Source organism: Halomonas sp. GFAJ-1 (genome assembly GCA_002966495.1).
Taxonomy (GTDB): Bacteria; Pseudomonadota; Gammaproteobacteria; order Pseudomonadales; family Halomonadaceae; genus Vreelandella.
Map to the genome: position 1 here is coordinate 1,957,579 of CP016490.1, position 115,343 is coordinate 2,072,921.

At 54.1% G+C, this 115,343-nt stretch carries 102 protein-coding genes and 9 tRNA genes (2 of these 111 only partly in view); 65 read left to right on the plus strand and 46 right to left on the minus strand.

All coding sequences use genetic code 11. From position 1 onward, the window contains the following. A protein-coding gene (locus BB497_08970) for an SOS mutagenesis protein UmuD (GenBank protein ID AVI62823.1) crosses the window boundary here: on the minus strand, nt 1–324 show its 5' portion. Its footprint begins 120 nt before the window's first position; the window shows 324 of its 444 coding nt (coding positions 1–324); it begins with the start codon at nt 322–324; its stop codon lies off the left edge, out of view. A gap of 103 nt (nt 325–427) precedes the next feature. Continuing rightward, nucleotides 428–610 (minus strand): hypothetical protein, encoded by a 183-nt coding sequence (locus BB497_08975; GenBank protein AVI62824.1) that lies wholly within the window; start codon nt 608–610, stop codon nt 428–430. 60 nt (nt 611–670) lie between these two features. On the opposite strand from BB497_08975, the gene BB497_08980 reads away from it, so the two are divergent. Both BB497_08980 and BB497_08985 read left to right on the plus strand, forming a co-directional pair. Next, nucleotides 671–1,582 (plus strand): alpha/beta hydrolase, encoded by a 912-nt coding sequence (locus tag BB497_08980; GenBank protein AVI62825.1) that lies wholly within the window; start codon nt 671–673, stop codon nt 1,580–1,582. A 67-nt stretch (nt 1,583–1,649) separates the two neighbouring features. Continuing rightward, complete coding sequence (locus tag BB497_08985; GenBank protein ID AVI64310.1) at nt 1,650–2,645, plus strand: patatin; 996 nt, start codon at nt 1,650–1,652, stop codon at nt 2,643–2,645. A 1-nt stretch (nt 2,646) separates the two neighbouring features. Here the strand turns inward: BB497_08985 and BB497_08990 are convergent, their stop codons facing one another. After that, nucleotides 2,647–3,210: a DNA mismatch repair protein MutS gene (locus BB497_08990; GenBank protein ID AVI62826.1), complete on the minus strand. Its 564-nt coding sequence runs from the start codon at nt 3,208–3,210 to the stop codon at nt 2,647–2,649. A gap of 209 nt (nt 3,211–3,419) precedes the next feature. Here BB497_08990 and BB497_08995 point away from each other — a divergent pair, with 209 nt between their 5' ends. The 5 genes from BB497_08995 to BB497_09015 all read left to right on the plus strand — a co-directional run bounded on the left by BB497_08995 (nt 3,420) and on the right by BB497_09015 (nt 8,462). Next, on the plus strand, nt 3,420–4,379 hold the full coding sequence (locus BB497_08995) for a ribosomal protein L3 N(5)-glutamine methyltransferase (protein ID AVI62827.1): 960 nt from the start codon (nt 3,420–3,422) through the stop codon (nt 4,377–4,379). A 13-nt stretch (nt 4,380–4,392) separates the two neighbouring features. Further along, nucleotides 4,393–5,478, plus strand: coding sequence for a chorismate synthase (locus BB497_09000; GenBank protein AVI62828.1), 1,086 nt, complete (start codon nt 4,393–4,395; stop codon nt 5,476–5,478). A 66-nt stretch (nt 5,479–5,544) separates the two neighbouring features. Then, on the plus strand, nt 5,545–5,937 hold the full coding sequence (locus BB497_09005; GenBank protein AVI62829.1) for a hypothetical protein: 393 nt from the start codon (nt 5,545–5,547) through the stop codon (nt 5,935–5,937). A 164-nt stretch (nt 5,938–6,101) separates the two neighbouring features. Then, the gene (locus tag BB497_09010; protein AVI62830.1) at nt 6,102–6,512 is read left to right on the plus strand and encodes a phasin family protein; all 411 of its coding nucleotides are present in this window, start codon (nt 6,102–6,104) and stop codon (nt 6,510–6,512) included. 99 nt (nt 6,513–6,611) lie between these two features. Then, entirely contained in the window at nt 6,612–8,462 is a 1,851-nt protein-coding gene (locus tag BB497_09015) for a class I poly(R)-hydroxyalkanoic acid synthase (GenBank protein AVI62831.1), read from the plus strand. Between the two features lie 104 nt (nt 8,463–8,566). Here the strand turns inward: BB497_09015 and BB497_09020 are convergent, their stop codons facing one another. The 5 genes from BB497_09020 to BB497_09040 form a co-directional block, all read right to left on the minus strand. After that, on the minus strand, nt 8,567–10,024 hold the full coding sequence (locus tag BB497_09020) for an apolipoprotein N-acyltransferase (protein ID AVI62832.1): 1,458 nt from the start codon (nt 10,022–10,024) through the stop codon (nt 8,567–8,569). Nucleotides 10,025–10,060: 36 nt separating this feature from the next. Next, the gene (locus BB497_09025; GenBank protein AVI62833.1) at nt 10,061–10,945 is read right to left on the minus strand and encodes a magnesium/cobalt efflux protein; all 885 of its coding nucleotides are present in this window, start codon (nt 10,943–10,945) and stop codon (nt 10,061–10,063) included. A 60-nt stretch (nt 10,946–11,005) separates the two neighbouring features. Further along, a complete protein-coding gene (locus BB497_09030; GenBank protein ID AVI62834.1) occupies nt 11,006–11,476 on the minus strand; it encodes an rRNA maturation RNase YbeY in 471 nt (156 codons plus the stop codon). Beyond that, a complete protein-coding gene (locus tag BB497_09035) occupies nt 11,476–12,552 on the minus strand; it encodes an ATP-binding protein (GenBank protein ID AVI62835.1) in 1,077 nt (358 codons plus the stop codon). Before BB497_09035 ends, BB497_09030 begins: the two co-directional genes overlap by 1 nt. Nucleotides 12,553–12,637: 85 nt before the next feature. Beyond that, nucleotides 12,638–13,981, minus strand: coding sequence for a tRNA (N6-isopentenyl adenosine(37)-C2)-methylthiotransferase MiaB (locus BB497_09040; protein ID AVI62836.1), 1,344 nt, complete (start codon nt 13,979–13,981; stop codon nt 12,638–12,640). Nucleotides 13,982–14,165: 184 nt separating this feature from the next. Between BB497_09040 and BB497_09045 the strand changes: the two genes are divergently transcribed. The 9 genes from BB497_09045 (at nt 14,166) to BB497_09085 (ending at nt 16,949) form a co-directional block, all read left to right on the plus strand. After that, nucleotides 14,166–14,241 (plus strand) — tRNA-Asn (locus tag BB497_09045). A gap of 67 nt (nt 14,242–14,308) precedes the next feature. After that, nucleotides 14,309–14,384, plus strand: a tRNA-Asn gene (locus BB497_09050). 67 nt (nt 14,385–14,451) lie between these two features. Next, nucleotides 14,452–14,527: transfer RNA gene (locus BB497_09055), tRNA-Asn, on the plus strand. Nucleotides 14,528–14,567: 40 nt separating this feature from the next. After that, nucleotides 14,568–14,643 (plus strand) — tRNA-Asn (locus BB497_09060). 40 nt (nt 14,644–14,683) lie between these two features. Continuing rightward, nucleotides 14,684–14,759, plus strand: a tRNA-Asn gene (locus BB497_09065). Nucleotides 14,760–14,826: 67 nt separating this feature from the next. After that, nucleotides 14,827–14,902, plus strand: a tRNA-Asn gene (locus BB497_09070). Nucleotides 14,903–14,969: 67 nt separating this feature from the next. After that, nucleotides 14,970–15,045, plus strand: a tRNA-Asn gene (locus BB497_09075). A 270-nt stretch (nt 15,046–15,315) separates the two neighbouring features. After that, nucleotides 15,316–16,488, plus strand: a complete 1,173-nt coding sequence (locus BB497_09080) for a transposase (protein AVI62837.1) — start codon at nt 15,316–15,318, stop codon at nt 16,486–16,488. A 98-nt stretch (nt 16,489–16,586) separates the two neighbouring features. Next, nucleotides 16,587–16,949, plus strand: a complete 363-nt coding sequence (locus tag BB497_09085) for a transcriptional regulator (GenBank protein ID AVI62838.1) — start codon at nt 16,587–16,589, stop codon at nt 16,947–16,949. Nucleotides 16,950–17,120: 171 nt separating this feature from the next. On the opposite strand, the gene BB497_09090 is transcribed toward BB497_09085, so the two are convergent. Continuing rightward, nucleotides 17,121–19,205: a peptidase S41 gene (locus tag BB497_09090; GenBank protein ID AVI62839.1), complete on the minus strand. Its 2,085-nt coding sequence runs from the start codon at nt 19,203–19,205 to the stop codon at nt 17,121–17,123. Between the two features lie 138 nt (nt 19,206–19,343). Here BB497_09090 and BB497_09095 point away from each other — a divergent pair, with 138 nt between their 5' ends. After that, nucleotides 19,344–20,648 (plus strand): M18 family aminopeptidase, encoded by a 1,305-nt coding sequence (locus BB497_09095; GenBank protein ID AVI62840.1) that lies wholly within the window; start codon nt 19,344–19,346, stop codon nt 20,646–20,648. Nucleotides 20,649–20,736: 88 nt separating this feature from the next. Here the strand turns inward: BB497_09095 and BB497_09100 are convergent. The 9 genes from BB497_09100 to BB497_09140 all read right to left on the minus strand — a co-directional run bounded on the left by BB497_09100 (nt 20,737) and on the right by BB497_09140 (nt 28,098). Further along, a tRNA-Met gene (locus BB497_09100) sits at nt 20,737–20,813 on the minus strand. A 62-nt stretch (nt 20,814–20,875) separates the two neighbouring features. Further along, nucleotides 20,876–21,967 carry a redox-regulated ATPase YchF gene (locus tag BB497_09105; protein ID AVI62841.1) on the minus strand — a complete coding sequence of 364 codons (1,092 nt, stop codon included), beginning with the start codon at nt 21,965–21,967 and terminating at the stop codon, nt 20,876–20,878. A 98-nt stretch (nt 21,968–22,065) separates the two neighbouring features. Then, nucleotides 22,066–22,647: an aminoacyl-tRNA hydrolase gene (locus BB497_09110; GenBank protein AVI62842.1), complete on the minus strand. Its 582-nt coding sequence runs from the start codon at nt 22,645–22,647 to the stop codon at nt 22,066–22,068. A 210-nt stretch (nt 22,648–22,857) separates the two neighbouring features. Beyond that, the gene (locus tag BB497_09115; GenBank protein ID AVI62843.1) at nt 22,858–23,493 is read right to left on the minus strand and encodes a 50S ribosomal protein L25/general stress protein Ctc; all 636 of its coding nucleotides are present in this window, start codon (nt 23,491–23,493) and stop codon (nt 22,858–22,860) included. Nucleotides 23,494–23,590: 97 nt separating this feature from the next. Then, the gene (locus BB497_09120; GenBank protein AVI64311.1) at nt 23,591–24,520 is read right to left on the minus strand and encodes a ribose-phosphate pyrophosphokinase; all 930 of its coding nucleotides are present in this window, start codon (nt 24,518–24,520) and stop codon (nt 23,591–23,593) included. Between the two features lie 70 nt (nt 24,521–24,590). Further along, nucleotides 24,591–24,665: transfer RNA gene (locus BB497_09125), tRNA-Gln, on the minus strand. Nucleotides 24,666–24,696: 31 nt separating this feature from the next. Then, the gene (locus BB497_09130) at nt 24,697–25,557 is read right to left on the minus strand and encodes a 4-(cytidine 5'-diphospho)-2-C-methyl-D-erythritol kinase (protein AVI62844.1); all 861 of its coding nucleotides are present in this window, start codon (nt 25,555–25,557) and stop codon (nt 24,697–24,699) included. Nucleotides 25,558–25,581: 24 nt separating this feature from the next. After that, nucleotides 25,582–26,244, minus strand: coding sequence for an outer membrane lipoprotein LolB (locus tag BB497_09135; GenBank protein AVI62845.1), 663 nt, complete (start codon nt 26,242–26,244; stop codon nt 25,582–25,584). Nucleotides 26,245–26,322: 78 nt separating this feature from the next. Then, a complete protein-coding gene (locus tag BB497_09140; protein AVI62846.1) occupies nt 26,323–28,098 on the minus strand; it encodes a hypothetical protein in 1,776 nt (591 codons plus the stop codon). 223 nt (nt 28,099–28,321) lie between these two features. Between BB497_09140 and BB497_09145 the strand changes: the two genes are divergently transcribed. Genes BB497_09145 through BB497_09165 form a run of 5 tightly spaced genes read left to right on the plus strand, consistent with a single transcriptional unit; the run spans nt 28,322 to nt 32,879 of the window. Beyond that, on the plus strand, nt 28,322–29,632 hold the full coding sequence (locus tag BB497_09145; protein AVI62847.1) for a glutamyl-tRNA reductase: 1,311 nt from the start codon (nt 28,322–28,324) through the stop codon (nt 29,630–29,632). Beyond that, complete coding sequence (locus BB497_09150; protein ID AVI62848.1) at nt 29,629–30,717, plus strand: peptide chain release factor 1; 1,089 nt, start codon at nt 29,629–29,631, stop codon at nt 30,715–30,717. Before BB497_09145 ends, BB497_09150 begins: the two co-directional genes overlap by 4 nt. Before the next feature lie 17 nt (nt 30,718–30,734). Further along, nucleotides 30,735–31,580: a protein-(glutamine-N5) methyltransferase, release factor-specific gene (locus BB497_09155; GenBank protein AVI64312.1), complete on the plus strand. Its 846-nt coding sequence runs from the start codon at nt 30,735–30,737 to the stop codon at nt 31,578–31,580. A 32-nt stretch (nt 31,581–31,612) separates the two neighbouring features. Beyond that, nucleotides 31,613–32,113 (plus strand): AsnC family transcriptional regulator, encoded by a 501-nt coding sequence (locus BB497_09160; protein AVI62849.1) that lies wholly within the window; start codon nt 31,613–31,615, stop codon nt 32,111–32,113. Between the two features lie 4 nt (nt 32,114–32,117). Beyond that, nucleotides 32,118–32,879 (plus strand): molybdopterin-synthase adenylyltransferase MoeB, encoded by a 762-nt coding sequence (locus BB497_09165; protein AVI62850.1) that lies wholly within the window; start codon nt 32,118–32,120, stop codon nt 32,877–32,879. Nucleotides 32,880–32,967: 88 nt separating this feature from the next. On the opposite strand, the gene BB497_09170 is transcribed toward BB497_09165, so the two are convergent. Together BB497_09170 and BB497_09175 are read right to left on the minus strand one after the other, a co-directional pair. After that, entirely contained in the window at nt 32,968–34,524 is a 1,557-nt protein-coding gene (locus BB497_09170; GenBank protein ID AVI62851.1) for an alkyl hydroperoxide reductase subunit F, read from the minus strand. A 223-nt stretch (nt 34,525–34,747) separates the two neighbouring features. After that, nucleotides 34,748–35,311 (minus strand): peroxiredoxin, encoded by a 564-nt coding sequence (locus BB497_09175; GenBank protein ID AVI62852.1) that lies wholly within the window; start codon nt 35,309–35,311, stop codon nt 34,748–34,750. A 330-nt stretch (nt 35,312–35,641) separates the two neighbouring features. On the opposite strand from BB497_09175, the gene BB497_09180 reads away from it, so the two are divergent. The 4 genes from BB497_09180 to BB497_09195 all read left to right on the plus strand — a co-directional run bounded on the left by BB497_09180 (nt 35,642) and on the right by BB497_09195 (nt 39,805). Continuing rightward, nucleotides 35,642–36,745 (plus strand): spermidine/putrescine ABC transporter substrate-binding protein PotF, encoded by a 1,104-nt coding sequence (locus BB497_09180; protein AVI62853.1) that lies wholly within the window; start codon nt 35,642–35,644, stop codon nt 36,743–36,745. Between the two features lie 96 nt (nt 36,746–36,841). After that, on the plus strand, nt 36,842–38,023 hold the full coding sequence (locus tag BB497_09185; protein AVI62854.1) for a transporter: 1,182 nt from the start codon (nt 36,842–36,844) through the stop codon (nt 38,021–38,023). Nucleotides 38,024–38,054: 31 nt separating this feature from the next. After that, a complete protein-coding gene (locus BB497_09190) occupies nt 38,055–38,966 on the plus strand; it encodes a putrescine ABC transporter permease PotH (GenBank protein ID AVI62855.1) in 912 nt (303 codons plus the stop codon). Beyond that, entirely contained in the window at nt 38,963–39,805 is an 843-nt protein-coding gene (locus BB497_09195) for a putrescine ABC transporter permease PotI (protein AVI62856.1), read from the plus strand. The genes BB497_09190 and BB497_09195 overlap by 4 nt, the downstream gene beginning before the upstream one ends. 22 nt (nt 39,806–39,827) lie before the next feature. Here the strand turns inward: BB497_09195 and BB497_09200 are convergent, their stop codons facing one another. After that, complete coding sequence (locus tag BB497_09200; protein ID AVI62857.1) at nt 39,828–40,037, minus strand: hypothetical protein; 210 nt, start codon at nt 40,035–40,037, stop codon at nt 39,828–39,830. Between the two features lie 127 nt (nt 40,038–40,164). On the opposite strand from BB497_09200, the gene BB497_09205 reads away from it, so the two are divergent. Then, nucleotides 40,165–40,587 (plus strand): hypothetical protein, encoded by a 423-nt coding sequence (locus BB497_09205; protein AVI64313.1) that lies wholly within the window; start codon nt 40,165–40,167, stop codon nt 40,585–40,587. A gap of 182 nt (nt 40,588–40,769) precedes the next feature. On the opposite strand, the gene BB497_09210 is transcribed toward BB497_09205, so the two are convergent. Both BB497_09210 and BB497_09215 read right to left on the minus strand, forming a co-directional pair. Beyond that, the gene (locus BB497_09210) at nt 40,770–43,910 is read right to left on the minus strand and encodes a multidrug transporter AcrB (GenBank protein ID AVI62858.1); all 3,141 of its coding nucleotides are present in this window, start codon (nt 43,908–43,910) and stop codon (nt 40,770–40,772) included. Beyond that, nucleotides 43,910–44,980, minus strand: a complete 1,071-nt coding sequence (locus tag BB497_09215) for an efflux transporter periplasmic adaptor subunit (GenBank protein AVI62859.1) — start codon at nt 44,978–44,980, stop codon at nt 43,910–43,912. Before BB497_09215 ends, BB497_09210 begins: the two co-directional genes overlap by 1 nt. 179 nt (nt 44,981–45,159) lie before the next feature. Here BB497_09215 and BB497_09220 point away from each other — a divergent pair, with 179 nt between their 5' ends. Continuing rightward, complete coding sequence (locus BB497_09220; protein ID AVI62860.1) at nt 45,160–46,344, plus strand: hypothetical protein; 1,185 nt, start codon at nt 45,160–45,162, stop codon at nt 46,342–46,344. A 110-nt stretch (nt 46,345–46,454) separates the two neighbouring features. Here BB497_09220 and BB497_09225 read toward each other — a convergent pair whose 3' ends face one another. From BB497_09225 to BB497_09240, 4 genes are all read right to left on the minus strand, one after another. Beyond that, nucleotides 46,455–46,757, minus strand: coding sequence for a hypothetical protein (locus BB497_09225; protein AVI62861.1), 303 nt, complete (start codon nt 46,755–46,757; stop codon nt 46,455–46,457). Beyond that, a complete protein-coding gene (locus tag BB497_09230; GenBank protein ID AVI62862.1) occupies nt 46,729–47,130 on the minus strand; it encodes a hypothetical protein in 402 nt (133 codons plus the stop codon). Before BB497_09230 ends, BB497_09225 begins: the two co-directional genes overlap by 29 nt. Beyond that, nucleotides 47,130–47,462: a hypothetical protein gene (locus tag BB497_09235; protein AVI62863.1), complete on the minus strand. Its 333-nt coding sequence runs from the start codon at nt 47,460–47,462 to the stop codon at nt 47,130–47,132. Before BB497_09235 ends, BB497_09230 begins: the two co-directional genes overlap by 1 nt. Nucleotides 47,463–47,538: 76 nt before the next feature. Then, entirely contained in the window at nt 47,539–48,570 is a 1,032-nt protein-coding gene (locus BB497_09240) for a phospholipase (protein AVI62864.1), read from the minus strand. Nucleotides 48,571–48,730: 160 nt separating this feature from the next. Here BB497_09240 and BB497_09245 point away from each other — a divergent pair, with 160 nt between their 5' ends. Next, nucleotides 48,731–52,072: a mechanosensitive ion channel protein MscS gene (locus tag BB497_09245; protein AVI62865.1), complete on the plus strand. Its 3,342-nt coding sequence runs from the start codon at nt 48,731–48,733 to the stop codon at nt 52,070–52,072. 24 nt (nt 52,073–52,096) lie between these two features. On the opposite strand, the gene BB497_09250 is transcribed toward BB497_09245, so the two are convergent. Both BB497_09250 and BB497_09255 read right to left on the minus strand, forming a co-directional pair. Beyond that, entirely contained in the window at nt 52,097–52,849 is a 753-nt protein-coding gene (locus tag BB497_09250) for a hemolysin (GenBank protein AVI62866.1), read from the minus strand. Nucleotides 52,850–52,878: 29 nt separating this feature from the next. Then, nucleotides 52,879–54,921 carry a hypothetical protein gene (locus tag BB497_09255; protein AVI62867.1) on the minus strand — a complete coding sequence of 681 codons (2,043 nt, stop codon included), beginning with the start codon at nt 54,919–54,921 and terminating at the stop codon, nt 52,879–52,881. Nucleotides 54,922–55,378: 457 nt separating this feature from the next. Here BB497_09255 and BB497_09260 point away from each other — a divergent pair, with 457 nt between their 5' ends. From BB497_09260 to BB497_09275, 4 genes are all read left to right on the plus strand, one after another. Beyond that, nucleotides 55,379–55,708, plus strand: a complete 330-nt coding sequence (locus BB497_09260) for a hypothetical protein (protein ID AVI62868.1) — start codon at nt 55,379–55,381, stop codon at nt 55,706–55,708. Nucleotides 55,709–55,792: 84 nt separating this feature from the next. Beyond that, entirely contained in the window at nt 55,793–56,428 is a 636-nt protein-coding gene (locus BB497_09265) for a peptide-binding protein (GenBank protein ID AVI62869.1), read from the plus strand. A gap of 40 nt (nt 56,429–56,468) precedes the next feature. Beyond that, nucleotides 56,469–57,101, plus strand: a complete 633-nt coding sequence (locus BB497_09270; GenBank protein ID AVI62870.1) for a thiopurine S-methyltransferase — start codon at nt 56,469–56,471, stop codon at nt 57,099–57,101. Nucleotides 57,102–57,232: 131 nt separating this feature from the next. Continuing rightward, nucleotides 57,233–58,405 carry a transposase gene (locus BB497_09275; protein AVI62871.1) on the plus strand — a complete coding sequence of 391 codons (1,173 nt, stop codon included), beginning with the start codon at nt 57,233–57,235 and terminating at the stop codon, nt 58,403–58,405. A gap of 167 nt (nt 58,406–58,572) precedes the next feature. Here the strand turns inward: BB497_09275 and BB497_09280 are convergent, their stop codons facing one another. The 5 genes from BB497_09280 to BB497_09300 form a co-directional block, all read right to left on the minus strand. Beyond that, nucleotides 58,573–59,166 (minus strand): hypothetical protein, encoded by a 594-nt coding sequence (locus BB497_09280; protein AVI62872.1) that lies wholly within the window; start codon nt 59,164–59,166, stop codon nt 58,573–58,575. 129 nt (nt 59,167–59,295) lie between these two features. Continuing rightward, the gene (locus tag BB497_09285; protein ID AVI62873.1) at nt 59,296–60,390 is read right to left on the minus strand and encodes a sulfate ABC transporter ATP-binding protein; all 1,095 of its coding nucleotides are present in this window, start codon (nt 60,388–60,390) and stop codon (nt 59,296–59,298) included. Further along, the gene (locus BB497_09290) at nt 60,387–61,214 is read right to left on the minus strand and encodes a sulfate ABC transporter permease subunit CysW (protein AVI62874.1); all 828 of its coding nucleotides are present in this window, start codon (nt 61,212–61,214) and stop codon (nt 60,387–60,389) included. Before BB497_09290 ends, BB497_09285 begins: the two co-directional genes overlap by 4 nt. After that, on the minus strand, nt 61,214–62,068 hold the full coding sequence (locus tag BB497_09295; protein ID AVI62875.1) for a sulfate ABC transporter permease subunit CysT: 855 nt from the start codon (nt 62,066–62,068) through the stop codon (nt 61,214–61,216). The genes BB497_09290 and BB497_09295 overlap by 1 nt, the downstream gene beginning before the upstream one ends. 9 nt (nt 62,069–62,077) lie before the next feature. Next, a complete protein-coding gene (locus BB497_09300; GenBank protein ID AVI62876.1) occupies nt 62,078–63,115 on the minus strand; it encodes a thiosulfate transporter subunit in 1,038 nt (345 codons plus the stop codon). Nucleotides 63,116–63,320: 205 nt separating this feature from the next. On the opposite strand from BB497_09300, the gene BB497_09305 reads away from it, so the two are divergent. Next, entirely contained in the window at nt 63,321–64,022 is a 702-nt protein-coding gene (locus tag BB497_09305; protein AVI62877.1) for a ribulose-phosphate 3-epimerase, read from the plus strand. 23 nt (nt 64,023–64,045) lie between these two features. Here BB497_09305 and BB497_09310 read toward each other — a convergent pair whose 3' ends face one another. After that, the gene (locus BB497_09310; GenBank protein AVI62878.1) at nt 64,046–65,344 is read right to left on the minus strand and encodes an NADH dehydrogenase; all 1,299 of its coding nucleotides are present in this window, start codon (nt 65,342–65,344) and stop codon (nt 64,046–64,048) included. A 140-nt stretch (nt 65,345–65,484) separates the two neighbouring features. On the opposite strand from BB497_09310, the gene BB497_09315 reads away from it, so the two are divergent. Then, nucleotides 65,485–66,153, plus strand: coding sequence for a phosphoglycolate phosphatase, bacterial (locus BB497_09315; GenBank protein AVI62879.1), 669 nt, complete (start codon nt 65,485–65,487; stop codon nt 66,151–66,153). A 52-nt stretch (nt 66,154–66,205) separates the two neighbouring features. Here BB497_09315 and BB497_09320 read toward each other — a convergent pair whose 3' ends face one another. Together BB497_09320 and BB497_09325 are read right to left on the minus strand one after the other, a co-directional pair. After that, nucleotides 66,206–67,120, minus strand: coding sequence for an ABC transporter substrate-binding protein (locus BB497_09320; GenBank protein AVI62880.1), 915 nt, complete (start codon nt 67,118–67,120; stop codon nt 66,206–66,208). Between the two features lie 371 nt (nt 67,121–67,491). Next, entirely contained in the window at nt 67,492–68,397 is a 906-nt protein-coding gene (locus tag BB497_09325; GenBank protein AVI62881.1) for a LysR family transcriptional regulator, read from the minus strand. Between the two features lie 159 nt (nt 68,398–68,556). Between BB497_09325 and BB497_09330 the strand changes: the two genes are divergently transcribed. From BB497_09330 to BB497_09365, 8 genes are all read left to right on the plus strand, one after another. Further along, nucleotides 68,557–69,996 (plus strand): aldehyde dehydrogenase, encoded by a 1,440-nt coding sequence (locus BB497_09330; GenBank protein ID AVI62882.1) that lies wholly within the window; start codon nt 68,557–68,559, stop codon nt 69,994–69,996. A 22-nt stretch (nt 69,997–70,018) separates the two neighbouring features. Continuing rightward, the gene (locus tag BB497_09335) at nt 70,019–70,999 is read left to right on the plus strand and encodes a peptidase M19 (GenBank protein AVI64314.1); all 981 of its coding nucleotides are present in this window, start codon (nt 70,019–70,021) and stop codon (nt 70,997–70,999) included. 113 nt (nt 71,000–71,112) lie between these two features. Further along, nucleotides 71,113–72,690 carry a BCCT transporter gene (locus BB497_09340; GenBank protein AVI62883.1) on the plus strand — a complete coding sequence of 526 codons (1,578 nt, stop codon included), beginning with the start codon at nt 71,113–71,115 and terminating at the stop codon, nt 72,688–72,690. Continuing rightward, nucleotides 72,683–74,485 (plus strand): hypothetical protein, encoded by a 1,803-nt coding sequence (locus BB497_09345; GenBank protein ID AVI62884.1) that lies wholly within the window; start codon nt 72,683–72,685, stop codon nt 74,483–74,485. The genes BB497_09340 and BB497_09345 overlap by 8 nt, the downstream gene beginning before the upstream one ends. After that, nucleotides 74,482–75,249 (plus strand): hypothetical protein, encoded by a 768-nt coding sequence (locus BB497_09350; protein AVI62885.1) that lies wholly within the window; start codon nt 74,482–74,484, stop codon nt 75,247–75,249. The genes BB497_09345 and BB497_09350 overlap by 4 nt, the downstream gene beginning before the upstream one ends. Nucleotides 75,250–75,270: 21 nt before the next feature. After that, on the plus strand, nt 75,271–75,654 hold the full coding sequence (locus tag BB497_09355; GenBank protein AVI62886.1) for a reactive intermediate/imine deaminase: 384 nt from the start codon (nt 75,271–75,273) through the stop codon (nt 75,652–75,654). A 194-nt stretch (nt 75,655–75,848) separates the two neighbouring features. Continuing rightward, on the plus strand, nt 75,849–77,450 hold the full coding sequence (locus BB497_09360; protein AVI64315.1) for an NADH-quinone oxidoreductase subunit F: 1,602 nt from the start codon (nt 75,849–75,851) through the stop codon (nt 77,448–77,450). Continuing rightward, complete coding sequence (locus BB497_09365) at nt 77,447–80,245, plus strand: formate dehydrogenase subunit alpha (protein ID AVI62887.1); 2,799 nt, start codon at nt 77,447–77,449, stop codon at nt 80,243–80,245. The genes BB497_09360 and BB497_09365 overlap by 4 nt, the downstream gene beginning before the upstream one ends. A 34-nt stretch (nt 80,246–80,279) precedes the next feature. Here BB497_09365 and BB497_09370 read toward each other — a convergent pair whose 3' ends face one another. Further along, a complete protein-coding gene (locus tag BB497_09370) occupies nt 80,280–83,378 on the minus strand; it encodes an acriflavin resistance protein (protein AVI62888.1) in 3,099 nt (1,032 codons plus the stop codon). Next, complete coding sequence (locus BB497_09375) at nt 83,362–84,459, minus strand: efflux transporter periplasmic adaptor subunit (protein AVI62889.1); 1,098 nt, start codon at nt 84,457–84,459, stop codon at nt 83,362–83,364. The genes BB497_09370 and BB497_09375 overlap by 17 nt, the downstream gene beginning before the upstream one ends. Nucleotides 84,460–84,720: 261 nt before the next feature. Here BB497_09375 and BB497_09380 point away from each other — a divergent pair, with 261 nt between their 5' ends. After that, nucleotides 84,721–85,695, plus strand: coding sequence for a malate dehydrogenase (locus BB497_09380; GenBank protein ID AVI62890.1), 975 nt, complete (start codon nt 84,721–84,723; stop codon nt 85,693–85,695). 120 nt (nt 85,696–85,815) lie between these two features. Here the strand turns inward: BB497_09380 and BB497_09385 are convergent, their stop codons facing one another. Continuing rightward, nucleotides 85,816–86,472, minus strand: a complete 657-nt coding sequence (locus tag BB497_09385; GenBank protein AVI62891.1) for a phosphoserine phosphatase — start codon at nt 86,470–86,472, stop codon at nt 85,816–85,818. Between the two features lie 173 nt (nt 86,473–86,645). Between BB497_09385 and BB497_09390 the strand changes: the two genes are divergently transcribed. Continuing rightward, on the plus strand, nt 86,646–87,140 hold the full coding sequence (locus tag BB497_09390; protein ID AVI62892.1) for an RNA pyrophosphohydrolase: 495 nt from the start codon (nt 86,646–86,648) through the stop codon (nt 87,138–87,140). Between the two features lie 84 nt (nt 87,141–87,224). Next, nucleotides 87,225–89,486: a phosphoenolpyruvate--protein phosphotransferase gene (locus BB497_09395; GenBank protein ID AVI62893.1), complete on the plus strand. Its 2,262-nt coding sequence runs from the start codon at nt 87,225–87,227 to the stop codon at nt 89,484–89,486. Here BB497_09395 and BB497_09400 read toward each other — a convergent pair. After that, nucleotides 89,469–90,242, minus strand: a complete 774-nt coding sequence (locus BB497_09400) for a hypothetical protein (protein AVI62894.1) — start codon at nt 90,240–90,242, stop codon at nt 89,469–89,471. The genes BB497_09395 and BB497_09400 overlap by 18 nt on opposite strands. A 146-nt stretch (nt 90,243–90,388) precedes the next feature. Here BB497_09400 and BB497_09405 point away from each other — a divergent pair, with 146 nt between their 5' ends. From BB497_09405 to BB497_09475, 15 genes are all read left to right on the plus strand, one after another. After that, the gene (locus BB497_09405; GenBank protein ID AVI62895.1) at nt 90,389–91,564 is read left to right on the plus strand and encodes a response regulator receiver protein; all 1,176 of its coding nucleotides are present in this window, start codon (nt 90,389–90,391) and stop codon (nt 91,562–91,564) included. Continuing rightward, on the plus strand, nt 91,561–92,358 hold the full coding sequence (locus tag BB497_09410; protein ID AVI62896.1) for a hypothetical protein: 798 nt from the start codon (nt 91,561–91,563) through the stop codon (nt 92,356–92,358). Before BB497_09405 ends, BB497_09410 begins: the two co-directional genes overlap by 4 nt. Nucleotides 92,359–92,413: 55 nt before the next feature. Further along, nucleotides 92,414–93,217, plus strand: coding sequence for a prolipoprotein diacylglyceryl transferase (locus BB497_09415; GenBank protein ID AVI62897.1), 804 nt, complete (start codon nt 92,414–92,416; stop codon nt 93,215–93,217). A gap of 123 nt (nt 93,218–93,340) precedes the next feature. After that, a complete protein-coding gene (locus BB497_09420; GenBank protein ID AVI62898.1) occupies nt 93,341–94,171 on the plus strand; it encodes a thymidylate synthase in 831 nt (276 codons plus the stop codon). Then, nucleotides 94,168–94,707, plus strand: a complete 540-nt coding sequence (locus tag BB497_09425) for a diacylglycerol kinase (protein ID AVI62899.1) — start codon at nt 94,168–94,170, stop codon at nt 94,705–94,707. Before BB497_09420 ends, BB497_09425 begins: the two co-directional genes overlap by 4 nt. Nucleotides 94,708–94,727: 20 nt before the next feature. Next, the gene (locus tag BB497_09430; protein AVI62900.1) at nt 94,728–95,540 is read left to right on the plus strand and encodes a hypothetical protein; all 813 of its coding nucleotides are present in this window, start codon (nt 94,728–94,730) and stop codon (nt 95,538–95,540) included. Nucleotides 95,541–95,805: 265 nt separating this feature from the next. Beyond that, complete coding sequence (locus BB497_09435; GenBank protein ID AVI62901.1) at nt 95,806–96,855, plus strand: porin; 1,050 nt, start codon at nt 95,806–95,808, stop codon at nt 96,853–96,855. Between the two features lie 1,057 nt (nt 96,856–97,912). Then, nucleotides 97,913–99,232, plus strand: coding sequence for a UDP-glucose 6-dehydrogenase (locus tag BB497_09440; protein ID AVI62902.1), 1,320 nt, complete (start codon nt 97,913–97,915; stop codon nt 99,230–99,232). A gap of 150 nt (nt 99,233–99,382) precedes the next feature. After that, nucleotides 99,383–100,120: a lipopolysaccharide biosynthesis protein gene (locus tag BB497_09445; protein ID AVI62903.1), complete on the plus strand. Its 738-nt coding sequence runs from the start codon at nt 99,383–99,385 to the stop codon at nt 100,118–100,120. Nucleotides 100,121–100,161: 41 nt separating this feature from the next. Next, complete coding sequence (locus BB497_09450; protein AVI62904.1) at nt 100,162–101,397, plus strand: hypothetical protein; 1,236 nt, start codon at nt 100,162–100,164, stop codon at nt 101,395–101,397. Then, complete coding sequence (locus BB497_09455) at nt 101,394–101,855, plus strand: oligosaccharide biosynthesis protein Alg14 (GenBank protein ID AVI62905.1); 462 nt, start codon at nt 101,394–101,396, stop codon at nt 101,853–101,855. The genes BB497_09450 and BB497_09455 overlap by 4 nt, the downstream gene beginning before the upstream one ends. Then, complete coding sequence (locus BB497_09460) at nt 101,852–102,358, plus strand: glycosyl transferase family 28 (GenBank protein ID AVI62906.1); 507 nt, start codon at nt 101,852–101,854, stop codon at nt 102,356–102,358. The genes BB497_09455 and BB497_09460 overlap by 4 nt, the downstream gene beginning before the upstream one ends. Continuing rightward, the gene (locus BB497_09465; GenBank protein AVI62907.1) at nt 102,355–103,443 is read left to right on the plus strand and encodes a GlcNAc transferase; all 1,089 of its coding nucleotides are present in this window, start codon (nt 102,355–102,357) and stop codon (nt 103,441–103,443) included. The genes BB497_09460 and BB497_09465 overlap by 4 nt, the downstream gene beginning before the upstream one ends. Before the next feature lie 36 nt (nt 103,444–103,479). After that, nucleotides 103,480–104,865 carry an undecaprenyl-phosphate glucose phosphotransferase gene (locus BB497_09470; GenBank protein AVI62908.1) on the plus strand — a complete coding sequence of 462 codons (1,386 nt, stop codon included), beginning with the start codon at nt 103,480–103,482 and terminating at the stop codon, nt 104,863–104,865. Between the two features lie 121 nt (nt 104,866–104,986). Continuing rightward, a complete protein-coding gene (locus BB497_09475; protein AVI62909.1) occupies nt 104,987–106,261 on the plus strand; it encodes a ligase in 1,275 nt (424 codons plus the stop codon). Here BB497_09475 and BB497_09480 read toward each other — a convergent pair. Further along, nucleotides 106,258–107,502: a hypothetical protein gene (locus tag BB497_09480; GenBank protein ID AVI62910.1), complete on the minus strand. Its 1,245-nt coding sequence runs from the start codon at nt 107,500–107,502 to the stop codon at nt 106,258–106,260. The genes BB497_09475 and BB497_09480 overlap by 4 nt on opposite strands. Before the next feature lie 2 nt (nt 107,503–107,504). Beyond that, entirely contained in the window at nt 107,505–108,182 is a 678-nt protein-coding gene (locus tag BB497_09485) for a hypothetical protein (GenBank protein AVI62911.1), read from the minus strand. A 709-nt stretch (nt 108,183–108,891) separates the two neighbouring features. Here BB497_09485 and BB497_09490 point away from each other — a divergent pair. The 4 genes from BB497_09490 to BB497_09505 all read left to right on the plus strand — a co-directional run bounded on the left by BB497_09490 (nt 108,892) and on the right by BB497_09505 (nt 111,854). Next, a complete protein-coding gene (locus tag BB497_09490) occupies nt 108,892–109,149 on the plus strand; it encodes a transposase (GenBank protein ID AVI62912.1) in 258 nt (85 codons plus the stop codon). 45 nt (nt 109,150–109,194) lie between these two features. Next, entirely contained in the window at nt 109,195–110,787 is a 1,593-nt protein-coding gene (locus tag BB497_09495) for a transposase (GenBank protein AVI62913.1), read from the plus strand. Nucleotides 110,788–110,905: 118 nt separating this feature from the next. After that, entirely contained in the window at nt 110,906–111,604 is a 699-nt protein-coding gene (locus tag BB497_09500) for a hypothetical protein (GenBank protein AVI62914.1), read from the plus strand. A 61-nt stretch (nt 111,605–111,665) separates the two neighbouring features. Next, entirely contained in the window at nt 111,666–111,854 is a 189-nt protein-coding gene (locus BB497_09505) for a dTDP-4-dehydrorhamnose 3,5-epimerase (GenBank protein AVI62915.1), read from the plus strand. A gap of 51 nt (nt 111,855–111,905) precedes the next feature. On the opposite strand, the gene BB497_09510 is transcribed toward BB497_09505, so the two are convergent. The 3 genes from BB497_09510 to BB497_09520 all read right to left on the minus strand — a co-directional run. Continuing rightward, entirely contained in the window at nt 111,906–113,492 is a 1,587-nt protein-coding gene (locus BB497_09510; GenBank protein ID AVI62916.1) for a hypothetical protein, read from the minus strand. A gap of 385 nt (nt 113,493–113,877) precedes the next feature. Then, nucleotides 113,878–114,861 (minus strand): integrase, encoded by a 984-nt coding sequence (locus tag BB497_09515; GenBank protein AVI62917.1) that lies wholly within the window; start codon nt 114,859–114,861, stop codon nt 113,878–113,880. Between the two features lie 13 nt (nt 114,862–114,874). After that, nucleotides 114,875–115,343 carry the end of a helicase gene (locus BB497_09520; protein ID AVI62918.1) on the minus strand. The gene runs 1,079 nt beyond the window's last position, so only the last 469 of its 1,548 coding nucleotides appear in the window; its start codon lies beyond the right edge, outside the window; it ends in the stop codon at nt 114,875–114,877.

Genomic DNA, 115,343 nt, shown 5'->3' on the forward strand with positions numbered 1-115,343 from the left:
CAGCGCGTAGCGCTTAATCAGTACTTCTTCGTTAAACATGGCCACCAGTATATGGCCAAGGCGCGGCTGCACGCTGCGATCCACTACCAGCAGATCGCCGTCGAAAATACCCCAGCCCTCCATGCTGTCGCCTCTGGCGGTAAGGTAAAACGTCTGGGTAGGGTTTTTGATTAGCCGAACGTTGAGATCCAGCGTGCGCTGTTCATAATCCTGGGCGGGGGAAGGAAAGCCGCTAAAACCGGCGCGACCATGTAACGGAGGAAAGGGCAGCGGCTGAGACGTTAACGGCTGGGCTGTCGCAACAGTAGTGGGTTGAGACGGCATCGTCAGCATCCTCATGAATAAGTAGTGTGTTTATATACAGTTGTTGTAGGCAGTATTTATTCATGAGTAAAAAAATGCAAGCGCCTAACTTAGCCAGCCAGGGTTAGCGGGCTAGCCAAAGGCCCACCACTAAGGCGCTGACGATGGTAATCAAGAACACTAAATTGCGGGCACGGGTGTCACGGCGGGGTTTCATAGCAAACTCCAAAGTAGTAGGGGCGTCAAAAGCGGCAGAAGCCTTGCGCTGAGCATGGTAACGTCTACGCCGAATAGCGTCATCTGACAAACTACACATCACCTTCTTACCCCCACAAAGACGTAGGGCTTTCGCTTAGAGATACTGTTTATGACTACCCCCACTTTTTCTTCGGCAACAGGCAGTGCCGCGCAGCCACTTTCGTTAGCCCATGGGCGGCTAGCAGCCCTGAGCTGGGGGCGTGCCAATGCGCCTACTTGGCTTGCCCTACATGGCTGGCTAGATAACGCGGCAAGCTTTACGCGCCTAGCGCCGCGCTTAGTGGAAGCGCTGGATATTCGTATTGTGGCTATCGATTTTCGTGGCCACGGCCACTCTGCGCATTCGCCAGCAGGTAGTGACTACGCGCTGTGGGACTATAGCCACGATGTGCTAGATGTTATGGATGCCCTAAATATTGAGCAGGCTGTACTGCTTGCTCACTCCATGGGGGCGGCGGTGGCCTGTTTACTCGCCTCAGCGCTACCCGAGCGGGTTGAACGGTTGGTCTTGCTGGATGGGCTAGGCGCACTAAATACTGAAGCCGAAGAGACGGCCAGTCAGTTGCGTAAAGGGTTGTTGGCCTATCGCCGCCCGCTTTCCCGCGCGCCCCGCTATCCTGATATTGAGAGCGCAGTTGCCGCACGAGTAGCCGGTGGGGTAACCCCGCTAGACACGATGACCGCCACTCCGCTGGTCGAGCGTAACACCCAGGCGACGTCAGACGGGCATGTGCAGATGCGCACCGATTCTCGCCTGCTAAAGCCTTCGCTGGTGCGCTTTACCCCCCAGCAAGTATTGGCATTACTGGCGGAGATACAAGCGCCGGTGCTATTGATAGAAGGAGCGCGCGGTATTTTAGGCGAGCGTGCCTGGGCGGAAAAGGCCCGCCAAGCGGTGCCTCATTTAACCCGCCAGGTACTTGCGGGTGGCCACCACTTACACCTTGAACCTAAAGCCGTTGATCAAGTAGCCAGTGTGGTGGTCCAACACTGTCATAAAGAAACGACGGGGCAGCCGTAGGACGAACGACATGAATAAACTAACGCACGTCGCGGGTAGTCAAGTGAGTGCTAGCAGCGCCAACGGTATTGAGCGTACCGGCAATAAAGTGGCACTGGTGTTGGGTAGCGGTGGCGCCAGGGGCTATGCCCATATAGGTGTTATTGAAGCGCTTGAGGCGCGAGGCTTTGAAATAATTTCTATTGCTGGATGCTCCATGGGCGCCCTTATTGGCGGTGTTTACGCATCAGGGAAGCTGCCCGAGTACCGGGAGTGGGTGTGTAACCTGGATTACCTGGATGTGCTGAAGCTCGTCGATGTCACCTGGAGCCCGATGGGGGCCATGCGAGCAAATAAAGTGATGAGCAAGTTGGAATCCCTGGTAGGCGATACGCTGATCGAAGATCTGCCGATACCTGTCACCACCGTAGCGACCGATTTAGTGCGCCAGCGCGAAGTGTGGTTTCAGAATGGCCCGCTGTTAAGAGCGATTCGAGCCTCTATCGCGGTGCCGGGCGTTATTACGCCGGTACATATCGGTGCCCAAGTGTTGGTGGATGGCGGCTTACTGAACCCGCTGCCGATGATGCCGATTCTCGCTGCTCACGAAGCGGACTTTGTGGTGGCCGTCAACGTCACCGCCCACAGCCCCCAACCAATCTCATTAGAAGAGTTGTTACCGGGTGAAGAGGACAGCGACACCCGCACTGCCTTAGAGCGCGACCGGGATGCCAATATTGGTGGGTGGATGGACGATGTGCGTGCCACCACGCGGCGGCTATGGGATGGACTAAGCATCAACAACGGCGAAGAGAGCGACGTCGATGAAACGGTTGATCTGCGTGGTAGGCGCGAGTGGGGCAAACTGGATATGATTTTAGAGTCGTTTGATATTACGCAAGCGGCGCTGGCAAAGTATAAAATTGCGGGTTACCCGCCGGATGTGCTGATCGAAATTCCCAAGACGGTTTGCAGTACCTATGAGTTCCACCGCGCCAACGACTTGATTCGCCTGGGGCGCCACTTGGCGAATCAAGCGTTGGAGCGCAGGATGCCCGGCATTGCCTCAGACGCAATGCAGTAAGCTACTGGCCACGTTTACGCAGCAGAATATAGACGGCCCCGGTGCCACCATCGACATCGGTGGCGGAGCAAAAAGCCAGCACGCTGGGCCATTCACGCAGCCACGTATTGGTATGGCTTTTGAGGACTGGAAAGTCCGAGGTTGACCCCCAGGCCTTGCCGTGAACCACCAACACGCAGCGCAGCCCCTGGGCGGAAGAGTCCCTTAGAAAACTTTCAAGCTCAATGCGGGCCTCTTCCAGGGTATAGCCGTGCAGGTCTAACCCTGCTTGCCAAACGGTTTGACCACGCTTTAGCTGGCTAAAGGTGCGCCAGGGGAGGTCGGGGACGCTGAACTCTAAATACTCCGAAGGCCGAACGGCTTCCACCCGGCCATCGGAGGTGCGGCCACTGGTTTGGGTGGTACTGCTTTCTACTGCCGCCCGCCGCCGAGCTTCTTGAGCATCGCTATTACGCTTAGGCTTGCCGAGGTCGGCTTGATTAGAGGCAATACGGCGCACGCCTGCCGCTTGCAGCGCTTGGCGAAAGGCACTGATATCGTCGTCGTTGGGCAGGTGTCGCGTCATGGGCAGCTCAAATAGCAAAAATTAACGGTTAATGAAGTAGCATAAGCGAGAAGCGCACAGCAAAGCGAGACAGTATAGCGAGCCTGACGTGACTGTGAACCGCCACGTTGAGAACTACCTCGCTATAAACAGACTGTGAAGCATCTAGCTGTGAACCGGATAGCGTCAAAGGTACAATCCTTCTACGAACTTTTACGCCAGGAGCCGCTGTGACTACGCATCTCAATGATGAGACCTCCCACTCAACGCTTTTGTTGCCAGACTCAACGCTGCTGAGCGATCTTTTGACACTGCGCGACTATCTGCGCTGGGTGTCCAGCGAATTCTATTTGGCAGGCTTGCACTATGGTCATGGCACCGAGTCTCCCTGGGATGAGGCGGTAGCGCTCTGTTTAGGTGCGCTGCATCTGCCCTGGAATGTCGACCCCGCGGTGCTGGACGCACGGCTTTTACCGATTGAGCGCGAGCGCATTATTCGCCTAGCACAAGAGCGGGTGACTACTCGTCGCCCCTTGCCCTACCTGCTGGGGGAGGCTTTTTTCGCGGGCTACCCCTTCAGCGTGGACGAGCGGGTACTTATTCCTCGCTCGCCCATCGGCGAACTAATTGAGGATGGCTTTGCCGCCTGGTTCCCGGAAGAGCCGCCTGCTCGCGTGCTGGATTTATGTACTGGCTCTGGCTGCATTGGTATAGCCACCGCGCTAGTATTTCCCACCTGTGAAGTTGCCCTGGCGGATATTAGCCAAGATGCCCTTGCCGTTGCCCGGCAAAACATTACTCGCCACGACGTGGGAGACCGAGTCCGCGCGGTGGAATCGGACGTGTTTGACGGATTGGAAGGCCAGCGTTTTGACCTGATTGTCTCTAACCCGCCCTATGTGGATGCTCGTGACTTGGCCACCATGCCCGCTGAGTTTCGGCATGAACCGTCGCTAGCGTTAGGGGCGGGTAGCGATGGTTTGGATATTGTGCGGCGCATTCTGCGTGAAGCGCGGCCGCATTTAACTAATGAGGGCTGGCTGATTGTCGAAGTTGGTAACTCTGACCGCCATGTAGAGGCTGCCTTTCCTGAGGTACCCTTTATTTGGCTTGACTTCGAGCGTGGCGGCCAGGGCGTGTTTGCCTTGAGCGCCGCTGAACTCGACGCCCATGCGGCGTCTTTTGCGTGAGGAATTAACGCCCATGTCTGGCAATACGTTTGGCAAACTATTTACTGTCACTACCTTTGGCGAGAGCCACGGCCCCGCATTGGGAGCCATTGTCGACGGCTGTCCTCCTGGCATCCCAATCAGCGAAGAGGATTTGCAGGGGGATTTAGACCGCCGCCGCCCCGGCAGTTCTCGCCACACTACCCAGCGCAAAGAGCCTGACCAAGTGCGGATTCTTTCGGGCGTATTTGAAGGTAAAACCACCGGGACGTCGATTGGCCTGTTAATTGAGAACACCGATCAGCGCTCCAAAGACTACTCTAAGATAAAAGACCAGTTCCGGCCTGCCCACGCCGACTACACCTATCACCATAAGTACGGCCACCGAGACTATCGAGGTGGCGGCCGTTCCAGCGCGCGGGAAACCGCGATGCGCGTAGCGGCTGGTGCCATCGCTAAAAAAGTGTTGGCGGCGCAAGGTGTTCAGGTTCGTGGCTATATGAGCCAGTTGGGCCCCATCAAAATCGACTTTAAAACCTGGGATGCGGTAGGAGAAAACGCCTTCTTCTGCCCCGACCCAGATAAAGTTACCGAACTTGAAAGCTATATGGATCAGCTGCGTCGGGATCAAGACTCCGTGGGCGCAGAAATTACTGTCATTGCCGACGGCGTCCCGGTCGGACTAGGTGAGCCGGTGTTTGACCGGCTGGATGCTGATCTCGCCCACGGCTTAATGAGTATTAATGCGGTGAAAGGCATTGAGATTGGTGCAGGTTTTGGCTCGGTAGCCCAGCGCGGCAGCGAGCACCGCGATGAAATGACACCGGAAGGCTTTCTTTCCAACCACGCGGGCGGCGTGCTGGGCGGAATTTCCAGTGGCCAGCCAATTGTTGCCCGTCTGGCGCTCAAGCCAACGTCAAGCATTACGACGCCGGGGCGCTCTATTGATGTACACGGCCAGCCGGTAGAGGTTATTACCAAAGGGCGCCACGACCCATGTGTGGGTATTCGGGCAACGCCGATTGCCGAGGCGATGATGGCGGTCACGCTGCTTGACCACTGGTTACGCCACCGTGGCCAAAATGCTGACGTTAGCGTTGATACGCCGCGTTTAAACTAGCGATAACCTCCCGGTTGAGTCGTTGGTTCACTGCTACACTCAAGTGAGACGGTTAAGGAGTCGCCTATGAAAATTAACGTTGAGTTTGACCTGACGCCGGATGAGTTTCGGCAATCCTTGGGGTTGCCCGATGTTGAGGCGTTTCAGCAAAGCATGCTGGAAAATATTCAGCGGCAAATGGAGTCGGGCGTAGAAGGGTACGACCCGATGAGCTTAATGCGTCCCTATCTGCAGCAGCCGATGATGCAGCAGGGGCTTTCACAGGGGCTCGCTAACTTCGGCACCTATCAGCAAATGATGCTGGATATGCTGCGCCAAGCCGGTTCTGCCAGCAGTGATGGCGGTAGCGACACAAGCCATAATGAAAGCAGTCAAGAAGACGCCAGCAAAAGTACCACGAGCGAGAGAAGCAGCAAGGCAAAAGCCACTGCCTCCTCCCGCTCTCGGGCAAAAGGGTAGGCGGGCACGGGCGCTATCTTAAAAATGTTGCAAAGCACCGTGTTAACTAAGTGCTATGTTGCAAAGCACCATGCCAACGATTACTCTTTTTGCAGTGCAGCAATGCGCCGTGTGATGAGCCTCTCCAGGCTCATGCCAAGGAACGAGAGACAGGAGCAAATACAATGCAAGATAAAATGATGGACGCCTTCAACACTCAGACCCGCCAGATGTTTGAGCCGATGCGTAAGATGAATTCGCTGATGCTCAACAACATGGAGAAGCTGACGCAGTACCAGTTAGAAGCCATGAAGCGTTACAGCCAAATGGGAACTGAGCGCATTCGCAGTGCCACCGAGATTAAAGACGCAGAAAGTCTGCGCGATTTTGGCACTAAACAAGCCGAAATGATGAACGAACTATCTCAACAAATGCAGGAAGATGCTCGTGTGATGGGCGAAATGAGCCTGCAGTTTAAATCCGAAATGGAAAAGCTGTTCAGCGAGGCTGGGCAGAAAATGAGCGAGCAGGCAACGTCCGCTGTGAAAGGCGAACAGCCCGCGAAAGCCTCCAGCCAGTCTTCACGCAAAAACTAAAATAGCACTGTCAGCGGCGCCTCTAGGGGCGCCGTGTTGTTTCTGAATGATATTGCCTGGGCGTGGGCCACGCCACATGCAGGGTAGGGGAGAGCGAGTATGCAGTCAGGGTGGAAATTGCCGTCTAAAGCAATGTCTCAAGAAGAGATGGAGACATGGAAGGCGCAGATTAGTGAGATCGGCGAACAGTACCGAGGTCTCTTTGAAGACTTACTAACGCGAATGGCACCCAGTGAAGCCGCAGACTCCGTTCATAGCGACATGCGCGAGAGCTTTGAAGCCGCCGCGAAGTCGCTAATGAGCGACCCTAACTTGCTGTGGCAAACGCAGTCACGGTTAGTACAAGACCAGTGGTTGCTCTGGCAACAGGGTATTCGCGCGATGGCTGGCGAGCAGGTGACGCCATTGGTAACGCCGGCAAAAGGCGATCGTCGCTTTAAAGATGAAGCCTGGACACAAGAACCCTACTACTTATCGATTATGCAGCAGTACCTGCTGTTTTCGCAGATGGTAGAAGAGCTGATTGATGGGCTGGATACGCTAGACCCTATCCATAAGCGTAACCTGGCTTTTTATGCGCGTCAGCTGGTCAACGCCATGGCGCCCACCAACTTTGTTTCTACCAACCCTGAAGTGATGCGCTGTACGCTGGAAACCCGGGGACAAAATCTTGTCGACGGTCTTACCCGCCTACGTGAAGATTTAGCCAACTCTGCGGAAGGCATTAACGTACGCATGACCGATCGCAGCGCCTTTGGCGTAGGCGACAATATTGCTGTCACGCCCGGTGCTGTCGTGTATGAGAATGAACTGATTCAGTTAATTCAATACACGCCTACGACGGAAAAAACCTTTAAGACACCGCTGTTAATCGTGCCACCGTGGATCAATAAATATTACATATTGGATCTGCGGGAAGATAACTCGTTAGTCAAATGGATGGTAGATCAGGGGCATACCGTCTTCCTGATTTCCTGGCGTAACCCTGGCCCAGAGCAGCGCGACATCACCTGGGCTGATTACATGCAAATGGGCCCCATCAGCGCGATGGAAGCCATTGAGCAGGCCTGTGGCGAGAAGTCGGTCAATCTGTTGAGCTACTGTGTGGGTGGGACGTTAACCGCCTCGACTGTGGCCTACCTAACGAGTACGCGGCGCGCGCGCAAAGTGAAGTCCGTTACCTATATGGCAACGCTGCAAGATTTCCGCGACCCCGGAGATATAGGCGTATTCCTTAACGAGCGCGTGGTGGAAGGGATTGAGAATACGCTAGAAATGAAGGGGTATTTAGATGGCCGCTCGATGGCCTACACCTTTAATTTATTGCGTGAGAATGATCTGTTCTGGTCGTTCTATATCAATAATTATCTGAAAGGTGAAATTCCTGCAGCGTTTGATTTACTGTATTGGAATACCGATGGTACCAACCTGCCAGCAGGTACACACGCGTGGTACCTGCGCCATATGTACCTGGAAAACCGCTTGGTAGAGCCAGGTGGTATTGAGTTAGACGAGGTGAAGATTGACCTGCGTAAAGTATCGGCACCGTGCTACTTTGTGTCGACTAAAGAAGATCATATCGCCAAATGGAATAGTACCTATTACGGTGCGCTGTTGCCCAAAGGGCCGGTAACGTTTGTCTTGGGCGGCTCTGGCCATATCGCAGGCATTGTGAACCCGCCCCATAAAAATAAGTACGGCTACTGGACCAACGATGCGTTGCCAGAAACCCATGAGGCATGGCAAGAGGGGGCGACGTTTAATGAAGGCTCTTGGTGGCCACACTGGCAGGCGTGGGTCACTAAGAACGGCTATGCGGACGCTGACCCGAAAAAGATGGTGCCCGTTCGCCAGCCCGGAGAGGGCGAGCTAAAGGTGATTGAACCTGCGCCAGGCCGCTACGTAAAAATGACGATTCCCGAGGTGTTGGGCGAAACGCCTAACGCTTGATTCTCTCGTTATTTTTACACAATGAGCTGAGTTAATAGCCCTAAAAAAGCCCCTGCCACCCTTTGGGTGGCAGGGGCTTTTGGGTGCTTGCTAGGCGACTAGAGCTAACGACGGCGGGGTAGCCCAGGTAACAGTAGCAATCCAGCTAATAACCACGTGGGCCAACTACCCATGCGAGTGAACGGCGTTAGCCCCTCCATGGCGTAGAACTCGCCGGTTAAGTAGGTGGTTTCAAACTGTGGCGCTCGATCCACCAGCTCACCTCTTGGATCAATAATCGCGGTAATACCATTACTGGTGGCGCGCACTACATAGCGGCCGTTTTCCAGCGCGCGCAGGCGGGCCATTTGCAGGTGCTGGTGAGGCCCGATGGAGGCGCCAAACCACGTATCGTTAGACACTGTGACAATCACCTCGCTATCAGCTGCACGCCGTGCAACAAGCTGCGGATAGATAATTTCATAGCAAATAGCGTTGCCTATGCTTACGCCCGCAGCCTGCATAGGAGCTTGTCCAGAGGCGCCCTTAGTAAAGCTCGACATCGGGAGGTCAAAAAAGTTAATAGCGCCGCGCAATACACTTTCTAACGGAAGATACTCACCAAACGGTACTAGGTGCTCTTTTTGATAACTGCCTTCTACATTGCCTACCCCGATGACGCTGTTGAAGTAACGACTCTGTTCATCTAACTGAACAATGCCTGTCATTAATGCGGCGCCGGGGGGCAAATTGGCCTGCACCCGCTCAAGTACAGGCTGGGCCTGATGCTCCATCATGGGTAGCGCGGTTTCGGGCCACAGGATGAGGTCTACGTTATCGGCGACCTCACGGGTTAGATTGCTATAGGTATTGGCGGCCACCCGCTGGCCTTCTGGCGTCCACTTTAAAAGCTGTGGCAGGTTGCCTTGCAGCAGCGCAACGCGAGTAGGCTCATCAACCGGTGTGGTCCAGAGCGTGGGGAGCGCCAACGGCGCCAGCCAAATAACGGCGATCGGCGCTAACGCCCACCACTGGCGACGCAATAGCTCTGCCCCTAAGGTTCCCGTGAGCACGACGAATAGCGAAAGCAGGTAAACGCCGCCGATGGGTGCCCAGCTGGCAAGGGGAGAATCGACATAGCTTGAACCAACCAGCAGCCAAGGAAAGCCGGTAAAGAGGTAGGTGCGCAGTACTTCCCCTAACACCCAGGCGCCCGCGAAGGTTAACAATGCCCAGCGGGGGCCAAAAAAGCGTCGATAGAGCCAGAAGGTACCGGCAAAAAACAGGGCTAAAACGGCCACAAATAGCGCGGTAAGAAACACCGCCAAGGGCATGCCGGTATAGCCATAGTCATGAATAGAGACATACACCCAAGAAGTGCCGCTGGCAAACAGCGCTACGCCATATAGCCAGCCTTTTAGCGCCGCTTGGGCCGGGGTTAAGGTGTGCATGCCAGTGTATAAAAGGGCAATCGCAACGGGCCCTAGCCACCACAGTTCAAACGGTGAGGCGGTGAGCGTGGTAAAGCCGCCCGCCACCAGGGCGGCCAGCAGCTGAAGCGCAAACGTGGGCGTCAACCCCATGGTGATATCCTATCGAAAAGTAATCTGAATAGATGGTTAGTCGTCGCCCGCGTCGTCACTGTCGGTGTTTTGATCGGGATACGCTTCAAGTAAGCGGATTCGCCGGTTGTCAGCATTCAGGATGACAAAGCGCCAGCCGCCGAAGCAGGTATGCTCGCCACGCCCCGGCAAGTGACCAAACTGCTGCATCACCAAGCCGCCAACGGTGTCAAACTCGTCATCGGAAAACTTGGTGCCGAACCGTTCGTTGAAGTCTTCAATGGGGGTTAAAGCGCGAATCGCGAAGTGGCCGTTATCCAGCGTGCGGATATCGTCCTCTTCGTCGGTATCGTGTTCATCTTCGATATCCCCGACAATCTGCTCCAGAATGTCCTCAATGGTGATAATGCCCGCAGTGCCGCCGTACTCGTCCACCACTATCGCCATGTGGTTGTGGGTGTCGCGGAACTCCTTAAGCAGGCTGTTTAAGCGCTTGGACTCCGGAATAAACATGGCCGGACGTAGCACATCTTCCAGCTTAAAAGCATCACGGCTCTCTTGGGTCTGCGAGAGCAGGGGAAGCAAATCTTTAACCAGTAGAATACCTTTAACATCATCAAGGTTCTCACCGATCACCGGATAGCGAGAGTGGCCAGTTTCCTGAATGAGGGGCAGGTAGCCATCGCTGGTTTGATCAAGCGTAATCGCCGACACCTGGGAGCGTGGAATTAATATTTCCCGCACCTGCTGGTCGCTAATCTCAAGTGCGCCTTCAATAATCATGATGGCGTCTTGGTCAAGCTTCAGCTTTCCTGCAGTGTGGCGTAAAAACGTCATCAGCTCATCCCGTGAGCTGGGTTCGTCATTGTCACCGGAAAGGGCGCCAAAGAGTTTCTCGAGCCAGGATTTTTGATTGGGGTTGCTCGATCGGTCTTCGCTCATTGCGTCTCATCTCTCAGTTACGGGCAGATACGTTAGGTGTAACAAGTGACGTGTGGGCAGTCACAGACAGTTACTCAGGTAAGGATCAGGAATATCCAGCGAGGCGAGAAGCTCACGCTCGATCTGCTCCATCTCCTCTGCCTCTTGCTCGTCAATATGATCGTAGCCCATTAAATGCAGGGTGCCGTGGATGACCATATGGGCGTAATGATGCGTCAGCGACTTGTGCTGCTCGCTTGCCTCCTGAGCGACGATATCGTGACAAATAATTAGATCGCCCAGCAGCGGTAGTGTCATGCCTGGTGGGTTCTCAAAAGGGAAGGAGAGCACATTGGTGGGCTTATCCTTACCCCGATAGTCGCGGTTCAGCGCTTGGCTTTCAGCGTTGCCGACCAAGCGAATGGTCAGCTCTAAGCGCTCGTCATCCGGATGGCGTGAAAACACACAGCCCACCCAAAGGGTGAGCTGTTCAAGAGTGGGTAGCTGCGGCTCATTAATAGCTACCTGGCGATCAATCGCAATATCGCTCATTACGGTGCGTTTCCTGAGCGTTCAAGCGCGTGTAGGCGGGCTTCGCGCTCCTGTTGGCGAGTCTCACGGCGGGCGCGCTGTTCCACTTCCTGCTGAGATTCAAACTCATCGTAGGCCTCGATGATGCGCTGAACCAGCGGATGACGCACAACATCTTTGGCCGCAAAGTGGGTCACGCCGATTCCCGGCGTTTCTTTAAGCACGTCCAGTACCTGAGACAGCCCAGAGCGCTGCCCGCGTGGCAGGTCTACCTGGGTGATGTCACCAGTAATCACCGCTGTCGAGCCAAAGCCAATCCGCGTGAGGAACATTTTCATCTGTTCCGGCGTGGTGTTTTGGCTCTCATCCAAGATGATGTAAGAGTTATTCAGCGTGCGTCCGCGCATATAAGCCAGCGGGGCGATTTCAATCACCTGGCGCTCAATCAGCTTGGCGACCTGCTCAAAACCGATCATCTCGTACAGCGCATCGTAAAGCGGGCGCAGGTAAGGGTCGATCTTCTGGGCGAGATCCCCCGGCAAAAAGCCTAGCTTTTCTCCCGCTTCTACCGCAGGGCGCACCAGTAGAATACGGCGAACTTCCTGCTGGTTGAGTGCTTCCACGGCAGCGGCTACGGCTAGGTAGGTTTTACCGGTACCGGCAGGCCCAATGCCAAAGTTGATATCGTGCTCACGGATGCTTTGCACGTAGCGCTGCTGGTTCAACCCACGGGGCTTGATCATGGTGCGCGGCGTTCGCATCACCACGTCATCACCACCGCCATCGCCATCCACTTCTTCTTCTAGCGCTTCCAGGCCAGACTCTTGGAGAAATAAGTGCACCGTGTCGGCTTCAAGTTCACTAGCCGCCGTTTCACGGTAGAGATGTTCCAGCACGTTAGCAGCCGCTTTAATACGGTTCGCAGCACCGGCCAACTGAAAAATATTGCCCCGGTTGCGCAGTGTCACGTCCAGGCGGCTCTCAATCAGTTTTAGGTGCTCGTCCTGTTGGCCGCATAGGCTGGCAAGCCGCTGCGGGTCATTGGGTTCAAGGCTTAGGGTGATAATGCGATTGGCCTGAGGTGATGGCTGGCTCAAGAGTAAGAAACCCGTTAGTTGATGTGTGTGAGCTTCAGCTTACTGCCCCGGCGGTGCCGGGGCAATTACCTAGGATAGCGAATAATTAATAACGCTCGTCAGAAGCAAGCTCACCACGCAGTGAATTGGGCAGTGCTTCGGTGATTTCCACGTCCACAAAGTAGCCAATAAGCTCCGTAGGGTTGGCCGCGCGAAAGTTAACCACGCGGTTATTTTCGGTACGGCCCGAGAGTTGGCCAGGGTCTCTTGGTGAGAAGCCGGAGACCAATACTCGCTGAGTAGTGCCGACCATGCGGCGGCTGATCTGAGCAGTCTGCTGCAGAATTCGTTCCTGCAAAATGGCGAGTCGCTGCTTTTTAACGCTTTCTGGCGTTTCATCCGGCAGGCCAGAAGCGGGCGTACCTGGGCGCGCTGAGTAAACAAAGCTGAAGGAGTGGTCAAAGCCAATGCGATGAATCAGATCCATCGTTGCTTCGAAATCCTCTTCGGTCTCGCCAGGGAAGCCAATAATAAAGTCAGAGGAGAAACTAATATCCGGGCGATTAGCGCGGATGCGCTCCATTTTCTCAATGTACTCTTCGGCGGTGTGGCCCCGCTTCATAGCACTCAAGATGCGGTCAGAGCCAGACTGCACGGGAAGGTGCAGGTGGCTGACCAGCTCTGGAATATCGGCAAAGGCGTCGACCAAGCTGTCGGTGAACTCCACTGGGTGCGAAGTTGTAAAGCGGATACGGTCGATGCCATCGACGGCGGCGACACAGGCGATCAGCTCGGCAAGGTCAATCTCATCGCCATCCTCGTTATCGCCGCGGTAGGCGTTAACGTTTTGGCCCAACAGGTTGACCTCTCGCACGCCTTGGTCGGCTAAGTGAATCACCTCGTCCATCACGGCCTCGAAGGGGCGAGAGACCTCTTCACCGCGGGTGTAGGGCACTACACAGAAGGTGCAGTATTTCGAGCAGCCTTCCATGATCGAAACAAATGCCGTCGCGCCGTCGGATGTTGGCTGAGGCAGGTGATCAAATTTTTCGATTTCAGGGAAGGTAACGTCCACTGCAGCAATTTGGTTATTGTTGCGGGCGTCCAGCATCTTGGGCACGCGGTGTAGCGTTTGTGGGCCGAATATCATGTCCACAAAGGGGGCCCGCTTACGCAGCGCTTCACCTTCTTGGCTAGCCACGCAGCCGCCTACGCCAATCACTAGGTCTGGGTTGGCGTCTTTAAGCTTTTTCCAGCGACCCAGTTGGTGGTAGACCTTATCTTGAGCCTTTTCGCGAATCGAGCAGGTGTTCAGCAGAATCACGTCTGCTTCTTTCTCGTTATCGGTCAATTCCAGCTGATGAGATTCGCCGAGCATATCCGCCATACGGGAGGAGTCGTACTCGTTCATTTGGCAGCCGTGCGTTTTGATAAAAAGCTTCTTCGCCATCGGTACCTGTCGTCTATGGGTCGTCGGGGGGACGAGGGATGAATGAAAACTCATGAGCAGCTAATGGCTGCCGTAGAATGGAGGGCATTATACGGGCACAAGAAACCAGGGGCTAGCGTTCACCAGGAAACGATACTTGACCTAAGCGTTTCAATCAGTATACTACGCACCGTGTTTGAGCAGTTCCTCGATAGCTCAGTTGGTAGAGCAAATGACTGTTAATCATTGGGTCGCAGGTTCGAGTCCTGCTCGAGGAGCCAACATTCTGAAGTAAGTCGTTTGTAACTTCAGTGGCCTCACTCTCAACACATCAGCAATATGTAATGTTCCTCGATAGCTCAGTTGGTAGAGCAAATGACTGTTAATCATTGGGTCGCAGGTTCGAGTCCTGCTCGAGGAGCCAACATTCTGAAGTAAGTCGTTTGTAACTTCAGTGGCCTCACTCTCAACACATCAGCAATATGTAATGTTCCTCGATAGCTCAGTTGGTAGAGCAAATGACTGTTAATCATTGGGTCGCAGGTTCGAGTCCTGCTCGAGGAGCCAAATTGCTGTTCTGCTATAATTACCATGTACGGTAAAACATTCCCCGATAGCTCAGTTGGTAGAGCAAATGACTGTTAATCATTGGGTCGCAGGTTCGAGTCCTGCTCGAGGAGCCAAATTGCTGTTCTGCTATAATTACCATGTACGGTAAAACATTCCCCGATAGCTCAGTTGGTAGAGCAAATGACTGTTAATCATTGGGTCGCAGGTTCGAGTCCTGCTCGAGGAGCCAACATTCTGAAGTAAGTCGTTTGTAACTTCAGTGGCCTCACTCTCAACACATCAGCAATATGTAATGTTCCTCGATAGCTCAGTTGGTAGAGCAAATGACTGTTAATCATTGGGTCGCAGGTTCGAGTCCTGCTCGAGGAGCCAACATTCTGAAGTAAGTCGTTTGTAACTTCAGTGGCCTCACTCTCAACACATCAGCAATATGTAATGTTCCTCGATAGCTCAGTTGGTAGAGCAAATGACTGTTAATCATTGGGTCGCAGGTTCGAGTCCTGCTCGGGGAGCCAATAAGCATCTTACACTCTTTTTTATACCCTTTTGCTTTAAGACTGCCTGTTTTTGACACCGTTATTATTGATAAGCCATAACACCCGTTGCGATTAGCATCTTGGGTGACTTTTTGTGCCTTACCGTTGACTATTTTAGCAAAAATCCGCGTAAACCCTCGCCCGATTGAGGGCGGGGATACAAGCGGGCAGCGCGCTAGCGCTGCAGGGGTTGTAGTTTCGTATTTATCTGGCACTATACATTCATACAGTCAACGAGTTGAAGCCGTTGTGTTAACAGCCACCAAAGTACGCATCTACCCCACCCCCGAACAGGCTGATTTCTTGAATCAGCAATTCGGGGCGGTGCGGTTTACGTACAACAAGGCACTGCACATTATCAGTTCGCAGTACAAGCGCCATGGCACCAAGCTGCGCGCTAAGAAAGACCTCAAGCCGTTGTTGGCGGTGGCGAAGAAGTCTCGCAACTACCACTGGCTCAAAGCGTTTGATTCTATCGCACTGCAACAGGCGTGCATTAACCTGGATCGCGCCTTCCAGAACTTCTTTAACCCCCAGCTAAAAGCCCGCTATCCGCGCTTTAAACGCAAGCATGGCAAGCAATCGAGCTATCACTGCACCAGCGTTAAGGCGGGTGATGACTGGATCAAAGTCCCCAAGCTTACGCCGATTAAAGCCCGAATCCATCGAGAGATCGCCGGCACGCTGAAAAGCATCACACTGACCCGCACCCCCACGGGCAAGTATTTTGCCTCGCTGCTGGTGGAGGATGGTGTGGAGGCAGCCGCACCGCTGCAAACGGTGGAGACGGTGCTGGGGGTCGATATGGGCTTAACGCATTTGGCCATCGACTCCACTGGCCGCAAGGTCGCCAATCCTCGCTTCTTGAAGCTGGCGCCTGCCAACCTACGCCGCAAGCAGAAAGCGCTTTCACGCTGCCAGAAAGGCAGCAAGCGCCGTGCGAAAGCGCGGCTAATGCTCGCCAAGGCGCATGAGCGGCTGGCGAATGCGCGTGCTGACTTCCAGCACAAACTGTCTCGACAACTCATTGACGACAACCAAGCGGTGGTGGTCGAGACACTGAGCGTGAAAAACATGCTCAAAAACCGCAAGCTGGCCAAGCATATTGCCGATGCCAGTTGGAGCAGGTTGATCGAAAAACTGGCGTATAAGGCGAAGCAGCAAGGCAAACATCTGGTCAGAATCGACCAATGGTTCGCCAGCTCCAAAACCTGCGCGGGCTGCGGCCACAAAGTCGAACAAATGCCCCTCAGTGTCCGCACCTGGGATTGCCCAAGCTGTGGCACAAAGGCGATTGACCGTGACGTAAACGCCGCGATCACTATTCGCCAGCAAGGCATTTTAAAATTAAAGGCGGAAGGGCTGTCCGTCTCTGCCCATCGAGGCCTGTGTAAGACCGGTCACGCACCGGCTGCGGCCTAAGACGTGGGAAGCCTCACCCGTGGTTGCGTAGCGACGTAGGGTGGGGAGCAGTCACTAGCGTAAACTATGTGCATCATTCACTGGTTAGGAAGAGTGTTGTGGGCAAAGTAGCGAGCCTGGAAGCGTTGCAGGTGTTTAAGTGTTTAAGCGATGAGACACGGCTAATGCTGGTATTGCTGATCGCCAAAGAGCAGTCGTTGTGCGTCTGTGAGATGACCTATGCACTGGACGAGTCACAGCCAAAGGTGTCGCGTCATTTGGCTCAGCTGCGTCAATGTGGCTTGCTTAGCGACCAGCGAGAAGGGCAGTGGGTGTATTACCGCTTGGCGTCACAGCTGCCTGTGTGGGCGCAAGCCATTATCCAGGCCGGTAGTGATGGTAGTGCCTTGCGGGTCAGTGAGCTTAGCCAGCGGCTTGCTAAGATGGGTGACCGGCCTGCGCGTCGAGCAGCCCTCTGCTAGTTAAGCGTTTTAGGGAACTTTCGGTCGACACTTTCCTTGTAAACACTCGTGTGGCGTAAGCCAGTGCGCGCATAAAAAATAAGCACACAAAAAACGCCAGCCTGCGATTGAATAAGCGGGCTGGCGTTTTCGTTGGGTAGTGCGCCTGCCTAGCATGTAGGCAGGGTGCGTTTAGCGCTTGGCCATCCGTTGGATAGCTTTCAGGTGAGCGTAGTCGAGTAAAATCTCGGCAGCTTCTAGGGCGTGGGCGCGATCAACGGGCATATCGTCGTTGTTATCGTCCTCGTCTGGGCTGCCTGACTCAGCACCATCACCCCGTGCGTCCATCCACTCTTCCAGTTCAGGTAAGCCCAGGGCGCGGCGGCGTTGGTTCTCAAGAGAGAGTTGCTCGGCCTCCCGGGCTTCCAGCTCGCGCTGGCGCTGTTCGCGGTTCAGGCTCACGCTGGTATGCTGCTCGCGTAGCTGACGGGAAAGCGTAGACTGGTGCTCAAGGTAGCGGAAGTTGGGGTTTTCTTCGGCCCGTACTTCATGCTGGGAAAGCAGCGTGGCGAGCACGTCCTCAGGAGAGCCGTAGCGGCGGTACTGGACATTTTGTACCGTGTCCCAGGCTAGAGCGTTATCCAAGCTGCTTTCACCAATGCGCTCGGGGTCGATCAAGCTGGGGAAGGTGATGTCCGGAACGACACCGCGGTTTTGCGTGCTGTCGCCAGAAATGCGGTAAAACTTAGCGCGGGTCAGCTTGATCTGGCCGTGGCTTAAGTCGTTTAAGGTTTGTACAGTGCCTTTACCAAACGTAGGGGTGCCTACCACGATGCCACGGCCATAGTCTTGAATAGCACCGGCAAAAATTTCAGAGGCAGAGGCGGAAAGACGATTGACCAGAACGGTTAGCGGGCCGTCGTATAGTGTGCCTGCTTCGGTGTCGCCATAGAGCTGAATGCGCCCCTGGGCGTCGCGTACTTGCACCGTGGGACCGCGGTCGATAAACAGGCCAATCAGTGAGTTAGCTTCCTGGAGGGCGCCACCGCCGTTGTTACGCAGGTCGAGTACAATGCCTTCTACGCCTTCCTGCTTGAGTTTCTCAACTTCGCGGGCAACATCTCGCGTGGTGCTGCGGTACTCCTCTTCACCGGCCTGCCAGGCATCAAAATCCACATAGAAAGTGGGGATATTGATAATGCCAATGCGGTGAGGTTTGCCATCTCGATTGACTTCGACAATTTCGCTCTTGGCGGCCTGATCTTCCAGGCTTACCGTGTCACGGGTAATTTCGATAATTTGCGAACGGGTCATATCCACTGCTTGGGCGGGCACAACATCAAGGCGCACAACTGAGCCTTTGGGGCCGCGAATCAGGTCTACGACGTTATCCAGGCGCATGCCCACCACATTGACCATCTCGCCCTCTTTCTGGCCCACTGCAATAATGCGGTCGGCAGGCTCTAGTACGCCGGCGCGATCAGCAGGGCCGCCAGGAACCAGGCTAGATACTTTGACGTATTCGCCGTCGGCTTGCAGCAGTGCGCCAATGCCTTCAAGGGAAAGGCTCATTTGAATATCGAACGACTCTCCTTGGCGGGGCGAGAGGTAGCCTGTGTGAGGATCGATGGTGCTTGCAACAGAAGCCATCAATAAGCCGAATACGTCTTCAGCCTCTGTTTGGCGCAGTCGTGTAAGCTGCCCTTCGTAACGCTGGCGCAGGTTGGCTTCAATTTGCTCATCGTCTTGGTCGGTCAAGGCCAGGGTGAGCGCATCGTTTTTAAGCCGTTTGCGCCACAGCTCATCCAGTTCACTCTCGCGGTTAGCCCAAGGCGCATCTTCGCGGTCTACTTCCAGGCGCTCGTCGCTGTCGAACTCGAAAGAGAGGCCAGCATCAAGGCGCGCTAAAAGCCACTCAAGGCGCGCTACATGGCGATCACTCAGGCGGTTGTAAAGTTCAAATGCGTCGTCTAGGTTACCGTCGAAAAGTACCTCCACCATGCTGGTTTCCAGGTGACGGAAGGGTTCAATATCGCGGCTTAGAAGATATGAACGCTGACCATCTAAAATATCTAGATAGCGCTGGAAAGCTTCCTGAGACCACTGCTCGTCGAAGGTAATATCAGCATAGTGGCCGTAGCGAAGCGAGTCCGCAATTTCTACGGCCGCTTGGCGTTGTTCGTCGGTCGGCGCGAGTTGCGCCAGTGCTGCCGGGCTGGTGATAACCAGCATGACGGCAAATGCGACCGAGCGTGAAAGCGTTGCAAACAAGCTCATCAGTCAAGCTCTCCCGGATTTGTGTAAACTCATTCTTCCCTAGACCCGCAGATAGCCTATGAGTTGCGTAGGCCGAGGGAGCATTGTAGCAGGTCATTTAGCCTGTGAGACTCAATCATTACTGTTATGAGGATTTCCATGTCCGAAGCTTTCAACGCAGAACGTTTAACGCGACTATGTGATTTTCTGCACCAGTCGCCTACGCCATGGCACGCGACGCGTAGTATGGCGCAGCGTTTGGAGCAGGCGGGCTTTCAGCGCTTGGATGAAGCAGCGAATTGGCAGCTTGCACCGGGAAAACGCTACTACGTAACGCGTAACGACTCCTCGGTTATCGCTTTTCAACTGCCTGCAGGCAAGTTAACCAGCCTGCGTATGCTGGGTGCTCATACCGACAGCCCCGGGCTGCACTTAAAACCAAATGCCACGCAGTATGCTGCTGGCTGGCTACAGCTGGGGGTGCAAGTGTATGGCGGCGTGCTGTTAACCCCTTGGTTTGACAGAGATCTGGGCTTGGCGGGGCGCGTTCATGTGCGTCATGCAGATGGGCGGCTGGAAAGTGTGCTCTTAAATGTCGACCGTCCTATCGCGATGATCCCTAGCTTGGCGATACATTTAGATCGCGATGTGAATGCAGGCCGCGCGATTAACCCACAAACGCAAATGTCGCCGGTGTTGATGCAGAGCGACACGGCTAATCTCAGCGACCTGCTGGGGGAGTGGCTGGAGCAGCAGCATGGCTTGCGTGCGGTTGAAGTGGTGGATTTTGAACTGAGTTTTTACGATGTTCAGCCCCCGTCATTGATAGGGTTGCGCCAGGAGCTAGTGGCGAGTGCTCGCTTGGATAATCTGTTGTCGTGCTTTGTAGGGCTAGAGGCGCTGCTTGATTGTGATGCAAGCCAAGGTGCGTTGCTGGTCGCAAATGATCATGAAGAAGTGGGCAGTGCGAGCGCCTGTGGCGCCCAGGGGCCATTTTTAGGGGATGTATTAAAGCGCTTAAATGCCCAAGTGGGGGGCGGTTCAGAGGAGTCGCTGATACAGCTGATTCAAGCGTCTTTGATGATTTCGTGCGACAACGCCCATGCGCTGCACCCTAACTTCCAGGATAAGCACGACGAGCGACACGGCCCGGCAATCAATGGTGGCCCGGTTATCAAAGTAAATAGCAGCCAGCGCTATGCAACGAATAGCGTCACCGGCGCACTGTTCCGCGACGTGTGCCGTAAAGCAGAGGTGCCGGTGCAGTCGTTTGTGACCCGGGCAGACATGGGGTGTGGTAGCACTATTGGGCCAATTACCGCGACAGAAGTGGGGGTGCCGACCATTGATGTGGGGCTACCCCAATGGGCGATGCACTCGATTCGTGAAACAGCGGGTACGAAAGACGTTGAGTACCTAACCCGAGCGTTAACGGCGTTTTTAGACCGTCCTGAGTTGCGCTGAGCTGAGCCTAGCTCTAACGAAAAAGCCCGCTGACATGTCAGCGGGCTTTTCTGTGTCTGTATGTTCGCAGTCTGTATTTGCGAGGGGTTGGTGGCTACGCCCTGATTTGAACAGGGGACCCCATCATTATGAGTGATGTGCTCTAACCAGCTGAGCTACGTAGCCATTCAACGGGGGCGAATGATACTCACTGTATTGCCGCCCGTCAAGAACTTCTGTGGTTACTTCTAGACATTAAAGCGGAAGTGGATAACGTCGCCATCTTTAACAATGTACTCTTTGCCTTCCAGACGCCATTTGCCGGCATCTTTGGCGCCTTGCTCGCCACCAAGAGTAACGTAGTCGTCATAGGCGATCACTTCGGCTCGAATAAAGCCTTTCTGGAAGTCGGTGTGAATCACGCCTGCTGCTTCTGGTGCGCTGGCACCTTGCTTCACTGTCCAGGCGCGAACTTCTTTTACTCCGGCAGTAAAGTAAGTTTGCAGGCCAAGCAGAGCGTAGCCGGCACGAATTACGCGATCCAGCCCCGGCTCTTCCATGCCCATTTCGGCCAAAAACATGCTGCGCTCTTCGTCCTCAAGCTCGGCAATTTCTGCCTCAAGCTGGTTACACACCGGCACCACTACGGCGCCTTCTTCGGCGGCGATCTCTTTGACGATGTCCAGGTAAGGATTGTCTTCAAAGCCATCTTCATTGACGTTAGCAATGTACATGGTGGGTTTAAGCGTCAAGAAACCAAAGCTCTTCACCTGGTGCTTTTCATCGTCGGTTAGCTCAAAGCTACGCAACGGCTGCCCTTCTGCGAGGTGGGGCTGGATTTTATCGAGTATCGCTTTGGTGGCGGTGGCGTCTTTATCGCCGCCCTTAACCGAGCGAAGCAGGCGCTGGCTGGCCTTTTCGACGGTATCTAAGTCGGCAAGCGCTAGCTCAATATTAATGGTTTCGATATCTGCCCGAGGGTCTACCTGGTTGGCGACGTGGATAACGTTATCGTTATCAAAGCAGCGCACCACGTGGGCGATCGCCTGAGTTTCGCGGATGTTAGCCAGGAACTTGTTGCCTAAGCCTTCACCTTTGGAGGCGCCAGCCACTAAGCCAGCAATATCCACAAACTCCATTGTGGTTGGCAGGATTTTCTGTGGTTTAACGATCGCCGCCAGTTTGTCCAGGCGTGGATCAGGCATCGGCACGATACCCACGTTGGGTTCGATGGTGCAGAACGGGAAATTTTCCGCATCAATGCCGGATTTTGTCAGCGCATTGAAAAGCGTGGATTTACCTACATTAGGTAGGCCGACGATGCCGCAGTTAAAGCCCATAAATAACTTCCTGGCCGCTAGGGCAGCGCCATTTACGAGGCGCGTGCCGTAATTGAAAAAAGAGAGTGCTAAAAGCGCGTACTGTTAAGCGTTTGCCCTTATTTTACGCTATGTAGGCGGTTCATGGCTTTGGCCCATTCGCCTTTTAACACAAAAGGTAGGGTGGCTTGGCACTCACCCAGGGCGTGCTCAATGGCTTCCTGGTCTGCTTTGCCTGGGCGCCCAAGCACATAGTTAGTGACTTGGCGCGCTTCGCCGGGGTGGCCGATACCCACGCGAACCCGGTGAAATGTACTTTGATTGCCGAGTGCGCTAATGATGTCTCGCAGGCCGTTGTGCCCGCCGTGCCCGCCGCCGGTTTTGTAACGTGCTTGCCCTGGCGGCAGGTCTAATTCGTCGTGAGCGACCAGCAGGTTCTCAGGGGTCAGTTTAAAAAACTGAGTGAGGGCCGCGACAGCAGCACCGCTACGATTCATAAAAGTGGAGGGGTTGAGTAGGTGCACGTCTTGGTCGCCAATACGTGCTTTGGCATAGAGGCCTAAGAATTTTTTCTCAGGGCGAAGCTCCGTATGGGCGCTGCGTGCAATGGCGTCTACTAGCCAAAAACCAGCGTTGTGGCGCGTGGCATCATACTCTGCGCCGGGGTTGCCCAGCCCGATAATGGCCGTTACCTGGCTCATTTTCCCACCTCCAAAAACGTCTGGGAGAAATTTTGACATCGTGTCAGCGGCAGCTCTAAAAGCAGCTGCCACGGCTGGCAGGCCGCAAAAAAAATCAAGCGCCTAAGCGCTTGATTTTAACATCCTTGGGCCATAAGGGCAGCCCAAGCTCAACGCTGCTTGGTGGGTCGCTAAGTAGCACCCAGCAAAGCAGCGTTAATTAACCAGAGCTTACTCAGCGCTGGACTCTTCTTCGCCTTCGCTTTCTTCGTCATCGCCGCCACGTACTTTCACTTTGGTGATGCTCAGAACAGCGTTGTCGTGCTCTTCACCGTGGGACAGGTCGACAGACGTCACACCGGCCGGCAGGGTCAGGTCAGACAGGTGCAGAGTAGTACCGAGTTCAACTTTGCTGATGTCAACTTCCAGGAAGTCCGGAAGGTCTTTCGGCAAGCAGCTGATAGCAACTTCGTTAGCCAGGACGTGTAGTTCGCCGCCTTGGTCTTTGATGCCTACACACTTCTCTTCGTTCACCACGTGCAGCGGCACGTTGATGGTGATTTCGTGAGTGGCGTCAACACGCATGAAGTCAGCGTGGGTCAGAAGCGGTTTGAAGGGGTGACGCTGCAGGTCACGTACAACCACTTGCTCTTCGGTACCATCAACAACCAGTTTGATTACTGAGGAGAAGAAGGACTCATCTTCAATGGCTTTGTAGAAAGCAGTTTTTTCTACAGAGATTGATTGAGCGCCTTTCTCGCCGCCGTATACAACGGCCGGTACGAGTTGGTTCGCACGACGCAGGCGGCGGCTCGCACCTTTCCCCAGGTCGTTACGAACGCTGGCTTTCAGGATAAAATCAGACATGGAATTGCCTCTTAGTTTAAGTAAGGAAGCGCCGCCGACCGCGACCAGGCGACGACGCTTCCAGGGCCCCCGAGGTGGGGGCTATGTTGCCAGGCGATTAATGGAACATCGCGCTGACAGATTCTTCGTTGCTCACCCGGCGAATCGCTTCCGCAATCAGGCCAGCAACGCTCAACTGACGAATTTTTCCACTCCGACGTGCGTAGTCAGAGAGTGGAATAGTGTCGGTCACGACGACTTCGTCCAGTACAGAGTTGGTAATATTGTCGACCGCAGGGCCAGACAAAATCGGGTGCGTCGCATAGGCCACAACGCGCGCAGCGCCATGGTCTTTTAACGCTTCACCCGCTTTGCACAGCGTGCCAGCGGTATCGATCATGTCATCAACGACCACGCAGGTGCGGCCTTCGATTTCACCGATGATATGCATGACCTGGGCTTGGTTAGCCTGTGGACGACGCTTATCAATAATGGCCAAGTCAGCGTTTAGCTGTTTGGCAATGGCGCGGGCACGCACAACGCCGCCAACATCGGGGGAAACAACAACGAGATCGCTGTAGTTTTGGCGCTCGATGTCGTCAAGCAAAATAGGCGAGCCGTAGACGTTATCAACCGGCACATCGAAGAAACCTTGGATTTGGTCAGCATGCAGGTCCATGGTCATAACGCGATCAACGCCCCCCTTCACCATCATATCAGCAACGACTTTTGCTGAGATGGGAACGCGGGCGGAGCGTACACGACGATCCTGGCGAGCATAGCCAAAGTAGGGAACTACCGCGGTAATACGAGCGGCTGAGGCGCGACGCAGGGCATCGACCATCAGAATCAGTTCCATCAGGTTGTCATTCGTAGGTGCACAGGTGGATTGAAGGATGAATACATCCTTACCGCGCACGTTCTCATTGATCTCGACCGCGATTTCGCCGTCGCTAAATTGACCAACCGTGGCATTGCCCATACGGCTGTCCAAGCTCTCGGCAATCTTTTGAGCGAGTTCGGGATTGGCATTCCCGGTGAAAACCATCAATTTTGACACGCGCAGCCACCTTTGCAGTGTTGGGGATCAGGGGAGAAAACGCAGATCATAATCAGGTTGGCTGGGGTACCAGGATTCGAACCTGGGAATGCCGATACCAAAAACCGGTGCCTTACCACTTGGCGATACCCCAGCAATAAACCTAATGCGATGACCGGGCGCTTTCAGCAGCCCAGAGCATCTTGTAGGGGAGAGGTGTTGAGCCCGCGTGCTACCCATGCGTGCCAGTGTTGCCCGGTCAGCTCAGCGACGACAGCTTGTGCGGCTTGCTGTGAATCAAAGGCCGCAAACAAGCAGGCGCCGGTACCGGTCAGCTGGCTAGGTGCATACTGTGTGAGCCAATCAAGCGCTTCCGCAATGGGCGGGTAGCGTTTTTTGACGATGGCTTCACAGTCGTTACGCCACTCCGGCGCTCCCCCCTGCAATGCGCGCGCCATAGTAATGGGGTGGCTGTCGCGTGTCAATTCTGGGTCTTGGAAGACCGCACCGGTAGCGACGCTGACATGGGGGTGGATGACCACAAACCAGGGAGTGTCCAGGGTGACGGTGGTTAGTTTTTCACCCACACCTTCTGCCCACGCGCTGTGGCCATGAATAAAAACCGGAACATCGGCACCCAGGGTAAGCCCGAGCGTGGCTAGCTCAGTGTTGGTGAGGCCAAGCTGCCATAAGTGGTTAAGTCCCAGGAGTACGGTTGCCGCATTTGAGCTGCCGCCGCCTAAGCCGCCGCCCATGGGCAGGCGCTTATCAATGGTCATGGTGGCACCGTAGTGGGTGCCGCTTGCCTTTTGAAGCAGCCGTGCCGCGCGGACGATTAGGTTGTCATCGTGGGCAACGCCCATCACATGGTTAGCCATTTCAATCTTACTGTCTTGACGCGGGGTGAAGTGTAGCTGGTCGCACAGATCAATAAACTGAAAAATGGTTTGCAGCTCGTGGTAGCCGTCTTGTCGACGGCCCACAATGTGCAGCATCCGGTTAAGCTTCCCTGGTGCGGGAAGCGTTAAAGAGGTTGAGGCAGGCATTCAAGGTCTCAATCAATTCATCAATTAACTATTTGTAGGGCGCCACTGGTTGACCACCAAGGTAATGCGCACATCCCCATAGTTCATGACCAATCGGCGGGGTAGCCACATGCCTTCTACTTGCTCCCAGTCGCGGTAATCAATTTCCCAGCCATCTTGCTGGAGGAAGTTGGGGTAGCCAAGCTCATCGGTTTCCATTTGGTAGCTGGCGTGGTCGCCGGGTAGGCCACGTACCCAGTCGGGCATGGCGCTTACCGGCAGCGACCAGCCTAACTGCTCTTCCATTAAGGCTTCGGGTGTCTCTGCCTCAAAGCGGCCGTCGCTGGTGGTAAGTGAAAAACGTCCTTCGCGACCTTCCAGTACGCTTCGGCCGCCGCCAAATGGCCCGCTAATCAGCATGCGGAAATAGTGGGGGTGCTGATTCCAGTCTAAATTAGCGCTGGTGCTTTCGTCGGGGGTTCTTAGTCCCGCTTTGCCTGCCATTGTCCAAGTGTCGAAGGCTTCAACGTCGGCCTGCTGACGTTCCCACTGACCTGCTTGACGGCCGCTCTCGTCAACCGGTGCCTGGCTGGCACAGCCAGCAAGTGCCAGCAGGGCAATGCTGGTTACCCACAGGCGAGCGCTACGTTTTGCCTTAAAAAGATAGGGTGTGGGTAAGCGTGAAGCGGCGGGGCGTGGGGTCAACATAAACAAACTCCATGTCAGTACTGCGTAATATAGGGGCAGTTAATAGGTGCGGTGAGTCACTGCAATTAAAGACAAGCGTTAGGGCGTATCTGTTGGCGTTAGTTCAGGATGACGCTCCAGTAGCTCATCGATTTGTGGGTGCTGAGTAGTGCGCTGGCGTATTTGCCTAATGATACGGCGCGCCTCATCGCTGCGCCCGAGCGCATGCAGAACTTCGGCGAGGTGTGCGGCGATCTCTTGATCGGGCATTTGAGTATAGGCACTTTCTAGCCAGGCAAGCGCATCTTCAGGTTGGCCAAGCCGAAAGTAGACCCAGCCCATGCTATCGAGTATTGCAGGGTTTTCCGGGTCAACTTCGTAGGCGCGCTCTATGAGTTCGCGAGCTTCTTCCAGGCGTCCTGGTACGTTGAGGTCCGCGAGGGTGTAGCCCAGCGCATTAAGCGCCATTGCGTCATTGGGCTCAGTGCGCAAAATCTGGCGCAAATCCTGTTCCATAGCGTCAACGTCGCCCAGCTCCCAAAAGCGCATTGCCCGTAAATAGAGCAGCGTGGTGTCGTCGGGGGTGCGGGTGAGTTCCCGGTTTAGCAATGTGGTGGCATCTTCTTGCAAACCTAGCTCGTCTAATAGCTGTACTTCAAGCATGACTAGGTCGCCGAAATAGTCATCGTGACGCATCCTTTCAATGCGCAGAAGGGCGCGTGCGTCTAGCAAACGGTCGTCTTCAATCAACATACGCGCCGCGGTCGCACGGGCGGGCAGAAACTCATCGCCATCGTGTACCTGGCGGTAGTAAAGCAGGGCATCATCAACCTCACCCTGGGATTGGGCAATGGCGCCGAGCAGGTAGTAGGCAATGTTGGGAACGGTGTCTTGGCCAATTAGCGGCTGGAGTAGCCGGTAAGCAGGTTCGCTGTGACCCTCTTCCAGATACAGCTGAGCCAGCGCAATGCGCAGATCCTGATTGCCGCCGTGGTTTTCCAGCAGAGTATTAGTTTGTACTTCGGCAGCGGCAATGTTGTTTAGGCGAATTTCCGCCTGAGCCAGCATTAGCACAAAGCGGACATCATCAGGTGCGAGTTCAAGCCCCGCTTGGGCCGCTCGCTGCGCTGTTTGGTGATTGCCGGTTTCCAAGGCAAGGCGTGCCTTGGCAAGCCATAGCTGGGCAGAGGTGGGTTCTCGCTGGGCAACTTGGTCAAGGCGCTGCTGTGCTTGATGTGTATCGCCAAGGGCAGCTTCCATAAGAGCGGTGCCGAGTAATACATCGCTATGAAACTCAAGCTGGTCAGCGTTGGGTTGGGCAAGGTGCGCACGTAGTGGCTGAATAAGCAGATTTAGAGGAGCTTCTTCGGCTACCGCTATTTCAGCAAAGGCGGCTATTTCGCCATTGCCACCTGCTTGGGTAATCGCCAGGCGCTGTTCTAGGCTGTCGTACCAATCGCCGCGCTGTAAAGAGAGCGCCGAGAGCAGGCGATTAGGGGCTTCTGCGTTTGGGGCTAGCTCACGCCAGCGCAGGGCAGATGCCTCAGTTAACGCGATATCGTTGCCAAACCGGGCAGCAAAGGTGGCGCGTTCAGCAAGTGCCGGTACGCTATAGCGTTGAGCAGCTTCCAAATAGCCTTGGCTAGCGGAGCGGTAATCACCCCGTTGGCCTGCAAGCTCAGCTGTCAGCAACGTACGAAGCCCGGCCGCATCAAGGCCGCGGGTAATCGGCGGCGCCGACTGCATGGGGTCGCTTGTATGGGTAGGTAAGCCGCCCTCGGTGAAAGAGGCTGAAGATTGGCAGCCGCTCATTAAGAATAGCGTGGTGGCCAATGGCAGTAGGGATAAACCCGATAGTGGTGCGCGAAGGGGCATGCGTCTCTCGATCAAGTGGCCGAGTGCTCAGCATAGCGGCTTGGCTGCCTGCGGCAAAGTGGTGTGGGCCAGATCATGCTCTGCTGTGGTAGGATATCTCACCTTGAAAAAGAGCAGCGTCAGCGCAATTTCTTAACGGCGGCGCCCGATAGACTTGCTTTAGCAAGCCAGACACATAGACGAGTGACGTGACGACCGATCTACTAGCGAAGACGCATATCGCATGACGCTTCTTGCCCTGGGAATAAATCATCGTACTGCCAGTGTGGCTGTGCGTGAGCAGGTGGCCTTTACGCCGACGCAGCTGGAAAGTGCGTTGGCTGAATTGCGTAGCCTGCCACAAATCAACGAAGCAGCCGTGCTCTCGACCTGTAACCGTACCGAGCTTTACTGCGTGACGGATGCTGCCGGTGAGCAGGTTGTGCTGGATTGGCTTGGACGCTTCCATAATTTGCGCGTCGAAGACCTCTCCCGTTGTGCCTACCATTATCTAGACAGCGATGCGGCACGCCATTTGATGCGCGTCGCCGTTGGCCTGGACTCTATGGTGCTGGGCGAGCCGCAAATTCTTGGGCAATTAAAAGATGCCTACCAACAAGCGCGCCAGGCCAAAGGCTTAGGCGGCGAGTTGGAGCGTCTGTTTCAGCATACCTTCGCGGTGGCTAAACAGGTGCGCACAGAAACCGGTATTGGTAAAAACCCCGTCTCAATCGCCTATGCCGCGGTGAGTATGGCCAGCCGAATTTTTGATGACTTTAGCCGAGCTCGTGCGCTGCTGATTGGTGCAGGGGAAACCATCGAGCTGGTAGCGCGCCACCTCCATGAAGCCGGTGTGCGTCAGCTCACGGTGGCAAACCGTACTCGAGAGCGGGCTGAACAGGTGTCGTCACCGCTTGGGGGCACTGCCATCACGCTGTCTGAGATTCCTGATGCGCTAGAGTATGCCGATATCGTCATCTCTTCGACGGCCTCTCCGCTGCCAATCTTAGGCAAGGGGATGGTGGAGCGGGCGCTGAAAAAACGCCGCCACCGTCCTGTGTTCATGGTGGATATTGCGGTGCCTAGAGACATTGAGCCGCAGGTAGGCGAGCTTGCCGATGTTTTCCTCTACACCGTTGACGATCTGGAAGAGGTTATTCAAGAGAATCGGCGCCATCGCCAAGTGGCCGCTGACCAGGCTGAATCGCTAATTGAGCACGGTGTCGGTAATTGGCTTCACGAGCGCCGTATTCGCAAAGGCGGTGAGTTGATTCGCGACTACCGTCGTCACGGTGAAGCGATACGCGACCACTCTCGAGAGCAAGCGCTTGAGCGTTTAGCGCGTGGGGAAGACCCCGCTAAAGTGATTGAGCGAATGGCGCATCAATTAGCCAATCGTTTGATGCACCACCCGACGCTTGCGCTGCGAGAAGCGGCCTCCCAAGAAAACCACGAATTGCTGAATGCCATGCCGCAGTTACTGCTTCCCGCTAAACCTGCGTTTGAGCAGCCCGCACGCCCGGTAAAACGCCAGAAGGATGATACACCCGCATGAAAGAGACTTTGCGCCAACGCTTAGATAGCTTTACCGAACGCTTTGAAGAGCTGGCAATGCTGTTGTCTGATCCTGAGGTGATTAACAACCAGCAGCGTTTCCGTGACTACTCCCGTGAATACGCCGAGCTGGAGGAGCTGGTTGCCACTTGGCAGCGTTATCGTGAGGTTGAGGTCAGTATTGAAGAGGCTGAACAACTCAGCCGCGACAGCGACCCAGAAATGCGTGAACTAGCAGAAATGGAGATCAGCGACGGGCGCGAGCAGCTTGGAAACCTGGACGTTGAGCTTAAGCGCTTGCTGGTGCCTAAAGACCCTGACGACGGCCGTGGCGTGTTTCTAGAAGTGCGCGCGGGCACTGGTGGCGATGAAGCCGCGATCTTTGCCGGTGACCTGTTTCGTATGTACTCCCGCTATGCCGAGAAGCGTGGCTGGCGCGTTGAAGTGATTAGTGCCAGCCACGGCGAGCAGGGCGGCTATAAAGAGGTTATTTCCCGGGTGAAAGGTGACGGCGTTTATGCCCGCTTGAAGTTTGAATCAGGTGCCCACCGGGTTCAGCGGGTACCAGCGACTGAGTCCCAAGGGCGCATTCACACCTCGGCCTGCACGGTAGCGGTAATGCCAGAAGTAGACGACGTGGGCGATATTGATATTAATCCTTCTGATTTACGTGTGGACACCTACCGCTCAAGCGGTGCGGGCGGCCAGCACGTTAACACCACCGATTCTGCTATTCGTATTACCCACCTGCCCTCCGGCGTAGTGGTGGAGTGCCAGGAAGAGCGTAGCCAGCATAAAAACCGAGCCAAAGCGATGTCGCTACTGGCTGCTAAGCTCAAGCGCAACGCGGTGGACTCCCAGCGACAAGAGCAGGCTGATGCCCGCCGCTCGCTAGTAGGCTCTGGGGACCGCAGCGAACGTATTCGTACGTACAACTTCCCCCAAGGTCGCATTACTGACCACCGCATCAATCTAACGCTCTATAAGCTAACGGAAGTTGTTAGCGGTGAGCAGCTAGATGAAGTCATTGAGCCGCTGATCCACGAGTATCAAGCAGAGCAGCTTTCCGCCCTTCAGGAAGCCTAATGGGTGCGTTGTCTGTCATGACCTACGATGCTCTACTGCGGCTTGCAGTGCCGCGTCTGCAAGCCGCGGGTTCGCCCTCAGCGCGAATAGATGCGGAAGTGCTGCTTAGCCATGCAACGGGGTATAACCGCACTTGGCTTTATACCTGGGGCGACCGTGAATGTCCTACCTGGGAACATGCGCGGTTTGATGCTCTAGTTGCTGCTCGCGTTCAGGGGCAACCAGTGGCCTATTTAACCGGTGAACGTGAGTTTTGGGGCCTGCGATTGGCCACGTCGGCTGATACGCTTATCCCCCGGCCTGATACGGAAACACTGGTAGAAGCGGTGCTGGGTCGTGGGCAGGCAAAAGCCGGTTGGCTGCTTGATCTAGGCACCGGCACCGGCGCTATTGCGCTGGCCTTTGCCAGTGAAAAACCTGGCTGGCATGTGATGGGCGCGGATATTCGCCTGGAAGCAGTTCGCCTTGCGGCTCGCAACGCCCAGGTGCTGGCGATTGCCAATGCACAGTTTGTACAAAGTGACTGGTTCAGCGCTTTTTCGGCGCCTGAATACGCTAATAAATTCAATATCATTGTTAGTAACCCGCCCTATATTGCGGCTGACGACCCCCACTTATGCCAAGGTGATGTGCGCTTTGAGCCGCGTTCTGCATTAGTCGCTGAGGCCAATGGTATGGCTGATTTAATTCATTTAGCCAATACCGCCAGTGCGCATCTCTCCGCCGGAGGGTGGCTGGCACTAGAGCATGGCTATTCTCAGGCTGGTCAGGTGCGCGAAGCGCTTGTACTGGCCGGCTATCAGAACGTTGAAAGTGTGCGAGACGTTGGCGGTCATGAACGGGTTACCCTAGGGCACCTTTAAAACTGCCTGATTCATCAGTAATGGATCCTGCCATGAAACCTAAAAATAGAACGCTGGACCGTATCGATCTTAAAATTTTGCGATGTCTGCAGGAGAATGCGCGTATTTCCTACGTGGACCTTGCCTCAGAAGTTGGCTTATCCACAACCCCTTGCTTAGAGCGCGTCAAGCGCCTTGAGCGAGCCGGTATCATTCGCGGCTACCAAGCGATTCTCGACCCACGAGCCTTAAAAGCTAACCTGCTGGTGTTTGTAGAAATCAGCCTGGAAACCCAGTCGCCTGCAGTATTTGATGAGTTCCGCCGCGCGGTGGAAACGCTCCCGCAGATACAAGAGTGCCACTTAGTCTCTGGTCAGTTTGATTATATTTTGAAGTGCCGGATTCCTGAGATGGCGGCCTACCGCCAGTTACTCGGCGATGTGGTACTCACCTTGCCCGGGGTAAAAGAGTCGAAAAGCTACGTGGTCATGGAAGAGGTGAAAGAGAGCTTCAGCCTGCACATACCCGACTTCGAGGAATTTGAGGATAAGTAAGCCGATGATGGACGATCAGGCGCTGCTGCGCTATAGCCGCCAAATCATGCTGCCCGAGGTTGATATCGACGGGCAGGAGCGCCTGCGAGGCGCCCACGCGCTGATTATAGGTGCAGGTGGGTTGGGCTCGCCGGCAGCACTCTACTTAGCGGCCGCGGGCGTTGGGCGTATAACCATTGCCGATGCAGATGTTGTTGAGCTTTCTAATCTGCAGCGGCAAATCGCCCATCAGCAGGCAAGCATTGGCGTTAATAAAGCATGCTCAGCGAAAGCCAGCATGGAAGCGCTGAACCCTGAGTGCCAGGTAGTGGCTGTGGAGCAGCACGCAGCAGGCGAGCAGTTACAGACGTTAGTGGATTCGGCAGATGTTGTGCTTGATTGCACCGACCGTTTTTCAAGCCGCTACGCGATTAATACCGCCACACAGCAGGCGGGCGTGCCGCTTGTTTCTGGCGCGGCGATACGCTTTTCCGGGCAGCTGGCGGTATTTGACCCCCGAAACTCAGATGCCCCCTGTTACGCCTGCCTTTATCCCCCTGATGATAGCGATAGCGATGATGAAGCTCTTAGCTGTGCTGAAAGCGGGGTGATGGCACCGCTCGTTGGTTTAATTGGCTGTTTTCAAGCGGTGGAAGCCTTCAAACTGTTAAGCGGTGCTGGAAAGCCCCACCAAGGGCTTTCGACCTTTGAGGGTATGAGTGGACAATGGCGCCACTTCCAGGTGCTCCGAGATCCCGCCTGTCAGGTATGTGGGAAAAGAGAGTAAAAAAAGCCCGCTAAGTAGCGGGCGTGACGTCACGGTCTTATACGTCAAAAGAACGATCCCAAAGGGCGGTAACCCGCCCTTTGGCTAGTTAATTGCGAATCAGATAATCAAAGGCGCCTAGCGAGGCTTTTGCGCCTTCGCCCATGGCAATAATGATCTGTTTATAGGGCACGGTGGTGACATCCCCTGCAGCAAACACACCGGGTACCGAGGTCATGCCATGGGCATCGACAATAATCTCTCCGCGGGGCGTCATCTCAATCGGTGAGCCTTTCAGCCACTCGGTATTAGGTACCAAGCCAATCTGAACAAAAATACCCTCTAACGCGATGGTTTTGATGTCATCGGTAGTACGGTCTTTATAGGTTAGGCCGTTAACGCGGCTGCCATCGCCGGTTACTTCGGTGGTTTGCGCGTTCAAAATAATATCGACGTTGGGCAGGCTCTTGAGTTTTCTCTGCAGCACGGCATCTGCGCGCATTTCACCCATGAACTCTACCAGCGTTACGTGACCCACGATGCCCGCAAGGTCAATGGCCGCTTCTACACCAGAGTTGCCGCCACCAATAACGGCAACGCGCTTGCCTTTGAACAGTGGGCCATCGCAATGGGGGCAATAAGCCACGCCTTTGTTACGGTACTGCTGCTCACCGGGAACATTCATTTCACGCCAGCGTGCGCCAGTGGCTAGCACGAGTGTTTTGCTCTTTAGCTTCGCGCCGGACTCCAGGGTGACTTCATGCAAACCGCCTTCCGCTTCAGCAGCCTTGAATGACGTAGCGCGCTGAAGGTTCATTACGTCAACCTCGTACTCTTTGACGTGCTCTTCCAATGCGCTAACTAGCTTTGGGCCTTCGGTATGGGAAACTGAAATAAAGTTCTCAATGCCCATAGTGTCGGCCACTTGGCCACCAAAGCGCTCTGCAGCAACACCGGTGTTAATGCCTTTGCGGGCAGAGTAAATGGCTGCTGATGCACCGGCGGGGCCACCACCAATCACTAGCGTATCAAAGGCGGCTTTTTCGCTAAGCTTTTTCGCTTCACGCTCGGCAGCGCCAGTGTCTACTTTGGCTAAGATTTGCTCAAGTGTCATGCGACCCTGGTCAAAAGGCTTGCCGTTTAAGTAGATGCTGGGCACCGACATAATTTCCCGCGCTTCTACTTCATCCTGGAACAGCGCGCCATCAATGGCGACGTGACGCACGTTCGGGTTAAAGATCGCCATTAAGTTGAGCGCTTGAACGACATCAGGGCAGTTCTGGCACGAAAGCGAGTAGTAAGTCTCGAACAGCATGTCGCCGTCGAGGTTCTTGATTTGATCCAGCAGTTCTTGAGAGGTTTTCGGTGGGTGGCCACCGACTTGCAGCAGCGCCAGTACCAGCGAGGTGAACTCGTGGCCCATGGGGATACCTGCAAATACCACGCCGGTCTCTTCACCGGGGCGATTAATAGCAAAGGATGGCTTGCGGCTATCTTGGCCATCGCTGTGCAGAGTAATTTTATCGGTGAGGCTGCTGATATCTTCCAGCAGGCCCAGCAGTTCTTGTGACTTGGCACCGTCATCGAGGGACGCAACGATCTCGAACGGTTGAGTCACTTTTTCCAGATAAGCTTTCAACTGGTTTTTTAAATTAGCGTCCAGCATGACAGTGGTTTCCTCGCGATCTGCTTGTCAATGTTCTCGACCTTAAACGCCGCTCACTAAAAACATTCAGCGCAAATAATGGCGTAAGGGAAAACGATAGTTGCGTAAAAATGGTGCTTGAAGAAAAACACCCGGAACTATGCCCGGGTGTCATACTGTCTATAGGGCCACCATGGTTTGGCAGCTTAGCGCTGACAAACCTAGGCTGGCAGCTGAGGGCGAGTTAGATTTTGCCTACTAGATCCAGAGAGGGCGCTAGCGTCTCTTCGCCTTCTTTCCATTTTGCCGGGCAAACTTCGTTCGGGTTAGCGCGAACGTATTGAGCGGCTTTCACTTTACGCAGTAGCTCTTCGGCATTACGGCCGATGTTGCCAGCGTTAATTTCAACGATCTGAATTTTGCCGTCTGGGTCAACAACGAAGGTGCCGCGCTCAGCAAGACCGGCTTCCTCGATGAGGACTTCAAAGTTGCGCGAAATGCGCAGCGTCGGGTCAGCAATCATTGGGTACTGCAGCTTGCCGATAGTCTCAGAGCTGTCGTGCCACGCTTTGTGAGTGAAGTGGGTATCGGTTGAAACGCTGTAAATTTCAACGCCCAGCTTCTTGAATTCTGCGTAGTTGTCGGCCAGGTCGCCAAGCTCAGTGGGGCAAACGAACGTGAAGTCAGCGGGGTAGAAGAAAAATACTGACCACTGGCCTTTAAGGTCTGCTTCGGTAACGTCAACAAACTCACCGTTCAAATAGGCAGTCGCTTTAAACGGTTTTACTTCAGTGTTGATCAAAGACATTTAAATAATCTCCGTGTTAAGTGATTGGTAGGGGGAAAATCTGTCCCATATGGTAACGCTCTACTACTAATAGCTAAAATTGAAAAAAACAATCTTATTGATAGTGAGCTTGTATAGTGACGTGTTTGCTTGCGACACAGACTGTGAGATGGGGGCACTGATGGCATAAGACAAGAATTTTTCACATTGACTTGCGGTTGTCCGCACTGCACCGCAAAATTCGCACGGTTTGCAGAATCGCCTAAGCTATTGCGGGTGGTGACGTAGGGGCTGACGCGCGTAACTGACCATTGAATGTTTGCGATAATTGTTTTGACGAGGAGGAGTGACATGAGGAACATCCACAAACTTTCCGGGGCCGTTGCGGCCATCTCTTTTGCCGTAGCGGCCACTGCTGCCCATGCTGATGAAGTACGGGTGTATAACTGGTCAGACTATATTGCACCAGAAACGCTGGAGAAATTTACCGAGCGCACCGGTATTAGTGTCACTTATGATGTTTATGACAGTAATGAAATTCTTGATGCTGCATTGCTATCAGGGCGCTCAGGATACGATGTCGTCGTTCCGTCAACCCACTACTTCACTCGCCAATTGAGAGCTGGCGTTTACCAGCCGCTCGATCATGACCTGTTGCCCAATTTAGGCAACCTAGACCCTGATTTGATGAGCAATTTAGAAGCCATTGACCAGGGTAGCGAATACTCAGTGCCTTACATGTGGGGAACCAACGGTCTTGGCTATAACGTCGATCGCGTCACTGAGATACTAGGTGACGATGCTCCCCTGGATAGTTGGGCGCTGCTGTTTGACCCTGAAATTACGACCCAGCTCAACGATGCGGGCTGTGGATTAGCCATGCTCGACTCTGGTGATGAAATGTTGTCACCCGCTATGGCCTACCTAGGTCTTAGCCCCCTAAGTGAAAACATTGAAGATTTAGAAGCCGCCGGCGAGTTGATTGCGGCTATTCGTGGCAACATCACCTACTTCCACTCCTCGCGCTATGTGTCTGACTTAGCTAATGGCGATATTTGTGTGGCAGCGGGCTATTCCGGCGATATTTTTCAGGCAGCTGACCGTGCCGAAGAAGCGGGCCGTGATTTTACGATTGGCTACAGCATTCCCAAAGAAGGGGCGGCATTGTGGTTTGATATGATGGCGATACCGGCAGATGCGCCTAATACTGAAAATGCCCATGCCTTTATTAACTTTATTCTTGAGCCTGAAATTGCCGCCGAAATTAGCGAATACGTGCGCTATGCTAACCCGAACGCAGCGGCTAACGAGTTTGTCTCTGAAGAGCTGTTGAACGATCCTGCTGTATATCCTGAAACGGACGTTTTGCAGAACCTTTATGTCGCGGTAGAAAAACCCCAGGAAGTTCAGCGTGCCCGCACGCGTATCTGGAACCGCGTTAAGTCCGGCCGTTAATTTATCCACCGTCTGATGGCGAGCTAGGTCGTGTGCCTGGCTCGCTGTTTGTCTTTTTAACGCCCGGTTTGTCGGGCCTTTTGATGGGAGTGGCGAATGGTCACTACGCCCCTGTCGAGCGCGTCGTCCTCTTCACCATTGGAAACCTCGTCGGCTTCGCGGCCCCAGGGAAAAACCCCGCGGTTTGCCGAGGATATCGTGCTGGAGGTAAAGCGACTCAGTAAGCGTTTTGACGATGCTTTAGCGGTGGATGACGTTAACCTTACGGTAAAGCGTGGCGAGATTTTTGCGCTGCTGGGTGGGTCGGGGTCGGGTAAATCAACGCTGCTACGCATGCTGGCAGGCTTTGAAACGCCCAGTGAAGGCAAAATCTTATTGAGCGGTGAAAATATTACCGATATGCCGCCCCATAAACGCCCGATCAATATGATGTTCCAGTCCTATGCGCTGTTCCCTCATATGACCGTGGCGCAAAACATTGCCTTTGGGCTGAAGCAAGACAAGCTCTCCAAAGCAGACATTGAGGCACGTGTGGCCCAAATGCTTAAGCTGGTGCACATGGAGCGGTTTGCCAAGCGTAAGCCGCACCAGCTGTCCGGCGGCCAGCGCCAGCGTGTGGCATTGGCAAGGTCGCTGGCTAAGCGGCCCAAACTGTTGTTGCTCGATGAGCCCATGGGGGCGTTGGATAAAAAGCTACGTACCGAAATGCAGCTGGAAGTGGTCGAAATTATTGAGCAAGTTGGGGTGACCTGCATCATGGTGACCCACGATCAAGAAGAAGCCATGACCATGGCGGACCGCGTGGCCATTATGGCCGATGGCTGGATTGAGCAGGTGGGCTCACCGGTGGACATTTACGAGAGCCCAGCCAGCCGCATGGTGGCGGAGTTTGTTGGCACCGTAAATTTGTTTGAAGGAGAGATCGTCGAAGATGCTGCCGACCACTGCCGTATTAGCTCGCCTGCTCTCTCTCGGCCGCTCTATATTGACCACGGCATTACCACTCAAGCGGTAGATCGCCGGGTGTGGGCCGCGCTTCGCCCAGAAAAAATCTGGCTAACCCGTGAAAAGCCCGCCACGGCGCACAACTGGGAAGAGGGGACGGTAGACGATATCGCTTATCTAGGCGGCTACTCGCTCTACTACGTGCGCACCGCATCGGGGCAGCGGATAAAAGTCAGCATGGCCAATACCGAGCGTCGAGGCGACCGTCCAACTTGGGAGGATAGCGTCTACGTCTATTGGGAAGACCATAGCGCTATCGTGCTGAATCGCTAATGCCCTGTTGGCCCTTAGGAGATCGCCTTAAATGATGCCATCTCGTGTGACTGGTTTTATGAAGCGCCTGCAGCTAGGCCGCCGGGGGGTGATTGCGCTTCCCCTGGTGTGGCTGACGCTGTTTTTTTTGTTGCCGTTTGCGTTGGTGCTTAAAATCAGCTTGTCTGAGTCAGTCATCGCCATTCCGCCCTATGGGCCGCTGGTAGAGTACGCTGACCAAACGCTGCATGTGTTTCTCAACATGGGGAACTACCTTTTCTTACTCTCGGACTCTTTGTACCTTGCCGCGTACTGGGGCTCGATTAAAACCGCGTTTATTTCCACCACGGTTTGTTTATTGATTGGCTACCCAATGGCTTACGCCATGGCACGGGCGCCGGGGCGATGGCAGCTTATCTTGCTGCTGCTGGTTATGCTGCCCTCCTGGACATCGTTTTTGATTCGGGTGTATGCCTGGATGGGGATTTTGAGCAATAGCGGGCTAATCAATAACTTCCTAATGGGGGTCGGGTTGATTGACTCACCGCTACGGATGATGAATACCCAGTTTGCGGTCATTGTTGGAATTGTCTATGCCTACCTACCGTTTATGGTGCTGCCGCTTTATGCCCACCTAACACGATTGGACAATTCTCTATTAGAAGCGGCATCTGATCTTGGGTCGCGCAAGCTCAATACCTTTATAACGGTCACGCTACCGCTCTCTATGGGAGGGATTTTGGCAGGCTCTATGCTGGTGTTTATTCCTGCTGTGGGTGAGTTCGTCATCCCGGAGCTACTGGGTGGGCCTAATACACTGATGATCGGTAAAGTGCTTTGGGAAGAGTTCTTCTTAAACCGCGACTGGCCGGTCGCCTCCGCACTGGCAATGGTAATGCTACTGCTGTTGCTAATACCTATCGTGTGGTTTCACCGTTACCAATCACGGGAGCTTGAAAAATGATCAGCGCTCGCCGTCGTCCTAGTTTTACCACTGTGATGCTGGTGCTGGGCCTGCTGTTTCTCTACCTGCCTATGGTGGTGTTGGTGGTTTACTCCTTTAATGCCTCGCGGTTAGTTACCGTGTGGGCAGGGTTTTCCACTCAGTGGTACGGGGAGTTATTCCGCGACAAACAGATATTGGCAGCGGTATGGACCAGTCTCAAAATCGCTTTCTTCGCGGCCAGCATGGCGGTGTGTCTGGGTACTGTCGCCGCGTTTGTAATGACGCGCTATGGTCAGTTTCGGGGTAAAACAGCGCTTTCGAGCATGGTGACCGCACCACTGGTCATGCCAGAAGTTATTACGGGGCTGTCGTTGCTGCTGCTTTTTGTGCAGATGGCACAGCTAATCGGCTGGCCCGCTGATCGCGGTATGGCGACTATCTGGATTGCTCACACTACCTTCTGTAGTGCTTATGTAGCGGTGGTGGTCGCCGCACGTCTGCGCGAAGTTGATCGCTCGATAGAAGAAGCGGCCATGGACCTTGGCTCTCCGCCGGTGAAAACGTTCTTCTTTGTGACACTGCCGGTCATTGCGCCTGCGCTGGCTGCCGGTTGGCTACTGGCGTTTACCCTGTCGTTAGACGACTTGGTTATCGCCAGTTTTGTCTCTGGCCCAGGGGCAAATACCCTACCCATGGTGGTGTTTTCATCGGTGCGTATGGGGGTGTCGCCGAAGATCAACGCGTTAGCTACGCTGATTATATTGACCGTCTCATTGGTAACACTATTGGCGTGGTACTTTATGCGCCGCAACGAGGCCAAACGCCTAATGCTCTTAAAGCAGACGGATAGCGCCTAGTTCATAGTGCCCGTCTCATAGCTCATAGCACGTCGTCGTCACGGCCGGTGACGACGGCTTCAAGCTCACCGGTTATGGGCGAGATAATCACCTGCAATTGAATGGGCGCACAGCACTGGTGGCAGTCCTCCCACGTGTCGTGGCTCCCTTGAGAGGTGTCGATGATGAAAGTAAGCGTTGTGTCGCAGTAGGGGCAGTCAAAGGTGTGATTCACTAAGGCATCGTCTTGCATAGCGGCTTCTCTTAAGCAGATACTTTAAGGCCTGAGTGTAGCAGTGCTTCTCTTGCGCGGGCATCGCTGTGCCGAATCAGGTAGGATAATAAAGATTTTCTAAAGCAACGCAGTGAGTATAACGATGATGATACGTAACATGGCAGTAGCAGCCTTTTTGGCTTTCCCGATGGTCGCCCTGGCAGAAACACCTAACGTAACGCCTGGCGAGTGGGAGTTCGTCAGCGTGACCACGATGAGTGGCGAAATGCAGATTCCGGATCAAACCGAAACCGAGCGCCAGTGCATTACTCAAGATGAGTTAGACAGCGCTGAGTTTGGGTTTATCGAAGAAGAGGCGGGCTGCGAGCTGCTTAATCAGGATATAAATGCCGACGGCCTCGCCTACAGCATGGTGTGCCGTGCTGAAGGTGGCGAAGCCACTATCGATGGTGAAATGCGCTTTATGGGCGAGCAGATTGAAGGCACCGTTGATATTTTTACGCAGTCGCCCATGGGTGAGCTAACCATGCAGACTGTGATTGAAGGCGAGCGTATTGGCGACTGCTAATAAGTGAAATGCGGCACTGGCTAACTAGTAGTATCAAGTAAACTAGCCGTATCACCAAACGCACAGCGCGCCCCTTATTAGGGGCGCGCTGTGCGTTTAACTGCAGTCATTAATAGCTTGCACAATCGCTGTATTTCACAGGGTGTTTAGCAATGGCGCCACTTATTTAGCGCCAAACGGTGCTATCGATCCGGCGTTTCAAGGGGCTCGTGGGTTGCCGTTGGAGCGCTTGCGATCTCATCTTCAAGCCTGCGTTTCACCGCCCCCGGCGAACCCGTATAGCGTGCTAGCAGGTCATACGCTACAGGCACGATAAACAGGGTGAAGATCGTGGCTGCCCCAACGCCTGCCATGATCACAGTGCCGATAACCAGGCGCGATTCCGCACCTGGGCCGCTTGATAAAATCAGCGGAATTGACCCGGCCATGGTGGTGATAGCGGTCATTAGAATGGGCCTTAGCCGCGTTACCGAGGCTTCAATAAGCGCAGAGCGAAACGCTTGGCCTTCATCGCGCAGCTGGTTGGCGAACTCCACTATCAAGATGCCGTTTTTAGCCGCCAGGCCGATCAACAGCACAAGCCCCACTTGGCTGTAGATATTAAGCGACTGGCCCGTTAGTAGCAGGGCAAGCAGCGCGCCGCTCATGGCTAACGGCACGGTGAGCATGATCACAAAGGGGTGGATTAAGCTTTCAAACTGCGCAGCAAGCACCAGGAAGACCACCACCGCGCCAAGCACCAGCAAAAAGGTAGTGGCACCGCTGGCCTGTTGGAAGTCCCGCGATGGCCCTGCTAGGTTGGTTTGAGCCTCCTCCGGCAGAATGTCGTCAGCGGTTTGCTGAAGGTAGGCAAGCGCTTCGCCCAACGGGTAACCATCGGCTAGGTTAGCTTCAATGGTAATTGCTCTAACCCGGTCAAAGCGGTTAAGGGTGCTAGCGCCAGCAAAGTCTGAGAGTGTCACTAAGCTGGCCAGCGGGATCAGCTCACCAGAGCGGGCTGAGCGCACCTGAATATTATCCAGCGCACGGGGGCTATTTTGCCGCCCCCGGTCGCCCTCTAAAATGACATCGTACTCCTCGCCGTCATCCACGTAGCGGGTGACATTGCGCCCACCCAGCAACACTTCAAGGGTGCGGCCTATCTCCGTCACGGTAACGCCAAGATCGGCAGCACGCTCATAGTTGATATCTACACGAAGCTGGGGCTGTGTTTCGTCGTAATTGCTCTCTAGGGCGGTTAGCCGAGGGTTATCTTCGCGCACATGATTAAGTAGCGTGTCTCGCCAGCCAGCGAGCTCTTCATAGGTGCCGCCGCCCAGTACAAACTGAATGGGCTTTTGGGTACGCTGACCAAAGCCTTGCCGCATCACAGGAAACGCCTGGACCCCGGGTAGAGTGCCTAAGGTTTGACGAACATCCGCCATAATCTCCCATGCGCTGCGACGGCTACCCCAGTCCGCCATATTGATGATGATAAACCCGCTGTTAAAGTTTTCGATGTTGCCAAACCCACGCGGGGCGCGTACCACGATACGCTCCAGCTCGCCGCTTTCAACGAAAGGCGTTAAGCGAGCCTCGATCTCATCCATATAGTCCATCATGTAGTCAAACGTTGCCCCTTCAGGGCCATTCACCAACACGATAAAATTGCCACGATCCTCCTGGGGGGTGTACTCGTTGGGTAATTCGAATGCTAGCCACGCCGTTGCCGCAATCAGCAACACAAACAGCGCAACAACGATCCATTTAAATCGCAGTACCGCTTCTAAACCGTGTTGGTAACGGCGCTGGGTACCGGTTAGCACCCACTGCACGCCTTGGCCAATGCGGCTGTCGTGCATGCCGGGCTTGAGGATTTTGGACGCCATCATGGGCGTGAGGGTTAGCGCCAGCAGCGTAGATACCACCACTGCCGCTGCCATGGTAAGCGCGAACTCTGAAAACAGCCGACCAATATCGCCCTGTAACATGCTTAAGGGTAGAAAGACGGCTACCAGCACCAGGGTGGTGGCGATCACCGCAAAAGCAATTTGGCGCGTACCGCGAAACGCCGCGACCAGCGGTGTTTCGCCGTAGTCGTGCATGCGTCGGTTAATGTTCTCAAGCACCACAATGGCATCATCGACAATCAAGCCAATCGCTAGTACTAATGCCAGCAGTGTCAGCAGATTGATCGAAAAGTTCATGGCCGCAAGGGCAGTAAAGGCACCAATCACTGCTATAGGCACCGTCACCGCGGGGACGAGCGTTGTACGCAGGTTGCCTAGAAAGAGGAAAATCACTACCACCACCAGCCCCATGGCAATGAACAGCGTCATCACGACCTGCTTAATGGCTCCCGATACAAAGACCGACGCATCAAAATTCAGGTTGAGCGACATGCCTTCAGGCAGCGTGCTCTGTAGTCGGGTCATCTCCTGCTGGACGGCTGCTGATAGCTCTACGATGTTAGCGGTAGACTGCATAATGATGCCCAAACCTACCATGGGCACACCATTGGCGCGGAACACGGAGCGGTCTTCAACCGAGCCAATTTCGACCCTGGCGACTTCTGATAAACGCATCAAGTGACCGTTATCGCCTCGGCTTAAAGCGAGCTGTTTAAAGTCGTCCGGGGTAGCAAAGCTGCGTGGAAGGCGCACGATAAACTGGCGGTCTACAGACTCGATTGAGCCTGCCGGCAGTTCAACGTTTTCAGCGCGAAGCGCGTCTTCGATATCACCGACGGTTAATCCACGGGAGGCGAGGGCGTTGCGGTCTAACCAGACGCGCATCGCGTAATCGCGGCCACCGCCAACCCGTACCCTAGCCACGCCGGTTTGTACGGACAGGCTATCGACTAAAAAGCGGTTGGCGTAATCGGTGAGTTCAGTAATGGTGTAGTCTGCCCCTGAAAGGCTCAGCCACATGACCACTGTTTCACTGCTATCGGTTTTGGTGACTTCCGGGTTGTCGGCATCATCTGGTAGGTTACGCAGTGCCCCAGAAATACGGTCGCGCACATCGTTGGCGGCGGCGTCAATATCACGGGTAATGGCAAACTCGATCTCGATGCGTGAGCGGCCGTCTTCGCTTCGGGAGGTGATTAGCTCAATGCCTTCAACCCCAGCGATGCGGTCTTCCAACACCTGGGTAATACGGGTTTCAACAACGCTTGCAGAGGCACCGGGATAGCGGGTGTCGATACTGACAATGGGGGGATCAACGGTAGGGTATTCCTGAAGCGGCAACCGGTTGAGCGCCATCAGTCCGAAGGCAACGATAAGCGCTGCAATTACCATCGCGAGTACGGGCCGTTGAACCGAAATATCGGATAAGCGCATTAGCGATCAGCCTCCAGCAGCGCGCGGATACTGGTGTCGCTATCGACAACGCCTAGCAAGCGAACTTTTTGGCCATCCCTGGCCATCTGTAGGCCATGTACGACGACCAAGTCACCTGACTCGATGCCTTCAAGAACTTCCACCTCGCCATGGCGTCGTTCGCCGATGGAGACCTCCCGCTGCTCAAGGCGCCAAGATTCATCGTCCTGTTCATGAATCAGCATCACGTAGTGGCGGTCACCACTGGGCTCAAGCGCTGCTTCAGGAAGTACCACTGCGTCACGGGCGCGCTGCTGTACGATAACTTCCATCAGCATGCCGGGACGTAACCGCAGGCCAGGGTTATCAAGCTCTGCACGAACGCTCACGCTGCGTGAAACAGGGTCAATACGGGTGCCAATACTGGCAATTTGACCGCTGAAAATCTCATCGGGGAAGGCCGCTGTTTTGGCACTTAATGAAAGCCCGGAGGATAAACGCCCCAAAAACACTTCGGGAACGCTGAAATCAAGCTTCATTACGTTGAGCTTATCCAGGGTGACGAGCTCCATGCCTGGCGTGACCAGTGCCCCGACGCTGACGTTGCGAAAACCTACGCGCCCACTAAAAGGGGCCTGTATTTGATAATTGGCCAGTCGCGCTTCTAATGCCTGAGCATCGGCCTCTGCTTGGCGAAGCCGCGCTTGAGTATCTTCCACATCCGCCCGGGCGGCCAGGTTGCGTTGCTGCAGCTGTGCCGCTCGCTCTGACGCATTGCGACGCTCATCGGTTAGCGCTTGTGCGGCCCTTAACTGAGCCTGTTCTTCGGCGTCCTGCAAGCGAATAAGTAACTGGCCGCGCTCAACCTGTTGACCATCTTGAAAGTTGATTTCGGCAATTGTTTCGGTAACCGTGGCAGAGAGTGTGACACTCTCGTCAGCACTCAGGGTGCCAAGGGCTTCCAGGGGGTCAGACCAAGTAGTGAGTTCGGCGCGACTTCCAATAACGGCAGGGAGCGACTGGGCGTAGAGTGAGGTAGAGCATAGTAGTGCCACCAGAAAAATAAGTGCGATACGTCTATAAACGTGCATCAGTGTCTCAGCGTAGTAAGCTATAAAGTAGCAGCGCGTAAAAAGGCCCTAAGGGGCCTTGTGTGTTCTGTCATTGATACATTTTTGTACTTTAATTGTACAGAGTGATTTTAAGGTACAGTAAATCATCCCATGTTACCTGTTAAAATGCTTGGCTTTACTTGTTGGGAGCCTCTTTTATGGTCTACGACGTCGTAGTAATTGGCGCTGGTGCCGCAGGGTTAATGTGTGCGGCCCAGGCAGGCTACGCAGGGCGGCGTGTGCTAGTGCTGGATCATGCCAAAAAAGCAGGCAAGAAAATTCTTATGTCAGGCGGCGGACGCTGCAACTTTACCAACCTTGGCACCACACCTCAGCACTTTTACGCGGAAAATCCGTATTTTTGTATTTCTGCGCTAAAGCGTTATCGACCAGAGCACTTTGTTTCTCTGGTGGAGCGCCACGGTGTCGAGTACGTAGAAAAGGCGCCGGGGCAGCTGTTTTGTGCATCTTCTGCCAAAGAGATTGTAAGAGTACTGCTCACCGAGTGCGAATGGGCAGGTGCAGAGATTGCTCTGGGCACTCATATTACGTCCGTTGAGCAAGTCGGGGAGGGAATGCGCTTAGTTACTTCCCTAGGCCGCGTTGATGCTGGCGTGGTAGTGGTGGCGACGGGAGGGCTCTCCATTCCAACTATGGGCGCAACGGGATTTGGCTATGAACTTGCTCGGCAATTTGGTTTAGAGGTAATGCCTACCCGGCCTGGTTTGGTGCCCTTTACCTTAAGTGATACCTGGAAAGCCCGGGCTGCTGAGCTTTCAGGTATGAGCTTGCCGGCAGCGGTGAGCTGCAACGGACGCCAGTTTGTCGAGCCGATGCTATTTACCCATCGCGGGTTATCGGGGCCATCAATGCTGCAAATATCCAGCGTTTGGCAGCCCGGTGAGCCCATTGAAATTAATCTGTTGCCAGATGAAGACGCAGCAGCATCCCTACGAGATGCCCGGGCGGCGACGCCGAAACGGCAGCTCTCCACATGGCTGGGGGAGCGTTTTCCTAAACGATTTGCCCAGGCGCTGCTTGAGTGGATGCCCGAAAATGACCCGACTCGCCCCTTGGCTCACTATAGCAACGATGCTCTAGACTGCTGGGCAGAACGGCTAAATCGCTGGCAGCTCAAGCCCGCAGGTACGGAAGGGTGGAGGACGGCTGAAGTGACCATGGGGGGCGTCAATACTGAGGCGATCTCTTCAAAAACCTTTGAAGTAAAACACCTACCGCAACTGCGTTTTATTGGAGAAGTGCTGGACGTTACCGGCGAGCTTGGGGGGTACAACTTCCAGTGGGCATGGGCAAGTGGAGTGGCCTGCGGAGAGTCGTGTTGATTCTTGGATGAAAAAGCCCTAAGCAAAAACGATGAAGGCCGCATCGGTTGGATAACCTTTGATGCGGCCTTCATCGTTTTCAAGCCATGGGTGGCATTTAAAGTCTTTGTTTAAGAGGCCGCTTTCGCCAGCAGCTTAAACTTACGGAACAACATATAGCCTGCCAATGCTTTGCGGCCTGCTGCCATCATCCCGCCAGGGTGGCGTATCAGTCGAAATGCCACTATGCCGCCAGCAGCGTATAGGGGTAGTTTTAAGCTGTTCCAGTGCTTATCCAGCGGGGCAGTCGCCCGCAGTAAGTAATCACTATTGACCAGCATGTCCACGCGTTGCTGCTCTAGATCTGCAAGCAGAGCCGCTTTTCGCTCAGCACGGGTAAGTGGCTTATCGACGGTGGGTGATGTCATCTTCATTTGCCTCCAACAGCGCACGGTCAGCGGCTAGCTGTTTTAGTGTCTCTTTCAACAGCGTATGTCGTTTAGCTTGGCGAAGCGCAATAACCGCCAACAGCAAGCTTGAGGCGATTAGCACAAAGGCGCTTACGCTGATAGCCGTAAGGCGATACGTGTCCCAAAAAAGCACGACCACAAGCGCCGTTAACGTTGCCACACCTAGAAGCAGTAGCAAAAGGCTTGCACCCGCTAATAACAGCAGCGTGAGTAAACGTGCGCGCTCCTCTTCCAGTTCCAACACCGCCAAACGCAGGCGGGTTTCACCATTCGCTATTAGTGAATTCAGCAGGCGTTTAGCGGCAGAGAATACGCGTTGGGTTGGCCCCAAAGCCATTAGCGACGACCGAGCAGCATACCCACGATTAGGCCTGCAGCAGCGCCGATACCGATGCTGGTCCAGGGGTTGTCGTGAACGTAACGGTCGCAGCAGTCCACTTGATGAGAGAGGGACTCGCGGGTTTCGTCATAAATGCGCTCGCCTTTTGCTTCAAGCCGTGAGCGGGTATCTTTCAGGCGTCGCTCGGCGCGCTCACGAAGATCGCGCATTTCGCCGCTAGCATCCTTTGAAGTGGCATTAACCAGCTCTTCAACGGTTTCGCTGAGATAACGCAGATCTTCTTTAAGCTGATCAGCGCGAGCAGAGGAGTCAGTATTACGTTTAGCCATGATGTCTTCCTTTGACGAAGTGATAAGTGACGACTTCAAGCATAGCAGCCGACGCCGAGTAGACAACCCCTAAACCTTAACGGTTCAGTCCGGTAGCGCTGAACAGAGGATTTAAACTGAAACCGAGGCTGATTCGGTGTATTCGGTTATCGTAATCAATCATGCTCTCGCCATAGCCGTAATAGTACTGCAGATGGGCTCGGACACTATTGAACGCAGGCCAGCTGTAATCGACTTGAGTGCCATAATTGCCTGCACTTGGGTTGCCACGTACAAAGCCTGCTACTTCATGGTTATTATTCAGGCGTTTAGCTAAGCGTACGTCACCATATCCCATAAAACGATGAATATCAGGATTGTCGTCGCTGTTATCCGACTCAGGTATGCGCCAGTGCGGAACTAATGCAAGCGCCCAGTCGCCACGCTGAAAGGTGCTTTCCAAATACACCCGGTTCCAACTGCGGGACAGCGGGTCTGAACGGCCATTAGACTGGTGATTGAAGGAGAATCGGTTACGAGTATTCACCCAACCAAAGGCACGCCATGCATTATCAAAATCGATGAAGATTTCCGGTTCATAGTTGGTTTCCCTAAACGGGGAGGAGGCATCGGTATTATACGCCTGCCACCAGCTACGTTGCGTATAGCCAAAGTAGATATCGCCAACATCGCCAAAAACGTCTTCTGCAAGATTAAATTTGGCGCTGAATTGAAATTTCACTTCGGCACTATCCGCAGAGCTATCTTCGGTAACATTGCGAAAGTTCTCGGCGTTTTGCTTGGTGTTGTAGCTTACTGGGAATAAATAGTTGAGGCGGTGTGTGGTGATCGCAAAGGGGTTGCGTGAGGACTCCTGCTCCAATTGGCGGCGGTCGCTAAGATCCTCAAGCGCTACTTCTTCAGGAAGCAACTCCACCGGTAAGCCCATCGCCGCCTCTTCGGGAGCGTCAATTTGTTGCAGCTGTTGGCGGAGATGATAAAGCTCAGTATTTAACGCACGAATACGCGCTTCGACATCTTCGCGGGACTCCGCTAGCGCACTGGTCGTGAACGTTTGTGCGCCTAAAAGTGCCATAACGCCGGTACATAATAATTTTCGGATGACCATCAAGGTGGCTCGCAAATAGAGAAAAGCAGTTGTCAGGCTTGTTTTTATACAGGCTGCGGGTCTAAGTCAACTACTCTAGATTGCGCTGGGGGAAAGAACGTCTGACAATGGCGCTGTTTCTCGTAGTCGCGGGATTTCGGTGTCGATGAGGCATATAAGCGTGGTGAAATTCGCGGTAAAGATGGTTATAAAAACCGTTTGGGCATTAACGTTTATTATGGGTATCGGTGTCACTGCCGTATACGCGAATATTCCCAGCGGGGTGCCGCCCAAGGAGCAACTTTCTGAGCGTTTGGCCGACTTGGTGGCTCAGGAAAGCGAGTTAAACGCTCAGCAGCTTAGAGACAAAGAAGCCTTAGAGGCCGCGCTTCAGACCTATGAGCGCTTGAGCGCTGTTGATGAGCGTCTTAACGCCCTTGAGCAACGTATTGCGCAAGCGCCGGAGTTATTACTACGTTTAGAGCGAGAGTTAAACGAAGCAGAAGAGGAGAGCCTGCAGCTCTCGGTAGATAATCTAAGTGATATGCCGCTTGAAGCGCTGGAGGCTCAGCAGGCGCAGTCCGTGGTAGAGCTGCAGCAGTTGGAGAGCCAACTGGCTGATGTCAATTCCCAGCTGCTTGCCGCCCAAACGCTACCAGAACGTGCCCAACAATCAATTTCCGACGCATTGCAGCGCGCTGAGACCTTACGACGCGACTACGACGAACGGGAATCATTGCTTGAAGGTCGGCAGCTTTCCGCTCAGAACGATCCGCAGCTGATTCAGCTGCGCCTTGAGCGGGCTCTGGCAGAGCGCGAAGTAAACTTAAATCAGCGCGAGCTAAGTGCTAACAGTCGATTACGCGAGCTAGCCCAGCAGCGCCGTGATTTGCTGTCGTTGCAAATAGAGCATCAAGAGCAGCAGCTCAACTTGCTACGAGGCGTGATTGATCGCCAGCGGCGCCTGCAGTCTGAGCAGGCGATTGCCGATGCCGCCCGAGACGACCCGCTGATTGCTGAAGGTCACCCTGTGGTGCTGCGCGCCCAGCAAATTAACCAAGAGCTGAGTCTTGAACTCCTGCGTGCTACCGATCGCGCCAACGGCATAGTGCGAGAAAATATTGAAGCCCATCGACAGCTAGACCAAGTGCGTCAACTGCAGCGCAGCCTAAATGAACAGCTAGATGCGATTCGCGGCAGCCAACTGCTCTCACGCATCCTTCGCGAGCAGCGTCAGTCGTTGCCGACTATCGCTCCCCGGCGCGATTTACAGGACGAAATTGCAGACCTGCGCCTAAAGCAGTTTGATTTAATCCGCCAACGTGACCAGCTACGCCAAGGCGAGCGCCTAGCCACCCAGCGGCTGCAAGAAGCGGGGGTCGAGGTTACACCGGGCTTGGTTAACTCCCTCTCACGGCTGTATCAATCCCGTCGCGAGCTGGTAGAACAGCTTGAACAGTCTTATGGCAGCTTGTTAAGTGCCGCCATCGAATTGCAGCTCAATCAGCAGCAGTTACTAATGACCACGCGTAGCTTACGCGCCACGATTGATGAGCAGTTGTTCTGGGTCGCCAATAGCCGCCCGTTAGATTTGAATTGGCTGCGTCAGTTGCCTAACAATGTCCGTGCTGAATGGCGGGAGGGCGAATGGCGCGCTATTTTGCCGAACCGGTGGGAGGGGCTTTCTTGGCAAATGCTTGGCGGAGCGCCGCTGGTGTTGATTGGCCTGCTACTCGTCGGCTTGCGTCGTCGCATTAAAACCCGACTAGCGCTTATCCACTCGCAAATTGGGCGATTAAAAAGCGATACCCAGCTCCATACGCCTAAAGCGGTGCTGCTCAATGCCTTGCTGGCCATCCCTGGCCCTCTGGCGTTAGCGGGCATCGGCGTTGGGCTGCAGGCGGGGCAAGGCGCGTTGGCAAATAGTGTGGCGCCAGCGCTGTTGCAGCTAGGCTTAAGCTGGGGCGTAGTAGCTCTTGGGCGTAGATTGCTCATACCTGACGGAGTAGCCGAGCGGCACTTTACCTGGTCTCCCGGCTATAACGCACGGCTGCGTAAGTTGCTTGGCGGATTAGGTGTTGCGCTGGCCCCTGTGGTGGCTATTGCCGCCATGTCAGAACAGATGGAAACACCCCTGGCGCTGCGACCAGTGGCCATGGGGTTATTCTCTATGGGGCTACTCGCCATGAGCTGGTGGCTGGGGCAATTGATCTTATCCCATGTACCATTTTTTGGCGTAAGGCTCTTTCGTTTGATACTCGGGTTAACGATGGCCTCGGTGCCGCTAATGCTGCTGGGCTTAGTCGCCTGGGGGTACGAGTATACTGCGCTGCGCCTAGTCGGGCGCTTTGCCAGTACGCTCTACCTCTTAGGGCTATGGGTAGTGGTTGAAGCTACCGTCGTGCGTAGCTTGGCAGTGGCGGCGCGCAGGCTTGCGTATCGTCGCGCGTTGGCCCGGCGCCGCGCCATGGTGCAAGAAGGTGCTGAAGGCGGGCTGGAGGTTGTGGAGGAGCCGCCGCTGGATATGGAGAAGATCAATACCCAGTCGCTGCGGCTCTCTAAACTTATCTTGTTAATTGGGTTCAGCGCGCTGCTGTATTTGGTGTGGGCGGATCTGCTCACGGTGTTGGGCTATCTAGATCACGTAGCGCTATGGGATGCCCAGGAGGGCGACTTAGTTGGCGATACGCTATCGATTTCGGATGTGTTCGCCGCGCTGCTTGTTATTGCGCTAACGTTTATTATGGCTAGTAACCTACCTGGCTTGCTAGAAGTGATGGTGCTTTCGCGCCTAGCGCTCAAGCAGGGCAGTGCCTATGCGATTAGCTCGCTGCTTTCCTACACCATCGTCGGTACGGGGGTCGTGATGGCCCTGGCCACGCTGGGCGTTTCCTGGGATAAGTTGCAGTGGCTGGTGGCGGCGCTGAGTGTCGGCTTGGGCTTTGGTTTGCAGGAGATCTTTGCCAACTTTATTTCCGGCCTGATTATCCTGTTTGAGCGCCCCATACGGATTGGTGACACGATTACCATTGGCAACCTTCATGGCACCGTTAGCCGAATACGCATTCGTGCCACTACGGTCACCGACTTTGATCGCAAAGAGATTATTATTCCTAATAAAACCTTTGTCACCGATCAGCTTATCAACTGGTCGCTGTCGGATAACGTTACCCGCGTGGTACTCACTTATGGTGTCTCCCACGGGTCTGACTTGCCGTTAGTACATCAATTGCTGCGCCAAGCCGCCGATGAGAACGAGCGAGTACTAACAGACCCGGAGCCCCAAGTGTTCTGCCTAAGCTATGGGCAGCACAGTATGAACTTTGAACTGCGTATCTTTGTTAATGACTTGGTTGACCGGCTGTTTGCCGCCGATGAGGTTAACTGCCGGGTGGATGAGCTATTTCGGGAAGCGGGCGTGCGGATAGCCTTTGAGCAGATGGATGTGTGGCTGCACCCCGATGATGGGAAGACCATCAAAGTGCAGTCCGCCAAGCGGCTACCGCCCGCTAACTTAAGCTAATTAATCTCAAACTCAATACGTTGACTATCGCTTACTGGCGAACAGTAAAAACTCCCGATTACCGTCACTGCCGGTAATCGGGCTCTCTTGCCAATGGCTAACATGCAGCCCGCACTGTTCACAGGCGCCACGAATTTTCTGCTCTACCTCGGCATAGCGGCTGCGGTTGCGCACCACGCCGCGTTTATCTAACGCGCCGGGCTCCAGCTCAAACTGTGGCTTTACCAGCGAGAGAAGCTGGCCTGCCTGGGGCAGCAGTGCAGCAATCTCGGGTAAGATAAGGGTTTGCGAGATAAACGAGACATCCATGACGGCAAGGTCAATGGGGTGCTCTGTGAGCGCCTGCAGAAGGGCTTTCGAGGTGCTCATTTGGCGGGCGTTTAAACCTTCCAGGCAAGCTACCCTTGGGTCGGCACGCAGCGTGTCTGCCAACTGGCCGTGGCCCACCTCAACGCCCACTACATGCTGGGCACCAAACGACAACGCGCAGTCGGTAAAGCCGCCCGTGGACTGGCCAATATCCAGCACGCCTCGCCCATCCAGGCGCATCTCAAGTGCCTTAAGGATACCTTCCAGCTTTAAACCCGCCCGGGAAACATAGCGCTCCTCCGGATCATCTTCTACCTGTAACGGGATATCGGCGGGCCACTTTTCCGAAGGTTTGATAAGCGCGCGCCCATCGGCAAGGTGAACGCGTCCATTACGGATCAGCCGTTGGGCGCGGGTACGTGAGTTGGCCAGCCCTTGGCTGACCAACAATTGATCGAGTCGAATCATGGGGTCTATGGGGTTATTAATGGCAGCTATTAGGGCCCTTCTGGCGGCGTGTTGGGGCCTTCGTTTGCCTGAAGTTCGGTAGGCGGCAGTCGAGCAGCCCCCCAGCTACGGTGAAGATAGCCTTTAACGCTTTCAAGCTCCTCATGCGATACTTTGGCAAGCTCGCCCCGTTCCAGTGGGTCGTAGTGGTAAATATACAGCCGGGAGGTGAACTGGTCGAAGGGCAGTGAAGCTTCGCCAAACCGTTCGCCGTTACCGGAGGTGCCGACTTTTACGTCGTCGCCCCAGTTTTGCCCGCTATCGTTATTGGGGTTATAGAAGTAGATACGCATGACGTCATTTGGGTCGAGTGACGCGCGTAAAATCGTAATCGCATGCCAGCCAATAAAGCGGGCGGCACTGTCGGTCACCGCAATGCCAGCCGGCTGCGGGTGAATAAGCGGTTGATTACCATTGTAGTAAGGGTGGTAGCTTGCGTAGAAGTGGCGCACAAAGTCATCCACATTACAGAGTTGACCTGTTGCAACGTCGACATTGATGCTAAAGCCACGACCAGACCACCATCCGTGAAACTCGGGATTTACCCAGCGGTGGGGGTCGCCTTCACGGCCAATACAGCGCCTGCCCATTTCGGCATAAATACGGTCTAGGTGGGGCACAACAATCAGCGAGACTGGATCTAGATCCATAGGCAACTCGGCGGCAACGCCCAGCGCGCTTTCCATGGAAGAGATAGGTTGGCCTTCGAAATGCATGATAATTTCGTCGTCACGTGCCGCCCAGGTCACCATTTGCAGCAGGTAGTCGGGGTCGTTATAGGCCCACATGGAAAGTGCCCGAGCCGACTGGCATGTGGGATTGTTGCCTTGGCCAACGCCTAGCGGAAGCCCCAGCATACAGAGTACGCCTTCAATTAAGCGTGCCCGCGGAGACGCATAATCGCCGTAGGCAATGGTAAGCCGCGCCTCTGACCACTCAGACAGCTGCAGATTAAGTTGGCGCCACATGGCGGGTGCTACCGGAGCTTGATAAAGAATACCTCGCTCAAGTAGCAGTGCTAGGCCATAAACTGCCTGGGCGGTAGCTGGATAAACGCCGCTACGAATTAGCGCGTGTACCAGCTCGCGATAGCACAACAGGCAGTCACGGCCGGTGGCTGATAGCCCTAATGCCTCGGAGAGCAGGTGGTCGCCTTCTTCCAGCAAATAGCGCATCAGCACGGCATGGTAGGGTGATACTAGCCCCGTATCGTGCATGGCACGGGCGAAGCCGGTGGATTCCGCTTGCAATGCAGCGCTGTCCATCCGCTCCAATCGTTCTCGGTAAAGCGCAACGCCTGGATCCTCTCGGCAGGCTTGGGTCGGCCCGTAAAGCGAGCTGACCAGCCTGTCGGCGCCTTGGCCGCTTGAGCCCAGGTCTATCTCTGGGTTGGCTTGGCACAAGGCGATTTGGGTAATCATCTGCTTAATGGCATCGACCTGAATCGGACGCTGCTTAAGGATTCGCCAGATTTCATCAATTAGCTGGTCAATAACATGTTCGTAGCCAATACGCTCAGCCAAGTGCTGGAAGAGCTGGCGGGGGATATTAGCTAACCGACCCTGGGTTTCACGTTCTGCTTCACTTGGTGCGTTGAACAGCAGCCACAGGTTAATGGCCATCACTTGGGTTAAATAGTGATGAGCATGCTCCTGGGAGACCAGCGAATGCAGATAATCGCCCTTAGCAACGGCCAGAAGTCGCAGTTCGCTCAATGCTTCGATCACAACGACATTTGCATCGGCACTTTTCAGCGCAAAGGGGGTAAGCGTAGGGATTAAATACTGGGGAGTTGCCCAATCAGACCCTTCAAATACCCCGGCGGATTCAAAATCCGCCGCGCGTGCCTCAAGGGCGGCGCAGCCGCCGTCTTCCATCAAGGCACGTCGCGCGGCATCCATTACCCGGGGGAGTTTCGCTACTTTGGAGGCATCAGGCGCCTGCAAAAGCAGGCGCACCGCGTCATCAAAGTTGCTCAAGAGATCGTTGAGCTTGGCATCTTCAGGTGAAGAGGCCTCTTGGTGGTTCGTCACATAGACTCCTTACCCTTGCTATAGCGGGGATTATACATAGAAGTCGAGATCCTCTGGGCGTTTTAAATAGATCAAGCCTCCAATGCGGCGGTGTGGGTAAACGCCAAAGCAACTTGCAGAACCCTCTGTCCCCCTCAGGCCTCTTTCGGAAAGAAGGTGTGCACTTGTTTCTGTGTACTTTACGGGTTAAGAGCAATCATTGATGCTTGATAAGCGTTAAAACCGTAAACGCGCTCCATTAATTCAAAGTTTTTAAAGCCTGGCGGCCAGTAAGTAACTTCACCAAAGTACATCTCACCATACACGAAGGGCGCTACCACCGGCTAATCACTTCCCTTTGAGGCTGATAAACAATGAAAGCGCTGTTTTCGATGATGTCTGCTAAAGGCGCTACCCTGGAATATGATAGGCTAGGCGGGATAACGTTACCTTCAAGTGGCAAGAGGAATAGGCCAAGATGGCGGCCAAGCCGATTTACCGTGTAGTGGTTCACCAACAGGGTGAAATTTGGGATTTATATGTAAGAGAGATCTTTCAAAGCGAACTCTGGGGCTTTATTGAAGTCGAGGAGTTTGTCTTTGACGATGCATCGCGGGTAGTCGTTGATCCAGGAGCTGAAAAACTACAGCGAACCTTTGAGGGGGTGAAGCGAAGTTATCTGCCTCTCAATGCCATTGTGCGCATTGATGAAGTAGAGCGCGAAGGTCCTTTAAAGGCAGTAAAAAGCGATGCCCGTGTTGCGGAGTTTCCTCGTCCCTTTCCGTTGCCTCCCCGCGGAGAAGGGTAAGCGCCTAATACAAGCGCAAAGCTTAGCGGTACGTGCGGGTGACTTCGTCGGCCACCGCCCGTTTTACGATCAGGACATGACGTCATGCCAGTAGAAAAATTTCGTTTGAGTTGTTATGCCGCTGCCGTAGGTGTGTTGTTAAGCGTTAGCGGCACCTCAGCGTTTGCCCAGTCTGATAGTCAGGCCTGGGTCAGCGATGAGTTAAACACCTATGTACGCAGCGGCCCCACTGATGGTTACCGCATCGTGGGAACGCTGAATGCTGGTGAGCAGGTAGAAGCGCTTGAAACCAGCGGTAATTACACCCGCGTGCGCAGTAGCAGCGGCGATACGGTGTGGGTGTTAAGCAGCGAGTTACAGCAAACCCCCAGCGCCCGTGAACAGCTGCCGGTGCTTGAGAGCCAAGTGGGTGAGCTGACCGAAGAGCTGGACAGTATTAACGCTACCTGGGAGCAGCGGGTTAGCTCCATGCGTGAAACCCTGGAAGTGCGTGAGCAGCGTATTGCCGAGCTAGAAGCACGCAACCGCGAGCTTGATAGCGCAGCAGAACAGTCTCGCCAGCAGGTGCGGGCACTCCAGGCGCGTTTAGATACCCAGGAAGAAGACCTGCTAATGCGCTACTTCATGTACGGCGGTGGTGTGGCGGGCGCTGGCCTACTGGTGGGGTTGATTGTTCCCCATTTGCCTCGCCGTCGTAAAAAGCGCGACCGCTGGTTTTAAACGAGCGCCTTAAACGAGGGCTTTGAACGAGGGTATAGCGATGGAAAACCCATGGCGACAGCGCTGGCAAGAGGGGCGTATCGGCTTTCACTTATCCGACACTCATCCGGCGTTGGCTCGCTATTGGTCAACGCTAGGGGTAACGCCCGGCGCCAAAGTGCTGGTGCCGCTATGTGGCAAAAGTCTAGATATGCGCTGGTTGGCTGAACAGGGGCATCCGGTGTTGGGTATTGAGCTAGCGCCGGAAGCAATTGAGCAGTTTTTTGCCCAGCGGAGCGCCGGAGTCTCCCGCTATACCCAGGCAGGCTTTGATGTGTCTCGTCAAGGTAGCGTTGAGCTGTGGTGCGGAGATTTCTTTCATCTGCATATCAAGCAGGCGGCGGAAGTGGGGGCGTTTTACGACCGCGCCTCGCTGATTGCTTTGCCACCGGCCACCCGCGAGCGCTATGCATTTCATCTAGCCCAGCTAGTTCCGCCTGGGGCTCAAGGTCTGCTCGTCAGCTTATCCCACGGGGATCAGGAGGCTGGGCCGCCCTTTAGCGTTCCCAGTAGAGAAGTTGAACGCTTGCTGGCGCCTAACTTTCAGGTCGAGCTGTTAGAAAACGGTGAGGCCGACGAGCGAGGGTGCAGTGAAAGCGTATGGGCATTAAAAAGGCGCGGTCCACACGTTTAGCAAAAATCCGCGTAAACCCTCGCCCGATTGAGGGCGGGGATACAAGCGGGCAGCGCGCTAGCGCTGCAGGGGTTGTAGTTTCGTATTTATCTGGCACTATACATTCATACAGTCAACGAGTTGAAGCCGTTGTGTTAACAGCCACCAAAGTACGCATCTACCCCACCCCCGAACAGGCTGATTTCTTGAATCAGCAATTCGGCGCGGTGCGGTTTACGTACAACAAGGCACTGCACATTATCAGCTCGCAGTACAAGCGCCATGGCACCAAGCTGCGCGCTAAGAAAGACCTCAAGCCGTTGTTGGCGGTGGCGAAGAAGTCTCGCAACTACCACTGGCTCAAAGCGTTTGATTCTATCGCACTGCAACAGGCGTGCATTAACCTGGATCGCGCCTTCCAGAACTTCTTTAACCCCCAGCTAAAAGCCCGCTATCCGCGCTTTAAACGCAAGCATGGCAAGCAATCGAGCTATCACTGCACCAGCGTTAAGGCGGGTGATGACTGGATCAAAGTCCCCAAGCTTACGCCGATTAAAGCCCGAATCCATCGAGAGATCGCCGGCACGCTGAAAAGCATCACACTGACCCGCACCCCCACAGGCAAGTATTTTGCCTCGCTGCTGGTGGAGGATGGTGTGGAGGCAACCGCACCGCTGCAAACGGTGGAGACGGTGCTGGGGGTCGATATGGGCTTAACGCATCTGGCCATCGACTCCACTGGCCGCAAGGTCGCCAATCCTCGCTTCTTGAAGCTGGCGTCTGCCAACCTACGCCGCAAGCAGAAAGCGCTTTCACGCTGCCAGAAAGGTAGCAAGCGCCGTGCGAAAGCGCGGCTAATGCTCGCCAAGGCGCACGAGCGGCTGGGGAATGTGCGTGCTGACTTCCAGCACAAACTGTCTCGACAACTCATTGACGACAACCAAGCGGTGGTGGTCGAGACACTGAGCGTGAAAAACATGCTCAAAAACCGCAAGCTGGCCAAGCATATTGCCGATGCCAGTTGGAGCAGGTTGATCGAAAAACTGGCGTATAAGGCGAAGCAGCAAGGCAAGCATCTGGTCAGAATCGACCAATGGTTCGCCAGCTCCAAAACCTGCGCGGGCTGCGGCCACAAAGTCGAACAAATGCCCCTCAGTGTCCGCACCTGGGATTGCCCAAGCTGTGGCACAAAGGCGATTGACCGTGACGTAAACGCCGCGATCACTATTCGCCAGCAAGGCATTTTAAAATTAAAGGCGGAAGGGCTGTCCGTCTCTGCCCATCGAGGCCTGTGTAAGACCGGTCACGCACCGGCTGCGGCCTAAGACGTGGGAAGCCTCACCCATGGTTGCGTAGCGACGTAGGGTGGGGAGCAGTCACTGTGTCCGCGCCCGGTAGCGTACTGACCAAAGCCGTTCTAACGAGAGCTATCGCGGTTTTTGCTAACCGGCTTTTACGAGTCGGTATTGTGAATCGCTGTTGCTAGCAAGATTCAGCGAGCAAGCAGGCGGCCCAGCTCTGGGTCGCTGAACGCGCGGTTCAAACCATCGCTTAGCAGGTCATTTAACATACGCGTATTAGCGTCTTCACCGGGTTTGATGGCATAGCCCTGGGTGCGACGAGACGTATAAGTGCCGGTATAGGTGGAGCCTTTATTTTCGGCGATGGCCCGGAATACCCCTTCAATGCGTGCTTCATCCACCAGCGGCTGGCCGCTATCGCCGCGGGCGTAGTTTAGGCTGGCAAGCTCGAGCTTCAGCGTCGGGCGTCCTTGTGCGGCTTCACGGGTTGGGTTGAACCCCATATCGCGTACAGCGCGTTCGGCTTCTGCCTGCAAACGCGGTATCAGCTCATGGCTATTGACGGTAATTTGCGCGGTGGACATCGTGCCACCCGAGCGAGTGCCAATAACCTCACTGCTTCGCGCATCGGCCGCAATAACGGTCACCTGCTGTCCGGAGCCCGTTTGCGGCACGTTAGTACTGCGTTCGGGGCTAAGCTGAAGATATTGAGGGCTGGCACAGCCTGCTAGTAAAACACCGGCCAGTAGTGCCCCAGAAAAGCGTAAAAAGTGGCGCCGACGCATAGGATTCTCCGCAGTCACCGTGATAAATAGTTATCGCCCGTTAGGGCGTGAAGCCACAATATGCAAAAAAAGCTTGGCCGACAACACGTTGGCGCATCTTTAAACGCAAAACTACGCCAGTATAACGGTTTATGCCGCCCGCGTTTGCTTCTCAGACGTGGGTACGTCCTCTTTAAATCGATGCCACTGGCGGGGGTGGGCAAACAGACGTTGCCCGCGACGCATCTCTAGCCGCTCGAAATCCGCATGGCGCACGGTGGCAAGCCACGGTTTAGCCAGCCAGTCGGCTTCCAGTTCAACACGCACTTCTGCCCCCACCGGGGAAATAGCAGTAACTGTCACCGGCAAGTGGCTCCCTGAACTAGGCTGCTCCGAAAGGCGTACCTCATGGGGGCGCAGCAGCAGCTCTTCATCGCCATCGGGTAGGTCAACGTTTAAGTGGGCGTCGCCGCAGGTAAGTACGCCTTCGCGCACACGGCCTTCTAGGTGGTTTACATCGCCCAGAAACTCAAACACAAAGCGGTTTTTCGGTGAGCGATAGAGCGAGTCCGGCGTGTCAATCTGCTCGATGCGGCCGTTGCTCATCACCACAACGCGGTCGGATAGCTCTAATGCTTCTTCTTGGTCGTGGGTGACAAACACGCTGGTGAAGTTTAACTCTTCGTGGAGGCGGCGTAGCCAGCGGCGCAGATCCTGGCGTACTTTGGCATCCAGCGCCCCAAACGGTTCGTCCAGTAGCAGCACATCCGGCTCAACGGCCAGGGCGCGAGCCAGCGATACGCGCTGTTGCTGGCCGCCTGAGAGTTGAGCGGGCAGGCGGTTAGCCAAATTTTGCAGCTGAACCATTTCCAAGAGTCTAAACACCCGCGCACGAATTTCACCGCTAGAAGGGCGCCGCTTTCTAGGCATGACGGTTAAGCCAAACGCCACGTTGTCGTACACGCTCATATGGCGAAATAGCGCGTAGTGCTGGAAGACAAAGCCAATCCGGCGGTCGCGCACGTGGACATGGGTCACATCGCGATCACCAAAGATGATTTTACCCGGCGTAGGCGAGCGATCCGCACTCTCAAGCCCGGCAATAATGCGCAGCAGAGTAGTTTTTCCTGAACCAGAGGGGCCGAGCAAGCCTACCAGCTCACCTTCGTGGATATCGAGGTTGATGGGCTCCAGTGCCTGGGTATTGGCAAAGTGCTTGGCAATATTCTCTAAGCGAATACTCATAAGAAAGCCTCCCGGCGCGATGCGCGCCATTCCAGGCCTGCCTTGGCCGCAAGGGTTAACAGGGCAATAAGGGCCAGCAGTGCGGCGCTGGCAAACGCGCCCACCGTGTTGTAATCCTGATAAAGCTGCTCTAGATGCAGCGGCAATGTGTTGGTTTTCCCACGAATAGCCCCTGCGACCACTGATACGGCACCAAATTCACCCACCGCTCGGGCGTTGGTGAGAATGATCCCGTACAGCAGCGCCCAGCGAATGTTGGGGAGCGTGACACGCCGGAAGGTGGTCCAGCCGCCAGCACCGAGGGTCACCGCAGCTTCTTCTTCTCTCGAACCTTGGGCCTGCATCAGCGGAATAAGCTCGCGCGCAACGAAGGGGCAGGTAACGAAAATTGTCACCATGAGGATGCCGGGCCAGGCAAACATCAGCTGGATGTCATAGGTATCTAACCAGCTACCAATCCAACCATTACGCCCATAGAGCAGCAGATAAATAAGCCCGGCGACCACTGGTGAAACGGCAAACGGAATATCAATCAGCGTTTGTAATATGCGCCGACCAGGAAAGCTAAAGCGGGTTACCAGCCACGCAAGGGCCACACCAAATACCAGGCACACAGGAATCGTCAGTAGCGCGATTACCAGTGTTAAGCCGATGGCGTGCAAGGTGAATGTATTGCTTACGTTGGCCCAAAACACCATCACGCCCTGGGAGAATGCTTGGGCAAAAATAGCCACCAGCGGCAGCAGCAAAAAAAGTGCGGCGAGAAACAGCGCCGCGCCAATTAATAGGCGCCGCACAGAGGGCGCATCACCAATTCTGCGCATTAGCCTTTTTCTCCATGCAAGCGGCGCACGAAGCGGCCTTGCCAAATGTTGATCGCCAGCAGCAGGGCAAGCGATACCATCAGTACCACCGAGGCAATCGCAGAGGCACCGGCGTAGTCATACTCTTGTAGCTTGACGAAAATCATCAGCGCGGTAATTTCCGTTTCGTAGGGCATATTACCGGCGATAAAGATAATCGCCCCGAACTCGCCCAGCGAGCGTACAAAGGCAAGCCCGGTGCCGGTGACCAGCGCAGGCCAAAGGTGCGGCATGATCACCCGGCGAAACGCTACGCCGTCGGTTGCACCCAGGGACATAGCGGCTTCGTCCACCTCGGCAGGCAGGTCTTCAAGCACTGGCTGAACAGTGCGCACCACAAAAGGAATGCTGGTAAACGCCATAGCCAGGGCGATACCTACCCAGGTATAGGCTACTTGAAAGCCTAATGGCTCTAGTAGTTGGCCCATCCAGCCACTGCCCGCATATAACGTAGCAAGGGTGATACCCGCCACGGCCGTGGGCAGCGCAAAGGGTAAATCCATTAAGGCGTCTAATAGACGCTTACCGGGGAACTCATAGCGCACCAGTACCCAGGCCAGCAGTAGGCCAAATACCGCGTTAACCAGTGCGGCTACGGCGGCCGCGCCGATGGTAACCATGTAGCTGGCCACCACGCGGCCTTCGGTAATAATCGCCCAATACTCGGCAAGGCTAAGCCCCGCCAACTGGCCAAAAAGGCCCGTGATCGGAAGTAACAGTACCAGCGAGATAAACATCACGCTGATACCCATTGAAAGGCCAAAGCCCGGCAGCACGCGTGTGCTGCCGGGCCGCCATAGTGCAAATTGGCGCATGGGGTACCGTTAACGACGCTGCAGTTGGTCAAGTAGGGCACCACCGGCAAAGTGGTTTTCCATCGCTTCTTCCCAGCTACCGAACACGTCCTCAACTTCAAACAGCTCGGTTTCAGGGAATTGGTCGGCAAATTCTGCCACCACGGTTTCGTTGTGAACCCGATAGTTAAAGCCTGCTAACTGGCGCTGGGCATCTTCGCTGTACAGGTACTCAAGGTAGCTCTGGGCCAGGTCACTATTGCCGTTGCGCTCTGCGTTAGGGCCAACCACTGCGACTGGGAACTCGGCCAAGACGCTGACCGGCGGCACGATAACTTCGTAATCGTCGCTGCCGTATTCGCTACGGATGTTGTTCACTTCCGACTCGAAGCTGATCAGGACATCACCGATACCGCGCTCGATGAAGCTGGTGGTAGCGCCGCGACCGCCGGTATCAAAGACCGCTACGTTGCGCAGGAAGGTGCGCATAAAGTCGTGGATTTGCTCTTCATCGCCATCAAATTCGTTTTCAGCAAAGCCCCAAGCGGCTAAGTAGGTGTAGCGGCCGTTACCGGAGGTTTTAGGGTTAGGGAAGACCATTTGAATATCTTCTTTAACCAAATCATCCCAGCTTTCGATGCCTTTGGGATTGTCTTTGCGTACCAAAAATGCGGTGGTGGAGTAGTAAGGAGAGGCGTTGTTTTCAAACGCTTCCTGCCAATCATCCGCGACTAAACCAGCATCAGCGAGCACTTGAACATCCGTTACCTGGTTAAAGGTGACGACATCTGCACGCAGGCCCTGCAGGATGGCGCGCGCTTGCGCGGAAGAGCCACCGTGGGATTGGTTAATATCAATCTCTTCACCGTGCTCTTCTTGCCACCACGCTTGGAACTCGGGGTTGATAGCGCTGAAAAGTTCACGGGCGATATCGTAGGAGGAGTTCAGTAGCTCGCGTTCTTGAGCCGCCGCCGTGCTGGATAAAGCGGCGCTGGCTACTGTTGCACCCAGGGCAATCGACAGCAGACTGCGGCGGAAAAGGGGGCGTGAAAACGTTGGCAAAGGCATAGCAGGCTCCTTAAATTCGGGGGCGATCTTGTCGCAATGGCACTAAGGTTATACCTGTGATTGTGGAATTACAATTGTGTTTTATATTCTTTTTAAGAATATGAGTGTATGGCTTCGTGCAGCCTGCCCGTTCAGCAAGATGGGGCTTCGTGGATGGCTCTGGTAAGATGTGCGCCTACTTCCCCTGGTAACCAAGGAACGCATTATGTCCGCTGCGCACGATTTTCTGATTGCCCCTTCGATTCTCTCCGCTAATTTTGCGCGGCTTGGCGAGGAGGTTGATAACGTGTTGGCCGCCGGTGCTGATATTGTTCACTTCGACGTGATGGACAACCACTACGTGCCCAACCTGACCATTGGCCCCATGGTGTGCAAAGCGCTGCGGCAGCACGGCGTTACTGCGCCCATTGATGTACATCTAATGGTGAAGCCGGTTGACCGTATGATTGGCGACTTTATCGAGGCCGGGGCGAACTACATCACGTTTCACCCAGAGGCTTCCGAGCATATCGACCGGTCGCTGCAACTGATCCGTGACGGCGGTTGCAAAGCGGGGCTGGTGTTTAATCCAGCGACCCCGCTTTCGTACCTTGATTACGTGATGGACAAAATCGACATGGTGCTGCTGATGAGTGTTAACCCAGGGTTCGGTGGCCAGTCGTTTATCCCTGGTACGCTGGATAAGCTGCGCGAAGCGCGGGCACGTATTGATGCGTCTGGTCGCCCGATCCGCCTAGAGATCGACGGCGGCGTAAAAGTAGACAACATTGCCGATATCGCCGCCGCCGGTGCCGATACCTTTGTCGCAGGCTCGGCCATTTTTAATGCCCATCAAGCAAGTGACCCCTACGGTTACGACAGTGTTATTCAGCAGCTGCGTAACGAACTGGCCAAGGTGCCGGGTTAAATGTGCAGGGCTAAAATAGCGGTTTAGTGCAGTTTCATGCGTGGTTTCAGGTAGCGGTTTAGCTTATCGACTAGCCAGGCAAGCCCGGTTTTAGGTGCGCCATGAATAGAGAGCTGGTGCATCCGGTAGAGCGAAGCGTAGGCTTGGCGTGCCAGCCAGCCCTCTAGAAACAGTCCGCGAGAAGCGGAGCTGCGCATCAAGTTGCCTACCGCGTCATAGCGAGCCAGTGACACCAGCGAGCCGTGGTCGCGGTAAATAAACGGTTTCAGCGGCTTGCTCTCCAGCGCATTCACTAGATTTTTAGCCAGCAGCTTGGCTTGCTGGTGGGCTGCCTGGGCGCGGGGCGGCACGGTGCTGTCCTCCCCTTGTGGGCAGCTGGCGCAATCGCCCATGGCAAAGATATGCGGGTCATCAACACTTTGTAGCGTTTGCGCCACCTGGATTTGATTCTTCTTATTAGTCGTTAAGCCAATCTCTGCTAAAAAAGGGGGCGCTTTAATCCCTGCCGCCCACACGTTTAGGTCGGTTTCGATAACGTCCCCATCATCCGTGATTAGCTGGTACTGCTGCGCCTGCTTAATAGTGGTGTTCACATGCACGTGAACTCCCATGCTCTCCAGCTCTTGCTGAACAGTGAGACCAATCCGCTCGGAAAGGGCGGGCAACAGGCGAGGGGCGCCTTCGATCAAATGCACGCTGATATTCTGGTGATCAAGTGCGGTAACGCCGTAGGCGTTGAGCAGGCGCGAGGCGTCTAACAGTTCGGCGGAAAGCTCTACGCCGGTAGCGCCGCCCCCCACGATGCCAATGGTTAATTGGGTATGTTGGCGTAGCGAGGGGTCGGTATAGCGTAAAAAGGTATTAATCATGTGGTGCTGAAACGCCTTGGCTTGCTGGGGCGAGTCCATAAAGTGGCAGTGTTCTGCAACACCTTCGGTGCCAAAATCGTTTGAAACGCTGCCGAGTGCTAGCACGAGATAGTCGTAGGTAAGCTCCCGGGCGGGCAGTACTTCCTCACCGTTTTCATCCAAAATGGGCGACAGGTGAATGACTTTTTTCTCGCGATCAAGACCATCCAATGAGCCGCGCTGGTAGCGGTAATGGTGGGCGGAGGAGTGCCCGCGGTAATCTACCTCATCCATGCTGGAGTTAAGCGCTCCAGTGGCCAGTTCATGTAAAAGCGGCTTCCATACATGGGTGGCGTTGCGATCCAACAGTACGATCTCCGCGCGCTTTTTTTTGCCTAGGGTCTGTCCAAGGCGTGTGGCAAGGGCCAACCCGCCCGCACCGCCGCCAACGATCACAATTCGTGGAATGGCCATTATGCTCTCCTTGCTAATATAGCCTCAGCATAGAACCTTCTAGCCTGCCTTACGATGTGCAAAAACGATAAGATAGTAAAAGAAATGGATATTACGTTGAGTCAGCAGGGCTTCATTGCGCCCTATAGGAGAGCAGCAGCGTGCACACTATTTTGCAAGGAAAGCGGTTAATTGCATTTGATTTAGACGGCACGTTAATTGATTCCGTGCCAGATTTAGCGGTCGCCTTACAGAAAGCGCTGAATGAGGTTGGCCTAGCAGCACCTAGCGAAGAACTCGTGCGCGACTGGGTGGGTAACGGCGCGCCGGTATTGGTGGAACGAGCGCTAACCTGGGCGGTTGAACAGGCGCCAGGGCAAGCCTTGCAGGCCAACGCGTATGACGCGTTTATGCGTCACTACAGTGCAGCCCCCAATGCGCTGACTCAGCTTTATCCAGAGGTGCAGGCGACACTTAATGCCTTGCACCAAAAGGGCTATGCGTTGGTGTTAATCACTAATAAACCCGAACGTTTTATTGCGCCAATCTTAAGCCACTTTGAACTGCTGCCATTGTTTACTCTTTGTCTGGGCGGCGATTCGCTGGCCGAGAAAAAGCCCAGCCCGGCGCCGCTTTTGCACGCTGCACAAGCGCTGGATATTCCCCCTTCAGCCAGCGTGATGGTGGGGGACTCCCGTCACGATATAGCGGCAGGCAAAGCCGCGGGCTTTACCACCGTGGCGTTGCCCTACGGCTATAACCACGGTGAGCCCATAGAACAGAGCCAGCCTGACTTGCTGATTAACTCGTTGCGGGTACTAACAGAGTAATCCGCGTTAGCTATTACGTGTTCGCGGTTTGCTAATAATAGTAGGGCGCTGACTAGTCGGCACGGGCCCCGCCTAAGCCTTCGTGAAGCTGCTCCACGTTGTGGCGCAGCATAGCGGGGTAGTTATAGGCGGGGCTATCGCTTGCCCCCAATGTATCCACATAAAGCGGGCCTTTAAGGCTTACGTTCACCTCCCGGGCGAGGGCGTCCATATGAATACACGGCACTGTGCTTTCATAAAACAGTGCCTGTGGGCGTTTTTCCGCCAAACGCATGCTCATTGACGCCATTGCGTCGGCGCTGCCAAGGGTTTCATGGTTTACGCCCCAAATAGCGGCGTACTCAAACTCATAGGCGCGCGCAAAATAGCTCATGCCTGCCTCACTGGTCACCAACAGGCGATTGGTTTGAGGTATGCCTTGTAGGCGCTCTAATAGTGTTCGATTCAGCTTTGCTAGCGCCTCATGGGCCTCTGTGGCTCTGGTGTTAAAGGCTTCGGTTTTCTCGGGGTAGTGCTCGATTAGGGTTTGCGCGATCACGTCGATATAAGCGGCGGCCCCTTTAGGGTCCATCCACATATGGGGGTCAGGGTTGCCTTTAAACTGCCCTGTTGAAATAGGCAGCGGCTCATAGTCGGCATTTTCGGCAAGGGCGATCAGGGTAAGGCTGTCTCGAGCCATCGCTTCCACGTGGCGCATCCAAGGCTCTAAGCCAAAACCGTTGTAAAACATAATATCTGCTTCTTCAATGGCCAGCACATTGGGGGGTGTTAGCTCCCAGCGGTGGACATCTTTCCCCGTTGGCACAAGGTTGGTAATCGTGATATCGCTGCCCGCTACCCGCTTCACGAGGTCTTCGATCACGCTAAATGAAGTAATTATCTTGAAGGAGTTAGCGCCAAACGCCTGCGGCGCGTTCAGAACGGTTACTAATAAGAGCGTGATTATCCAGGGTGCTCGTTTATCCATGTCACGCTCCTAACCTAACCTATTAAAAAGACAGCAGATAATAAAGATTACCCACAAACGTTGCCAGTAACATTGCATCCAGGCGCTGTTTGGCAGCGTGCCGCATTGCATCAGGCTAACGCCTTGGTTTCGCTAACGTGGGTTAACCTCTATGCTTAAAAACATTGTTGCGCAACACTACGACCCGCCAAGTGGCCGCTCGTTGCAACCGGACGGATTATTAGTTCCATGCCAATAATAAAGGCCTGCTTTTACAGTGACAAAAGGCACCAAGCTGTAAGGTGTTTAAAGCTATTTGATGTCAAAAAGCGCTTGATGCTATTGCATCCTCTTCAGGTCATCACCGAGTGTTTTTAGAAGATTCTCATTTGTTATGAAATAAGGGTTAGCGTACGCGAGATATTGCTAAGCTCTGATAAAAGATAGGTATACATAGCATCTGCAGCAGGAGTGAGGCTTCGTCCAGCGTGTTTTAGTAACCCCATTCGTCGTTCGAGATAGGGGGAGGCTAGTGGGATAAAGCGTAGCCGCTGATGCTCTTCCTGAAACGCCAACCGGGGCAAGGTCGTCACACCTATACCGGCTTCTAGCATGGCAGTGAGCGAAATCATGTTGGAAATATACAGCGTGCTATGGGTTAAAAGTTCCGCGGCTGGCGATCCATCTAGCAGGCGCGAGGTGCCATTGCGGATCAGTGTATAGGGTTTGAGCGCCTGCCAATGCAACGCACTCTGCTGGGCTAGCGGATGGTCATCACGACACACCACGCCGATATCATCGTTCAGTAGCGCATCGAAGCTGAGGGTGTCGTCGGGCAGCCATAGGCTGGTGATGCCAAGTTCAACCTCGCCTTTCAATACCATCTCATTGACCCGCTCGGAGTGGCCGTCCTGCAAGCTGATATCAATACCGGGATAAGCCTTCAGAAATCCAACTAATAATGTGGGCATAAGACGGCTGGCGACCGACGGCACTGCGGCAATATCTACCCGCCCACGCTGGTGATGTGCGATGGCCAGCGCATCGCGACATACTCGGTCGTGATGGGCCACCAATTCGCGAAAGCGTGGTTCACACCAGCGGCCAAAGGGCGTTAACAGCGCCTTGCCGCCACCTTTTTCAAACAGCGGTTGGCCAAGGCGCTCTTCGAGGTCACGTACTGCCATAGAAATGGCTGGCTGACTGCGATGCAACTGCTTGGCGGCGGCGTGAAAGCCACCCGAATCAAGGATAGCGAGTACATAGCGTAAAGGTGCCAGTTTCAGCTCGGGAAGCATGGTCAGTGTTTCATCTCGTTATAGTGGTAAGTTTTGATGGTAAATTTTGGTGGTAAGTTTTATTGATCGTTTTATCTGAATTATTGATTGTCCTTATCTTCCCGCCTTCTCTAGCATGTCGTCAACAGTCCGTTATCAATGTCATAAAAAGAGGTCGCTATGCCATCCCTCCGCGCGCTTTATATCAACGGCCAATGGGTCTACGGCGAAAGCCACATTTCCAACTCCAATCCCTCGGACCTTGCTGATGTGATTGGTGAGTATTCCCAAGCGAGCGCTGACCAAGTTAAAGAGGCAATCAATGCAGCGCGCCTGGGCCAGCGTGAGTGGGCCAAAACCGGGCTGGAGCAGCGCTACGGTATCTTGATGGCGATTGGCGATGAGCTGATGGCGCGCAAGGAAGAGTTGGGCCGTCTGCTGTCTCGCGAAGAAGGCAAACCGCTGGCAGAAGGTATGGGTGAGGTGGCGCGTTCGGCGCAATTCTTCCACTACTATGCTGCTGAAGTGCTACGCCAGCTGGATGAGCGAGTAGACTCCGTGCGCCCTGGCGTTGAAGTCGATACCCGCCGGGAACCAGTGGGCGTGGTGGGCATCATCAGCCCGTGGAACTTCCCGATGGCTACCGCGGTATGGAAGATCGCCCCGGCACTGGCCTTTGGTAACGCTGTAATTTTCAAACCTGCCAACCTGGTGCCTGCCAGCGCCTGGGCCTTGACCGAAATCATCAGTCGCCAGGCCTTGCCCGCGGGTACCTTTAACCTACTGATGGGCAGCGGCGGCAGCGTCGGCGAAGCGCTGATCACCAGTCCTGCGATTAATGCACTGACCTTTACTGGCTCGCTGGAAGTGGGACGCCGTGTTGCCGCTGCTACCGCCGGTAACCTAGTTAAATGCCAGCTGGAAATGGGCTCCAAGAACGCCCTGATCGTCGCTGAAGATGCGAATTTGGATCTAGCGGTGGAAGCAGCCTTCAACGGCGCTTATTCCGGTACCGGACAGAAGTGCACGGCGTCTTCTCGATTGATTGTTCATGAAGCCGTCCACGATGCGTTTGTGGACAAGCTGACCGCGCGGCTAGCGAAAGCTAAAGTCGGGCCAGCGCTGGAAGAGGGCGTGCAGATTGGCCCAGTCGCCGATGCCCGTCAGTTGGAGTCCAACCTGAACTGGATTGAACGTGGCAAAGCTGATGGCGCCAAACTGGTGTTCGGCGGCGAACGGGTAAGTTGTGCCAGCGAAGGCTACTTTATGGCCCCCACGCTGTTTGTTGAGACCTCCAATGAGATGGCCATCAACCGCGAAGAGGTTTTCGGCCCAATAGCCTGTGTGATCAAGGTCGCTGATATGGACGAAGCCATCGCTACCCTAAACGATACTAACTTCGGCCTGACGGCGGGGATTATTACCGACTCCCTGGCGCTGGCGACTCGCTTCAAAGCTGAAGCTGAGACAGGTTGTGTGATGGTCAACCTGGCAACCGCTGGCACTGATTACCATGTACCGTTTGGCGGTCGCAAAGACTCCAGCTTCGGCCCGCGTGAACAAGGGCGCTATGCGCGTGAGTTCTACACCGTGGTCAAAACCTGTTACGTCAAGGCGTAAGGAGCGGGCTATGTCCAAGCAGATGCTGACCGTTGATGGGCTCCAGTACTCCAACTGGTCCCGGGAGATTTTCGAACAGATGCGCGAGGGCGGCGTGGACGCCGTCCACGCCACCCTGGTGTACCACGAGACGCTACGTGAAACCCTGACCCGCATCGGCGAGTGGAACCGCCGGTTTGAAGCCCATAGCGACTTGATCATGCCGGTACATGCGCCGGGCGATATCGAACGCGCCCAGCAGGCGGGCAAGGTAGGCATCTTCTTCGGCGCCCAGAACTGCTCGCCGATTGAAGACGATATCGACATGGTCGCAGTGCTGCGCCAGCTGGGCCTTCTGATCATGCAGCTCACCTATAACAACCAGAGCCTGTTGGCGTGTGGTTGTTATGAGAGCGAGGACAGCGGTATTACTCGCTTTGGTCGCCAGGTGATTCGCGAGATGAACCGGGTCGGCATGGTGATTGATATGTCCCACAGCGGCGAACGCTCGACGCTTGAGGCGATCGAGATTTCCGAGCGCCCGGTGATCATCTCCCACGCTAACCCGAGCTTTTTCCACGACGCCAAGCGCAACAAGTCTGGCAAGGTGCTCAAGGCGATTGCCGAAAATGACGGACTACTGGGCTTTTCGGCCTATCCATTCCATCTCAAAAACGGCCCAGACTGCACCCTGGAAGATTATTGCGACATGATTGCCCGTACGGTGGACATGATGGGTATTGAACACGTCGGCCTGGGGACTGACTTATGCCAGAACCAGCCGACCACAGTGCTGGAATGGATGCGCAACGGCCGCTGGTCAAAAGAGATGGATTACGGTGAAGGTAGTGCCAACAATGCCGGCTGGCCAAAGCCACTGGCTTGGCTGCGCGATAGCCGAGACTTTCCCAACCTGATTGATGGGTTGCTTGCCAAAGGGTTTGGCGAAGACGAGGTTGCTCGCATTATGGGGCGCAACTGGGTCGAATTGCTGGAGCGCACGACAACCCGTGGTGGTGATTGAGCACGCCAGGACGCACTGCCCATCCGCCGTGCGTTGCCCGCAATAGCTAATATCCATAACAAGCAGTATTCGCAATAACTAATACCCACAATAATCAATAATGAGGTTTCCCCATGGACTCATCCAAAAAAAAGGACGATGCCTCAGGGCTGGGCAAGTTCGGTGACCCTGTGGTGCTCGGGCTTAGCGGCGGCTTTGTCGTTCTGTTTGTCGTTCTTTCACTGATCAATATTGAGGGGGTGGCCGATGCGATTTCAAACGGTTTTGCCTGGACCGCGGCGGTGTTGGGCTCGTATTTCCAGTTGCTGCTGTTACTGACCTTTTTTATCGCTATTGGCTTGGCTATCTCACCCGCAGCTAGCGCGAAAGTGGGTGGCCTGGATAAGCCTGAGCTGAGCACTTTCAAGTGGCTCTCAATCATTATGTGTACCCTGCTGGCCGGAGGAGGTGTCTTCTTTGCTGCCGGTGAGCCGGTGTATCACTTCGTGGTCACGCCGCCCGCCTTCGACACCGAAGCAGGCACGGTGGAAGCGGTTGCCAGCGCGCTGGCGCAGTCGTTCATGCACTGGGGCTTTCTGGCCTGGGCGGTACTTGGCTCGCTGACAGCTGTTGTACTGGCTTACTGGCACTACGACCGTGGCCTTCCGCTGCAGCCGCGAACTCTGCTGTATCCGGTGCTTGGCGAGCGCCTGATGCGCAGCTGGGTGGGCGGCGTGGTCGATGCCTGCTGTGTGATTGCGGTGGTAGCAGGCACCGTTGGCCCGATTGGCTTTCTGGCCACCCAGGTCAGCTTTGGACTGCATGAGCTGTTTGGCATCAGCGAAGGCTACACCACTCAGCTGATAATCCTGATAGTGCTGGGCGCCGTGTACGTCACCTCTGCGGCTACCGGCATTCATCGAGGCATTCAAATGCTTAGCCGCTTTAATGTGTTTCTGGCCCTGGCTATCGCTGCCGTGATTTTTGTCTTTGGCCCAACGCTGTTCTTTACCAATGCCTATCTGCAAGGCTTTGGTGAGTACATCACTTCGTTTTTCGCCATGGCGACCATGACTTCAGAAACCGCGCCGGCTTGGTGGATGCAGTGGTGGACGGTGTTCTTCTTTGCTTGGTTTATTGGTTACGGCCCGCTGATGGCGATTTTCGTGGCACGTATTTCCCGTGGCCGCACCATTCGTCAGATGATTTTGGCGGTGGCGGTTATGGCACCCATTGCGACTACCGTCTGGTTTACGCTGCTGGGCGGTTCCGGCATCCACTACCAGCTAACCGGTGTAATTGACTTGGCCGAGGCACTTAATAACTTCCAGTTTGACGTGGCCACATTGACGGTAGCTCAGGCGCTACCGGGTGGCACTCTAATGGCCTTGGCGATCCTGCTGCTAACGACCATTTTTGTAGCCACCACCGGTGACTCTATGAGCTATGCAATTGCTGTGGTGTGTACGGGTCATGATCAACCGCATACCGCTGTACGAATTTTCTGGGGGGTTACCATGTCGTTGATGGCCGCGATCTTGCTCTATATGGGGGCCGGCCAGATCGGTGTGTTGCAGCAGTTTATCGTGATTACCGCCATTCCCGTTTCACTGGTGCTGTTGCCTTCGCTGTGGCTGGGTCCGCAAGCGGCTTATGCCATGGCGCGGGAGCAAGGGTTGAGCACCCGCAAAAAGGACGTTGTTCATGATTAATCGCGAATGGGGGCTGGCCCCTCTTAACCTGCGTCCTGCGGATGATGTCATGCAGCTGGAACGCTTGGGCAGCCTCCACGCCTGCCGACTAAGCTTTGTGCGCACCCTGATGCGCCAGATGGGGCGCCAGCGCTGGCAGGTCAGTCAGGAGCATTTTGATCTGGATGAACACGGTTATGGCACCGCTATTTATCGGCTGCAGACACCTTATGGGCGCTACCATGGGGTGATGTTTGCCCAGGCATTGGACGACTCGCGACGCACCGACCGAGTGATTGCTGAAGCCTGGGATGTCACCTTCGGCCTAGTAGAAGGCGATGTGGACGATAGCTTGCTGGAGCAGATGGCTGCCAATGTGCCGCTGCAGGAAGCTGGCCGCCAGCATCCAAGGGTACTGGTGTTATCTCGCGCCAATAAAAGTCTGCGCAACTTTGCCTACTTTGTTGAAGCGCTTGCCAGCGGCCAGCAGCCGGACCCGCAGTGGCTGACTCGGGTAGGCTATCTTTACCGTACCACGGCGGTTTACGGCAACGGCAAATTCGGCATTGCTGATTTTGCCCGCCTGCATGAAAACCCAGACTTTCGGCGACCGTTCTCGCCGCAGATGGCCGGGGTCTATCTGCTACGCCATTTCTCCATCGAGCAGGTTGAGCATTTGGCCCGCTCCCGGGCACCGAAAACTGCCTGTGCACTGGCCACCGAGCTGCGTCGATACTTGGGTATCGGCAACTCGACGGGCTTAGGGATGGCGCCTTTTCTGATTAGCCATCCGCAGTTAATCGCGCAATGGGTCAATCAGCGTGAAACCGCCCTGGCGCTTGCTCAGCGTCAGGCACCCAATGAAGAAGACCGCAAGCGGCTAATTGCGCTTACCCGCCGCGCCCTACAGCATCTGATGGAAACCGTCACCGAAGACATGGAGCAGACCGAACGCAACGCCGAGACCGTAGCCAGCCTGCCGGATGTGCTCGTTTGGTTGGAAAGTGCGCCGTTGGAAGACGACCTGTGGGGCCAGCTGGTTGCCTGGAGCGAGCGGACTCTGTCGCTGGAAGCCCAGGAGTTGATAAATACGCTGTTGATTGAGCTTTACCCTGAGCTGGTTGACCCGCTTGAAGAGCAGATGGGCGTTACCGAGAATCTGGATCTTCAGCCGGATATGGCCCTGATTCACCTTCGTCAATTGATCGAGACCCACTATAGCTGGGCGCTGGAGCATGACTACGAAAGCCGCGAAGGCAGCTACTGGTTCTGGTACCGCTCAACCGAAAAAGAAGAGCCGCGCCTGGGTATTCGCCATGCAGAGGCGGGCGTCGAGAAAGAAATGCTGATTGCCATGGGGCCAAGGGTTGCCCACAGCCATGAGGCAATATGCGAGTTTCTTGAAGAAGCGCCACGCGCCAAAGTGGTGGATTTTCTGCTAGCAAAGCCACGTCATAAAGAGATCATCCGCCGAGTGCAGACCCTGGTAAAGGATACCTACGGGGACATCCATGCCAATCTCTGGCGTCAAGACATGAAGCCTATGCACCTTTTGCGCACCAAGCTTTCATTTTTCGGTGCCAGCCGCTTTGACCCCAAGTCCGACCGCTGGGTGCGGATTACCCTGTTCCAAGGCGCGCCGTTGGTGGAAGAACTCAACGCCGAACCGGAAGACCTCAGCCATTTTGATGACTGGAGCTTTCCGCTGCAGCCAACGCTTGAAAATGGCGCTGTGGGGCCTGCTGGATTATCGCCCCATGCCAGCTCACCAGCGTCAACCGTTTATCAACCTGCTGCTGGTGGAGAAACATCATGAAAGTCTCCTTCAATGAGCTACAAGGGTTGTGCAGAAAAGCTTTCACTGGGATTGGCTTTGAAGACGGGGACGCAGCTGATGCCGCTGATATGGTGGCGTGGATGCAGTGTCATGGCTTCAATGCGATTGATCAGCTCAACCGCGGGCTGGATTTTTTACTGGAAGAAGACCCTGAAGCGTTGCCCGCCGTTATTTATCAGGATGGTGACTTAGCGGTACTGGATGGCCATGGCCAGAGCGTGCTGCGTAGTATCAGTCTGGCGACCGAGCTGGGCTTTGCCAAGGCCCGGGCGCGGGGGCTTTCGGTGGTAAAAATTCGCCGTTGCCACAATCGTCAGCTGATCATGGGCTATCTTTCACGCCTTGCGGGGCGAGGCATCAATATTACCGCTTTCTGGCGCAACGCACAGGAGCCACTCACCGAGCAGGTGGTGGGTTTTCGCGCGGGCCACCCAACGCCAGAAGTATGCATCTACTCGGTGCGCGATGTGCCGGAAGAAAACGAACCCAACGACGGCATTACCTTGGTCATGGCCAACCACGTTGAGCTACTGCCTTCCCTAGGCGAGGACCACGATCTGGATCTGTTAGCACGTCACTCTGAGTCCGACTTAATGGCCTGCCGCGAGCGCTCGCTGAAGGAAGGCATTGAGGTAGATGATGCGATCTGGGCGCGTCTGAAAGCGCTGGCACATCGCATCCTGGTGGAGTCCTCCGAGGCTTCCCGAGGCGGCGCCGGTGCTGGTGTCAACGACAACGATTGATAGATAAATGAGAGCATTGCAATGATTCAACCGATAAAAACCGATCTTTATGCGGCCAAGGCGCCACTCGAATGGGCCGTGGTTGGCAATGGCATCTTATTTACCGCACAGATTCCCATCGGCGCCGACGGTGCTGTGGTAGAAGGCGGAATTGAAGCACAAACGCGCCAGACGCTAGATAATCTGCAGCATACTTTGGAAAGCGCTGGTGCGGGTATGCAGCAACTAACTCAGGTATTGATCTACGTGACTCAGCGCGAGGACCTGGCTACGGTTAACCGTGTCTATGCAGACTATGTCACCGCGCCTTACCCCAACCGTGCCGCCATTATTGTGTCTGGTTTTGCGCGAGAAGAAATGTTGGTAGAGATGGTAGCCTATGCTGCTATTGATTATGTTGCATAAAGATTGAATTTTTGATTTTTGGCTAACGCAAAAAAGAGTATGCAAGTGTGAAACAAAAATCTGCTAAGCGGCAACGAGTAAACAAATCACCTCGTGGTAAGCCACGTGGCAGAGGGCTAAGCGTTATAGCCTTAGCAGCACTACGCGACCTGCTGGGTGATGAGCGTACCACCCCCGCACTCAAACGCCGCGATCTGCTGATTGAGCACCTACACGCGATTCAAGATGCCCATGGCTATTTATCCGTGGTTGAACTGCGCGCATTAGCGACCTATATGAACCTGCCCATGGCCGCGGTGTACGAAACCGCGACCTTTTATGCTCACTTTGACGTGGTTCACGACCACCAGGCGCCTCCACCGGACACTACTATTCGCGTGTGCGATTCGCTCTCCTGTCAGTTAGCGGGGGCAAATAAGCTGCACCACGCCTTGGAAGCTCGGGTCGACCCAGCCTCTGTTCGGGTGGTTCGTGCCCCCTGTATGGGCCGCTGCGACAGCGCGCCGGTGGTGGAAGTAGGGCATCACCATGTGCGGTATGCCACTGCAGACGGCGTCGAGGCGGTGGTGGACACCGGCCATTTTCACCCGGAAGCGATTGTTTGGCAGCGGTTGCAGGCTTACCGCCAAGCCGGTGGCTTTGAGCTACTTAGCCAGTGCCGTAGTGGTCAGGTGACGGTTGAGGCGCTTATGACATTGCTTGAGCGCTCGATGCTACGCGGGCTGGGCGGGGCAGGCTTTCCCACCTTTAAGAAGTGGCATTTCGTGCACCAAGAGGAGGGCCCGCGTTACTGCGTGATTAACGCTGATGAGGGCGAGCCCGGCACCTTCAAAGACCGCTACTACCTGGAAAAATCGCCGCATCAGTTTTTGGAAGGGGCGTTGGTCAGCGCCTGGGCCATTGAGGCTAAGCAGCTCTATATTTACCTGCGCGACGAGTACCCGGGGCTTCACCGGGTTTTAAACGAAGCAATTAATGAGCTGGAAAAAGCTGAGCTAGTGGTGCCAGGGTTTATCGTGTTGCGCCGGGGTGCAGGGGCCTATATCTGTGGTGAAGAGTCGGCGCTGATTGAATCCCTTGAGGGCAAACCCGGCAAGCCTCGCCATAGGCCCCCTTACGTTGCCCAGCAGGGGCTGTTTGGCCGTCCCACGCTGGTTAATAACGTCGAAACGGTGTACTGGATTCCACGTATTTGGAAAAAGGGCGCCGCGTGGTTTGCTGAGCAGGGGCGCAACAATAGAAGCGGGTTACGCAGTTTTTCCGTATCCGGCCGGGTAAAAAACCCCGGCGTTTACCTAGCGCCTGCGGGTATTACCTTGGGTGAGCTCCTTGAAGAGTACTGCGGGGGCATGGTGGAGGGCCACACCCTGGCTGCCTACCTGCCTGGTGGCGCGTCGGGCGGTATTCTTCCCGCCAGTAAGGCGGATATTCCGCTGGATTTCGATACGCTACATGAACACGGCTGTTTTATAGGCTCGGCGGCGATTGTGGTGCTTTCCGATCACGATAACCTGCAGGCCGTAGCGACCAACCTGCTGGCCTTTTTCGCCGATGAGTCTTGTGGGCAGTGTACGCCTTGCCGAGTGGGCACCGAAAAAATGCTCACCTTGCTGGAGAGTCACCACTGGGATGTTCAGGCGCTCACCCGCTTGGCCCAAGTGATGCAAGACGCCTCAATTTGCGGGCTGGGGCAGGCGGCACCCAACCCGGTGCTGGGGCTCCTTAAAGATTTTCGAGCCGAACTTAGCCAGCAGCAGATTATCGTCAGCGATGCTGCTAGAGGGAGTACGCCATGACCGCCCCCTTTACGTTAACCCTGGATGGCCATGCGGTAACGGCTTACCCCGGTGAAACCCTATGGCAGGTGGCCAAGCGCAGTGGAGAAACCATCCCCCACCTGTGCTTTAAAGAAGCGCCCGGCTACCGTTCCGACGGTAACTGCCGGGCTTGTATGGTAGAAATTAACGGCGAGCGTGCCCTGGCCGCCAGCTGCATACGTGAAGCGGCTCCCGGTATGGTGGTGCGTAGCGCAAGCTCTACTCGCGCCGTGCAAGCCCGGGAAACCGTGCTGGAACTATTGATGGCCGACCAGCCCAGCCGGGCGGAAAGCCCTGACCGTTCCAGCCACTTTTGGGCCATGGCTGACCAGCTGGCGGTTAATGAAAATGCTGTAAAAGCTTGGCTACCGCCACGTCGTCACTCATCGGTTAGCCATGCGGCGGTCGCGCCTACCATTGCGCAGCCGGATACCAGCCACCCGGCCATGCACGTTAATCTGGAGGCATGCATTACCTGCAACCTATGCGTACGGGCTTGCCGCGACGTGCAGAGTAATGACGTGATTGGTTTGGCGCAGCGCGGCGCAGCCACCGCTGTCGTTTTTGATTTTAGCGACCCCATGGGCGACAGCACCTGCGTGGGTTGTGGCGAGTGCGTACAGGCGTGTCCTACTGGCGCACTCATGCCCGCCACGCTGGTGGGTGCGACTGGGCGCGGTGATACGAGCAGTCAGCGCCAGGTGGATTCCGTTTGCCCCTACTGCGGCGTGGGCTGTCAGCTTACCTATCATATAAATCATGATTCCCTGGCTTACGTGGAAGGGCGCAACGGCCCTGCCAACCAAGGCCGCTTATGCGTGAAAGGGCGCTTTGGATTTGATTACGTCAGCCATCCAGCGCGGCTCACCAAGCCACTGCTGCGCAAGCCCGGTATACCCAAAACCCTCGACCCGAACTTTGACCCTAATCACCCATTGAGCCACTTCCGCGAAGCTAGCTGGGAAGAGGCGCTAGACGCGGCAGCAGGCGGGTTGATCAACATCAAAACCGCCCACGGCCCAACAGCGTTAGCGGGCTTTGGCAGTGCCAAGTGCTCAAATGAGGAGGCTTGGCTGTTCCAAAAGTTGGTACGCACTGGGTTTGGCAGCAATAACGTCGACCACTGCACGCGGCTATGCCATGCCAGCTCCGTGGCCGCGCTGATGGAGTGCTTGGGTTCAGGCGCGGTGACCGCCTCGTTTATGCAGGCGCTGGAAGCTGACGTGGTGATTCTCACCGGCTGTAACCCGGCGGTGAATCACCCGGTGGCGGCCACCTTCTTTAAGCAGGCGGCCAAACGCGGCACCGAGATTATTATCCTCGACCCTCGCGGGCAGGCATTAGATGCTTACGCCAGCCTAAGCGTGCGCTTTACGCCGGGCGCCGATGTTTCGCTGTTTAATGCGCTCTTGCATGTGATTATTGCCGAAGAGCTGTATGACGAAGCGTACATCGCTGCCCATACCGAAGGTTTTGAGGCGCTTAAAAATAGCGTGGCACACAGCACACCTGAGACCATGAGCGCGCTGTGCGGCGTAGCACCTGATACCCTTCGCGACGTGGCACGCCGTTATGCCAATGCCGATAAAGCGATGATTTTCTGGGGCATGGGTATCTCCCAGCATACCCACGGCACTGATAACGCCCGCTGCTTGATCTCTTTGGCGCTGGCCTGCGGCCACACGGGGCGCCCTGGCACTGGCCTTCACCCGCTGCGTGGGCAGAACAATGTTCAGGGCGCCTCGGATGCGGGGCTAATTCCCATGGTGCTGCCGGACTATCAACCGGTGGGCGATAGCCAATTGCGAGGCGCTTTTGAGGAGCTCTGGAACACGCCGCTGAGCGATGAACCGGGGCTAACCGTCGTTGAAGTGATGGATGCCATCCACGCAGGCAGCGTGCGTGGTATGTATATTTTGGGGGAAAACCCCGCCATGTCTGACCCGGATCTGACCCACGCCCGGGCTGCATTGGGTATGCTTGAGCATTTAGTGGTACAGGATCTGTTCGTCACCGAAACCGCCCAGTTAGCTGATGTGATTCTGCCTGCCTCCGCCTGGCCGGAAAAAGAGGGCACCGTGACGAACACTAACCGCCAGGTGCAGCTAGGTCGTGCAGCGCTGCCCTTGCCGGGAGATGCCAAGCCTGACGGGTGGATTATTCAAGAAATCGCCAATCGCTTTGGGCTTGGCTGGCACTACGCTCACCCTAAAGAGGTGTTCGCGGAGATGCAGCAGGGCATGACGTCGCTAAATCACATTAGCTGGGAGCGGCTGGCGCGGGAGGGGTCAGTGACGTATCCCTGCCCGGCGGAGGATGCGCCGGGCCAGGATGTGGTGTTTAGCGATGCCTTTCCGCGCGCTGGCGGGCTGGCAAAATTCGCCCCCACGCGTCCGCTGCCGCCGGATGAGCCAGTGGATGACGAGTACCCCACAGTGCTCACCACCGGCCGGCAGTTGGAGCACTGGCACACCGGCTCTATGACCCGGCGTAGCCAGGCGCTGGATGCGCTAGAGCCAGAAGCGGTAGCCAGCCTTTCGCCCGGCGAGCTTTATCGGTTAGGGGTCTCCCCCGGTGAAAAGCTGACGATCACGACACGACGAGGCACGATTACGCTAACCGCCCGCATGGACCCAAAAATTCCCGATGGCATGGTATTTGTGCCGTTTGCCTATGCTGAAGCGGCGGCTAATCTGCTCACCAATCCAGCCCTTGACCCTTACGGTAAAATACCCGAGTTCAAGTATGCTGCCTGTCGGCTCAACCCGGCCTAAGTGATTGAAGCTGCTCATTGAGGAGCGCGCTGGGCTAGCGCCTAAGCTTCCCGCCAATCACCAGCATACATGGCGTTAGCAGGAGCGTAAGCCCGGTGGCGAAGGTTAGGCCGCCGGCGATGGCGCTGGACATCTGGGTCCACCATTGGGCGGAAGGGGCGTTAAAGCCAAGGGCTGGGGCAAACAGATTCACGTTAATGCCCAACACCATGGGCATTAGCCCCAGCACCGTGGTAATCGCCGTCAGCAATACTGGGCGCAGGCGCAAACAGCCCGCCTCCAGCGCCGCCTCTGCGGGCGTCATGCCATTGCCCCGCAGCTCGTTGTAGGTATCAATCAAGACAATATTGTTGTTTACCACAATGCCTGCCAGGGCAATAACCCCCATGCCCACCATCACAATGCCAAAAGCTTGGCCGGTAATCAGTAAGCCCATCAGTACCCCTGCCGTTGAGAACACAATGGCAGAGAGCACCAGTGCCGCTTGGTAGTAACTGTTGAACTGAGTGACTAAGATCAGCGCCATGAGGCCAATGGCAATCAAAAAGGCGCTAATCAAAAACTGCATCGCCTCTTGCTGGTCTTCTTGCTCGCCTGCCACGTTCACCATCAAGCCTTCGGGCAGTTGGCCTTCGCCCGCTGAAAGCAGCGCCCGCAGGCGCTCGTCGGCTAGGTGGCCGGGGGCTAAGTCTGCCTCAAGGGTGATGGCTCTCCGGCCGTCAATGCGGTTCAGCGTGCCAACTTTGGGTGCCGGGGTCAGCGTTACAAAGTGAGAGATAGGCACTTGGCCGCGCTGGGTATTAATAGTTAACCGCTCAAGTTGATCCAGCGATCGCCAGGACTCGGGCAGGCGAACGCGAATATCCACTTCATCGCTCACCGTAGGCGGACGGTAGCTAGCCACCTGCAGTCCCGTGGTCAGCAGCTGTACCGCACTGCCAATGGTCGTAATGTCGGTGCCCATGCGGGCGGCGGCTTCACGATCAACGTTCACCCGCCACTCCACCCCCGGAAGGCTGCGGTTGTCCTGAATGTCGGTGAACCCGCCCAGCTCACGCATAAGCCCCACGAGTTGATTAACCCCCGTATCGGCAACGTCCGGGTCGGTGGCGCTTATCTCAAGCACAATGGGCTTGCCGCCACCGGGGCCCATCTCCTGTTCCTGAAACTCCAGGGTGATGCCAGGGATATCCTGGGTGCGCTCGGCCATATCGTCTAATATCGCTTGTGCGGGGCGGCGCTGGTACCAGTCCACAAACTGAAACTGCAGCACGCCCACCACATCACTGCCCATCTGCTGGTCGGGCACTGCAAATGAACGGGCATAAAGCGCTTCTACTTCGCTCATGCCACCCAGGCGGTTTTCCACGCGCTGCAGGATGGCATCGGCTTCCAAAGCCGAAAAGTCACCCCGGGCGCGCACTAATACCTGGGCGCTGTCTGGTTCCACGTTGGGAAAGAAATCCACCCCGTGATTAAAGCGTGCGTAGCCGGTGTAGAGCAGGGCGATCAGTAGCAGGGCGAACAGCAGTACCCAGCTAGGGTGTTGCAGCAACCGTGCTAACAGGCTGCGGTAATGGCGCCCAAGGGCCGTGCTTTCGGGATTGGTGGTTCCCTCGTAGGTGGCTTCTTCACTTGAAGCGAGGGCCTCAGAAGCCGGTTTGGCAGGGCGGGTCACCAGCCGCCCAAGCGTAGGTAGAAATATAAGCGCCATGGCCAGGGATGCCAGCAAGCATAAGATCACCGTGGCGGGCAGATACTTCATAAACTGCCCCACCATCCCTGGCCAGAATAGCAGCGGTACAAACACCGCCAACGTCGTTGCCGTAGAGGCAATGACCGGCCAACTCATGCGCGACGCTGCGTTCAGCCACGCTTGATGGGGTGATTGGCCGTCATTTAAGTGACGGTCGGCCAATTCACTCACCACAATGGCGCCATCCACCAGCATGCCAGCCACTAAGATCAACGCGAACAGCACCACAATGTTGAGTGTAAAGCCAAAGGCCCATACCAGTAGAATGCCGGTTAAAAATGCCCCCGGAATAGTTAAACCCACCAGCAGTGCCATGCGCCAGCCCATCACCGCCACGACAACGATCAGCACCAGCACGACGGCGGTCAGTACGTTGTTTAACAGCTCGGAGAGCATGTTCTGCACCGTGACCGATTCATCCAAAATAGTGGTAACGCTGAGCTGTTCCGGTAGCAGGTCGCCTGCCTGGGCAAAGCGTTCCCTTACGGCATCGATAGTGGCGATAATATTGGCCCCGGCGCGCTTGGAAATTTCCAGCACCACCGCAGGCTCGCCGTCAATACGGGCAAAGCCCTCGGCCTCTTTATAGGTGGGGTGAATCCAAGCCACATCGCCGAAGGTCACCACTTGGTCGCCTTCCACTTTCACCGGCATCTGCATCACATCATCAAGGGATTCAATAATGCCCGGCACCTTCAGCGCTAAACGCCCAGCGCCAGTGTCCAGACTGCCGGCGGCGACGAGGCGGTTGTTGCGCGATACCTGATTAAACAGCGCGTCAAAATCAATGCCATAGCTCTCTAGCACCAGTGGATCAACGACGATTTCCAGCAGGTCTTCCCGCTCCCCGGCAATATCCACTTCCAACACATTGGCGATGCCTTCAATCTCTTCTTTGAGGCGCCGGGCAATCGTAATACGCTCGCGGGTATCTAACTGCCCGGAAAGGCCAATGGTAAGCACAGGGAATTCGGAGACATTCACTTCCATTACCCGCGGCTCTTCGGCTTCAGCGGGCAAGCTGCTGCGGGCAATATCCACGCGTTCGCGTACATCAGAAAGGGCTGTATTCGGGTTGAAGCCTGGGTCAAACTCAAGGGTTACCGCAGCATGGCCTTCGCTGGACTGTGCGGTGAATTTGCGTAGCCCTTCGATCCCCCGCAGCTCCTGCTCCATGGGGCGAACTAAAAGCCGCTCCCCATCTTCGGGGCTAACCCCTTCCAGAGAGAGCGAAACGTAAACAATGGGGATAGTGACGTCGGGGTTGGCTTCCTTAGGAATGGTTTGCCAAGCGGCGATGCCCGCTAGCAGTAACCCGGCGAGCAGCAGTAGCGTGGTGCGCGTGTGGGTAAGCGCCGCATTAATGAGTTGGCGCATAACCACCTTCCTGGCGGTTGGCAGGCACCGGCGTGACGGTATCGCCCGGGGCAACTAAGCCAGCGCCAAGGGTAATCAGTTGCAGCGGATCCGGCAGACCCGTCACGTAAGCGCGCTCAATATCAGCGCTTACCAGTTCAATGGCCGTTTGGGCCACCTGGTTTTCATCGACGATGTGCTTAACCGCCAACTGGCCCTGTTCGTTCAGGCTAAAAAGCGCGGGGGAGAGCGTATGTACATGGCGCGGCGGCAGGGTAATGGTGAACTCCGCGCTGCCCCCTGCCAAACGTTGCCGGTCAGGGTTGTCCAGGGTTGCTTCGATATAAAAGGTACGGGTGGCCTCTTCAGCTCGGCTACTGATATGGGTTATCTCGCCGGTTAGCGCGCGCCCGTTTAACAGCCGCGCAGTGACCGGTAGTCCAACGCTGAGTTCGCCGACCTGCTGTTGAGATACCCAAGCCGTTCCGGTTAAACGGCGGTCGTCAATTAAGCGGCCCCACTCTTCACCGGGCTGCAGCAAATCGCCTAGTTCAACCTGCACCCGGTCAAGGACGCCCTCAAACGGGGCGGTGGGGCGGGTGTCGTTTAGCTGTTTTTCCAACTGGGCCACCTGGGCGGCGCTGGCGCTTAACGCGCTCTGTAGGCGCAGCAGTTCTGGCTGTGAAATGAGCTCCCGGCGGCGTAGGTTTTGCGCCCCGGAAAACTCAGCTTCTGCCACGGCAAGCTCATCCCTTGCTTGCTGCAAACGCTCGGGTAGGGCTTCATTGTCCAGCACCAGCAGGGTATCGCCTTGGGCCACTGTCGCCCCCTGGGTAATGGGCTTTTCCGCCACGAAGCCAGCCACGCTAGCGCGTAAGATGGTTTCGCGTTGGGCGGTTAATTGGCCTTGAATAACCTGCTGAGGAACAAAAGGGGTGCTTTGCTGAACCATCACCTCTACCCGTGGAAGCGCCTCGCTTTCCGCGCTGCTGCTCTCGGGTGGGTCGGTTTGAAAGCGCTGAAAATCGCCAAAGGCAAGCCATATTACCAGCGCTAGAACCAGCAAGCTGGCAAGGGCGTAAGAGTAGGGGATTCGTCGCATGGGGTTGCTATATCCGTATAAGCCCAGAAAACCGTATATTTAAGCTGTACGTTAAAGACCGTGCTGAAGGCGGGGCGCGCAGCCTGTCACACCATAGCGTAACCCCAGCTTCTCAGCGAGTACCAAGCAGCGGCGGGAAGGATACTAGCCTCATGTCTGATTGAGTTTTTGCCCGGCTGGGCATACCATCTTGTCGTCTTAATTTCTGTCGAACCACCCTCAGGCGAGCCCTTACACTAGGCAAACCATCAAGGAGCAATGATGAAAGATCCAGTACGTATTGCGATTACCGGCGGCGCAGGCCAAATCAGCTACTCTCTTATTTTCCGCATCGCCGCTGGCGACATGTTGGGGCCGGATCAGCCTGTCATTCTTCAGCTTCTGGAAATCCCTCAGGCGATGGACGCCCTGAACGGCGTGGTGATGGAAGTCAACGACTGTGCCTTCCCGCTGGTCAAAGACGTTGTCGCAACCGATGACCCCAACGTCGCGTTCAAAGACGCGGATTTCGCCCTGCTGGTAGGTGCCCGCCCGCGTGGCCCCGGTATGGAGCGTAAAGACCTGCTGGAAGCCAACGCGGCTATCTTCTCTGTGCAGGGCAAAGCGCTAAACGATCACGCCAGCCGCGACGTACGCGTCCTAGTTGTCGGTAACCCGGCTAACACCAACGCGCTGATTGCTTCTTGCAACGCGCCGGACCTGGACGCGGGTCAGTTCACCGCCATGACGCGTCTGGATCACAACCGCGCGCTGACCCAGCTGGCTCAGAAAACCGGCAAGCATGTTACTGACGTTGAAAACATGATCATCTGGGGCAACCACAGTGCCACCCAGTACCCGGATCTGGCCCAGTGCAAAGTCGATGGCAAAGCGGCGTTTGATCTGGTTGAGCGCGACTGGTACGAAAACGACTTCATCCCCACCGTTCAGCAGCGCGGCGCGGCGATCATTAAGGCACGCGGTGCGTCATCTGCAGCGTCTGCCGCTTCTTCTGCTATCGACCACATGCGCGATTGGGCGCTGGGTTGTGACGGCATCGTCAGCATGGCGATTCCGTCTGACGGCAGCTACGGCATCGACGCAGGCATCATTTACTCTTACCCGGTGCGCTGCCAGGGCGGTAAGTACGAAATCGTTCAAGGTTTCGAGCTGGACGCGTTCAGCAAAGAGAAGATGCAGGCCACCGAAAAAGAACTGCGTGAAGAGCGCGCTGCCGTTGAGCACCTGCTCGGCTAAGCACGCCCGCTGGCGCTCTTCAATGAGCGCCTAGCAAACACAAAAGCCCTGCAAACTCAGTTTGCAGGGCTTTTTTGACCATTTACGCTTCACTCACTCACCACTCACCACTCACCACTCTCAATCACGCAAACTCATAATCCGCCAATGGCGCGTTTCGGCGACTTCTCGGAGCGTATCATCGGGGTCGACGGCGACGGGGTGCTCGACTTGCTCAAGCAGCGGCAGGTCGTTATGGGAGTCGCTGTAAAACCAAGCGCCATCCATGGTTAAGTCTTGATCTTCAAGCCACTGCTTTAAACGCGTGACTTTGCCTTCGCGGAAGCTCGGCACCCCTGACACCCGCCCCGTATAGTGTCCATCGATCATCTCCGGATCAACCGCGATTAAATCATCAACGCCCAAGCGCTCAGCAATTGGCGCAGTAATAAAGCGGTTGGTGGCGGTGATAATCAGCAGCGTATCCCCTTTGGTGCGGTGGCGGGCCAAAAGCTCTTCGGCCTTGGGGAGAATATGCGGCTCAATTTTGCTGGCCATAAACTGCTGATGCCAGGCGGCCAGCTGTTCCGGCGTGTTTTCTGCAAGCGGCTTCAGTGCCATCTCCAGAAACGCTGCCATATCCAGGGTGCCTGCGTTGTAATCGGCCATAAAGCGTTCGTTGGCTTCTCGGTAAGCAACAGGATCAACGGCGCCCTGTTCGAGTAGAAATTCACCCCAGGCGTGATCGCTGTCGATGGATAGCAGCGTATTATCCAAATCGAAAATGGCCAGACTCACGGCGCTCCCCTTATGGTTAATGTGATGGTTGATAGCGTGTTAATCGCGGGACACAAAGCGGCGGATTATCGCAGAGTCGCCCTGGTTTAACCACTTAGCTCTATATTGTATTGATACGGCTGTCTCCCTTGTGGAAAAATGGACATAACTGAAAATTTATTAAGGTGATGTCCGTGATCGACGCTGACGGCTTTCGCCCCAATGTTGGCATTATTATTGCCAACAGCCAGGGGCAACTGCTCTGGGCGCGTCGTGTAGGACAAAATGCGTGGCAATTCCCCCAGGGAGGCATTAAAGCAAGCGAGACTCCACAACAAGCGCTTTTTCGTGAGCTTCACGAAGAGATCGGCCTAACCGCCGACGATGTTGATATTGTCGCCTGCACCCGGGGCTGGCTGCGCTACCGTCTTCCACGACGCATGATTCGTACCCACTCGCGACCGGTCTGTATCGGCCAGAAGCAGAAGTGGTTTTTACTTAAGATTCGCTGTCAAGAGAACCGAATCTGCATGACGGCTACGCCCAAGCCCGAATTCGATGGCTGGCGCTGGGTAAGCTACTGGTACCCGCTGGGGCAGGTGGTGCCGTTTAAACGAGAGGTATATCGACGCGCGTTACGAGAGCTTTCTCCGCGTGTACAGCGCCTAGCACAAGATAACGAAGGGTAATTGCGCTTTGCTGCCTAGGATGAGGCAGTCAAGCCAGCCGGAAATCCCTCAGCGAGGCAAATAATAGTGAAAAGTAAAACCTCCATGCTTGAGGTGTTACGTCGCGTCATTCAGGAAGTGAATGGCGCTCGAAACCTCGATGCCGCGCTGTCAACCATGGTTCGCCGCATACGCAAGGCCATGCAAACCGACGTATGCTCTTTTTATCTTTACGATAAAGAGCTTGAGTCGTTAGTGCTGATGGAAACCATTGGTTTGCGTACCCAGGCGGTGGGCCGCGTGGTGCTGCCCCTGGGAGAAGGCTTGGTGGGGCTAGTCGCCAAGCGCAGTGAACCGCTTAATTTGGAAGACGCCCAGGCGCATTCCCATTTTCGCTATTTTGAGGCCACGGGCGAAGAGCGTTACTCAAGCTTCTTGGGGGTGCCGATTATTCACCAGCGCCTCATGCTTGGCGTATTAGTGGTTCAGCAGGCTGAAAAACGCCAGTACGATGATGAAGACGAAGCCTTTCTGGTCACCATGGCTGCTCAGTTGGCAGGGGTGCTTGCCCATGCGTTAGCCACGGGTAATCTTTCCCGCCCTGCGCTGCCGGGTGGCCAAGCCATGTTCAAAGGCGTGGCGGCATCCCCCGGTATGGCCATGGGCGAAGCGGTAGTCATTACCCCGCCCGCTGATCTTAATAGCGTCCCGGATCTGATTCCTAGCGATCAGGATTACGAAGTTGCTCGCTTAAAAGAGGCCATTGGCAAAACGCGCAGTGAGATTCGCGCTGCGGGTGAACGCTTGGCAAGCCGTATTTCTGCCCAGGAACTTGCTCTCTTTGATGTGTACCAGCAAATGCTTGGTGAAGCAGCGCTCTCAGAAGAGGTAGAGAAACGTATTCGTGAAGGGCAGTGGGCGCCTGGAGCGTTGGCCGATGTGGTGCGCCGCCATGTGCAATACTTAGAGCGCGTCGATGATGACTATCTGCGCGAGCGGGCGGCGGATATTCGCGACCTGGGCCGCCGCGTGCTGTCGCACTTGCAGGAAGATACGCCCTCAACGCCTGAAACCTACCCTGATAACGCCATCTTAGTCGGTGACGAAATCAGCGTAGCGATGTTGGGTGAAGTGCCGCGGGATAAGCTGAAAGGCCTGGTGTCGGTACGCGGTTCAAGCACCTCTCACGTGGCTATTGTGGCCCGCGCCATGGGGATTCCCACCGTGTTGGGCATGGTAGATTTACCACTGCCGCGCTTAAACGGCGCCCCTGTTGTGCTGGATGGGCACCGTGGCCGCTTGTTTGTGCGGCCCGCTGAAGAGCTGAAAACCCGCTACGCCAATTTAATCGCCGAAGAGAAAGCCCTCAGTGAAGTGCTGGAGCACGAGCAAGACCAGCCCAGCGAAACGCCTGATGGCCACTCTATGCCGCTGATGGTCAATACCGGCTTAGCCGTCGATGCCAGTTCGCTGCTTAAAAGTCGTATTGGTGGCGTCGGGCTATACCGTACCGAAGTGCCGTTTATGATTACCGAGCGCTTTCCCGGTGAAAAAGAGCAAATGCGGATGTATCGCGAGCAGCTCGAAGGCTTTGCGCCGCTGCCGGTGGTAATGCGCACCCTGGATATTGGCGGCGATAAAGATTTACCGTATTTCCCTATTGAGGAAGCTAACCCGTTTTTGGGCTGGCGCGGCATGCGGGTAACCCTGGATCACCCCGAAGTATTGATGGTGCAGCTGCGCGCCATGCTTAAAGCCTCTCATGGTCTGGGTAACCTCTACGTGCTCTTTCCGATGATCACCAATGTAGAAGAGGTCGATGAGGCGCTACGCCTGCTAGATCGTGCGATTGTCGAGTTAGGTGAGGAGGGTACCACCGTCATCCGCCCCCAGGTGGGCGTGATGATCGAAGTACCCGCGACCATTTATCAAATGGATGCGTTGGCCAAGCGGGTTGATTTTTTCTCAGTGGGCAGCAACGATTTAACGCAATATCTGCTAGCGGTAGACCGCAACAACCCACGAGTATCAAGCCTTTACGATGCGCTGCATCCAGCGCTTCTTGGTGCGCTGCAGGAACTCTCCCAAGATGCCAAGCGGCTGAATAAACCTATTTCGCTGTGTGGAGAGCTGGCAGGAGACCCGGCAGGGGCGCTGTTATTAATGGCCATGGGCTTCACGAGCCTTTCCATGAACGCCCCCAGTTTGCCTAAAGTACGCGCGGCGATTCGCCGGGTAAGCTTTACGGATGCAAAGCAGCTGCTTGAAGAAATTATGCAGCAGGATACCCCCGCTCAAGTGCATGCCCATTTAAATATGCGCATGGATGAATGGCAGCTTTCGCACCTATTACCCCCGCGAGACTGAACTTGAGAGTGTCGTTTCCCCTTCAAAACGGCCGAGCGGCCCAAAGCGCTGCTCGGTCATTGCCACTTCCCCTTGCTGATTGAGCGTTAACCACGTTGTCGCCCGAGTGCCGTACTGCTCACCGATAATAAAGGCGGCGGAAAGCTGGCGTTCAAGCGATAAGCTAACCCCCGTATCGGGCAAGCTGGTGTCAGGTGCTACCCGTGGGCTGTGCAAGGCCTCTTGAGTAGCGTGGCGCCAGTTATCAGGGTGGCTATGGGCTAAAGCCTGCTTTACGGCGGTTAACTTTGGCCAGGGAGTGTTTAGCGTCGCATTGGAGAGGCCATGCACCCCGCTGGCGATCTCGGTCAGGTGAGTGCCATCGTAACCTCTATGCAGATGCCATAAGCGTTCTGTTGTAGCGACGAGCAGGTTAAATCCGGCGTAGTGCTTCGCCTCGGTGTTAGCCAGTTCTATCAGCCAAGCATCAATGTCGCTACATTGCAGGGCGCTCGCCACCAGTTCCCCCCGGCTAGGTGCGTCGGCCGGCGTAGCAAGACGGGGGTCGCGTACATTGGTTAGTGCGGCTACCCGACCCTGCTGGTTCGCCGCCAGCCATGTGCCTCCCGCTTCTAAATCCCGTCCGCCCATCAGCCCACGGGGGTTATCCCAAAAGGCTAATGGCGCCGTGGGGCGTGCGTGAAACTCATCGCGGTTCGCTGCTAAGCGAAGCGGTTGGGTGCTGCCTGGGTGCCAGGCAAAGGTGATTAAGCACATCGCGAACTCTGTCATCCTTCAGATTCAGTGAGCAACAGCGTCAACCTCTACAAGAGCGGAATGACAGCGTTGGTGTCTAGACGTACACTAACCTTAGACCAGGATGTTTGACCACCGCTGCTTGACCGCAATTCAGGACTCTGTACATGCAATCCTATCAGCGAGAGCACTTTTGGAATGCCGTTACATGGCCGATTCTTTGGCCTTTGCTGCTTGTGCAAGCCGCACTGGTCATGCTGTGTGTGTCAGTGGGGCTCGTTATCTGGGGGATGTCGCCAAATCAAGCGTCATGGAGCACAACGCTGTGGCTTACCCTTACCTTGCTATTAGGCAGCTGCATGAACGTGGCTGCTTTCCTTATGCTGCTCAAAAGCCGGGCTAAGCGGATAGACGTGCTCTTCATGCACGAGTTAAAAGTACTTGAGCGCAACACAAAGGCGCTTAGTCATACCGTGGCGCGCTCGCCATCGGTTGAACAGCCAGTTGCGCCCGAGAGTACAGAGCTGTTTTTGCCGCTACAGCGGGTGGCACACGTTAACGAGCTGCTTGCCAAGCTAGTGAGTATTCAAGACAAAGCGCCATTTATACCGCCAACGACTGAGCAACCCAAGCAGGACCCAGCGCTGCTTGAAAATCTACATCAGCAGCAACAACAGCTTAAGCACCTTATGGCGGGGCGAGACCGTGCACGAGAAGAGTCACGATTAAAGTCAGGCTACTTAACACTGCTACAGCGGGAAGCCGATAACCTGTTTGCTTATCTGGATGACTTAATGCAGAAAGACCAGTGTAAAGAGTGCCATCAAGATATTAACCACGTGCAAGACCGGCTGGCTGATATTCGTGCTCTGCTGGCCAATTTTGCCCTGGAAAGTGTTAGCGAAGCAGGAGGTGATCAGGCGTTGCCAGCCAGTACCAAACGGCAGCTTAAGGTGCTAGTAGTGGATGATGGCCCCGTAAATTTAATGCTGGCGCGACAAATGCTTGAGGCCCAAGGGCTTTATGTAGAAGGAGTAAGCAGCGGTGAGCAGGCATTAGAGCGACAACAAACCACGTTTTATGATTTGGTATTCATGGATATTTTTATGCCAACCTTAGACGGGTTTGAAACTGCGCGACGCTGGCGCGACTATGAACATAACAATGAAAGCCCACGCAGCGTGCTGGTCGCGTTAACCGCAAATGTTGATAATGCTAGGCGTGATACCTGTGAGGCCGCTGGGTTAGACGATGTGCTTGCTAAGCCCTACCAGCCCGAAACGCTCGTGGGCATGATTACCAAATGGGTACCTAATAGAAACAGCGAGACACCTACCCCATGACAGTAGTGGCTATTATTGCAAGTTATTTAGTTTTAGGGGCGGCAGCAGGCACAATGGCGGGGCTATTTGGCGTTGGCGGGGGGCTTATCATTGTGCCTGCGCTAGTATTTGCCTTTGGCCTGCAAAACATTGCCCCTGAAATCACGATGCATTTGGCGGTAGGTACCTCGCTGGCTACCATCGTGATAACCGGCGCTTCTTCAGCGCTGGGGCATTTTCGCAAGGGAAGCGTGCACCGCCCCTGGTTTATGGCGTTACTACCTGGGTTAATGCTGGGGGCGATTGGCGGTGTATTTATTGCCGGTAATCTGTCGGGCACTGTTTTGGGTACTCTGTTCGGTATCTTTGTGCTGCTGTTGGCAGTCAAAATGGTGCTAGGCCTTAATCCCAAACCGGGGGTGGGGTTGCCTGGTAAGGCCGCGATGACAGTAGCCGGTGGTGTTGTAGGCGCTATTTCTGCACTATTTGGGATTGGTGGCGGAGCAATGACTGTTCCCTGGTTATCGCGCTGTGGTGCTTCCATGACCCAGGCGGTAGGCACTTCAGCTGCCTGTGGGCTGCCCATCGCGGTGGTAGGCGCTATGACGTTTATCATCGTCGGATGGGGTAATCCGCTGCTACCCCCTTGGGCCACGGGGTTTGTTATGTGGCCAGCCTTTCTAGGGATTGTGCTCACCAGCGTGCCCTTTGCAAGGTTAGGGGTGAAACTTGCCCATGTGCTTCCAGCCCAAGCGCTACGGTTCTCATTTGCAGCGCTGCTAGCAGTCGTAGGGCTTCGCTTCATTTTGGCATGATGGCTTTTCGGCTCACGTGTTGGCCGTTTTACTTCTTTTCGCTTAGAGATTTTTGATGATCAATTATCCAACAATTGACCCGGTCGCAATTTCACTGGGTCCGCTGCAAGTTCATTGGTATGGCTTAATGTACGTGGTGGGGTTTGTGGCTGCCTGGTGGTTAGGCTGTAAGCGAGCGCCGCGCATAGGTCTCACGAAAGACGATATTGGCGATTTACTGTTCTACTGTGCCATTGGCGTAGTGGCCGGTGGGCGTTTAGGCTACGCGCTATTTTATGGCCTTGAGCAGTGGGCGGCAGACCCCCTTTGGGTTTTCCGCGTATGGGATGGCGGTATGAGCTTCCACGGCGGCCTGCTGGGTGTGCTGCTCGCTGCTTGGCTGTTTGCACGCCGCAAGCAGTTGGCGTTTTTTACCCTTACCGACTTTATAGCGCCATTAGTGCCGATTGGGTTAGGCGCTGGGCGTATAGGCAACTTTATCAATTATGAGTTACCGGGGCGGGTAACGTCGCTGCCTTGGGGGATGCCTTTCCCAGGTATGGGGCCTGAGCCACGCCACCCTTCGGCGCTTTATGAGGCGCTGTTAGAAGGCGTTGTGCTGTTTGTCATTCTCTGGTGGGTATCTTCCAAGCCTCGTGCGCGCGGCTTTGTGTCGGGGCTGTTCCTGCTGGGCTATGGCGTATTCCGCTTCATGGTAGAGTTTGTACGCAAGCCCGATGCACATATTGGTTATCTTGCTTTCGGCTGGTTCACCATGGGGATGCTGCTAACGCTGCCAATGATCGCGTTTGGCCTCTACCTGATTGCGTGGTCACGCAATAACCCTGTCGACGCCAAAACTGACGTAAGTAAATCGTAAGCGGTGAATAGTTATGTGCGACTCCCAGGTCGCACATAGCTTCTGGTCGCACATAGCTTCTAGCCGCATATGGCTTCCATGTATAGAATACATGCCCACACTGCCTGACAATCTGGAAATTCTGTGACTGCAACAACGCCCACGCCGAAAGAAGCGCTTGAACAGCCGTATCTTGACTTAATGCGCACTGTGTTAGAGGAGGGCGTTGATCGCAACGACCGGACGGGTACCGGCACGCGCTCAATTTTCGGCCATCAAATGCGCTTTGACCTCTCCCGTGGCTTTCCGCTGCTAACGACCAAAAAACTGCATCTACGCTCTATCATCCATGAGCTGCTATGGTTTTTGAAAGGCGATACCAATATTGGCTACCTTCAAGAAAATGGGGTGCGCATCTGGGATGAGTGGGCGGATGAAAACGGCGATTTAGGGCCTGTTTACGGCTATCAATGGCGTAGCTGGCCAAACCCTAAGGGTGGCAGCGTAGATCAAATTGCCAATGTGCTAGAGCAAATTCGCACGTCGCCCCAGTCGCGTCGGTTGATTGTGTCTGCCTGGAACCCCGCCCAGGTAGATGAAATGAAGCTGCCGCCGTGTCACTGCCTATTTCAATTCTATGTGGCTAACGGGCGCCTTTCCTGTCAGCTTTATCAGCGCAGTGCGGATATTTTTCTAGGCGTGCCCTTTAATATTGCAAGCTATGCGCTGCTGCTTAGTATGGTCGCCCAAGTGACAGGGTTAAAACCCGGCGAGTTTATCCATACGCTCGGCGATGCCCACTTATATAGCAATCACTTAGAGCAAGCCCAAGAGCAGCTAACACGTACGCCCCTGGCTGCGCCTAAGCTTACGCTTAATGATCAGGTAACCCGCTTATTTGATTTCTCTTTCGAGGATATAGAGATCACCGGGTATGATTCACATCCCCATATAAAAGCGGAGGTGGCCGTATGAGCTCCCAAGAGGGCGAATTCGACTCGCTAGTACCGGTCGCTATGATTGTTGCCATGGCGAAAAACCGTGTCATTGGCGTGAATGGCAAACTACCCTGGTACTTGCCTGAAGATTTAAAGTTCTTCAAGCGGATGACCCAAGCGAAGCCGCTGGTCATGGGGCGTAAAACCTATGCGTCTATTGGCAAGCCGCTACCTAACCGGCTTAATATCGTGGTAACGCGAGATACAAACTTTCAGGCAGCTGGCACGCGGGTATGCCATGATTTGCCGACGGCGCTGGAGCTAGCTGATCAGCAGGCCACCATTGAAGCGGCTGAAGAGATCATGGTGATGGGAGGCGGTGAGATTTATCGTCAGGCGCTACCTTTTGCGCAACGCCTCTATATTACTGAAGTAGACATTGATGTTGATGGCGATGCGTCCTTCCCAGAGTTCTCTCTGGAGGAATGGCGCGAAGTGCAGCGGGTTGCAGGAAGCCCAGCGGAAGGGCAGCCCCACTATGATTTCGTCGTATATGAGCGCTTCAACGACTGATTAGGACAAAGGAGGGGAGCATGGCCGCCAGCGTACAGCACTTATTAGCATCATTAGAGGCGCATCTTGAGCGTACAACGTCCGAGCTAAAAACGCTTCGCCGAGAGAATGCCTGGCTCAAGCAGCAACTGGCTGCCCAAAGCGAACCAAATGACGATATACCCGTCCCTGAAGCGTCTTTGGAAGCGCCAGAAAGCATCCCCCAGCAAAACGAAAAGACAGAGCCGGAGGCAGGCGAGCGAGGCGCTACAGAAGGAACAGTAGAGCGTGCAGTTACAAAAGAAGCTGCACAAGAAACTGTGCACGAAGTTGCAAAAGGAGCGGAAGCACCTTCACCCCAAGCGCTTCTAAATCAGTGGTACCAACGTTATCCGAAGGCCTTTTTTAAAGGGCACACCAAGCCGCTTAAGATTGGTATCCATCACGACCTTGCCCAGCGTGAGCCTTGGTCGGGTAAATTAATTCGGCGAGCGCTTGCTAACTACGTGAATTTACCACGCTACGTAAAATCAATGCGCGAGGGCGTAGAGCGCCTCGACTTGGATGGTAATCCAGTGGGAAAGGTTGATAAAGAAGCCTCTTTACACGCCCGCCAGCGGCGAAAAGAGCGGCCCACTGATGAATCGGCTATAGCCCCGCAGAAAAATGCGGCGAAACCGAAAAATGCCACTACAATGGTAGCTTCAGCAGCGAATAGCAGAACTACCGCGCAACCGCTTAATAAGCATGGCGATAAGAATGCTGGGCTGCTTCCCTCGCAAGGAAGTAAACCAAAGCCGATAAGTTTAGAAGAAAAACTAAAAGGTCTTCAGCAGAAATTTGAAGGCCACTGAGACCGGGTAAGTCTAGCTGGGTTCCCTAAAAAAGCATAAATCGTAAAAAAACACTGTTTTTTTCTATTGCGTTCATTGGGTTCACGGTATAGAGTTTGACCTGCGAGCATTGGAATATAACAAGGTTTAGCTGAGGACATGCCACATACCACCGGGAAAAACCGGAGGATGGAACAAGAGCATGACCCGCAAGCCAACTGCAGGCTTCATTTTTGAAAGCTTGTAAAAACGATCGAAACAGTAAGCTAGTTAAGGAACCTACATCATGAAAAAGACACTTTTAGCGACTGCTATCATTGGCGCCCTCGGCGCTTCTGCTGCCGCTCAAGCAGCTACCGTATACGACCAAGACGGCACCCGTCTGGACGTTTACGGTCGTATCGCAATGGGTATTGAAGGTGGCGGCGTACCTGCCAATGACGGCGCAAGCACAAGCGCAGAGTTTCGCGACGTGTTTTCTCGTCTTGGCTTGCGTATGAGTCAGGATGTAACGTCAGATTTGACTGCCTTCGGTCACGTTGAGTGGCGCTTCCAGGCTGATGGTGGTGACAACCGCTTCAACGCATTTACTGAAACTCGTCAAAGCTATATCGGCTTGGAAAGTAACCAGTTTGGTACTATCCAGGGCGGTAACTTTGATAGCTTTTATAATTCATTTGTTTCCCTACCCTTCGATGTTTATCTGAACCAGGGTTTAGAGTTTCAAGGTCATCCGAAGCAGTCCCGTGGCGACTCTATTGGTTACTACACGCCTGATCTGAATGGTTTCACTGCTGCTCTGCAGTTGAAGCACTACAGTGACCGTGGTGAAGATCTAGACCGTGATAGCACTGTCGTTGCTGCACAGGGTGGTGTTCGTTATCAGGAAGGCCCTGTGACTGTTGGTCTAGGCTTTATTGAAGATGTTGAGCGTGGCGAAGGCACCGGTGAAATGATTTACGGCCTGATCGGTTCTTATGCTATTGATGATCAGTTAACATTACGTGCCGGTTTTGAAACCCAAGATCGTAATGATGATCCCAATACTGCTGCTCGTTTAGCCGCCGATGATAGAGATAATGGTTTTGACTCTTACGGTTTAGGTCTAACATATACGACTGGGCCGTGGGCGTTTAACGCTGATGTGTATCATATTGATCGTCGTGGTGCTGACGACAGTAATTCATGGGCAGCTGGTGCATACTACAAAGTTTCTAGTAACTTTGATGTGTTCGCAGAGCTATATGATGGTGATGCTCCTTCGACTCGCGACGCTCAAATCCGCGACTTTTCTGACGATGTTTACTGGCTGACGGGTGCTCGTTACCTGTTCTAAGCTTGGTTGAAACGTCTCGCTTTAAGTAGTAACCGCTAAAACTGGCAATAGAACCGGCCTCTTTGAGGCCGGTTTTTTTATTTTCAATATCCTAATTATATTTTATTTATTTTGTTGTGATAACCCCCATTATAAAAAAATATCCTTTAAAATCAATAGCTTAAAAAATTAAGTATGCAATTCTGCAAGCCTGTTTTGCAAAACTGCATAGCAATCGACGAGATGGTATTTCTTGCAAAATTGCAGTCATCCATTGATGTCGATCTTGATGCGCAATAAGCTCTATAAAATGTAAAACCGTATTTGCTTCCTGCGGCTTTACTGTATGTCACTTAAAGCTCAATCATAAAAATGCGCATACTTATCCAGCATCCGAGAAGGTGCTTTGCGAAGCTGTGATGAAGCCTCGGTGAGGCCAAGCGCTTCCAGCACCCAGCGCCTCCGCAGCGTGAAAAGATCGTGAAGGTTGCTGATTCATTAGCTGAGTTTGTAAAGCGATAGCTGACGCCCTTCCAGACTCGACAAAGATGACTATGCACGAGAGCTTTGCGTCTCAGGAATAAGTCAAAAGACTCTGGCCTATCTAAAGCGTGGCTAAAGGTTGCCCAATATCATGCTAGAATTGCTCACGCTCGGCTTGTCCATTACACAAGTTCACTCACCACGTCGTTAACGAATGATCAAGTGATCGTTGAGCGGGTGAGTAGGTGCCGTCTTGAGTATAATTAGTCCAGTTTGACCGCAGGTGCTTTAACAGCATGCGCTTCAAGAATTGTGGCGTTGTGATGAGCTCCTTCTAATGACGGGATGCATCCGAGTTAGCCCGGGCGGTGGCACCTAGGGTCCTGGCTTTGACATCATTTCTTATTGCAAAGAGTCGCCGCGCTATTAGCGAGAGCTACGTGCAGGATTTAATTTGCAGCGTTGCAGAAATCGGCACAACATTACAGCGCAGCTGCGAACAGGTATGATAGTTTACGTTTATAGCTGCCAGCCGATCGACAGTATTGTGCCTGGCTGTGTCAATTAACGAGCTATGTAAGTTGATAGGAAAAGTATGAATGTAACCGTGTTCGGAACAGGCTATGTCGGGCTGGTGCAAGGCGCCGTTCTTGCTGACGTAGGTCATAACGTAGTGTGCGTTGACGTAGATGCTGAAAAAGTCGCACGCTTGGAGCAGGGCATCATTCCTATCTATGAGCCAGGGTTAGAGACACTCGTTGCTGAAAACCATGCGACAGGAAGGTTGACGTTTACCACCAACGCAGAAGAAGGTGTTAAGCATGGTGATGTGCAGTTTATTGCAGTAGGGACTCCTCCTGACGAAGATGGCAGCGCTGATCTTCAATACGTATTAAAAGTGGCTGAAACTATTGCCACTCACATGCAAAAATCAGTAGTGATAGTAAATAAGTCCACAGTGCCAGTTGGTACTGCTAACAAAGTAACCTCTAAAGTAGCTGACGTGTTAACTAAGCGTGGCGTTGATTTTTTGTTTGATGTCGTCTCAAACCCTGAGTTTTTGAAGGAGGGGAGCGCTGTTGCTGACTGCAAAAAACCTGATCGCATTATTATTGGTACCAATAATAGCGACACTATTGAGATCATGCGGGAGCTTTACGCTCCGTTTAATCGCAACCATGACAAAATGATTACCATGGATGTTCATAGTGCTGAGCTAACTAAGTATGCGGCTAACTGTATGTTAGCTACTAAAATCAGCTTCATGAACGAAATGGCTAACCTGGCTGAACGACTAGGTGCTGATATTGAAATGGTTCGGCAAGGAATCGGCAGCGATCCACGCATTGGGTACCATTTTATTTATCCTGGCGCAGGTTACGGTGGTTCTTGTTTTCCTAAAGACGTTCAGGCACTTATTCGTACAGCGGAAGGTATTGCCTTTGATGCAAAAGTGCTTAAAGCAGTAGAAGAGCGCAATCAGCTGCAAAAAAATTCGTTGTTTGAAAAAATTAGCCGACATTTTGGTAACCAGTTGGAAGGCAAGGTAGTCGCTTTGTGGGGGCTTGCCTTTAAGCCCAATACTGACGATATGCGTGAAGCGCCTAGCCGCGTGGTGATGGAGTCGTTATGGCAAGCAGGAGCTAAAGTAAAAGCGTATGACCCCGAAGCGATGGAAGAAGCACAGCGCATTTATGGGAATCGTAATGATTTAACGCTATGTGGTACTAAAGAGGCGGCGCTTAAAAATGCTGATGCTCTCATTATTGTCACTGATTGGCAGTCCTTTAAAGCGCCCGATTTTGACTTGATTAAAGCAACGCTTTCTCAGCCGGTTATTTTTGATGGCCGTAATTTATTTGATCCTTCTCGCATGCTGAAAAAGGGAATTAAATATTATGGTGTTGGCCGATAAGTATTGAAATCTATACTTGTCAAGTAAGTTTAGACGCGTCGTGCAAATTAATTAGCCTAATAAGCATAACCGCTATGCGGTAAATGGAGAGCAGTAATGACGGGGGATAGAATGGATTCACGGGTTAAGGAGAATGCAAACCCAGGTGAAATGTTGCTGGTTGACTTCGTGGTTTTGCTGATAAAACAGTGGAAAATCATGCTTGCAAGTGTGGTTTGCATAATGCTCTTAACACTGATTGCGCTATGGCTGAAGCCAGTAAAGTATGGGTTTGTCACGGTGTACGCTATTGCTTCTTATGAAACACTGGAAGGAAATCGTGTGGGGCTTGAAAAGCCCGAAGAGGTCATCGCAAAATTAGATAATGTTTTTATTGACCAGCAGCGTAGGCAGCTTTTACAAGACGATGAAATCACTGGTATTACTTTTGATGTCGATGTGTCTAACCCTAGAAACACCCTGTTGCTTCGCATAAGTAGTGACGCGGAGACAGCATATCGGCCTGTTGTTGAACAATTTCACGAAGGCTTAGTCGCCTCCATTCAGGAAGATCAGCATCAGCTGGTTGAAAGCTTAACAGAGAGACTAAATGAACAGTACGAAGCTTACTCTCAAGCGTTAGAAGCAGCACGTGAGTCAAACAGTGAAGCTGCACGCGAATTACAGGTTACTTTTTTTGAGAAAATGCTCCAGCTCGAGCGTCGTATTGAAAGTATTAACCCCGGTGACTCAACCCAGTTCGCGTTACAATCCCTTGAGCCAGCGGGTATTGGTAAAAAGTTTATCTTAGCGATTGGTATAATAGTAGCTTTGCTGTTGACTCCGTTAGTGGCGGTGTTCAGTGTTTTTGTAAAACAAGTAGCTGTTGCTTATCGGCGTGCCAAGTAAGTTGAGGCATTTGAAGCGCTCAGTGCCCGCCGGAGGCATCCATGGACCTTGAACTGAAAAAGTGCATCAATATCTTACTGCTGTGTTTTCTCATAGCATGGCCTGTTGTTGATACGGTGAATGGTTATTTTTACTACCATAACGTGCCTATACCGAGCATTTCTGCGCCCTATAAGGCACTAGGTTTTATAGGGCTGATGATCATGATGTTGATTTATCATGTAAGGCTGTTTGTATACGCACTTTTATGCGCTGCATTGATCACCTTGTGTCTCTTTTACCAGGTGTTCACTTACGGGCATGCCATCGAAAGCATCACATGGGCTGTAAGGGGGCTACTGACACTAGTTTTGCTGTTTTATTTAGTAGGCGAAGCTAAGCATCCAAGCGATTTTTGGAACCGTCGAAAAATTGCATGGTTAATGTTTTTTTACTTTTTCATTATGTCGTTGAACGTCACGCTAGGTGTGTTTGGCGTTGGAGAGTCCCAGTATGCCGGGGGAATAGGCGGTAAAGGTTTCATCATCGCAGGTAATGAAATGAGTTACCTCATGCTGGCTTCCGCCAGCATTGTGCTATTTCGGCTTGCGGAGACGAAAAGTACTTGGCTGCTAGCTGGTGTGTTTGGTGTGTTTCTGATTTTTTTCCTAATGAAAGCCACTAAAGTTGCGATGCTAGGCATCTGTTTAATATTCGTGTTTTCTCTCATACACAACGGTTACTTTAAAGTCAGGCGCATCCCTACTGTATATACGTTTGGTTTGATAGGCATGGCGGCGGTCATCGTACTTGGCTATCAGTTCATACAGGCGACTGGTTTACTTGACCGGATGCTTTTTCTACAGCAATTACACGGTGGTTTTTGGGGGGCATTACTTAGCGGTCGTCTCTCTTTTCTGAAGGAAGCGATTGAGCTTGTGATCGTGCCTTTTGGATTTATGGATGTCCTGTTTGGAGTGGGGGTTGATCAGCTACTCAGCATTCGAGGGTCTCTGGTTGAAATAGATATTGTCGATGTATTCATTACGTTTGGCGTGGTGGGTGGCGTGCTCTTTTATTTGCCCTGGCTGCTAGGGGTCATCTGGGCAGCCCAACTGTTAAAGCGTCAATCACGGTTTGGGATTAGTTTTTTGCTACTTATTTTTACCGTGCTGGGAGTTAGCGTGGCAGCAGGGCATGTGGTGAATTCAGGCATTGCTTCGAGCGCTACCGCATTATTGGTGGGGTACCTTCATAAACTAAAATATGAACAGCTGACATTCAGGGAGGAATCATGAAAATTCTGTTAGTGGGATCTTTCGGAGGTCACTTCATACAGCTAAAGCGGCTTTATGGGCAAATAGTAGAGAATGTGGATCAGAACAGCGTCTCGTTTACCTTTGCTAGCACTGAACAGGGCTTAATAGTAAACGAAGCCCCCACCCTTTTTTGCCCCAATATACACCGTGGCAGTCGCATAAAAGACCTGATCTCTGCTGTCCGTAGAACGTATGCCGTGTTGAAAATCGCTAAACCAGATACCGTCATTTCTACTGGCGCGCTGCCTGGCTTACTCCTCTGCTTTATCGCTAAGCTTATGGGCAAACAAGTGATCTGGGTCGATAGCATGGCCAACTACCAGCAGCTCTCCTTTTCTGGAAAGTTAGCGCGGTTTTTTTGCGATATCTGTCTCACCCAGTGGGAGCATTTGGCGGCTAATGACAAGCGCGTCAGCTACTGGGGAAAAGTCCTATGATTTTTATCACTGTCGGTACCCAGTTGCCGTTTGATCGCTTGTTGGAAACTTTTGCAGAATGGCGCGATACCAGCGGCTACATAGGGGAGGTGGTTGCTCAGGTGGGTGAAAGTAGCGAGTTTACCCACCCACATATGAAAGTATTCAAAACGCTCTCAAGTGACGAGTATTACCAATGGTTTTGCCAAGCGCAGGGTATTGTTTCGCATGCAGGAATGGGCAGTATTTTATCGTGCCTAGATCATGGCAAGCGAGGCGTATTTCTACCGCGCCAATATGCACTAGCTGAACACCGCAACGATCATCAGCTGGATACTGCCAAGGCATTTACGGGCCGGTTCCCAACACTCTCGTTTTGTTCCAATAAGCAGGCATTTTTTACCGCCCTTGATGAACTGATAAACCCTGATGCGGCCTACCAGCTTTCAGGCCAGAAAAGCCAAAATAATGAGCTAGGGCGTCATATTGCTGAACATCTTGGTATTAAGGGCCGCAAGCTATGAAACAGCTGCTTTTATGGACCAATCTTTACCCTACAAAGCAAGCTCCTCACTATGGCACCTTTGTAAAATCGACTGAGCAAGCATGGCGTCAGGCGCTGGGTGACGAAAACGTCCAGCTTGTCGCGATTCGTGAAAAGCCTACCGGCAAATTCAGCAAGATTAAGCTATATGCAGGTTTGCTTACTCGGTGTGTTCTTTCGTTACGCAATAAACCCGTCGGGACTCTGTTGGAAGTTCACTACCCGGTATATTTTTTGCCACTGCTGTATTTGCTATCACTAGTTAAGCCCAAGCATTTTTATCTGGTGCTGCGCTTTCATGGTACCGATCTCGTACAAATCACGAGTTCGCGGCTATTTCGTTCTTGTTTTCATCGGCTAAAGGGCAATGTAGATCTGTGTGTGGCACCTTCAGAACATTTTCGCCACCAGATCAACACACATTTGGACTTTCCCTTATCACATATCGTTAAAGTGTACCCTGATAGCGTAGGGGAGCACTTCGTTGCACGGCCGACTATGTCATCAGTGACGCAGTCAGATATGTTCACTGTAGGCTGTGTGTCACGCCTAGAGGCGGGTAAAAACTGCCAATCGCTGCTGGAAGCATTTGCTAAGCTCGCTATCCCAAATAAGCGCCTAATCTTGGTTGGGGAGGGTTCTCAGCGAACTGTGTTGGAACGGGCAGCAGAACAATTAGGGATTGCATCTTCAACGACATTCACTGGGGCGCTTCCTAGAGAGCAGTTGCCAAACATTTTGACGGGTTTCTCCGTGTTTGTATTTCCATCGGTTAGCGAGAGCTTCGGTTTGGTCGCTGTAGAGGCACTGGCCTGTGGGATTCCCGTAATTGCGAACGCGAAGCTGCATGCATCGAAGGAGTATATTCAAGAGGGCAAGAACGGCTTCTTTTATGAGGATGGAGTAGAGGGCCTGGTCGCAGCACTCGAAGCGTTTTATGCCCAATCTGAAGATAAACGTGCTCTTCTCCGCGAGCAGGCAAGCAAGGTGCGCGAACAGTTTAGTGACCAGCAAGTATTCTCCCAAGGGGTGAGTACTATTTTGAGAAAGCAGCAAAGCGATTGAACATGTTGATGATTGAATGCATAAAGAGAGGCCGCAATGGGTAAGCCAAAAACGATGACGTTTTCTGAGCGTTTCCCTCCGCAGGTGGTATTTCCCTTTTTTGATGTGCTCGCCATTTTTGTTGGCGGCTGGTTAGCGTACTGGGTACGGTTTAGTTCGCTTCAACCTCATGAGCGCTATGTGCTCGCCTTAATTTGCATTGGCCTTCTAGTGCTGGTGATTAATAGCATGTCTGGTAGTTACCGTCGCTGGCGAATTACACCGGTAGCGCAAATGTTGGGTAAGTTGTTATTAGTGTGGGCAGCAGTGGGTATCACTGCTGCATCTTTGATCTTTTTTTCCCATGCCGCTGATCGCTATTCCCGGTTATGGATTGGCTTAACTCTAGCAATATCGTTTCTATTTGCAGGAGGGGCGCGCACGCTGGTGCAGCTTGGCTTACAGCATGTGCGCTTGCGGGGAGGCGCAAGACGGCCGGTTTTTTTGATTGGTCCAGCGACCAACGTACTCAGCGTTGCAGAAGGTATCCGCAGTGCCGCCTGGGAAGGGCACAGCATCGCGGGTGTCGAACGTATTAAAGGTACAGTTAGCGATGAGTGTATCGCGCGTATTGTCCGGCGAATTAGCCGCTCTAAGGCGCGAGAGGTTTGGATCTGTGTTCCCTTTGAAATGGGCCAAACGGTTCGAGCGCTGTTTTATGCACTCCGCAACCACACGGCAGAAGTGCGCTTCATTCCCGCGTTTGAGGATATGCATTTACTTAACCACCGCATGAGCGAGGTGGCAGGGCACTATGCTATAGACCTAAGTGTGTCACCTATGAGCGGTATGTCTCGTTTTGTTAAGCGTAGCGAAGATATCATCATTGGTTCGCTTATCTCCATTATGATCCTACCGGTATGCTTAGCGATTGTGCTGGCCATCAAGTTCACCTCGCCAGGGCCTATTCTGTTTAAACAGTATCGAGAAGGATCGAATGGTCGACGGTTCAGGGTCTATAAGTTTCGCTCAATGCATGTGCATCAAGAAGAGGTAGGTAGCGTCACCCAGGCAAGCAGGCATGACCCCCGGGTTACTCGCGTAGGGGCATTTTTGAGGCGCACTTCGTTAGATGAGCTGCCGCAATTCTACAATGTACTCCAAGGTCGCATGTCGATTGTCGGCCCACGCCCGCACGCGCTTGCGCATAACGAGCAGTACAAAGAGCTGGTTGAGTCCTACATGCGCCGCCATAAAGTGAAGCCAGGTATTACTGGTTGGGCGCAGGTTAATGGTCTACGTGGGGAAACAGATACGCTACAAAAAATGCAGCGTCGAGTAGAGTATGATCTGTGGTACATAGACAACTGGTCGCTTTGGTTGGACTTAAAGATCATCGTGCTGACTGTATTCAAAGGTTTTATTAATAAAAATGCCTATTAATTCTTGAACAACATTCAATAACTGTCTTTAGCAGAAGGCGGGTTGATAGGGTGTGATAGACTCGCACTTTTAAGTTTTTAGCGGCCTAACGTGCTCCTTAATTGCCAGGATTAGTGATTTAATGACGTTGTTCACCCATTTCTCTACTAAAAAAGTTGCTTCCTTTCCGAATCAATTTACGAGTATCGCTGTTTTTTTATTGTCAGCGGCATGCTTGGTGGTGCCTAGCGGTTACTCCATCGGTGCAGTGATGCTGTTTATCGCTGGTGTGGGGATGATCATCGCACGTCGGCTGCCTGTACTAACCAAACAAGACACCTGGGTAATTGCTGCGCTACTCGCTTATGCAGTGGTGAACATGCTTGAAGCTTGGCTGGATGGACAGGGAAGCAGTGGGCTTGATAGACCCATTCGTTTTATTCTAGCAATTCCTGCCTTGTTATGGGTGCTGCGCTACCCACCCAAGCTGGCTTATCTATGGGGCGGTATAGCAGTTGGAGCTATAACTGCAGGCAGTTGGAGTGGCTGGCAAAAGTTAGTCGAAGGCGTGGAACGTGCCCAAGGCCACACTCAAGTGATTCAGTTTGGCAACTTAAGTATGCTGCTAGGTGTGCTCTGTATAGCGGGACTTGGTTGGGCCGCTACTCAGCGACGTTGTGGTATATGGCTGGCATTGCTGCTGCTAGGGGCAGCTGGTGGCATGTTGGGCTCACTGTTTTCAGGCAGCCGAGGAGGGTGGGTCGGGTTTCCGATTGTACTGTTAGTGCTATATCGGGCCTACGGTAATCAGCTTTCGGTTAAGCTGAAAATAGCGACGTTAGTTGCCGTGGTGGTCGGTGGTGCTACGGTGTATGCGGTACCGCAGATGGGAGTCCAGGAGCGTATCCATCACGGCTTCAGCGATGTTGCGCAATATATTTCTGGGGAAAACCGCTCTACCTCGGTAGGTGCACGGTTTGATATGTGGCGTGGTGCTGCTCTACTTATTAAAGAAAAACCACTTACCGGTTGGGGAAGTAATGGCTATGCCGATGCCATGTCCGCTTTTGGAGAGGCCGGTGTGATCAGTGATGAAGCCGCCCAATACGGTCATGCGCATAATGAGTTTATTGATGCGCTTGCCAAACGAGGCCTGCTCGGGTTGGTAGTGCTGTTAACGCTTTACTTTGTGCCTCTGCGCTTATTTGCCCGTCACCTCAAAGCTAAACACCTTGGCACTCGGGCGCTAGCAACTGCTGGTGTGCTGCTGCCTGTCACATTTATGGATTTTGGTTTAACTCAGGTATTCATGGGGCATAACAGCGGGGTGATGATGTACGCCTTTTTGCTGGTAACACTATGGGGTACCTACAATGCTGCTCGGCCACATCCCTGCAGGACTGAGCAAACCGGTTAGGTGGCAACTTCAAAATAGCGGATTACCATCTTTCGGTACCAAAATAATCGTAAAATATTTATAACTCCCAGTGCAAAAGGAACGGCATAGATGATGTATACCCACTCTTGCGCTTCAGGAATAGACCGCACGATTCCGAATACTAAAAGTACTAATGAAAAGACCACCATGTTAAAGGTAAGTGAGAAACGCTCATAGCCACAGAAGTTAATTAGTACTGATTCAATCACGCCTAGCTGACCTGTTGCTACATTAAATGCAAATGCAGCAACAAAAAATAGAACTATCCAATAATCGGTGACCGCATTAGAGATGTAAAAATACATAACGATAGTAATAGAAAGCGTAGGAACCAAGACGGCTACTAGTGTGTATATTTTTTTGCGAAGCGGTACTACTACTGTAGATGCATAGTCTCGCAACATGACCATTTTCGATAATGCGAAAGCATTATTGTTAATTAATCCTCTCGGCAGAGCAGACATAGCACTAAACACCGCTACACACAGGGAAGCTACAATAGCAACATCGTTGCCTCCAAGCGCAATAAATAAAGAGGGCAAAATAAATCCAACACCACTACTGGCTGCATTTGAAAAGCCCACTACTAAGCTCGAGAGTAAGTCTCTGAGAGGAATTAATTTTACTCCAGCAGTAAATGCGCCACCACTTTCCTGCGCAGCCACTATCCCCCAAACTATAAGAAAAGCAAGTGCGTAAGACACAGTCAGAACATTCAATAGTTTCCCTGCGTCTAATGGGCCCAAGGTGAGGAACGCCGCTAGAGTAAAGATAAGAAACAAAAGCCCAATGATAAAATCATAAAAGAAAAGTTTCCAGAAATGTCTTTTAAAAACTAGGTAATTTCGAAAAACTTGGTAAAGTGATGTTATTAATGTTAGCCCTAGTACAGCCCATAAGTTGGGTACAGGAACCGCCAGTGAGATCACAAATAGCACACATGCTGCAACGCCTCCTCCGATCAGGGAGCAAGAGAGCGCATAACGAAAAAAAATCGAAAATCTTTCATCATTAGCCATTCTTTTCATTAAAATTGTAGCAAATCCAACACCAGACACCATGACAAAAAAAGACGCTAAGGTATACTGGGTCGAAAAGAAGACAACACTATCCTGCACAACAAAGAAGCTAGCAAAGCCAAGCACAAATATGCGGAATCCACCTGGTGTGGCGGCAGTGATAAATGGCAGTAGCTTTTCAATAGAACGGAGGGGATGCATGATTAATTCCCCAGCCGGGACTTAATATTACGCATCACACCTCTCACTACTCGAGCTAAAAAAAGGAAGTTTTTTCTAGCAGGTGTTTGTCGATCACTTTCTAACGAGCTTGCAATATTAACAAAATCTTCCCAAACCAATAAAGGCCTTACTTCCTTAACCAAAACGCCTTTATTTTCATAATAGGGCCAGTCATCTAATACACAGCAGATTGTGCGAGATGCTGCTAGTAACTTTTCTGCTCCTGCGGGTGTGATCACATAGCCAACTGCACCAGAAGGCCAAGTTTTAAATCCTCTTCCTAGCGTATAAGTACCCAATGGCTCACCATTTTTTAACGGCTCAAGAAAATGATACATCTTTTTATGGCGATAATCTTTTTTAGAGTGACCTAACAAAACCACATCAAAAGCTACCGGTTCCATTGCTAAACAATCTAAAAAGTGCTTAATGTCCTCATCTATAAGAGCATCATCTTCAAAAATCACGGCCAGTTTTCCCCCGGCAATTACCTCCTGCCAAATTTTTCGGTGGCTAAGAAAGCAACTGACCTCACCCTTGGTGAGCATTCGTCCATATTTTTTTACGATTGCATTACGATTAATTGGATGAGTCATCTGTTCGATATCTTCGAGAACAGTTGCATCGATGTACTGATAGGTAAGGGTTAGGTCAGACATCTGGCGCTCAATGGACTTAATCCTTGTCTCGTCTCTCATTGTCAATACATAAATGCTAAAATGCTTAGTGCTCACTCATCTGCTCCTTGATTGAATATCGTCCATCGATCGTCAGGGAAATAACTAACCATATTGTCTCCCAGCATACGCTCAATCAGCTACCAGGCGTTGGTTACTCGGGCTTCAAAGCTAAGGTACTCTATTTTCTTCGTTTTGCAGGTGAGTCGCTATGGCTACTTGTAGGCCGAGAATTCGAGTTTTAGGCGGTACTTAGCTTTGAATGTAGTCAGCTGTGGCTGTAAATCGCAGTTTGATCTTACCCCGCAGCAGTGGAAACTGGTTTATGCGATAAATTGAGGTTCAAGGACCTCAGGGCTGATCATCTCTATAGTACTGTGCCGTCGTTGCTAGTTATAGTCGAACTTGATGTTTCCAAATGCCTGACGCCTCATATCGCTTCGCATTTTAAACTGTTCTATATGGATCTCTTCAACCTTGAGACTTTGGAAGGTGCGTGCGGTACGGCATGATTATAACAGTTGCCTTTGGCACTCATGCTGTAATTTATCTCATATCGAACCAGTAGCGATTGGTAAGCGCGCCACTAAACCCATCTACCCACTTTAACGTTGGCTGATCACACTCAGGGTCTCTTTGATTTTGGAGGTTATCATGAACCGCGAACTCAATCCCACCCAAGCGTTAAGCCATGGCCTTGAACCCGTTTGATCAAGCGCTGTTCGTGTTCGGTAATCGCCAGCGCGATAAAGTGAAACTGCTGTTCAGGGAACGTAACGGCTTTGTTGTGTGGTACAAGCGCTTGGAGCGTGAGCGGTTTAAATGGCCCACGCACCTGAAGGACGAGACCGTAACGTTAACGGGTCAAGAGCTTAACTGGTTGCTGGATGGCTATAATTTAAAGGCCATGCAGCCTCACAAAGCATTGGATTTTCAGCGGGTTGGATAGTCGTAACGCTCCTATTTTAGGGGCGTTTTTGGTAAACTAAGCGGCATGAAAAATGCCAACGCTTCCTCACTGACAGTCACTCAGCTTGAACGTAAGCTGGCCGCTGCTGACGCTGAAAATGCGCGGCTGTTGGCGTTGATGGAGAAAAAGGAAGCGCAGTGGGAGGCCACCAAGCAGTCGTTGTTTGAACAGTTCCGGCTGGCCCTGGAGCGTCAGTTCGGCCCTTCCACTGAGAAGTACCGCGTCGATCAGCGGGATCTTCTGATCAATGAAGCGGAAGTAGCCGTTGACGAGGAAGACAGTGACGCATCGGCGTGCGACGCCGTCGCTGATGACGCGACGAGCGAGATCATCACGTCTGCTAAACGTCGCACGCGCGGCGGGCGTGTTGCGCTACCGCCGGAGCTGCCGCGTATCGAGGTCGTCCATGAACTGCCCGATGATGCTCGCTACTGCCACGATGATGGCACCGCGCTCAAGGTGATCGGTGAAGAGGTGAGTGAGGAACTGCACGTGGTGCCTGCCCGGATCGAGGTGATCCGTCATGTACGACGCAAATATGCCTGCCCGCTATGCGAAGAGGGCGTCAATACCGCCCCGGCACCCGCCAAACTGTTGCCCAAGAGCAATGCCAGCGCCACGCTACTCGCCTATGTGGCGACGGCTAAATACCAGGACGCGCTACCGTTATATCGCCAAAGCCAGATCTTTGCCCGCCATGGCGCTGAGATCCCCCGTAATACCCTGGCACGCTGGATGGTGCAGGTGGGAGAACGGATCACCCCACTGATCGACAGGTTGCGCCAACATCTCTTAAATGCCTCGCTGATCCACATGGATGAGACGACGCTGCAGGTCAATCAAGAAGCGGATCGCTCTGCCAGTATCGCCTCGTACATGTGGGTGCAGCGCGGTGGCCCGCCGGGTCAGCAAGTCGTCTTGTTCGACTACGCCGCCAGCCGCGCCGGACGGGTGCCCGTTGATCTGTTGGGCGACTATACAGGACGCTTACTCACCGATGGCTATGAAGGTTATGCCGAGATCGTGCGTCGTAATGGGATCACCCATGCGGGCTGCTGGGCGCATGCCCGGCGTAAGTTCGTGGATGCCCAGAAAGTGCAGCCTAAAGGTAAAACCGGTAAAGCGGACTGGGCGCTGAACCAGATCCGTAAGCTGTATGGCGTGGAAAAGCAGGCGAAGGCCCTTGAACCCGAGGCGCGTCAGGCGCTGCGTGAACAGAAGAGCCGCCCACTGATCGATCAACTGCGCATCTGGCTCGACAAGTCGCTGGCCCAGGTGCTGCCTAAAAGCGCGCTGGGTAAAGCCCTGCACTACTTGGATAACCAGTGGCCTCGGCTGATCCGGTTCCTGGGCGATGGCCTGATCCCGCTTGACAACAATCCGGCAGAGAACGCCATCCGCCCGTTCGTGGTGGGGCGTAAAAACTGGCTGTTCAGCCACACCCCGCGCGGTGCTCACGCCAGTGCGGCGATTTATAGCCTGATCGAAACGGCCAAAGCCAATGGTCTCTCGCCTTACGACTACTTACAGTATGTCTTTGAAACGCTGCCCACGCTCAACGAAGACGAACTCAGTACGCTGTTGCCCTGGCAGTGGAAAGAGACATTACCGGTCTAAGCACTGACTGCCTAGGTGTGGTTAGTGGCTCGCTTACGATCAAGGGGTCTACTTGGCCTCCGAGTCGTCATTTTATCGAGTGCTGAAAAAGCACCAACAGCAGCACCATCGAGGGCGAATGAAGCCACGCCGCTCAGTACCAGAGCCGACGAGCTTTACGGCCACTGGGCCCAATCAAGTCTGGTGCTGGGACATCAGCTACTGCTCTTCCGTTGTGCGTGGTCAGCACTGGTATCTTTACCTGATTATGGATATCTACAGTCGCAAAATCATCGCCTGGGAAGTCCACGAGGCGGAATCAGGCGAGTTAGCGAAACACTTGCTGGAGCGTGCCCTATTGCGCGAAGGCTGCTGGCATCATCCTCCGGTATTGCACTCTGATAACGGTGCGCCGATGACATCTTATACGCTGAAAGCGAGGTTAACAGAGCTGGGGATGTTGATGTCTTACAGCCGACCGAGGGTGAGCAATGACAACCCTTACTCAGAAGCGTTGTTCCGCACTGTCAAATATTGCCCAGCGTGGCCCACAAAGGGCTTTGCATCGCTAAACGCGGTACGTGACTGGATGCTGACGTTCGAACACGCTTACAACGAACAACACCTGCACAGTGGTATTCGCTACGTGACGCCCGCTGACCGGCATCAAGGTGTCGATCGAGAACGCCTTGAACATCGCAAAGCGGTTTATGAAAGAGCTAAACGTCGGCATCCACAGCGTTGGTCGGGGAGCACCCGAAACTGGGAGGTACCCGGTTCGGTAGCGCTCAACCCTGGCAAGCTTCAGGAAGTCGAGTGTAATAAACAGGCTGCTTAGAGGCAGCCATTTGGACAACTAGGTTGAAAATCACCGAGGGTTTGGGCATGCTTTTGTGGTGATGTCTGAAACGGCTGACTTTTTATATAAGACGACCGACTACTACCATCCTGAGTCCGAGCGCTGCATTCGCTTTGACGACCCCGACTTGGATATTGAATGGCCAGACTTAGGGGTGCCGCTTTCGCTATCGGAAAAAGATCGAGCTGGATGCAGCTTTAAAGCTGCGGAGTTTTTCGGCAAGAGCTGAGGGTGTCTTATGGGAATGACCGTGCTCCCCTCAAGAAGACAAATATTCCCTTTAAGTTCCATGCGCCGTTTCCACCTCAAACGCCACGATCTGCCGCTGCTGGCGGGAAAATTCCACCCCAATCAGATGGATGGGCTTACCGGATGAGCGGTATTTGTCGGCATAGCCTTTGGCCTTGATCTGCTCCAGTGCCTTGCCTTCGGGTAGCTGCTCCACCACCTTGAACTCGAACAGGTAGAGATGGCCATTGAAGTCGACGGTCATGTCCACTCGGCCGTGGTGGCTGGCGTCTTCCACGATGATAGCGAGCCCCAGGGCAGCAAAGTGGCTGTAGAAGACACTCGCGTAATGCCCTTCATACTGGGCAATTGGGTTGTTGCGATACCAGTCGTGGGGTAGTCCGGCGTAGAGTGCTTTAAAGTGAACCTCCAAGCCCGCTAGATCGTGGCGCTGCAGGACGTCCATGAGTCCGAGTTGGTGGGTTTGTGCCTCAGTGTGACCGATCCCGAGCACAGGAAGCAGTAGATCATTAAGGCTGCTTTCCACCTCCAGATTGGGAAATCCCAGCGTGTAAAGCCGGTAGCCCAGCATCGGCTCCTGCACCTCCTTGATGGTGATGTAGCCAGTCTGAAACAGTAGCCCTTCGGTGGTGATGTCGTCCACGTCGAAGCGTCCGAGCAGCTGGGCCTTAGCCTGAAGCCGATCTAGTTGAGGGGTGAACACCCCGCGCTGCTTGAGAATGTCCACCAGGAAGGTGGGCGTGGCGCTCTCGAACCAGTAAGGGCCGAACTCACGCTTCTGTAGTAGCAGCAGTACATCGAAGGGGTTATAGACCGATGCGACTTCAGGGCTGCCCCAGCGGTAGCCGTTGTACCAAGCGCGAATGGTGTCACGGTCTAGGCCAGGTAGCTCGGGGGCAAAGACGGTGTCAATATCGTCATCGGTATAGCCGCAAATCGTGCTGAACGGGGCATCCAGAGTGATGTCGTTGAGATTGTTTAGTCCCGAGAACAGACTAACCTTACTGAACTTAGAGACTCCGGTGATCAGTGCTAGATGCAGATGGGGGTCGGCATCCTTGATCACGCTATAGAGATTCTTCAGTCCCTCTCGCAACTCTCGTGCACGCTCGGGCTCCAGGATATTGTCGAGGATGGGCTTGTCGTACTCGTCGATCAGTAGCACCACCGACTGGCCTGTTTCTTGATGAGCAAGTTCTAGCAGGTCAGAGAACTCCCCTGGAATATCCGTGTTGGGGGTAGCGGCGGCCCGCGTAAAGCGCTCGCGCTCCTTACGCAGCTGATGGCGAATGCGTGTATCAAGCTCCTCACGATTACGCACCACGCCGCTACCAAAGCTTAGGCGGATGACTGGGCGGGCTTTCTGCTGCCAGTCCCAGCGGTCGTGAATGTAGAGGTCCTCGAACAGCGCCTGACGGCCCTCGAACAGGCAGCGTAGGGTGTCGAGTAGCAGGCTCTTGCCGAAGCGGCGTGGGCGCGACAAAAAATAAAACTTGTTCTGGTGGACCAGGCGCTCGATGACCGGCGTCTTGTCGACGTAGTAGTAGCCACCCTCGCGGATTTCCGAGAAGGTCTGAATGCCTATCGGCAGTCTAAGGCGTGTACCATCGGTCGCCATGCGGGCCTCCAGATAGCCAAAAGTCACTAATTGACAACAGTTTACTATACCACCGTCATATTGGCCCGACATCTCGTAGCGTGGGAGTAGAAGCTGTTGTTTCACATCACTTGTGCCGGGCAAGCTGTAGGGAGTCGCTTAGGGACGGGTTTCCCCGCACGAAAAGTACGGGAGATATTGCGTAGCTGATCAATATCGAGTCGATGGGAACTAGCTACCGTCGACCCGATAAAGCGTAACCTGTATAAGTACGAAAGCTGGAACCTGTAATGTGACCACAGAGAGTCTTTGTCATGGCAGGATGGTACCGAGCTGAACCCTTTGTAGATTCACTGAAAGCACTGAATCCCAGAAGGCAGCAGGGTTGTCTTAAACTTGGTTGGCATCAAAAAAAGTCTCCCGCGTTATTTTCAAACTCATCCGCAATGCGAATATAGCGTTCAAACGTATTTTGATCGCGATGTCCACTCACTCGTTTGATCTGTACATCGCTTTTGCCGCGTAAGTGCGCTTCCGTGATAAAGCCTGCTCGAAAGCTATGAGGTGTATAACCTTTAGAGGCTAAGCCGGCTTTATCCAGCGCCTTTAGCATCCTTATGTAAAGTGTCTGGGGCACCATCCGGCCCGCACCCAGTTTACCTTTCGCGCTAACCCCTCGAAAAATCGCACCTTTGACAATGCCGGAAGCTGCCAGCCACTGCTCAAGTGTGGCGACGGGACAATATGACGTATCGGACGGTGCACGCATCAAACTTTTCGTTTCTATCCGACCTGAGCGGTTTGTTTTGCTATGGCGTAGAGTAATGATGATCCCTTCCGGTCGCCACTCGATATCCTGGTAAGTCAGAGCCACCACTTCACTGCGCCGAAAAGCACCGTAAAAGCTAAGCAAAAATATGGTGCTATCCCTTAACCCATGAAGAGTTTTGCGGTCTATGGCGTCGAGCAACGAATGCAGTTCTTTAAGGCGTAGTGCGGGGGCTGATTTTTGGCGAGTATCGCGGCTTTTTTTGATGCCTCGCAACACGCTGCGGACAGTGATGGTGCGTACAGGCGATGGCAAATTGTGAAAACGGTGCCACATATGCAGTGAGTTGGCATAGCGCTCAAGCGTGGCGGGCTTCTTGCCTAAGGCGTTTTGGGCCGATAAATAATTGGCAATCTCGATCTCAGAGGCGGGTAACACACCGCCTGCGCGCTGATACACTTTCAAATCAGATCGCATGGCTTTTGCAGTATTGGGTGAAACGCTTTCAGATAACAAACGTCGCGCATCGCGTGACAGGCCGAGTTCATTAAAAGAGAGTTTGTCTTGATTAGAGCGTTGACGCGCCGCAGCGAGAGACAGGGAGTGATTAGGTTTTTTCATTATTCAGACTCCCTTAATCGACCAGGCGCAAGGCCACAAGGCGTTCATAAAACGCTTGTGAAAATGCCACATCAGACTCAATACTGGCGTTTGCATTGTTGCTATGAGCTGTTGCGTGAAAAGTCACTGAAATATCAGCATTAGCTGCGCCTTCCTTGCTGCCCTCTTGATGCGTGTCGGTGTCATCTACGGTGGTGGCTGAGGCGGCGTCTTCACGTTCAGCTGCTGTCATGCGCGGATGCTCCTCAGCAGGCCGATCAGTGTTGCCAACTGGGGTGACATAGGCGAGGTCGTCTGGTAGGTCGTCAGCAAGCCGCCGCGCAAATCGTCGAAGAGAGGGCTCGTTAAGCGCGTACAAATAGCAGGTGGTATCACGATCATTTTGCCGCCGAATAATGCGGCCAAGAACTTGTCGAAAAAACTGTTCGGTACGTACGTGGCTGAGATAGCAACAAACGCGCAGTCGGGGTAGGTTCACACCC

Bases quoted from the DNA above. Each gene is read 5' to 3' on its own strand.
- BB497_09345 (AVI62884.1), top strand. From the start codon at position 72,683: ATGATTAATCGCGAATGGGGGCTGGCCCCTCTTAACCTGCGTCCTGCG.
- BB497_09235 (AVI62863.1), bottom strand. From the start codon at position 47,462: ATGGCTAAACGTAATACTGACTCCTCTGCTCGCGCTGATCAGCTTAAA.
- BB497_09175 (AVI62852.1), bottom strand. From the start codon at position 35,311: ATGTCTTTGATCAACACTGAAGTAAAACCGTTTAAAGCGACTGCCTAT.
- BB497_09260 (AVI62868.1), top strand. From the start codon at position 55,379: ATGGCGGCCAAGCCGATTTACCGTGTAGTGGTTCACCAACAGGGTGAA.
- BB497_09215 (AVI62859.1), bottom strand. From the start codon at position 44,980: ATGCACGTTTATAGACGTATCGCACTTATTTTTCTGGTGGCACTACTA.
- BB497_09365 (AVI62887.1), top strand. From the start codon at position 77,447: ATGACCGCCCCCTTTACGTTAACCCTGGATGGCCATGCGGTAACGGCT.
- BB497_09265 (AVI62869.1), top strand. From the start codon at position 55,793: ATGCCAGTAGAAAAATTTCGTTTGAGTTGTTATGCCGCTGCCGTAGGT.
- BB497_09465 (AVI62907.1), top strand. From the start codon at position 102,355: ATGAAACAGCTGCTTTTATGGACCAATCTTTACCCTACAAAGCAAGCT.
- BB497_08980 (AVI62825.1), top strand. From the start codon at position 671: ATGACTACCCCCACTTTTTCTTCGGCAACAGGCAGTGCCGCGCAGCCA.
- BB497_09040 (AVI62836.1), bottom strand. From the start codon at position 13,981: ATGGCGAAGAAGCTTTTTATCAAAACGCACGGCTGCCAAATGAACGAG.
- BB497_09300 (AVI62876.1), bottom strand. From the start codon at position 63,115: ATGCCTTTGCCAACGTTTTCACGCCCCCTTTTCCGCCGCAGTCTGCTG.
- BB497_09180 (AVI62853.1), top strand. From the start codon at position 35,642: ATGAGGAACATCCACAAACTTTCCGGGGCCGTTGCGGCCATCTCTTTT.
- BB497_09455 (AVI62905.1), top strand. From the start codon at position 101,394: ATGAAAATTCTGTTAGTGGGATCTTTCGGAGGTCACTTCATACAGCTA.
- BB497_09480 (AVI62910.1), bottom strand. From the start codon at position 107,502: ATGCATCCCCTCCGTTCTATTGAAAAGCTACTGCCATTTATCACTGCC.
- BB497_09460 (AVI62906.1), top strand. From the start codon at position 101,852: ATGATTTTTATCACTGTCGGTACCCAGTTGCCGTTTGATCGCTTGTTG.
- BB497_09395 (AVI62893.1), top strand. From the start codon at position 87,225: ATGCTTGAGGTGTTACGTCGCGTCATTCAGGAAGTGAATGGCGCTCGA.
- BB497_09370 (AVI62888.1), bottom strand. From the start codon at position 83,378: ATGCGCCAACTCATTAATGCGGCGCTTACCCACACGCGCACCACGCTA.
- BB497_09355 (AVI62886.1), top strand. From the start codon at position 75,271: ATGATTCAACCGATAAAAACCGATCTTTATGCGGCCAAGGCGCCACTC.
- BB497_09510 (AVI62916.1), bottom strand. From the start codon at position 113,492: ATGGCGACCGATGGTACACGCCTTAGACTGCCGATAGGCATTCAGACC.
- BB497_08990 (AVI62826.1), bottom strand. From the start codon at position 3,210: ATGACGCGACACCTGCCCAACGACGACGATATCAGTGCCTTTCGCCAA.
- BB497_09305 (AVI62877.1), top strand. From the start codon at position 63,321: ATGTCCGCTGCGCACGATTTTCTGATTGCCCCTTCGATTCTCTCCGCT.
- BB497_09400 (AVI62894.1), bottom strand. From the start codon at position 90,242: ATGTGCTTAATCACCTTTGCCTGGCACCCAGGCAGCACCCAACCGCTT.
- BB497_09220 (AVI62860.1), top strand. From the start codon at position 45,160: ATGGTCTACGACGTCGTAGTAATTGGCGCTGGTGCCGCAGGGTTAATG.
- BB497_09325 (AVI62881.1), bottom strand. From the start codon at position 68,397: ATGCTTCCCGAGCTGAAACTGGCACCTTTACGCTATGTACTCGCTATC.
- BB497_09110 (AVI62842.1), bottom strand. From the start codon at position 22,647: ATGAGCCAGGTAACGGCCATTATCGGGCTGGGCAACCCCGGCGCAGAG.
- BB497_09230 (AVI62862.1), bottom strand. From the start codon at position 47,130: ATGGCTTTGGGGCCAACCCAACGCGTATTCTCTGCCGCTAAACGCCTG.
- BB497_09160 (AVI62849.1), top strand. From the start codon at position 31,613: ATGAAACCTAAAAATAGAACGCTGGACCGTATCGATCTTAAAATTTTG.
- BB497_09190 (AVI62855.1), top strand. From the start codon at position 38,055: ATGATGCCATCTCGTGTGACTGGTTTTATGAAGCGCCTGCAGCTAGGC.
- BB497_09330 (AVI62882.1), top strand. From the start codon at position 68,557: ATGCCATCCCTCCGCGCGCTTTATATCAACGGCCAATGGGTCTACGGC.
- BB497_09445 (AVI62903.1), top strand. From the start codon at position 99,383: ATGTTGCTGGTTGACTTCGTGGTTTTGCTGATAAAACAGTGGAAAATC.
- BB497_09430 (AVI62900.1), top strand. From the start codon at position 94,728: ATGGCCGCCAGCGTACAGCACTTATTAGCATCATTAGAGGCGCATCTT.
- BB497_09025 (AVI62833.1), bottom strand. From the start codon at position 10,945: ATGAGCGAAGACCGATCGAGCAACCCCAATCAAAAATCCTGGCTCGAG.
- BB497_09120 (AVI64311.1), bottom strand. From the start codon at position 24,520: ATGGTTTTCACCGGGAATGCCAATCCCGAACTCGCTCAAAAGATTGCC.
- BB497_09515 (AVI62917.1), bottom strand. From the start codon at position 114,861: ATGAAAAAACCTAATCACTCCCTGTCTCTCGCTGCGGCGCGTCAACGC.
- BB497_09000 (AVI62828.1), top strand. From the start codon at position 4,393: ATGTCTGGCAATACGTTTGGCAAACTATTTACTGTCACTACCTTTGGC.
- BB497_09500 (AVI62914.1), top strand. From the start codon at position 110,906: ATGAAGCCACGCCGCTCAGTACCAGAGCCGACGAGCTTTACGGCCACT.
- BB497_09490 (AVI62912.1), top strand. From the start codon at position 108,892: ATGGCCTTGAACCCGTTTGATCAAGCGCTGTTCGTGTTCGGTAATCGC.
- BB497_09285 (AVI62873.1), bottom strand. From the start codon at position 60,390: ATGAGTATTCGCTTAGAGAATATTGCCAAGCACTTTGCCAATACCCAG.
- BB497_09200 (AVI62857.1), bottom strand. From the start codon at position 40,037: ATGCAAGACGATGCCTTAGTGAATCACACCTTTGACTGCCCCTACTGC.
- BB497_09170 (AVI62851.1), bottom strand. From the start codon at position 34,524: ATGCTGGACGCTAATTTAAAAAACCAGTTGAAAGCTTATCTGGAAAAA.
- BB497_09475 (AVI62909.1), top strand. From the start codon at position 104,987: ATGACGTTGTTCACCCATTTCTCTACTAAAAAAGTTGCTTCCTTTCCG.
- BB497_09495 (AVI62913.1), top strand. From the start codon at position 109,195: ATGAAAAATGCCAACGCTTCCTCACTGACAGTCACTCAGCTTGAACGT.
- BB497_09290 (AVI62874.1), bottom strand. From the start codon at position 61,214: ATGCGCAGAATTGGTGATGCGCCCTCTGTGCGGCGCCTATTAATTGGC.
- BB497_09415 (AVI62897.1), top strand. From the start codon at position 92,414: ATGATCAATTATCCAACAATTGACCCGGTCGCAATTTCACTGGGTCCG.
- BB497_09425 (AVI62899.1), top strand. From the start codon at position 94,168: ATGAGCTCCCAAGAGGGCGAATTCGACTCGCTAGTACCGGTCGCTATG.
- BB497_09335 (AVI64314.1), top strand. From the start codon at position 70,019: ATGCTGACCGTTGATGGGCTCCAGTACTCCAACTGGTCCCGGGAGATT.
- BB497_09095 (AVI62840.1), top strand. From the start codon at position 19,344: ATGTCCGAAGCTTTCAACGCAGAACGTTTAACGCGACTATGTGATTTT.
- BB497_09195 (AVI62856.1), top strand. From the start codon at position 38,963: ATGATCAGCGCTCGCCGTCGTCCTAGTTTTACCACTGTGATGCTGGTG.
- BB497_09185 (AVI62854.1), top strand. From the start codon at position 36,842: ATGGTCACTACGCCCCTGTCGAGCGCGTCGTCCTCTTCACCATTGGAA.
- BB497_09295 (AVI62875.1), bottom strand. From the start codon at position 62,068: ATGCGCCAATTTGCACTATGGCGGCCCGGCAGCACACGCGTGCTGCCG.
- BB497_09450 (AVI62904.1), top strand. From the start codon at position 100,162: ATGGACCTTGAACTGAAAAAGTGCATCAATATCTTACTGCTGTGTTTT.
- BB497_09310 (AVI62878.1), bottom strand. From the start codon at position 65,344: ATGGCCATTCCACGAATTGTGATCGTTGGCGGCGGTGCGGGCGGGTTG.
- BB497_09410 (AVI62896.1), top strand. From the start codon at position 91,561: ATGACAGTAGTGGCTATTATTGCAAGTTATTTAGTTTTAGGGGCGGCA.
- BB497_09165 (AVI62850.1), top strand. From the start codon at position 32,118: ATGATGGACGATCAGGCGCTGCTGCGCTATAGCCGCCAAATCATGCTG.
- BB497_09225 (AVI62861.1), bottom strand. From the start codon at position 46,757: ATGAAGATGACATCACCCACCGTCGATAAGCCACTTACCCGTGCTGAG.
- BB497_09485 (AVI62911.1), bottom strand. From the start codon at position 108,182: ATGTCTGACCTAACCCTTACCTATCAGTACATCGATGCAACTGTTCTC.
- BB497_09470 (AVI62908.1), top strand. From the start codon at position 103,480: ATGGGTAAGCCAAAAACGATGACGTTTTCTGAGCGTTTCCCTCCGCAG.
- BB497_09240 (AVI62864.1), bottom strand. From the start codon at position 48,570: ATGGTCATCCGAAAATTATTATGTACCGGCGTTATGGCACTTTTAGGC.
- BB497_09150 (AVI62848.1), top strand. From the start codon at position 29,629: ATGAAAGAGACTTTGCGCCAACGCTTAGATAGCTTTACCGAACGCTTT.
- BB497_09115 (AVI62843.1), bottom strand. From the start codon at position 23,493: ATGTCTGATTTTATCCTGAAAGCCAGCGTTCGTAACGACCTGGGGAAA.
- BB497_09030 (AVI62834.1), bottom strand. From the start codon at position 11,476: ATGAGCGATATTGCGATTGATCGCCAGGTAGCTATTAATGAGCCGCAG.
- BB497_09280 (AVI62872.1), bottom strand. From the start codon at position 59,166: ATGCGTCGGCGCCACTTTTTACGCTTTTCTGGGGCACTACTGGCCGGT.
- BB497_09250 (AVI62866.1), bottom strand. From the start codon at position 52,849: ATGATTCGACTCGATCAATTGTTGGTCAGCCAAGGGCTGGCCAACTCA.
- BB497_09350 (AVI62885.1), top strand. From the start codon at position 74,482: ATGAAAGTCTCCTTCAATGAGCTACAAGGGTTGTGCAGAAAAGCTTTC.
- BB497_09005 (AVI62829.1), top strand. From the start codon at position 5,545: ATGAAAATTAACGTTGAGTTTGACCTGACGCCGGATGAGTTTCGGCAA.
- BB497_09340 (AVI62883.1), top strand. From the start codon at position 71,113: ATGGACTCATCCAAAAAAAAGGACGATGCCTCAGGGCTGGGCAAGTTC.
- BB497_09130 (AVI62844.1), bottom strand. From the start codon at position 25,557: ATGCCTGCCTCAACCTCTTTAACGCTTCCCGCACCAGGGAAGCTTAAC.
- BB497_09105 (AVI62841.1), bottom strand. From the start codon at position 21,967: ATGGGCTTTAACTGCGGCATCGTCGGCCTACCTAATGTAGGTAAATCC.
- BB497_09205 (AVI64313.1), top strand. From the start codon at position 40,165: ATGATACGTAACATGGCAGTAGCAGCCTTTTTGGCTTTCCCGATGGTC.
- BB497_09435 (AVI62901.1), top strand. From the start codon at position 95,806: ATGAAAAAGACACTTTTAGCGACTGCTATCATTGGCGCCCTCGGCGCT.
- BB497_09140 (AVI62846.1), bottom strand. From the start codon at position 28,098: ATGCCCCTTCGCGCACCACTATCGGGTTTATCCCTACTGCCATTGGCC.
- BB497_09015 (AVI62831.1), top strand. From the start codon at position 6,612: ATGCAGTCAGGGTGGAAATTGCCGTCTAAAGCAATGTCTCAAGAAGAG.
- BB497_09375 (AVI62889.1), bottom strand. From the start codon at position 84,459: ATGCGACGAATCCCCTACTCTTACGCCCTTGCCAGCTTGCTGGTTCTA.
- BB497_09440 (AVI62902.1), top strand. From the start codon at position 97,913: ATGAATGTAACCGTGTTCGGAACAGGCTATGTCGGGCTGGTGCAAGGC.
- BB497_09135 (AVI62845.1), bottom strand. From the start codon at position 26,244: ATGTTGACCCCACGCCCCGCCGCTTCACGCTTACCCACACCCTATCTT.
- BB497_09145 (AVI62847.1), top strand. From the start codon at position 28,322: ATGACGCTTCTTGCCCTGGGAATAAATCATCGTACTGCCAGTGTGGCT.
- BB497_09505 (AVI62915.1), top strand. From the start codon at position 111,666: ATGTCTGAAACGGCTGACTTTTTATATAAGACGACCGACTACTACCAT.
- BB497_09210 (AVI62858.1), bottom strand. From the start codon at position 43,910: ATGCGCTTATCCGATATTTCGGTTCAACGGCCCGTACTCGCGATGGTA.
- BB497_09090 (AVI62839.1), bottom strand. From the start codon at position 19,205: ATGAGCTTGTTTGCAACGCTTTCACGCTCGGTCGCATTTGCCGTCATG.
- BB497_09270 (AVI62870.1), top strand. From the start codon at position 56,469: ATGGAAAACCCATGGCGACAGCGCTGGCAAGAGGGGCGTATCGGCTTT.
- BB497_09020 (AVI62832.1), bottom strand. From the start codon at position 10,024: ATGGGGTTGACGCCCACGTTTGCGCTTCAGCTGCTGGCCGCCCTGGTG.
- BB497_09155 (AVI64312.1), top strand. From the start codon at position 30,735: ATGACCTACGATGCTCTACTGCGGCTTGCAGTGCCGCGTCTGCAAGCC.
- BB497_09405 (AVI62895.1), top strand. From the start codon at position 90,389: ATGCAATCCTATCAGCGAGAGCACTTTTGGAATGCCGTTACATGGCCG.
- BB497_09380 (AVI62890.1), top strand. From the start codon at position 84,721: ATGAAAGATCCAGTACGTATTGCGATTACCGGCGGCGCAGGCCAAATC.
- BB497_09320 (AVI62880.1), bottom strand. From the start codon at position 67,120: ATGGATAAACGAGCACCCTGGATAATCACGCTCTTATTAGTAACCGTT.
- BB497_09010 (AVI62830.1), top strand. From the start codon at position 6,102: ATGCAAGATAAAATGATGGACGCCTTCAACACTCAGACCCGCCAGATG.